Below are 115,343 nucleotides of genomic sequence, written 5' to 3' on the forward strand. Positions count from 1 at the left end.
TTTCTTCCTGCCAATTGTGGGCTTTTACTTGCTACTATACCTTAGTCAAGGACAATTGTTGGACTAAATATAATGTGACTGTAGAGGTCATAGATGCGGCAACAGAAAAAGTTTTAATAACGCCAACAGTACCTGCGGGAAAATCTTGGGTACGTGAAACGTTTCCCTGTTCGGCAGCCCAGAGTTTAATGTTTCGTGCACAGTTTTCTCCTGTTTTTTGGGAAAGCGATAAAGATAAGACCTATGTTTCTAAACGTTTTTGGCCTATGCCTGCTGCTATCAATCCTGGCGATTCAGCTTGGAATGTCTCAGTTTGTTATCCTTCTGATTTTGCACAAGTACCACTTCCTCCGGAAGCAACGAGTAATTGCAAATGTGATTTTGACACTATTCCTGTCATACCGCCGAAACAAATAGAACAGTAGCGTATCAATCATCATAAGTACGCCAAGAGTCAAAACAGCATTTTTCTTTTTCTAGACTTATTAAGAATTTCAAACTAAGCTTTATTAAAGTGTCACTTGCTCTAGAGACACTGTTTGAAATACTTTGGGATCTAAAAGACGTCAGCTCCCAGTGTTTGTATTGATTAACTTACCACTAACCTATTAAGAATCTCAATGCAGAGCATCTATGAAAACTTAATTCATGCGTTAGCGCCCTACTCACAATTAATCTTTATTATAACAGCAACCTTATTGGCTATAATGATTAGCCAGTTACTTTTAGCCAAGTATTTTTCAAAATCTATATGTTATTGGAGAAACATTCCTTACCTGTCACTGTGGGTCTACACAATGGCACATAGCCGTTTGATTAAATATCCCTTAAGTTTAGCGATTGTGTTTTCTATAATGCGTTTCTATCCTAGGGATTATTGGTTAATTTTTCGAAAAGCTGTGTACTTTTACCGTTTAAAAAAACTCTTCAGTAAATTAGATGATATTATCGATACTGCACCACCTGAAATGATCATCGCCTTAGGGGATGCTTCTTTAGGCATTAGCTTAAATCCCTTTTTAAAAAAACTATTAGATCAAGATGATTTATTAGTGCTTAATCAATTTATCGAGCAAAAGTTAATTACAAAGAAAGAATTGCATGCATTTTGCAATTTATTTGCCAACAGATTAGCATTACAAGCGCGATTAACGTTGCAATACAATTCCAAGCAGAATATGAAGCTAAGAGAAAAAATCGCAGCTGTTAACATTGAGATATCCGGCGCTTACATGGCATTGTTAGTCCATTTTATAAAAAAAGATCCCCGGGTTATTGATTTTATTGAGCAAAATAAAGGGTTAACTTATTCAGCCCTAAAGCCTATATATCCTAAAGCTACTCAAGGCGGTGAGCTTATTCAAATTGCTCATGACATCATAGATTTTCGCTATGATTTAATTCAACAACCCAAAATTGGCAAAATTTGTGCGAATGTATTTTTAGCAAAACTCGCTCAAAATTATGATTCTGAGACGATATTCCCGTTAATTCTAGGTTTGCCGCCTAGACCAGTGAGTATTTATGAACTATCAGATACTATCAGGCTCCAATTAAATATCATGGAACATGGGTTCAAGATAAAGTCGTTTAAAATTAATATAATTTTTGGCCTACTTTATACCTTGTTCTGGGAGTACATTAAAAGAGCAGGATTTACTGGAGATAAGCTAAAATATCAAAAAATAAACTGTAGTGTAGGCAAGTCAATCACTCATGATTCATTGATCTGATTCATGAAGCCTTAACACAAACATTATTCCTTCTTTAATTTAACGTTAGTTTCGGATAAAGATATAATTATAACGAGTCTCTATCACGAGCCGTTCGAGCTGAGGAAGCATTTATGCTCTCTCGAAGCCTTGGCATCGGGTTCGAAAGTACCTGCCAAGGCTTCGAGACAGCGCTGGTGCGCCTCCTCAGCCCGAACGGGTCGAAGTAATAACCCGATCTCTTATCCATAATTGACGCTAATTTACGAATAGACCTACAAAAAGTTCCTGTTTTTATATTAACTGCGACTGCTGAGCTCACTGCAGAGATAAGTGATGAAGAGCGAAATGAGTATATGCTATGTAAAAAATGTGTCACCCCTGTTATCAACTATATCGTCAAAATTGCCAAGGAAAAGCCATTGCTCCTATAGTTCAGAAAGACTGCACCGGAACAGAAAAAGTATAACCCCCTCTATATTTCGAATAGCCATATTAACCTCCTCATAATGTTCATGTAATTAAAATTAATATACCGCTGTCAGGAGAGTTGATCATGCCTACTAAAGACGATGTTTTACCTTTTATCCAAGAAATAAATAATGCTATCCAGCAAAACTCCATTAATCAAGTTAGCGCGGCATTTTATAAATTGGGCAAGTATTTACAAGAACAATATCCTGGAAAAAATTCTGAGGATATCCAAAAAGCACTTGGAAAAAATGGGATAAACTTCTCGAGTTTCGAATTACCCAATCTCGAAATGGTCACTTTTTTGTTAAGAGCGCGGGAAAACTTAGCTGACGAAGGTGTTGAAAATGAAGAAAGAAGAAATTATCTGGCTGCACACCTAATCGGCATCAATTGTTATTTAAAGGTCATGGATGAGCCTGTCCTCGATGCAGCCCAAGTGAGTCGGACAAATAAAATATTTGATATTATTGGTCAAGCCATAAGAATTTTTCCGCAAGTTGCCGAAGAGAATACACGATTAGCCAGGGAAGTCCTACTCGACTTTGAAAAAGTGAAAAATACCCCTGAAGATTTTCAAAAAGCTGGACCGCAACTTATTTCTCTTCGTAATCTTGAATTAACCGATCAAGTTCAAGACATTAAAAAAGTTCATCTGCAAGAAATTGGCAAAAGAAGAATTCCTCCTCAGCTTTTGGCACAAGAACCTAAGAATATAGATAAAATTCAAACAATCATGCTTTTATTGTCTCAATTAAAAGAGATATCTTGGAGCGTGATCAAGGATAAAGTGGATCCTCTGGAAGAAAAACAAGCACGAGAAGACAATAAAAAAATTGCAAAATTGGCTGATGATATCGAAAAACATTTAATTGAATATTATTCTGGCAAACAAGGCCTCGAAGAAAAAATTGCTCTTAGCGAAGGAATGAATCATTTACTTGAAGAGAATAACAATTTAATTGAAAAATTCGATAAAAATTTTATTGCTTCTTTAAAAAAAATTACCCTTCAACCTAATGAACTGAGCAAAATCAAGGACTTAGTCGAAGCATTCAAAACATTAGCAGTAGAAGTCCAAAAAATTGATGAACATAATCCCGATAGAAAAAAAACTTTATATTTCATTGAAGAGGGCAAAAGCAATTTAATTCCTATTATTCAGGAAACAGATTTACTCAGGATACGGCTACTCTGGAAGCTAATATTCGAAGAATGATTCACGAGGTCGAACCAGCAGTAAGCCGATGTCATTGCTTCAACGAAAAAATTGGTAAAGTATTTTCCGTTTTAAGAGATATCATTACACTTGGATTTTATTCTCTGGCAAAAAGCGGTAAATGGGGAATTTATCAAAATCCCCCATCAGCCGCACAACAAGCAGTTGAAAAGATTAGTCAGGTAACCAATTCATTTAAAGAGAATCTGGCAGCGATTAAAGTGGAAGACAAAAAAAATGAGGAGATTCAGAATGAATCACAGAGCAGTTTGCAGCTGAAATAATAAAAAACAAATGTCCTTAACTCTCACCCAATACTTATTCTGACAAAAATATCGAATTGCACAACACAACACGCTCTTTCCTTTTCCAGGGAAAGAACGCTTTGAATTAAAACTCTAATGGTGAGTTGAAAAACACATTTTATAACTTTGAAATGAGTTTATTAGAATTAGAATAATCGTCGTTAAACATCGCTGTACGGTTAATAAACGGGGATTTTATTGGAGTAGTAGTATACCCTATTATCTTAGATTTAGCGGTATAATGAGTCACAAGGTCTAACAGCTTAAAGGTCACATCTTTTATACTGCCTTCATAAACTCCTTTATTCGGATCAAATAACTCGAATACGTCCTGGCCAGTTTTTTTAATTCCCAGCATATGGGTAGGATATGGTGATTGCAGTGTGGGAGCCGCAACCTTTTCAGCCCCTATTTTTAATACTACACCCTGATTAAACGCTAACATTTTAAGTAAAGTAATTAAATTGTTCCAATCAACAGCGCAATAAAATTGTCTTGGCTCTATACCGGGTAATTCATAAGTATTGTACTCTGGGCTTTCAGATCCATACTCACGATAAGCTTCGCCATTGAGTTGAAAGCTAAGTCGACGAACAATCGGTAAAATCACTTTTAAATTATTTTCTTTAAGCGCTGCGCGTGTATTATCGTCTCTTAAAAATGCTAAAACAAGCGCGTGACATTCACCCGCTTCATCAAGCCCTTTATTTCCTTGTTGTTTGGCAAATTCTAATAGATCATACTGGCGAAAGGGATAAATAGTTAGCGGCTTAGCAAATAAGGTTTGTGATTGCTTTTTGATAGAAAACATAACGTCAATTTATTTTCAAAATGAATTATTATAATGCATCATCTGCACAATTAAAATTAGGAGGCGTACTTAAAATTATTTTTATCGAGTATTTGATCTTTTTTTGCAGCGTTCAATGAATAATGGGGCAACCGTATCTTGGGGAAAAATAGAAAAACAGCGCTGAAAATGTCGTATAGCCTCTTGCCATTGATTGTTTGTATAAGCAGTAAATCCTTGAGCAAATTCTGCTTGATACGCGTTTACATCAAATGGAATAGAAGCAAGATTATCCCCCAATAGCTCATAGATAGAAATAGCACCAGTACGCCCTTTTACTACCACACGATCTATCATTCGCAAAACAAATCTATCTTTAATTTCTTCATAAACAACATCACTCACCATAATATGGGTTTGATAAACTTTGTTGATATTCTCAAGACGACTACTAATGTTGATTGTATCTCCTACTGCTGTATAGTTTAACCGTTCTAACGAACCTAAATTTCCTACAATAGCCTCACCTTTATGAATACCAATGCGCGTAACAAATTTAGACTTACCTTGTTGTACCCATTTAGCATTCAACTCCGCTATTTTTGCTTGACACTGTAACGCTGCTAGAGCTGCATGCTCACAAGGCGCTTCCTCGGGAAAAGGTGCGCCCCAGAATGCCATAATAGAATCACCAATATATTTATCAATCGTACCTTTTTGCACAAGAATCACTTGAGTTAATACTTCAAAATATTCGCATATTTGCTCCATCAATTCAGTTGGATCCATTTTTTCCGCAATGGAAGTAAAATTCTCTATATCTGAAAACAATACGACTAATTGCTTTCTGACTCCACCTATACGAATATCTTCACCCGATTCGATTAATTGCCGTACTAATAATTTCGGTACATAGCGTTGAAATTGTCGTAATCCCCGCTTCATTGAAATGATTGCATTACGCAGAACAACCACTTCTTTCATGCGTGAAGGTAAGTTAATAGAACACTCTAGTTCGAATTGACGAATTTTTTCTGTTTCACGCACAAGATAGTCAATTGGCTTAACAATCCGTGTGCTTAAACGCGACACAATTACAATACTTAACAGCAAGGCAATGATACTAATCAATAAAGTTACAAAATTAATTTGTTGCAAGAAACCCACAAAATCGCTTTTGGGTGCAATGATACCAATGATCCAACCTTGTTCAGCAAATCTAAAAATGGGTTGATAATTAATAAGATAAGCATCATCTTTGTAGGTTAAACTAAATTGTTTCAAGTGAGTCTTATTGTAAAATTTCATGGATTTATCAATTAACGGCCGTGAAATAACAGGTATATTCATTAATGGCTGTAAACTGGATGAAGACTGTTTAACAAGAGATTGCAACGGGTAAGCGACAAAATCCCCCTTCTTTGTAATGATGAATGCATAACCATGTTTGCTTACTTTTTGATGGGTAATAAACTGCGTTAAATACTCTAGACTCATATCCAAACCAAATACACCCATTAATTTTCCATCTTTATTATAGGCGGGTGTAGCAACTGAAATGCCCTTCTCAGGAGCAGAATAATACTTCCTGTCAGAATAATACATATAAATATCTGTCCATATCAATTTGCGCTGCTGCTTCGCTTGCAAATACCAAGGCCTTGTACGCGGATCATAAGAGGTGGGAGGTAATGTCTCTTGTTTCACAATACGACCTTGTATATCTCGATATATCATCGTATGTAACATTGGTTTATGATGTCGAAGAACAATTTCAGTGCTAATAGTTCCATCGGGTTGTCGTTGCGAATAAATAAAATCGCCCTGTTCATTTCCCCAATAAGCACTTGGTACTAACTTGGTTGCGCTAATAATGTAATAAATATAAGGAACAAGTTGTGTTGTACCATCTTTTAACACACCTCCTTCAAGCAGCTTCGCAGAAAACCATCCTGCATGTTCTACAGGCCTGACTTCGACATCTACTTCACGCGAAACAACGTTTGCAATCTTCTGCATCAGTGAAAAAGAGGTATAAGTCAACTCATCTGAAAATGCAATAGAACGCACTACTGCAATAACAATAGTAGTAGTGACAAATAACATAACAAAAATAAACAGAATACTAAATCGAAGGCTAAAAAGGATGCGTTTATTTCTTTTACGAAAAAATTTAATCATACCGTTCCTTTGTGCGTTCATGTATAACTATAGAACAGCCCCATTTATTGAACAAGTTAGGGTCTTGGAAGTAAAATCACTAGAAAGAATTCTTTGTCCCAATAGATGGTCACTAATACTTATCGTGAAGTCTTTATTTATAAGAAAAGCCAGGGCCTGTTAACAATTGGTTTTCAATGCCAAATTCTAAATGCACCCAAAAAATTACCTAAAGCCCATCAGCCGCCTTGGACAATCAACCAAAAGTCGCTGCTTGTTGTACCCAAATCCTTAACTTGGAACTAAATCGGCCTTGACGACAAAGAGATTCCGCTGCTGTGGCGGCGATACTTTTAATTAAACGATACTCTCCTAGCACTGCATGTATCGTCCAACATCGATTAATAATGGCGATAATCTTAAATAGATGAAACGAAGACTCTATGGAAAGCCAATTTTTAAAACAAGCCTTTTGTAACTGTTTGTATTGAGCAATTGGAAGTTTTAGATGTTCTGTGGCTCGATGTAAGCAGTTAACGAATGAAAAAAAAGGATGAGTAATAACAACTTCTCCTAAATCAATTAGGGTTGTTTGATGCGTGCTTGGATTAACTAAGATATTCTTATCATGAAAATCTGCATGGCCAAACGTGTCAGAGATTTTGAAGCAGGCTAATTGTTCACAAAGAAATTGTAATCGCCCCTCTAAACTTTTTAATTGTTTTAATTCCTGTTGGGTTAATCCATCTCCAATCAATAACTCTTCTTCAGTCATTAATTGATGATAAAGTTTTGGCAATTTCTCCAAGCGCCAATCAGGTACACCTATGTCAAGAAACAACTTTATTCTATCCGCTGAGTTTAATTGCAGCAGTGTATAATTGTGCATGGCATCAATTAAAAGATTAGGCATAAACTCTTGTTTAAAAACATCATGCAAAGGAATGCCTGCATCTTGCATTAAAAAACAGTGAAGCTCCTGATTATAAGCCAAGATATGGGGAACAGGAGCATTAAATTGTTCGTGGAGTAACTGAATCACACTCACTTCTAATGACAATGCAACGGGGACCTCTTTCAAATAAACCATCCCAAACTTCGTTTGAAAACGACACACTTGTGACCAAGCTGTATCAAGAATTATTTCAGTTTTTATGGGTTCATGAGCATATCCTAAATCGTTTAAAATACTGATAGCCCATTCTATATGAGAATTTTTCATGTCAAATGCCTACATGATCCACAATTACTTCATTAATAGTCCGTAATGCTCTTTGTGACTCAAAATTCATATCGGTTTGTTTGTTAACAAGATACATCATCGCTTTCCATAAAGCCCAAGCTCGCCCTCGTGCCCAAGTATTTGAGTCAAGCTCTAGTGTGTCTAAAAAAATGCGTCTACTTTTTCCTTCAAACAATGTCCATGCAATAGCGAGATCGCAGGCAGGATCACCAATTGCAAGTTGCCCAAAATCGATAACGGCACTCAATCTTCCTTGAGAAAGTAACAAATTGCCGACACTCACATCACCATGCACCCAAATGGGTGGATTTTGCCAGGAAGTAGCTAATGCATTTTCCCAAACTTCAGTAGCAACAAGAACGTCTATGCTGTATTTCAATATTTCAAGAGCCTTTCGTGTTTCTGCATCATAAATTGCTAAATCACCGCCACGATAAAAATTGTCGGGACCTGCAATAGGTCCGCCGGTGGTGTCAATTCTTTGAAGTGCCTTAAGAAATACAGCTAAATGTTGGGCAAACTCACATAAATCTTTAATTGGAGTACTTAGAGCTGTTTCTCCTGGAAGCCAACGATTAATGGACCATTTCCAAGGATATATTTTATCTGGCTTTCCCATCGCAATGGGAGCCGGTATAAGAATAGGAAGTTGTGGCGCAAGTTTTGGCAGCCAAGTTTGTTCCTTTTCAATTTGCCCAGCATATTCAGCACTACTTGGCATGCGAATTAGCATTTCCGTACCTAAATGAAAAGTTCTATTATCCCAACCACCATTTTTTACCGCAAATATAGGTAAATGGCTCCACTGGGGAAATTGTTGTGTGATTAAGGTCCGCACTAAAGATTCAGTAATATTGATTTTATCCAATCTTGAATTCATCCTTGTTACATAAAACCAGTATTCTACTGCAAAAATTGTCCTTAAAGGAGAGACAACCAATTTTATCCACCGTCATTTTTTGAAAAAAAGGGAATTTGAGAACTATCCAGATCGCAGGTTACAAAAGCATCACCAAAAGTCAGTTTTTGTCTGCATCATTCAATAGGATTGGGGGATGTTATGAAGAGTACGCCATTTCTTTAAAAGGGATTGCCGGCGTTCTGGATATTTTTGGTCTGTAATCGATAATCGAAGTATTCTATCTGCTCTGAAATGGCGAAAATCCTGTCTTAACTCACACCAAGCAACCATAAGGCGTACTTCATCAAAAAAGCCTATTGCGATGGGCCACAGTATTCGTGTCGAATGATTATTTTGTAAATCTTGATAGTTTAATTCTACTTTTCGTTCTAACCGAATGGCTTTGCGAATGAGAATAAGATCCATGTCCTTACTTTCAGCACATTTTCCCGGAGGGACTAAGAGCCCCGAAGTTTCCAGTTGGCATTTTAACTCATTAGGAAGAATGGCTGAAATTTTCGCAAGCACATTTTGAGCAGCAAATTTAAGTTGGGTATCAGCTCGTTGTGCAACCCAACGTGCTCCTAATACCATTGCTTCAATCTCATCGTCTGAAAACATCAAGGGAGGCAATATAAATCCTGGTTTAAGCACATAACCAATACCAGGTTCTCCTGCAATAGGCGCGCCAAGGGATTGTAAAGTCACAATATCTCTATAAAGAGTACGCAGGCTAATACCTAATTCTTCCGCCAGACTCTTGCCACTAACCGACAGTCGATGACGTCGTAATATTTGAATTAAATCGAATAGGCGTTCCGTTCGTGACATTATTGTGCTACATACTACTGCTAAATTATGGCAGTAGTATAACATAAGAACTCATTTTAATTTTTTGGTAAACCATAAAATAAGATCATCATCTAAAGGGTAAACTTCTCCTGGCACAGTTTGTTTATAACCATAAGTAACCCCTAACCCATCAGGATAATAGCCGCGTTTCACATAAAGTTGCTGTGCCTGCCCGTATCCTCCATCAAAACCAGCATATAAACCAACTCCAAGACCTACAACATCATGGTAAAGGGCCGCCTTTTCTTCAGCTACTTTTAGTAAAGCGCTACCTACCCCTTGTTTCCGAAAAGAAGGCAACACATTTAAATCCATAATTTCAGGAATTTTTTGATGAGCAAACGGTTCATAGTGAGACATCCATTTTAGAGTCACATAACCCGCAATCTGATCTTGAAAATAAGCTAACCATATTACTCGCTCAGAGTGCTGCTGTTCTTGATAATAAGTTTCAAACAGTGAAGCAGGTTTTTGCCAATTTGCTTTCTGAAACGCATCAACAAGAATGGGAATATCGATTAACTCCAATGATTTAATGACCATTTCGTGCTGATTTGTTATCAAATGTTGCAGCTCTTTTATCATATATACCATATTCCACTCATATCCTTTGGGTTTTAAATCAAAAAGAGCGTTAAAGCCAACTGATTGGTAGAATTGATAAGTTTTCAAGTAGTTTTCTTCTGATTCAGAGGGACTTAATGTTTCCACCGTTATGGTCATAGCGCCTTGCATTTTAGCAAAATGACAGGCTGCATCAATTAAGTACCTTCCTATGCCTTGGCGATGGAAATCTCGTCTCACAGCCATCCAATAAATATTGGCATTATTAGAGTAAGGAAAATCAATCGAAATAAGGCCTATAAAATCATCCTTTTTTTTCGCTGCAAAATTAACCCGTGTTTCCACTCCTATTGCATAATGCTCGTTAGCTTCAGGCAAACCAAAGTATTCTGGCAAATTCTTTGTAATTGTCTGACACAAGGTTTGAGCCAATTCCCCTGTTATTTTTTCGATTTGAATCATAGTATTTTTCCTACCGCAGTATCTCGAGCATCACCTTCATAGCCATCGGGATCATTAAATGACATATCGATATAACCATTATTTCTATAAAATTTAAGCGCATCAGGCGAGGACTCTATATGCAAACTTTGATACCCCTGATTTTTGAGCCATTTTTCGCATAAAGTTAAAAATTGGCTACCATAGCGATGATTTCTTCTTGCCTCATCAATAACAATAATGCGCAAAGCAGCTCGTTCTTTTGGCCATAATTGCACATGTGCATAACCTATGATTTCAACCCCCTGATATAAAACAAAATGAACATGGGCATCATGCGTAAAAGTCCAAGTATAAGGATCAGAAAGCCTTGCCTTGTCAAAAAAATAAAATTGTCTTAAATGGCGTGCCGCATTCCATTCACGTATTGTTAACGCCTTAACCATTCTTAATCCATTAAAACCTGCTTTTTTATCTATTGTGGTAATAAAATCCTCTTTACCTAAACAATAAGCAGTAATGTCGTTAGGATATTGGTGCGCCAAATCTTGTTTTAAACGTGCATAGGCGGCTCTATCCTCTGGATGTTTTCTCATCCAATCTCTAAATTTTAAATGCCGTTCGATTTCAGGATTACCAAGCTCAAAAACATGTGCGTGATGAGTTCTTTGATTGCCTCCTTTTTGGAAATAGCGGCGAAAAGGAATACCGTATTCTCCTTTTGCTTCATAGCCAAGCATTTCCATAGCGGCAGTGGCGCTATCCACTTTGTTAATATCCAAAACAACAGGAATCATGTCGATCACTGGTTTTGCAGCTAAACCAGATACTGATGTTGATCCTATATGATAAATTTCAATACAATTATCACCTAAAGCGCTCTTAATCTGCTCTGCTTCCTGTAAAAACTGCATAGGCCAATTGGCATCATAAGGATTCACTTCGATGAGCCGTTGCTCTTGCTTGTTTGACATGGTTTACTCTCTCTTGAATATGCTAAACTATGAGCCCTGCTTTAATTAGTACTCACTCACACCCTTACTTAAAGATTCTTTACCGCCATCGTCCTCTTTATCCGGCAAAAAACCACCTACCTGAGCATCCCATAAGGTTTTGTATAAACCCCCAAGCTTTAATAGTTCAGTATGTGTACCGTCCTCAACAATATGCCCCTTATCGAATACTAAAATACGATCCATATGGAGAAGGGTTGATAAACGATGAGCAATAACCAAAGTTGTTTTTCCCTGCATCAACTCCCAGAGACTCTCTTGAATGTTAGATTCGGTGATGGAATCCAACTGTGAGGTAGCTTCATCCAATATTAAAATTGGCGCATTTTTTAATAGAGCACGAGCAATTGCTATGCGTTGGCGCTGACCTCCCGAAAGCTTAATCCCACGCTCGCCGACCAAAGTATCATAACCTTCTGGCAAAAGATTTATGAACTCATGAGCATGTGCTTTTTGGGAAGCGATAATCACTTCTTCATCAGAGGCCTCCAATCGTCCATAACGTAGATTATCCATTAAGCTGCGATGAAAAAGCGTTGGGTCTTGTGGAATCATCGCGATGGTTCGTCTTAGACTTTCTTGAGTCACCGCAGATATGTCCAGACCATCAATCAGAATTTGACCATCCACAACATCATAAAGCCGTAAAATTAAATTCACAAATGTTGATTTGCCACTTCCTGAATACCCTACCAAGCCAACTTTCTGACCTGCTGCAATCGTCACTGACTTATTTTGAAAAAGAGAATACCCACCGTGGTAATGAAATTTAACTTTAGAAAACTCAATTTTCCCTTGAGTCACTATTAACTGAGAAGCTTTATTTTTATCTTTAATCTCATGGGGTATCACTAATGCTTTTAAACTTTGTCTCGCCTTACCCAATGCTTGGTTAAACTGATCTACTTGATACATGGTATACCACATCATATGGCCTAGCTCCATAGACAATCCAAGAATCAAAGCAAAATCACCTATACTCACAAGACCTTTGCCATACAGGTGGATTAAAGCAAAAGAGGCAAACCCCATCATTACCGCAATCATTCCACCTTGTGCACAGCATAACAAAACAATAAAGAGCTCTTTTTTTTGAAATGCCTGTTGCACCAAATGAAAAAAACGATTCATCCGTGCTACTTCATATTTCTTTTGTGAAAAAATACGTACATTCGATTGGTTAGCCAAACTATCGACCAATTGTCCCGAAAGCTGGGATTCCGAACTTGCATGATCATCAGACAATTGGACTAATCGTGCCGACATCCAAATACTAAACGAAGCAAAAGCAAGGAACCAAAATAATAAAATATAAAAGAACAATGCATTCACGGAATAAGCGGTAATAAATGATACAACCAAGAGTGAAGCACCCCTAAGAAAATCCACAGACACTCGATGCAAAATAATCTCAAGATTATCAGCAAGTGTTTTGATTTGATCAGCGATCCGCCCTGATAAATTATCTTGAAAAAATTGCGTACTTCCTCCTAACACATATTCAAAAGTTTGGCTAATAATTTGGTTTTTAATACGTGCTTCGTATTTATAGTTCAAAAAACCAAGCGTTCGCCAGGTCACGTTGTCAAAAATAATAAAGTTCAACACCAATAATCCAGCTATCCAATATAAAGAGAACATGTCCGGACTCGTTTTTACTGCTAAAGTATTGATGAACGATTTAATTAATAAACTATTAAATGGCCCCCAAAATCCAGCGCCTAGAGCAACCAAAATAAATAAAATAACTACAGCTTTATACGGTTTTAAAAAATACCTAATAAAACTGCCCAAATGATTCGGTAAACAATTAGTGTTCATAGTTCATTACCTCTATGTACCTCATTAAAACGGTGTATTTTCCCTTGGTAAATCTGATACTTGGTTTCAATGTGAATGGATTCTAAAAAATCATGATCATGGGAGATGACGAGCATTGCCCCTGGGAAGTCACGTAATACCTCAATAATATGAGTGCGTGCTTCTAAATCTACATTGTTAGTGATCTCATCTAAAATAAGTAATTTAGGAGGAGCTGCAGCAATTAATGCTAGAGAAAGTCTTACTTTTTCACCTCCCGAAAGATTTGTGACCTTTATTCCTACTTCTTCATTTTTGCGAAATAAAAAATCATTTAAATGGGCACGAATTTCAGGATGAGAAGCATGCGGCATTTTGCATCGCATTAAATCAAATACAGTTTCTTCGGAGTTTAAATGCTGATAATGCTGATCGAGGTATCCTAAAGTTGTACAGTCAGGCACCCTCCATTCACCCGTCCTATTAATTTGCGGAATACCCAATATCGCTTTGACAAAAGTTGACTTACCTGATGCATTATCTCCATACAATGCAACCCGTTCGCCGCCACCAAGGTGAAAATTAATATCATCCAGAATCAAGTTTCCATATTCATAACCAATAGAAGCATCTTGAATTCTTATCAAGGGCTTATGATGCTCCAAACCGTTTAATTTAAATTTGTGCTGGATAACCTCAGGTTGATAGAGAGAGGAAAGCTCATCTAGCAACTGTTGTTTCTTATAGTTAATATGATTTAGCCTTTTATCTCCCGCTGTAATAGCCTTAGCCAATTTAGTATGAGAACGAATCGTTGGCCACTTGCGTTGTGCTATTTTCTTCTCACCTTGAATACGTGAACGTTTAGTACGTTCTTGTTCTTTCATTAATGCAAGATGCGCCTCTTTCTTTTGTCGTGAAAGCTTTGCTAACTCGTGATCGAGGGATGTTTTTCGCTCGGTAAGCAATCGCTGATAATCTAAATAATCGCCTTTAAAAACAGTGACTTGCCCTGAATCAATATGCCATAAGGTATCTGTGACTGCATTGATTAACTCCGTATCATGAGAAGCGATAATGAGTGTTCCAGGATAGTGTTCGAGCATGCGTATTAAAGAACGGCGATTGTGGTGATCCAGATGATTTGTAGGTTCGTCTAACAAAAGTACATTAGCATGTTCGGATAAAATTTTTGTCAATAGCTGGTTTAGCTTTTGACCCCCACTTAAGGTTGGAAAACCTTCAATCACTTGAGGTAAATAGCCGAAATGAACATCCGGTGGCACTTTAATGTCACCTTGAGAAGGCAAACAAAGACCGCAGAGCATCTTTAATAATGTTGATTTCCCAGATCCATTACGACCTATCAATGTAATGCGATCACCAAAATGGATTTGGCTACTAAAGGCTTCAAAACAAGCTTTGTGTGGATAGATAAGACTTATGTCTTTAAATTGAATCGGTTTATGGTGCATGATTTACTCTTAAGCATGTCTTTTAGGACAATAAAAAAAACAGAAAGTCAAAAATGACTTAGTTCACTTTGCCCTATAGATGGGCGCACTTAAGATGTAATTTTCATGACGCCTTAACCTACCGTTGTAATGGGTAAAAAAATACCATTATTATTTTAAATTAAAATAATAAAAAATGTCAATGTTGTAATCCAAGTTTTTTTAGCTCGCCTTGCTCGTTACAGAACAAAAATTTAATTGCAAAGTCATTTGTTACTGATGCGATAAAATTTGCACATAACTCCATGGCCCAAATCCTCTTTATAATAAGTCATATTACATTTTTCCATGACTCGTTGGGACGCTTTATGCTCTAAAGGTGCAAATGCAATAATATATTCTGCATCAATATGATTCTTGCTCCAATCAAGTAACGCGCTCAATGCTTCAGAAGCATATCCCTTCCCCCAAAACTTGCGAGCAAGCAAATAACCTACTTCTATTTCTCCCGTTTCTAGGGGACCAAAACCACATCTTCCCATAAACTCTTGGGTTAATTTATTCCAAATCACAAAGCAGGGAAGCCCATGTTCTCGATAAAAAGCCATAAACTCCTTGATTCTTTGTTGCGTTTGTTCTCGAGTTTGTACGCCTTCAGGGAAAAATTTCCTCACTTCTGCATCCCTATTAAGCTCAGCAATGTGATCGAGATCCGTTTCATTCATTAAGCGTAAGATCATTCTTGGTGTTTCAAGTTGAAGTGGCATCGGTTCATAATAACGATTAATGAACAACTCTTTAAATCCAATTTTTTGATAGATACTTAATCCTGTCACTGAAGCTTCTAAAAAACATTTGCTTATCTGGAGTGTTTTAGCAAAATCTATTGCCGCATGAATCAGTTGGGTTGCATAACCTTTTTTTTGATAAGCTGGGGTTGTAGCGAGATCATCAATGCGTGCATGATGGCCACATAGAGATAAAGAAAGAGAGCACACAGGCTCCTCTTCTATAAAACCTGAAAAATGATATAGTTTTGCACTGGATGCAGCAGCAAGCTCATGTTTTTTTCTATAAACATCAGTTATCTCCATTGTAGATTCAAAACCATAAAGCAATGGAAGGCTCCAGACACTTAAATCACCAACCATTTCTTTAATCACTAACGAGGACTCAGACTTTGGAAAGACCATCGAGTCGATTAAAGCCTCCATAGCAATCCCTTTTTCAGTATATTTAAAATTAAGCGATTGCAAATGTTTTTCCAGTTCAGGCAGATACGAATATTCTGGAAGTACTAAAGACCACGATAATTGTTTTAGAGTATAAAAAGAATGACACTGCAGTAAAGTATTTAAAAATTGCGCATCTATTTCTTTTACAATTACAGGATTCAAATGCGAAGTAGGCACGCTTGTAGCGAACGCAACCATTTGACCATAATTAGCTTGAGCATCGCTAATCAAGGAAAAAAAATGATGCTCGGCCTGGTGAAATTCATGAAACTTAACCATCATCACTTTGCTTGGAAGTAATTATAATGAAAATCGATTATATACTCTTTATCTAATTAATAATATTTTTGTTTACAATTCTACTTCGCCAATTACTTATTCTCATCCAGCCCCTCTATTTTATATTCCAAATAAGCATACAAAGCTCAATAAACCTCTATTTAAAAATAAAGGATGCAACACGCGCTGTAGGAATATTATTAATGTACTCTTCTCGGATGAGTGCCTTCGCACGCTCATTATCAAAAACCTCTTTGAGATCCATAATTTTTCCAGCGGGAATATGTTCGCGATGTAGAATTTCGAGAAGTTTATCGCTTTGCAACTTCTCTGTTTGTGCCACAATGAGTGAAGCAAGTCTTTCTCGGTTTTTTACTCTATTTTGATTGTTGCTAAACTCATCTTTTTCCAGAAGATCTTTTAGCCCTAGAACCGTACATAATTTTTTGAAATGCCGATCAGAACCTATTGCAAAGATTATATGAGCTCCATCTGCAGTACGAAACAATTCACCATATGGAGCGATGTTTGGATGTATTGAGCCAATACGTTGTGGTATCTGTCCAGTCATTAAGTAATTGGATGCTTGATTCACGAGACTACTAACAGCTGCATCATAAAGAGAAACAGTAACCACTTTACCTTTACCGCTTTTTTCTCGCGCATAAAGTGCAAGAAGAATCGCTTCTTTCAGATGATGAGCCGCAAGCACATCGATTAGAGCGACCGGCATTTTAACTGGACCGCTATCACAAGTCCCGTTCATCGACATAAAACCACATTCACCTTGAAGAACCAGATCATAGGCTACCCGATCACTTTCCTCACCGTAACCATTTATTTTTCCAATGATTAGACGTGGATTAATATTAAGAAGATGCTCGTCTTGTAGTTTTAGCTTTATTTCATCTCCTTTCTTAAAATTCATGATTAAAATATCAGCTTCTAAAATAAGGTTAAGAAAACAAAGATGGTCTTCTTCTTTGGTAAGATCTAAAAACAGATACTCTTTTCCAAAATTAACGCTTGCAAAATAGGCTGAAATATCAGAATTGGAGTCTTCATCCGGGAGTTTCCATGTTCTGGTAATATCTTTATGAATAGGATGTTCGATTTTAACAACTGAAGCACCTAATTCAGCAAAAAAAGTACCTACAGAGGGCCCCGCAAGAACCGAACTTAGATCAATTACTTTTAAGTCCTTTAACATAGGTTAGTCTTCCAAACAAAACATCAATTATATTACGAGTTTTTATATTGAGAAGTTCCTAAAAATTATTTTCAAAAAATGGAACATTTTTTGGGATATTAGCGTGAGTTTTATTGAATTAAAAAAATAGAATAATTAATTAAAATAACCTAATATTATAAAATTGATGTAGAAAAATATATTATCAAAAATTAATCGCAAGTTTCGGAACTCATTGAGAATTCTAAATGTCGAGATCTCTATTTTTACTGGTACAAATTATATGCATAGTAACTGGCATTGTCTTTCTTTTCATTGCTTTTAATATGCTTCGGCCCAAAGAAAAAGAACAAAAACTCATTCAAGATCAATTTTTATTTTATTTAATTCTGGGACTTTTTTTCATCTTCTTCACTTTTTTACTGGAATATTTTGGATGAAAAACTCACTCCCCTTTCAACATTGATTTGATGAGAAAATATTATGAAACAGGTCTTATCATGAGAACAATAGCTTACCTCAAACATCATGCAGAGTGTATTCCAGAGCTTGCCAAAATTTGGCATGAAGAACTAGGACAAATTTGGATTCCTGATGTACCTATTTCGCGCGTAGAAGATAATTTACACAACCATTTAAACACAAAACAATTACCACTTACCTTCGTTGCTTTTGATGAGCAAAAACCTGTTGGAATGTGCTCATTACGAGTCAATGATGGCATTCGCCCTGAATTAACGCCATGGCTCGGTTCTTTAGTGGTTTCAAAAGCGTACCAAAAACAAGGTATCGCAACACAGCTTATTAGTAAAACCAAAGAGAAAGCACAAACATTAGGTTTTAAAAATCTATATCTTTTTGCTCTTGATCCAACGATTCCCGAATATTACACGCGCCTTGGTTGGCGTAAAATTGGAATGGATAAATTTAAAGAACATTCTGTAACGGTTATGGAAATAATACTGTAAAAATTTGCCATGAAGCCAACCTTACAAACCAGGCATGCATAAAAATCCTTTGCTTAATCTCCGCAATCACCGAAAAAAGGGAAGATATAACCGTTATTGCAAGCAAATTAAAACTTTTAGGCAATGAATTTTTAAAAAACTTGATGCTTAAGCACCTCCTCATTGACTTAAGGAATTTGTAGTCGCCCTTACGAAAGCTCGGATCCGCGTTGATGGAGGCATAATGCTCCTATAGAAATGGATTTTCGCTTTCGCGAAAATGACATAACCCTTAAGTCAATGAAAGTGCTTCTTAACCCGAACGAAGTCAGATAGACTCAGATCGAATCAAAGCTTTATCCCTAGCTCACGTTAAGTTTAAGAATCTAAAATACTTTTAAGCCAAGCTTTTGCCTGGGAACTCACCTTAGCATCATTTAAAGCAATTTCGTATATAGAATTTTTGCGTGAACTCTCTTCTCCATACATATCTACAAGCATTGCATTCCAAAGAGCTAATACAGTTGAAGAAGGTTTTTTTCCTACTTGCTCAAGAATCCCATAAATCCGGTCTCTCCAATAAGCATCCATCGCTTTATCCATCCATGATACAATTTCTGGTGTCAATCCAACCTCATCAAGACCTTTTCCTTCTCCAAAGCCCTTTTCAAATTTCTTGGTCCTTAAATGGGCGTATTTTTTACCATAGACTCCATTAACCCAATCCATAATCTTCTTCCCTAAATCAATACCGAACGCTGAATCAGGGTCTTGTTTCAGATTATTTTTCACCGCTTCTACTAACTGCTGCCAATTGTTTTCAAACGCTTCTTTTTGCTCAAGCGTTGTATTCGCTTTTAGTTCTTTTTCAAACTCAATGTACTGCTTTAGTTCATCAGGAGTAAATATTTCCTTAACCCAATTATGTTCCAGATGCTCTGTCATTTTATACACCTCTATCAATTGAATAATGGTTTCCCATGGAATGGATTGATTGGCATCAACAGAATCAATAATACTTCTCAAAGTCTTGGCTCCCTCAAGGAAAACAGCTGCTTTTTGCTCAAGCACTTGAACTTGACTGTTAAAATGTTTGAGGGCGCTGCTTTCTTCAGTAAGTAAGGTTTTAATTTGTGACAACTCAAAGCCAAAAAACTTCAAAGCGATAATCTGTTGTAATTTCAATAAATCCTTCTCAGAGTAAACACGATACCCATTAGTGCGTCGTAACGAGGGCTTAAGCAGACCTATACGATCATAATGATGCAGTGTCTGCACTGAAACACCCGTTAATTTGCTTAAATCTTTTACGAACCATTGAGTCATCGTATTTCCTCCTTAAATACAAATCTAAGGTATATAGCAACAATAGGGTCAAGCATTGTTAACACTTTTTATTTAGAACTGGGCTCCATATAAATGCTACGCATTTTACGAGATAACGTTGGTTTAGGGACATAAAAAGCATAGAAATGCCTTTTATGTCGAATCCTCGTTAATTATTTTTCCAATTCATTAATCAGGTGAAATAATTGAATCAGTGCTTCATTTCGCGCTTTTAAACCCGCAAAACTTTCGTTACAGTCCGTGATATGGTTGACAAAGGTAACTTTGCGATTATCTTTTTCAATCCAGCCCACAAACCATCCCTGTCGTAAAGATAGTTTTTGATTTTTGTCTTTTGTTAACTGTTCTCCAGTTCCCGTTTTTCCATACAGTTTCCAACCACCAGCTAATTCTTGGATGTACATAATGTCCTTGGTCATGTCAAAAGCCCTTTGGCTCACAGGTAATTTTCTAGTGACCATTTTTTGCAGAAACTGCATTTGTTCGGTTGGTGAGATGGCAAGCGAACTTGAAAGCCAAGCGTGAGTTAATCCATTATTTTGACCTTTGTCACCCGAAACATCCTCATTACCGTAATGAAAAGCATCAACATACTCCTTAAATCGCTTCATGCCTAATTGTTGCGTAAGTACTTGGGAATACCAAACACAAGAATCTCTCATCCAAGTATGCGGATTTTGAGGATATTTCCATACATTGAGATAAAGTTCATACTCTTTTTTATAGGGCCATTCAGGATGAAAAGCATCTTTTAATATTCCTGCATCAAAACCCATAAGGCTCAAGACAATTTTAAAAGTTGATTGTGGTGCATAGCGTTGATCGCAATCATTACCTTCGTGTTTTAATACAGTCTGATTTTCTCGTGCTAAAAAACAGGTTTTTTGAGCCCAAGTACTCGTGCAAAATAATAGTGTCATACCTAGAAGTATACTTATTTTTTTCATAACAACTCCAACATCATTTCAATTTATGGCGATATGGATACAGCAAAGATACCGTACCCATCAATGGCTTATCAATTCATACTATTCAGGCTGTTAATCGCGACCTTACGAAAGACAGGAGCTGCCAATTCGCCACCGGAAGTCAATAGCTTACCTTTGTTATTTAAGTGACCTTCTTCAATCAAAACTACCATAGCATAACGTGGAGCATCAGCAGGAACATACCCAGCAAACAAAGCAAGATGTTTCTCATTATTTTCAACCACTGTTCCTGTCTTCCCTGCTACAGCAATACCAGGAATTACTGCAAATTTCCCTGTACCATTAGCAACAGCGTTTTCAAGCATATGATTGATTGATTTTGTGGTCGACTCTGAAATAACGGGTGTATCTGCTTTATTAAATGGATAGCCGTTATGAGCAAGAATGGCATAGGATTTTGTCAACGATTCAATAGTGACAGGGAGATTTTCACCAAGTGACGCCCTAGCTAGTTGTAAGTCATCACTTTGATTTGCTTGCCACCAACTGTCTGCATCAAAACCAAATTCAGTGAGTTTTTGACGGATTACTGGTGCTCCAGCTTCCTGAGAAACTTTGATAAGACAAACATTAATCGATTTTTCAATCGCCTCTGTCAACGAGGCAGAATTCACATTGGGATTATAGTTGGTAAATTTTTTACCTTCTATATAATAAGGTGAGTGACAATCGTAATTCTTTGTTTCAGAACTTACCCCTGCATCTATGGCTGCGGCTGCAATAAATGGTTTTATAGTCGAGCCGGGCGAAAAAATACGAGACATCCAACTTTTATCTTTATTATTGCTTGATTCAGCAAATGCAATAATAGTGCCCGTCTTTGCATCAGCTATGGCAATAACTCCAGATTTGGCGTGATATTGTTTGACGGCCGCGTTAATTTCTTTCATTGCAATTTTTTGCATTTTAGGATCTAAATGAGAAGTATCCACTGCCTTTGCCTTGGTACTGGTCAAAGAACCTGCTGCTGAATAAGCGACACATATAGGCGCTAAAATGGAAAACCCTGCAAATGCTATTCCTACTAATAGAGATCTAGATGCACGGGGTGGATAAGACGATAACATTGAAATTCTCCTTATGATAAAAGTACAGTCTTCGTTTTTTTTGTCCATAGCCATACCCACCGTGCATGCAATTTTTCGGTTAGAAGACAAAGAACATTGAGATACTGTCTGCACTACCTCCAACAGACAGTGGCCATAGTCATATGGTGAAATTTTTGGGTAGCCAACCAATACTTCATCACATGAAAATTCTTGTAATTCGCATAAAACCCTGCGCCATCGCGTAACGCCTGGATTTGCAAAGAAAATAATAGATAAGACCTCAATAAAATAGGCCCATAAGCAATCGCCATTACGATGATGTTGTCCCTCATGAGCGATTGCAATCTGCACATTTTTAGAAGAAGAAAATAAAGATACTGGCAATACAATATAAGCTTTATTCAATAAAAATACTGAGAAAGGAATATGACAGCGGTGAGAAACTTTAATAACCAGGTTACCAGATGTTCGATAAGGTATTGCCTCGGCTATCATTACTCTTAAGTGATATAAACCTAACCATAGCCGATAACCACGAACCAAAATGAGCAAACCCAATATTATCAAAAAAAGTTGAAGATAATTGATGTTGCTCGTTGCAAAAACCGATGCTGACTCTCGAATAATGCTTAAGGGCTCTGCCTTTAATATAGGTTGCTTCGCGTATTCTTGCACCGCATCAAATGATACATAGTTAAATCGTTCCATTTTTTGAGTAGTATTTATACATTGAACAATTAAGGGAGAAACAATACAACTAACTAATAAAAAACGCGCCAGTTTAAGTTTAAAGGAGGGTTGATTGGTTAACCAACGAGTTCCGATGATCCATGAACTAACCCAAAGTAAGCAATGGATGCTCAATAAAATTTCTATGAATAACATTACTGCTCCTCTGTTTGTTTTTCGGCAGTAATTAATTGTTTCAGCGCTTCTTCTATGGCGTGAATGTCATTATCTTGTAACTTCTTGGCCATCAAGAGTCTCTGCACAAGCGCTACTGGCTCACCATCAAAAACATTAGTGACCATATGTTCAATACACCTACTTTCATACTCAGCCTTTGTCACAATAGGGACAAAAATATGGGCATAAGAGTTTTTTTGACACCCCAGAAATCCTTTTTGTTCAAGTACTTTTACTACTGTTGCTACAGTAGTATATGCCAAAGGCCTTTCTTTAGATAAATGTGAAACAACCTCTTTAATCGTTACTTTATTAAGACTCCAAATAATATTCATTAATTCAAGCTCTACCTCGGTAAGAAGACGATCATGAGCAAAAGTGTGTGGTCCTTTTTTTGGGGACATTTTTTCTCCAGAAAATGAAATGAAGTTACTCTACTATTTTTTTAGTAGATCCTACTATAAAAATAGTAGGATTGAAATATCTCTATAGAAGAAATGTAGTCATCCGTTTTGGTTTAAAATGAGATGATTATTTATTAATCAATTTTGTTTGACGAGGCCACGCTTATGAACCACACTTTTAAAATATGAGCGATATAAAATCACTGTTTTAAACTACAGCCCATGATAAAGAAATTAAGAGTATTAAATTAACATGAGTTATGGATAAAAAAGCGGATTATTCCCCCTCAGTACGTTCGGGCTGAGGAAGCGCAAAGCGCTGTCTCGAAGCCTTAACACGAACATACCAAGGCTTCGAGACGATGCTAATGCATCTCCTCAGCCCGATCGGAGTCAGGTAGACGCTGGTTCTAATAAAATCTTTATCCATAACTCACGTTAAATTAAGTGAGGTTATTGCGCATGTAAAAATATTGGCTGAAGCAGCAAGGTAGCCATACAAAATGGTCATCCCTTTGTAATTGAGATTACGAGAATCACCTTGGCACATAATGGTAATGACAAATGTCTTTAATACCTGGATTGAAGCTGATGAAATTAAATTGATAACTAGTGACTTATATATAATGCCTTCTAGGAGAACAGCAATGTCCTTGCTCAAGTTAGAAAGTGAATGCAGAAATCTTAAAGAAACAATTATTGAGTTACGTTTGAGATTAGAGGCTATCGATTTGGAAGCAAAAAAAGAACTTGAACACGAACGCATGAAACAACATCAAGTTATTAATCAATTAGAAAAAACTATTATTGGGCTTCGAATGCAATTGGAGAATCTTGCTTTGCAAAATTTAAGAAAAACTGAAGAAATTGTGAAAATAAAAAATGATGAAATTCATCAATTACAAAAAACAATTAAAGAAATGAGAGTTTTATTAGAGAAAAACTTGGTTAAGTAATCCTTAGACTATAGCTAAGAAAAAGACGTGGGGTGACTCCTATTTTTCTGGAGAAATAGTATGAATAATACTCTATCTATTAAGAATATGAAATCAAAAAATTTCTATAAATTGCTATTTCAAATTTATCGAGATACCGGACATACCTCCAGCCTTAAAGAAATCTTAACCATGCTCATTGATGTAACTTCCTGCGTCATTGGTTGTGAACGAGGCACGATCTTTCTAAATGATCAAGAAACAGGTGAACTTTATTCTTTTATAGCCCAGGGAGACCTAAATTTTGAGATACGAATCCTCAATAATTCAGGTTTAGCTGGTTGGTCGTTTACACATAATGAATCGCTTTGCATTACTCATCCTGAACTTGACGAACGACATAATAAAAATATTGATAAAATTACAGGTTTTAAAACCAAAAATGTCTTATGTGTCCCCTTAAAAAATATGGAAGGAAAATTACTTGGCGTAACGCAAATGTTGAATAAGATTGATTCGGAGTTTAATGAGGCTGATGTGCAAATGGTCGAAGCTTTGACTGAACATGCAGCTATGGCGATTCAAAATAAATTGACAATAGAACAAATTGAAGAATCACACAAACGAGACATGCATTTATTAGAAACTATATCAACCGTTTCTACAGAAATTAATCTTTCCGCACTCTTAGAAAAAATAATTGACACCATAACCTTAGCTTTGAATGCCGAACGAGCTACCTTATTTATTAATGATGATAAAACACATGAATTATATACAGAATCGAGTATTGGTTTAAATAAGATGGAAATTCGGTTTCCTAATCATTTAGGAATAGCAGGTTCCACATTTATGACAGGCGAAATAATCAACATTCCTCATGCTTATGTAGACCTTCGTTTTAACCCTTCTTTTGATAAGAAAACCGGTTTTTTCACCCGGTCAATACTATCAGCTCCAGTTAGAAATAAGAGTGGAAAAATAATCGGAGTTACCCAGGTTTTAAATAAAAAGCACGGAGAGTTTACTGCTGAGGATGAATATCAACTAATTGCTATCAACTCACAAATTTCAATTGCTATAGAAAACGCTAAGTTATTTGAAGAAGTTCAAAATATAAAAAATTACAACGAAAGTATCTTAGAAAGTATGACGAGTACCGTCATTACCCTTAATGAGACTAATCAGATTGTAACTTGTAATAAAGCTGGAATGAAATTATTACATTTATCTGATCCTGAAGAGCTAGTTCTTAAAGATGCTTCCTTTCTGTTCCAGGATGATAAAAACAATTTGATTGAACGAATTATGGCGATAAATAGTCATGATTCACAATTAAATCATGATACTTTAATGGATATAGAATTGAATATTTTAGGAACCAAAATTACAGCTAATATCAACATAGTTCCATTAATCAGCGTGAATAAAGAGCGTTTGGGTGTGATTATGATTATAGAGGACATCAGCTCTGAAAAACGTATGAAGACAACGATGTCGCGTTATATGAGTTCTGATTTGGCAGAAAAATTGCTGCAATCCAATGAGTTTTCTCTTGGCGGGACTAATACTCTTGCGACGATTCTATTCTCAGATATAAGAGATTTTACCTCGATATCTGAATCACTCGGTGCTGAAGAAACAGTTAAGGTATTAAATAAATATTTCTCACTAATGGTCGATTGCATTCATGAAGAAAGTGGCATCTTGGATAAATTTATTGGTGATGCCATCATGGCTGTTTTTGGTAATCCTTTCCCTCATAAAGATGATCCTGATCGCGCTGTTCGGGCTGCTATTGCTATGATGAAAGCATTGAATCATTTCAATCAGAAACGCAATAAAAGAGGCTTAATACCAATCAAACATGGCATTGGTATTAATACGGACATGGTTGTTGCAGGAAATATTGGTTCCGATAAGCGAATGGATTTTACGGTAATTGGTGATGGTGTTAACCTGGCTTCACGAGTAGAAGGTTTATGTAAGTACTATGGTGTCCATATTTTAATTAGCGAATTCACTTATCAACAATTAAAGTCTACTTATAGAACCAGACAAATTGATAAAGTTATTGTTAAGGGGAAAGCAAATCCTGTTTCAATTTATGAAATCATTGATTTTCACGATAAGCACTCATTCCCAAATCAGATTGATGTTTTGAATCATTTCAACAATGGGATTGAGTTTTATAATGAGGCTTTATGGGATAAGGCCATTTTATCGTTCCAGAACGCTTTAATGTTATACCCTGAAGACAAACCATCTCAACTCTATATTAAACGCTGCAAAATACTTAAGGAACACCCCCCTGAGCTAAACTGGCAAGGGATATGGAAAATGAAGACTAAATAGAGCCCAAATATTTAGTACCTAAACTTGATCTAACAGTAACTTTTTGAAAAAAGTTACTGTTAAAAACTATATCTTTGAAAAAGAGGTTTATTTTCTTCTGATGCATTAGGAGCAAATTGTTCTTGTACAAACCTAACCTCTTTTTTAAACTCACTCAGTTTGGCGTGTAGGGATTTATCATAGCCCTCCTCACCTGCTTTGTGTCTGGGCGAGAATTGGCTAAGCCCATAATTTATTTTTTGAAACAAATTCTTAGTGCTACTCTCACAAGAGTTTTCTTGATATACCTGCAAGGTAGTTTGCAGCTCATTAAGGTAGTCTTGTCTTAACTGTGCTTCGGTTTTATAACCAATGCATCCTAATGCAAAAGAGGCGATGGAGCTTATAAAATCCCTGAACCAGAATGTGTTTGCCCGCTCCTGTAGATAATTATCAAAAATAGATTTGGCTCCAAAGTATTTTGCTCCTAGACTTGTTCGAGCGTTATCAAATTTGATTTCCTTCTTAATTTCTTTCTCGTTATAATTTTTCTTAAACTCATCCAGATTAGACTCTAAGCTTAAAATGAGATTCATTTTTCCTTGGATTTCAGAATCGTCACTATTATGAAGTTCCTCTAGAGCAGTAACAAATTCACTGCTCTGAAAGTTTATAATATCGGTGTAAAATGCTTGTTTTACTTTGGCTGCCCTCTGTGGCAATTCATTATATCTTTGGATGAGTATTTTATATTCATCAATTACTTGGTTTAATTGCTTCAAAATATTTTGCTTGTCCTCTTCTCTTTCAATTTCATCAAAAAGAGAATTAGGGGCGTAAAGGCTACTAAAGAAATCAATTTTGTCATGCATTTTGAGTATTGATGCAAGCTCTTTTTGTACGGTAGGATCGTTATTTTTACGAATCTCGATTAAAGAAGTCCCCAATTCTCCATTTGCAAAAACATCAATCTCTCGTAGTAATTTTCTTCGCGCTAATACCATGTCAGGTTTGCAGGCTTCAATTCTCTTGACAAATCCGGAGTAGATTTCATTAATTTTTATCAATTTTTCTAAATGCTCTATGGTATTTCTTACTTGAGTAAGCTCTTGAAGTATTTGAGCAGTTGCACCAAATTTTTCTTTCACGATAGCATTTTGGGACTCACTAATGGCGGTCATACGTTCTTTTATCTGACCTTGTAATTGGTTAATTTCTTCATACAATTGCTTTCTATCAATAGAGCTGTAACTTTCAATTAAAGCTGCTTTTTCTAACAATAGAGCACTATTAATTTGAATTTCGGCAAGCTCTTTGAGTATCGGTAGTGCCATTTGTTGGTCTGCAACTTTAGCCTTCAACATTGAGTATGTCGCGTTGAGTCCTTTTTCTTCCAAAGAGCCATACAGTTGTCTTTTTAATATTTGCAATTCTTGATGCAACTCACGACTAATTTTTGTAGGAGGTACTGTGCTTAGAGCAAAAGAAAAAACGTTTTCCCATTCCTTTTCTAAATAGAGAATACTAGATTCTACTTGCCTCACCAATTCATCAACCGATTTTTCTTTGGGAAGGGCTTTGCTCATAAAATCGCTAATCGTTCTAAGCTCCTCTTCACGATCTTTTATTTGTGCTATTAGATCTTCATTTTTAAGCTGAGAAAATTCTTTTAATGCCTTATTAAAGCTTATTTCTTTTTCTTCAATATCAGTAAGTGCATAGTCAAGCTTAAGAATATCTAATGCGCAAACCGCTTGGCTGTTCGATAATTGAGAAAGGTGATGAGTCAATTTTGCTTTCTCAAATGACTGTTTTGTCTGTGCATATTCAGTATTCCAATCTTCTAATTTTTCATTTTTTTCAGCTTCTAATTTTCTTTGCTCAGTTTGCAGTTGCGATAACCGAATTTCACCTTCCTGTTTTTGGGGAATAGCCGTTTTATAAGACTTTTGTAAACTCCAAAGATTATTCTCTGGAATCCATATACTCTCCGGCTTATTCTCTGTACCAGCAAGTTCTTTTTCAATAAGTTGAATTTTGTCTTCGATATACTCTGACGTCGTTGACAAATCATATTCCAAATCGCTTTCTGCCAGAAAAGAAGTATTATGATTCCAGTAGTCCGTTAAACGGGTAAAGTTCCAACCACCCCATGAATTTGCATGTTCTTCATTGGCATAGAGTTGATCAAAAAATTGCATTAACGCCGGTGAAGAAGTACATTCCAAATAGTTAATTAACTCGTTTTTAGGAATTTTAGCAGAAGGAATATAAAGTTCTGGGCTTTCATCCAAATCCTTCTTAAATTGTATTAATTTATCCTTAGCTGCCCTTAAAAATTTCTTGCGCTCTGCTTGCTTTTCTATAAGGTTTTCGATTGAGCGTGTTTCATCTTCAATTGCCTTTTGAGTGTCACTCATATTTTCTGCTATAGATTTAAGGGAAGAATCATAAGTTTGAATAATACTCGAGGTCTCTTTAATGTATTTCTGATAGTGTAGCGCATCTGCAAACTCAGATTTATTTAGCTTAATTTGAGAGCCTTGTAACTCTAAGAATGTTTCTTGAATACGACGAGTGGATGTGGTTAAAGCCTCGTCTCGGTTTAATTTGATCAAACCTCGCTCCAAGCTTTTCACTTCAAGGGTTGCTTTTTGTATTAATTCTTTAACGGCATTAATTTGGTACTCCATTTCTTGAATTTGAGGTAATAATTTTTCTTGTTCACTCCTACGAGCTTCTATAAAAATTCCTTTAAAGCGGGAATCATTAGCCTCAGAGGGCAAAGGGTTTCCGTTTTGATATTGAAAATCTAAATCTTCTTTTCGTTGGATCAATTGTTGTAGATAGACATCAAGCTCTTTGATGGCAACAGTATAGGATTCTTTATCAGCTGCTAAGCGATTAGCAGCTGCTTTTTCCTGCGATAAAATAACATTTAAGCTTATTGCAGGAAATTCGCCCCCAAGAGAAGAGGGCTTTTCAATAGTAGATAATACCCTATGACCTTTTTTTAATTGTTCGATATATTGTTGCAATAAAGTAACCTCTTTAATCTGTGTGTGAAGTACTCCTGTTTCTTCATTAACGAAATCTGAAATCATTTCTCGGTATAAATCAGCATCCTTAAGAAGATTATTCCCTGATTCAAAATATTTTAATAGATTACTTCCAATATCCGCATTATATAGTTCGCCTGCTACATTTATATCATTAAACAATCGCATCCACTCCGTTTCTGCCATCACTTGATCATGAATAGCTAAGGCATGAATAAATGACGATGTATTAATTGAATGAGGAAGATTCATTTGTTTATTTTCTTCATTCCATAGCTGATTAAATTCATCAAAATTTTGCTTTGCTACTCTTAGCTCATTAAGCATTTCCTCCATAGCCTTATGCATTTTTTTGAGTGTTTCATGATATTCTTCCAGCTGTTGGGTGTCAGTAGGTAACCCTTCGTTTATCATCTGACTAACCTTCAAGAAAAGCTGCTGGGCTTCGGTATTTTTATTCGTCAAAATTGTCGCTTGATTTATCCAGAGCTTCCTTCTTTCATTTTTAACTTGTAAGTAACCCACACTTTCTTTAATTTTTTCAGGACTGGAATGGAGCTCATAAATAGTGAGTCGTTTGTCCAAGATTTCTTTCAAGTCCGTCAAAAGTTGTTTGGCGGGCTCTCTCACTTCTATAGTTTTCACCATCCAAACACTTTTAGGAACTTGGCTTAGTATTTCTTCGCTCAGTGCTTCTTTTAAAAATTCTTGTAAGGCCTTTCCTATTTGATAGGTTTGTTCATCAACAATTTTTGGAACCCAGGTGTATTTATCCAAAAAGCCAAACGATTTAGTAAGCGTTTTAATATTCGTTATCGCAGTAACATACCCGCCTTTACTTGCATTTGCAATATTAAAAACTGCCTGCAAAACTTGATTTGAATATTCTTGTAATTGCTCTGGGGTTGCAACAGGCTTAGATTTCGATGGGTTATCTGGCCAAAGATTATGATTTACAAGGCACTGATCTGAAAGCTCTTCTCTGAAGAGAGCCGTGTTGATGACTAATGGACTTCCCTTATTAATCTCTATTAATTTCATTTCAAGATTTTTTATTGCATCGAAGATATCACTCATTCTGTCACCTTTCGTATTTAATCAACGGATGCTCCCTGCTTCCTTAAGTCTCAATATTTGATATTATACATTAACCACTATCATAATTCCGTGTTATTTGTCACCATATTGCGCAAAAAATAATCACAAATACTGTGCATATCAACAGGGTGAATGACAATGATTCTTGTCCCTACACTTTTAGCACTGCAGGAGTATCCCGCCTAGATAAGAAAATGCAACTACCAGAGTCCCTGCAATTATTCTAAATTTTGCTATAACTATAATAGGAATTGATAGACACTTAGATACTAAGCCAGGAGCGGTTATGGAAAACCCAGAATTAATAAATCGGTATAAAATGGATATAATGGATGCTTTGTATCATCGCAGAGCGGTACGTCATTATTTATCTAAGAAAGTAGATTCTGAAATTATCCATCAGCTCTTAGATGCAGCAATATATGCTCCTTCAGCACTTCATGAAGAGTCCAGAGGGTTTGTAGTCATTCAGAATAAGTCTTTATTAGATCGTCTTTCAGAAAGCGCCAAACAATTAACAATGGATGAAAAAAAGAAAAAAATAGACTTACAAGAAGAGCATATTTTGCAGGTAGTGCAACAAAAAGAGTTCAATGTCTTTTATAATGCATCTACTTTAATTGTTATATGCGGTACCTTTAAAGGAAAATTTGTTAGCGCTGACTGCTGGCTAGCCGCTGAAAATTTAATGCTTGCTGCCCTTACTTATGGCCTTGCTACTTGTGTTATTGGTTTTTCAGTTCCTGCGCTAAATTTGCCGGAATGGAAAAAAGAGTTAGGGATACCTAAAAAAATGACCGCTATAGTTCCAATTATTCTTGGTTGGCCATCAGACCATACATTACCGACTCCTCATAAGCCTCCCTTAATTCTAAACTGGAAATAGCAGCAACAGTCATAGGATGTAACTAAATCGGTATGACATTGATTTAAAAATGAAAATAAAGAATTAAAAAAAATAATTCAAATGCATCTCTTTTAATGCAAAAAATGAACGTATTTTGTTTATTTTTATATTAAATAATGCCTATAATGGTTCATTGTGTCATAATATGGGGCAAATACTATGGACAGTAAAATTGAAAAACAATCATTCACACTGACAATGCTAGGGACACTCACTGACTTTTTTCCTGACTTAAAAAAAACCCCCAAACCTACTCCTTATATAAAAGGAGCCAAAGTAAAAGATTACCCTAAAGGAGAAACATTAAGTGTGGTTTCTTCTTTAATTAAAACGAATACATCTGCTAAAACAGCAAAAGTAGACGCCAAGAATCCTTATCCTTTGCAGGCAGATGAAATTACTGTAATTAATGGACCAAAAACTGATGGTGCTAACGTAGGAGAGAAAATTGCCTTGGGTCTTGCTGTAATTCTAAATGCTATAAGCCGCGAACAAACGCAAATCAATATAATTGCTCATAGTAGAGGAGCTGTTGAATCAATTTTAATCGCTCATGAATTAGAAGCAATACAAAAAATCATGACGACATGTGCTACTTTTGAGGAGGTATTAAAGCAATTAACCGAACAACAAACCAAAAGACATAAAGGAAAGCCGACCAATAATACGCCAGATATTATCGAACCGCTAAAATCCCAAATTAATCTAATACCCAAAGAGGAGCAAGAACAGTGGTTCAATAAACTAAAGATGGCTCTGCCTAAGGCTTCAATAAACTTTTTTGGTATAGATCCTGTCCCCGGAGATTGTTTCCCTATTACTTGGTATGACGAGCGATTTTTTATATTGCCTGAAATTATAAAAAATACTGAATTAATTTATTATACAAACGAACATTCCGATTGGGGATTTACTCCGATTTTTCCTGAGATAACCACTAAAGAAAAACAAAATTTTGTTCGTTATTCTATGCCAGGGCATCACGGAACAGGATCAAGCGGGAATAATGGCTCCCAACTGGGAATAATAGTTTCCCCTGATGGTTATAAAACCACTCATGTCCAAAAATTAATGCTCTATAAGCTGCTTCATTTTTTAAGCAAACAGGGTGTCGAATTTAATAATGGCCTCCAGATTTTTAATCAACATAGCGCTTTAGGTAGAAAATATTTAGGAAGTCATATTGAAACGGACCTCATCAATGTATCCACACTCGATTTTCCCACTATTCTACGGGCACTTTATGCAGCAATTGCCAAAAATCAAATAGGTTATGATGCTTATAACTCAACCCATTATTCCTACATGGGTCTCATCAATCAACGCAGAGCATTACTCAAAGGACATACATATGGTCTTTTCAATGATATCTTTGCCACATACTCAGGCTATGTTAATGAAGAGCATGCATTATTAATGCAGGCACATTTTTTTAAAATTTTTGGGCTTGATACTGAACGAAAAAACCCTGCCGAGATGATCAATACAGCAAGCTTAGTCTTAGAAGAACATGTTAAAAAAATAGACAATAAAGAGGCATCTATTTTGGATTATGAAATTACTCGCAAAAATGTGTTGGAAACATTTGGTGTAGTGATTCGTCAAGTAAGCCAACAATACTTAACTGAGGATTGGTATTCCGTTGAAAAACAAAAAGAAAAAGAAATCCTGTATGAAGCAATTATTAATATTTTGACTAAATTTAAAGAGTTATCTGCATCGGATAATTCAACGATTCAACAGTTTGTAGCGGAACTTCTGCTCTTAAGTTTCACCAGTATAAACCATACACTGATTACCCAATCTCAAGGGTTAGAAAAAGACTTTCATTACTTACAAGAATCAATAGACAATCGCTTAACTCATTTTTTTAATGCATTATTGATGCAATTAAATCACGTCGAAAATAACTCCCTAATAACTCTAAATGAAATTATAAATTCCGAAGAATATAAAATACTACCCAACTATCCGTCCGAAATTAAAATAACTCATATCTATAAAAAACTGGCTGGAAAAGGCCTAGAAAAATACAGCCTAGAGCAACTCACCCAAAGCTATGAAGAACAATTCGCAGATACTATTGAAGATTTTGCAAAGCTTTATCAACAAATTCAGACCTTTATTCATGATTTGGCTGCCCTACGAAGTATAGTTCCTAATGATAAAATCGAAGTTGATGAACTGGATTCGTTAAAACTCGCTAATGGATTAATCGTAACAGCCGCAGAACGATTTTATAAAGACAGACCCCAAGCTCTTCCACCTATTGCGGAAATAGGCTCATTTTTAAAATTGGCAGAACAACATGCTATTGATAATTTTGGTGTCATTGATCGCAGCAAAGAAAATAAAGGAGCAGAAACAGGTACAGTAGAAACAAGCAGTGTCTTTTCAAGAACGTTTTCTTTCTTCTGGAGCCCGATGTCACGAATGATATATGGAACTCAAGTTACTCCCCCTTCTCATGGAGAGATCACTCCTAAGACAGATATTACCCCCAGCCCTACATAAGGAGAGGATGATATTCTTTAGAAAATTTAGGACCTTGAAGAAATATATGTATTTGAGCAAACCCTGTTTTTGCAATAGGGTTCGCTTCTATTGAGGATTCTCCGATAATTATTCTTTTAATTTACTTTGGAGACAATTGTTCATACAAATCATCTTGAATTTTCTCTACTTCAGGAATCAAAGGAGCTTTAGTGAGTGCGAAGAGAGTAAATTGAGATTGAAAGCCTAATGATTTTCTTGCCGAATTAATAGCATTAATAAATACATTAGCAAATGATTTTGAAAGATTGGTTAGATAATCCCCCCACCCTAATTCTTTTTCTAATAAATGCTTGGTATTATTTATTGCAGTGGTGGATGTATCCATAAATACTATCTTTGCTTGCTCTTTTGTCATCGCTGAATTTGCTGTATTGATTTTATAAGTATCAATCGCTTCAGCTAACTGAATTCTTAATTGATCAGCGACGCTTAACGCATGCTGATTTGGTTTAGGAGTATTTCGCAATTCAGCCACTTTTTGAGCGAAAGTGTCATAGATTTTCACTAATAAATCATGTTCATTAATTGGTGATGATTGCACAGATTCTTCTGTAGGAATCAATCGAATTGGAGGTAATGGTTGATTTCTTTCTAATACATCGATCATATTCGGATCAAGCTTGAAATCTTCAGAACTTACTCCTCCTCGCCTATTTCTGTACTCAACCACTTGAGTAACCAGCTCATTAAAAGCATTAGTTTCTCTAGGTATGACCACAGGTAAAATCTCATTGCGACGCTCTCTAAGAGCTGCTAATTGCTCTTTGATATGGGCCAATGTTTCTGAAGATGGCTCCTCCATCTCAAGTTGAGGTATTACTATTTCTTCCAAATAGCGTAAGCAATTTAATCCCCACTTGATTGAGTCTTCTAGTGGTCTAAAATGTCCAGAAAATACTGCATTAGTCATATGCGCTAAACTAACCAAGTGGCCCTTGGCTGCAGCTTTTTGCATATAATCAAATCTTCGTTGCGAAAGGATAGGATCATTCTTAGAAATTAAATTAAGTGCGTAAAATTCGCCTCCGGTTGTAGCTTGTTCTTCAATTCGGGAAAATAGATGGAATTGTTTATTGATAACATCTACGGTTACAAAAGAACCTTTATAAATTTTACTTAAGTCCAGAGCTATTTTTTCCAAACTGTCATGAACTTCTAAAATACGGACGTTCCTCGAGTCTAAGGAAGGTATGGGGTTATTTAATCTATCTAATCGACTAATTAATTCGTCTAGTTGATTGCTTTTTATACTGAGCTCTGCTAGCAAAATATCAATATCTGAATAAACAAAATTGACATCAAAAGTAAATTCTACCCTTTTATCTAATAAATACTGTTGGCGTTTAATAGGATCTGATAAAACCTCATAAGCTTGCTGTATTCTCTGAAATACTATTCCAGCACGCTGACTGCCACCATTTTTATCTGGGTGAAACTCCGTAGCTAATTTTCTCCATTGGCTTTTTAAGCCTTCCAAACCCAATTCGTTAAAAGAATGCTCACTCATTTGCAAAGCAGCAAAATGATCCATACTTTTAACTTCATTATTGTCTTCTAAGTAGTAACTAAATTTATCGGTCATATTCAAGCTTTAAAGTTAAATGAAGCAATAATTATACTTTTTTTGATCATAAAATACAAACTATGATTTATTTTTAATCTTTTGGGTGTGCTGAACATTTCAAGAATGGATCAAACGCATTTTTTTAGGTTAAATTTTGAAAAGATTCCCTAGGCTTTATGCGCAGGATATGATCGTCGTAATCTATTTAAATCAATATTGTATTCTTGCAAAGCTGGATGTTGCGCATAAAGCGCAGCATTTTTACGCCTTTTATATTGAACTTACTTAATTTAAAAGCAATCTGTGTTCATTCACCTGTTCAATTTCAACATCTTGTTTTGATTGGCCGATTTGACCCACTATACCCAGCGAAGCTTTAGTTAAATTTTCTGCTTCTTTAAGACAATTTACTGTTTTAATTGCCCATTTCCCGGTTACACCAAGTGTTACAAGTTGATTAGCAAGCTTACTCAATCCTGTAGTTAGCAAATTAGTGGCGATAAAAGCAACTCCAATCAACTCTCCAGCCGATGGGGCTGCTCCAAATCGAAAGAGGTTATAAAGTATCGTTCCCAAATTTTTTAACGCAAGAGGAACGCTAACAACTAAAGATACATAGGATGCAACTAAAGCAATTGGAGTCATAATTGGAGCTAATGGCGGAATAAATGATAAAGCAGTAGCACCTATGGCAATAACAGTTGCTGTTATTGCTACTTTAGAACCACAATTTTGTAATGTATTCACGAATGTTGAAAAACTTCTTGATGGTTTTTGCGCGTATTTAAAATTCAAATCGTTAATTTGATAGTAAAAGATTTTAGTCTTGGCCAAACTTTCTTGCAATCTATAAACATCGATTTGTTTATTTGACGCAGTGTTTACCATGCTCTTGAGTCGTTGATGAATTTCGGAAAACAGTTCATCAAATTTTTTGCGGCGACTCAGCACTTCAAATCGAGAAGATTCTATTGCCAAACCTTCTTGTTCAATCAGCTTGTTCATATCAATAAGTTTCTTTGTAATTTGTGGACTAATTGATGCACTTTTACAATCTCTAAAAAAATACAAGCATGCTGATTGTGAAAATAACAATTGACCGAAAAGGATAATGCTCTCTAGTTGTTGCAGCTTTTGTTTACGAATCGTTTTGTCTTTTTCTAATTTTATGTCTTCCCGAAGTTGAGCAAGCGCTTTCTTCTCAATTTCTTCAAAATCCACTTTAGTTTTTAAGGTAGAAATCCTTAATGGTTGAGCAAGAATTTCAGGACCAAAAACAGAATGAATTACATGAGGTTCTGCTTGAGGAAAAAGTGTGCGTAGTTGCAAAGTGACCTCTTTTGCAATGGCATTATATTCATTTCTGTTCAATTTTTGGTGCATTTTGGTAGGAAAAATTAAAGTTTAATTAATATTAATCAATTTGATCAATATAATACAAGTTATTGTGCAAGACAAGCGAATTTCATGGTGACACAATTTGAGAGAACATCCCCTAATTGGCTGTATTTCAACTTTAATTTCCCCGAAATGCTCAGGGGAAAGCTAGCGCATATTATCTTAGCAATTGCAGTTGGAAGTAGATTATCAAACACAAAATGTGGGACACCCTTCTATACTACTCAAGAAAAAGTTGTTGTTTTAGATGCTCCTTGGTTTCATTTAATCTCTTTAAAAATCCGATCTATTAATTCATTTCTTATATTGCTTACCCTTTTTAAATTCTCTATATCTTGACTCATATTGACTTTTATATTGATAAGAAATTATCTCAGCTTTATAATTTACTTTTAATAATAGGAAAATAAAACATAATGGAGCAGTTAAAATCCTATTTCCTTCAAAATACGACCCTTAAAACTGAAATCATCGCTGGCATTACTACTTTTTTAACCATGGTGTATATAGCATTTATTAATCCAGCAATACTCCATGATGCCGGTATGGACCAAGGGGCCGTATTTACTGCGACTTGTCTTATCACTGCCTTTGCATGTTTACTCACAGGAATAATCGCTAATACCCCCATTGGTATTGCTCCAGGTATGGCATTAAATGTCTTTTTTTCTTATACAGTAGTAAAAGGAATGGGAATACCATGGGAACATGCTCTAGCCATTGTCTTTCTTTCAGGTGTCTTATTTATTTTCGTATCACTCACAAGCTTAAGACGCCTACTTATAGAGGCGATTCCTTATAATTTACAAATCGCTATTTTAATTGGCATTAGTTTATTGATCGCCCTTATTACTTTAAAAAACAACCAAATCATCGTTACTGATCCACATCATTTGATGCATCTTGGTGCAATGAATCGTCCTGAGAGTGGATTATTTTTTTTGGGATTTCTGCTCATACTCACCTTAGACTATTTTCAGATACCAGGTGCAATTATTATTGGTATTCTTAGTATTACTACTTTGAGTTTATTAACAGGATTATCAAGCTGGGAAGGATTGATGTCCATGCCCCCTTCGATAATGCCCACATTTTTAAAACTCGATTTTTCTGGACTAAACACTATTTTAGCAATGAAGGCGATGTTTACCTTTTTTTTAATTGCCGTATTTGATGCTACAGGAACTTTAATTGGTTTATTAAATCCTACACTATTTAAACAACAAAAAAACTATGCCAAACGTTTGAGTAATTGTTTGACTGCAGATGCGATAGCCTCTGCAATGGCGGGATTATTAGGCTCCGCAAGCACTTCCCCGTATATCGAATCTGCAGCAGGAATAGAAGCAGGCGGACGCGGCGGATTAACAGCAATAATCATTGGAATAGGTTTTATTCTCATGCTATTTTTCTCCCCTTTAGCTAAGATGATTCCTAATTTTGCAGTAGGCCCTGCACTCTTGTACGTAGCTTGTTGTATGATGAAACATTTAACGGATATGAAGTTGCCAGATATTAGTGAAACAGCTCCTTGTATGGTTACTATCATGATGATTCCATTCACTGCATCCATAGCTGATGGAATCGGCGGAGGTATTATTCTTTATACTCTATTAAAGTTGTTAACTCGACAAAGAATTAATTTTTTACTTTTTATATTAAGTTTTGTTTTCATAATCTTTTTTCTTATCAGTTAGGCCCAATGCTGGGACCATCATTTGTTTAAGTGAAATATCGAATTAGCACGAGGCTGTTGACGAAGTAGCATCATTAGTGTAGAAATTGCATTTAGTGCGTCACTATTTAACAACAAAGTCTTATAGCGAACACTCAAGGAGTTTTTTAACGGAGGCCATAATGAAATTTTTTGATAGAAAAACCAACACTCTATTTATTACTAGTGGAAAAACAAACGTAGCTGATTTATCAGATAATCAATTAATACAAGTATTTGAACCCCAAGCAGAAGAACCTTCATTTTATAAACTTCGCCGACAAAATGCTGGACTATTAGGTAATCATTTCGAAAAACACTTCATCAGTAATAGCACATGTCAAGAATATGTCGGTAATTACGATCTCAGTCATTCCAGTAATACAGATCTTGAAGAAGTTCAAACTATTATTTGTTGTCCTTAGTCACAGAGAGCAAACTTTTATTCCACTGTAGAACCTCAAGAAAAATGATTCGCACAGTGCAGTTTATGTGCGAATAACGAAGAATAAACAAAAATAGGCCTACTGCAGAATGTGGGATTTACTAAAAAAAGTTTGGCTTGGTATCTCTCCTGTAAAGGGCTTTAAAATTAGCAGGAGACATGGAGTTTGTTGACAATTTATTTTGCACCTTTAAGGGTTCCAATTGTCAACAAACCCTATATACATTAAGAGAACTATCTGCCTATAATGCATGAAGATGATATTTAAAATATACAAATTTAAATCATCATTCTCTTTGTAGTTGAAATAAAAAATTAACTCTTTATTCTAATAAGGATGAACTATGAAACATGTATCAACTTCAGGAAATACTCATACCCATACTCACCCCTCAACAACTCACGTACACACTCATGCTCCTACTACAAACCCAACTGTTGTAGTAACACATCCACCGCAAACTGTTGTAGTAACTTCTACTCCTTATGGCTTTTTTACTCCTTACCAACCACAATATCCTAACTATCATAATCACAATCAACACTCACATACTCACCAGCATCCTGATCCAAATTCATACACTCATACTCATCGCCCTTAATGGAGAATGAGAGTCATATAATCTAGGAATGGTATAAATTTTTGGACTCGCGCTGATAGCGCGTGTTTTCAACGAGAAAATGTTTCATCTAAAATTCTAAACATACAAGCACTCGCTCAAGGGTGTGAGTGTAAGACAGCCTAGGTGAAAAACATCACCCTCCGCAAAGTTCATAGTCAATTTTTTCTTAAGTTGGCACCTATGCGCAACAGCGGAGGAGCTAAACATCGGTCAGAAATATACGGTGAATAAGGGACTGGATATCGATATTGCCTTTGAAGCAAAATCTTTTCCGAATAATACCATGCATCAATTTTCCTATTTTTATCAGAAATATAAACATCTCAATCAGACACCTCTGCGAGCAAATATCCCTAATTGTACAATTCTTATAAATATCAAATCATAATATGGAAAAGTTATTCTCACTATTGTAGATTAATCTTCAGAATGGTTAAGGTTTTTGAAGTAAAATGTGATGTTGTTTCAAAATACCTTAATTACTCGCCAAAAAAACTATGGTAAGTTAGTAATTTTAGTTATTATGTTACTTACTTAGGATTTTGCGGTTTTTCAATGCGCTCTATAGTTATTATTTTTTTAATATTTATTTGCTCTGCATTTACTCATGCAAATGAAATTAATATTTCCACGACGACTAAAAATGGAAGTACTCTTTTTTTTCTGCAAGCAGGTGCATTCAATTTAGAAAAAGATGCACAACAGCGTCAAAAAGAACTTTCCGTGCTTGTGAATGAACCAGTAGAAATTAAAAGTTTATCGGATAAAAAACTTTATCTTGTACAAATTGGCCCAATTAGTGATTATCTTAGCGCACGAGATTTGCAGAATAAATTATCTAAAAAAGTCAATTCTAGCACCAATCAACAAACTACTTCTTTCGCTCCACCGAACCAAGCTGGAAATACAGAGGAGCAAGCTCAAACGCTCCCTATTAACAGCAAATTATGGAATTTAAGAAATGCTGACATTCGTGCGGTTATCGCGGAAGTATCACGAGTTACTGGCAAAAATTTCGTCATCGATCCTCGGGTCCAAGGAAAAATATCAATTATTTCTTCAACGCCAATGAATAATGATGAACTCTATCAAGTTTTTCTTTCAGTATTACAAGTATCTGGCTATGCAGCTATCCCAAGTGGGGCTGTTATTAAAATTATCCCTAACATAGATGCAAAAACACAATCCCCTGATATTTTGAATGAAATAAAGCATCCCCCTCATGGGGATGACATGATGGTCGCAGTAGTACCCGTTCACTACGTCCCAGCAGAGCAATTAGTTCCTGTTTTACGACCATTAATGCCTCAATGGAGTAGTATTTCAGCTTATGCCCCTTCTAATATGCTGATTTTATCAGGCCGAGCCAATAACATTCATAGCCTTGCTGATATCATCAAACAAGTGGATAATTCATCTACAAGTGGAATCGATATGATCCATTTACAGCATTCATTGGCTATGGATATTGCGGCTACCTTGAAAGATCTGGTAAAAACTCAACCCAACATGGGAGGAGCACGAGCACAGACAACTATTGCCGCTGATGATCGCTCGAATTCCATTTTAATCAGTGGTTCCAAAACAGACCGAATACGAATTAGAATGTTGATCTTAAAGCTGGATAAGGAAAGCTCTGAGGGTCTTAATGCGAATACTCAAGTTGTTTATCTTAATTATCTCAGAGCAGAAGATTTAGTGCCTATTCTTGCTGGGATCGCACAAGCAAACTTTAGTGGTAATGTTGGCACAACTATTGGAACAATAACACGTCCTGCATTAGACAGTACAAATCCTGCCTCCAATCTTGCCAACAATAGTAATAACGCAACCACACAAAGTTCTACATCTCTTTATCCTGTATCCAGTGGTTCATTAGCTTCACCTGGAGCAACTGCCAATACAACATCGGCAACAACTCAAAATGAAGGAACAACTAAACCTACGGTACAAATTATTGCAGAACCCAACACGAACTCAATCATTCTCAATGCTCCTGCATCAGTGATACATATTCTAAAAAGAGTCATAGGGCAACTGGATATTAAACCCGCACAGTTACTTATCGAAGCACTTGTAGCTGAAATTAATCAAGATGATGTCAATGATTTAGGTATAGAATGGGGAAGCAATCAGCAAACAGGAAAACCAGGCGGCTTTAGAAATGGCTTTGCGATCATTAATAGTAAAACTCAAATTGCAGATTTCCAAGCACAAATTTATGCTTTGGCAAGAGCACATAAAGCCAACATTCTATCAACCCCGTCTGTTGTAGTCCTTGATAACCGCCAAGCTAAGATCCTGGTGGGAAAACAAGTTTCTGTTGCTTCCACAAATTATCCTAATAATGCCGGAGGCACCACACCTGCAAGCCCCTATACAACTTTTGATCGCGTCAATGTGGCCTTACATCTTTATGTTCGTCCCCAAATTACACGTGGAAATGGAATTCAGATGCAAATCGATCAAGGCAATGATACTTTAGATCCGCCAGCTACTGCAGAAGCATCCGTGAATCCAACTTTTAGAATCAGCAGCATCGTTACCTCAGTCCATGTTGAAAGTGGTGACATTGTTGTGCTAGGAGGATTAACTCAAGACAGATTAGATAATGACAATAACCGCCTACCAATCCTAGGAGATCTTCCTGGTGTAGGTCGTTTATTTAAACGTAATATAAATACCCGAGAAAAACGAGTTCTTATGGTTTTTATCAAACCTATTATCATACGTAATGAAAGAGATAATATGCATCTATCTGGCGAAAAATATAATAATATTCGCCAATATGAGTTGGATTGGCTAAGATCACAAGATGCATTTGTACAAAGTAATAATGCAACAGTCATGCCTGCATTAAAACGAGCTGACTTACCTAAACCATTTAGTCGTCCACCTTTATTAGTGACAAAGTAATGGAACATGAAGAAAAATTACTACAAATCCCCTACAGTTTTGCAAAAAACAACGGGATTGTAGTGGCTAATGAAATGACCAATAACCAGGCTACCGTTTATTATTTATCAAATACGTCCCTGCAAGCTCTGGCAGAAGTAAAACGTTTATTACAATGTGGGTTTTCTTTAAAAAAAGTGGATGAATCGGCTTTCCAACAAGAATTAGCTCACGTTTATCAATCTAAATCATCCATATTAGATGCTGCGGGGGGCATGGAAGAAGATATGGATCTTTCATTACTTGCCAGTCAACTACCTGTTAGTGAGGATTTATTAGAAAACCAAGATGATGCCCCAATAATACGTTTGCTAAACGCCCTATTTACTCAAGCAATAAAACAAAAAGCATCTGATATTCATATTGAAACCTATGAAGATAGAGTCTTGGTACGTAATCGCATTGATGGTGTATTGCATGAAGTTTTAGAAATTCAACGTGCCATTGCTCCTCTGGTAATTTCCAGAGTCAAAGTGATGGCAAAATTAGATATTGCAGAAAAACGCATTCCACAAGATGGGCGTATTTCACTACGCATTGGTGGCCATAATATCGATGTACGTGTCTCTACTCTTCCCTCTAATCATGGAGAACGGGTAGTTTTGAGGATCTTGGATAAACAAGCTGCCCAATTAGATTTAAATCTGCTAGGCATGCCTAAAGCGACTCTAAAAGCGATGCGGAAGATGATTGCAGAACCTCATGGTATTATTTTAGTGACTGGTCCAACAGGTTCTGGAAAAACGACCTCTTTATATGCCATGCTGACTGAATTAAATCAAGTCACCCGAAATATTCTTACCATTGAGGATCCTATAGAATATGATCTTGAGGGTATAGGACAAACTCAAGTGAACACCAAAGTACAAATGACCTTCGCTAAAGGTCTAAGAGCTATTCTCAGGCAAGATCCTGATGTAGTCATGATAGGAGAAATTCGTGATCTCGAAACTGCTGAGATTGCAGTTCAAGCCAGTCTTACTGGACACCTTGTACTTTCTACGTTACATACAAATAGCGCCTTAGGAGCATTGACTCGCCTACGTGATATGGGGGTAGAGTCCTTTCTTTTATCATCCAGTATTGTTGGACTTATTGCACAACGACTGGTTAGAAAATTATGTTCCCATTGCAAAACTCCGCATCAATTAAGAGATGATGAAAAGGAGCTCATGGGACTCACTTCTGATACGGACATATCCAAAGTTTGTGAACCTAAAGGGTGTGACTTATGCAATCACTTGGGTTACAGAGGAAGAACGGGTATTTATGAACTTATCACCATAGATGAAGTATTAAGAGGTATGATTCATCGTCACGAAGATTTGCAAACTATGGAAGAACATCTGCGCCCAACAAGTCCTAGCATTCGCGATGATGGTTTTAAACGAGTACTTGCTGGAGATACTTCACTTGCTGAAATTCTTCGAGTAACAACCCAAAGTTAAAAATAATAAGCATATACCCCGAGCAATTTATAATGCTCTTATATGCAACCACTCTTGATTGTAAGCATTCACGTAATGGCGTCAACTTAAGTGTGTATTTGTTAACAAACACGCCGAAAAGTTTGATGTCGCTTGGGTTTCCCTACCTTGTCTCGGCTAAAGATTCGGTTTGTCTTATTTTGACTGTTGCACGCAAAGCGCCTCTCTCAAAAAGTTTTTGGAATAATTCTGGCTCACCGTTTCCTAAGACGACTTGCTGCAGTTGCTGGTGCATGACTCCGAATAAAACGGAAAAATTTAATCGGTAAGTACCTGGATTGTCAGGATCCCAAGCTCCTTGAGCATCGCAAAATTGTAGCGATAATACATTACACATAAAAAGATGGGACCAAAACTCTTGGAGCACTGCTTCTAAATGAATAAATTCCTGAAAAACTCTTAATTTCCATGGATGCTATCCGATTTCCTGGTCTGTTAAATGACTTAAAGCTCCTAATGACGAAGAATGATAGGGATATGTGTGTGCATATTCTGTCAATCCCCTTATAAATGGAGGATAATTCATCTGTCTTATTAATCTGCTACTTAACAAGTGTTAAAGAAAAGTGTATTATTTATGAATATAAAGTTACTTTTTTTAACTAAAGGCCTATTTTGATTAATACAGTGGCTTTGTGAACTAAATTATCACATGGTCAAATTCAACCCACCTTTAACTTATCCCAAAGTAATTGAAAGTAAGGACTGTGAGTTATTCACCTGTTGGCAAGTAATTCAATCGTTTAATATCCCAGAATTGTCTCTTGAGATAGATTTGTCACTTCAGGTTATCCTGGGAAGTGTTATTAAAGAAATAATCTCTTCTTTTGTTATCAAAGCCTATCTTATGAGACTACGCAAATATTGATAAAAAATTGGTAGTAAGCCATCCGGCTCTGTCGAAACAGCACAGCCCTCCCTAAAACAAAGGCATACATGCTGCTCGACACATTTTGATAGATCCGTACTACGGGCAAGAATCTTAGCTCTTTTTCATCAGATTTTGAACATCACCCACTAAACTCATATCATTAGGATCCAGAGATAATACCGGCTTTCCTTCGCTAAAATCGAGCTTGTTTAGATCAAGCCAAATAATGTTCGGGGTGATGGTCGTGTTAAAATAAAAAGTTTTATTGGTTAAATCAGCTACCGAAACCCAGCGAGTTGCCCATGCGTCCTCTGTTTCGTTTCCTGAGGTATCAACGGCACCAAAAGGAACCATCGCCGTTCTAATCACTGATAAAACTCCAGCCACTGCCTCGCGTATATCTTTTGGGCTCGGCAATGTTTTTAGATAAGTTGCTACACGAACAAAACGACTTAATGGATCGCAATCCCCCGGCAAAGCTAATTTTCCACCAAATGATTTATAATTTTTTAAGTTTTCTAATTGGATTTTGTAAGCAGGTTCATTAGTCATGACGGTATATTGAGAGCCATGATAAACAATTTTTTTACCATCAATAAACTCAATTACCGCTGCATCTCCACTAGGATCTTGCACACTTAGATGAAGTGGCCACTTTTTATCATGTAAAACGGTCTCTGTTAGTTGAAAATCATTGGTAGAGTTTACTACTTCAGCAACAGTTTTATAATTATCTAAAATGTATTGTGCCCATAAGGTATTTGAAAGAGCAGGAAGTTTCTCATTGCGTGCTTCAAAAGATGAGCCAGTTAAGTAAAGTAAGTGAGCCGATAAACCATGCTCGTTGATGCCATCAGAAGCAGCTGAAGTTTTAAATTCAGTAACAACCACCGAGCCGTATTTTGACTTCCACTTCAACGAATTAGGACCGGCTTCTCCTTGGCGAGTCATTCCACGAGAATATACAAGAATTGTTGGCGTGTCGGGAATAAATAAATCTACAGTACGAGCGACTACTTTTGCTTTATCATTGTTATTCCAAAACACAGTGGTGCAACTGTATGAGCTCGTAACAAGCAATGTAAAAATAAGTCCTAAAAAAATATTCTTCTTCATGAAATTCCTTTTAAATGAGTTACTTTTCTATAGTAGTGGGGTAAGAGCAGAAGGGCAAGTAAGCGTTCACGCCTCATGCATCGAAAAGGTTAATTTGGCACAAATTGAATAAAAATAAATCATTCCATCAAGAGACAAGCATACTTCCTGAACAGATACCTTGATTTTTATACTAAAAATTTTCTTTTTATTAACCTGCACCAATAAAATAACTTTGATTTAAACGCCCAAGATTTGCAATTCTAACTCTTGGTATACATATAAGCCCCTGCCCCTCTACTTCCGGGACAATACTATGTTCCAGAATCTCAAGCAACATTTTTCCTAACTCTGGTTTCATCGCAGTTCGCTCTTCATTTTCCATCCAATATAGTTGAAGGTAAACTTTTGCCGCCTTGGGGTTGTTAAAACCAATATAAGAATAACTCTCTTGAATAACTCCACTATAAGCAGTATTCACATCCATATTGGGTACAATTCGCAAAGCATTATGAATCTTCTCGAAAAGGCTTTTAAAATTAATAAAGTTGGCATTTATATTTTGAGAAATGGTAAGCGTCAACTGAGGCATTATTGATTCCTATATTTTTGGAGATCATGCTACAACATAGGATTTATGACAAGCCTAATCTTCATCCTCAATGATATTCACGCATTATCCTCCTAACGCAAGATATAATTTGACAGTATCCTGATAACGTTGCGCTTGGGCGCGGACATAACCCAATCGAGCTTGTGCATAATCCCGTTCAGCATTAAGAATTTCTAAAACCCCAACATTTCCTTCATTAAAACTAACCCTAGCCAATTTCAAGGAGTTTTTTGCTGTGTTCACTGCTTTTTTTTGCAACATTACTTCTTCTTCATCATGCAGCAGTGCATACAGCACATTATGTACTTCTCCAAAAGCATTTAAAACAATTTGTTGGTAATTTGCATAAGCTGATTGATAAGCATGTATGGATGCTCGACGTTGCGCACGCAATGTCCCTCCATTAAAAATGGGTGTAGTTAAATTTCCAATAAGGCTCCAAGCATTAGAAGAACCATTCAATGGGATAAGGGCTTCTTGCATGGCTGTAGCTGATATAGTGATGTTAGGGTAAAGTTGTGCCGTGGCAATTCCAATATCTGCACTTGCAGCATGAAGTATGGATTCTGCGGCAAGAATATCGGGCCTTTTATGTACCAGTTTAGATGGAAGACTTAAGGGTAATTCTTTGGGTAAAGTAATATCTTTTAACTTAAAAGTATCTATTTTAAAATGTGCCGGAGGAATACCCAGTAAAATACTTAACTTACTTTGTGCGACTTTTATTCGTTGATATAGAGGGGGTAATAGAGTTTCATCTTTAGTTAATTGGCTTTGAGCACTTAAAACTTGTGTTTGAGTAGTTGCTCCTAAATCAAAAGCTTTTCGTACCAATTGCACGTTTTTTTTATCATCAAGAATGATTTCTTGAGTAGCAGTTAACTGAGAATTTAATTCGGCTATTTCTAAAAAAGCTTCTGCAATATTACCAGTAACCGTAAGATAGGTAGCATTCAATTCTTGTTGCTGATAATCCGCTATAGCCTGTTGTTTTTCAATGGTGCGACGAGTTCCCCCAAATACATCCAGTATATAATTTGCGCTAGGGCCTATTTGATAATAAGTAAATGCTGGAATAGACGTATCAATTGGTCCAAATGAAGCAGCACCATATTTTTGGCGACCAATACCTGCATCCATGGTTCCCTGGGGCCATAATTGTCCTTTAGCAGCTTTTACCATTTCACGTGCTTGAGCCAGGTTTTCTTGCATGACGGTTAAGGAGTAATTATGTTTTTTCCCTTGCTGCATCATTTCATTTAATGCCGATGAATGAAATGATGTCCACCAATTTGTGGGCACATACTTTAATTTAAGCTCTCTTCCTCCAAATTGTTTTTTTATTGTTGCTGTGTACGTTTTACTGGGTACAGCGCTAGGCTTCACGAAATCAGGGCCAACAGCACACGAAGTCAATAAATTAATTCCCACCCCAAAAAGTAAATAATACGGATACAAGTTCATAGGTTAATCCATAGCAATTGAATGTTCTACTTTGTCTTTAGGTTTTTTTATAAAACAGAGCAAAGGAAGAACACCAAGGGTAATAAGCATCATTAATTTAAAATCGTCAATATAAGCAATCATCGTTGCTTGATTAGTGAGCATATAATTTAAAGAAGCTAACCCTGCTGGTGTTGATACATCAATATGATTAGCAAAGTAAGCATTATTTGCTGCTATATTATAAGGTGTTATATGAGAGGCAAGTACGCCATGATTAATTTGTGTATTACTCGTCAATAAACTGGTTACTATTGAGATACCTATACTACTGCCTATATTTCTCATCAAATTAAATAATGAAGTGCCTTCATTACGTAAGGCTCCCGTTAGAGTGGAAAATGTAACTGTACTTAAAGCAACATAGGCTAAACCGATACCAAAACCTTGTACTACACCCACCCAAATAATTGCCCAAGAGTCGATATACAAAGAATAAGAGGTCATTCCCCAAAGAGAAAAAGCAGTAGTGAGCAAGCCTGCACCAACCAAAAAACGAGGATCTACGCGATTAATAATTTTTCCCACTAATATCATAGCAACCATAGTACCAACTCCTCGGGGTGCAGTGACTATACCTGCAGTGATCACTGGGTAATTCAATTGGTTTTGGAGCAAAGGAGGAATTAAAGCAAGGGTTGCAAAAAGAACTATTCCAAGAACAAAAATCAGCACATTACCTGCTACAAAATTACGATCCTTAAATATTTCAAGATTAATAAAGGGTGTCTTATAAGTAATGCTATGAATCAGAAAAAGATAAAACCCTAGTCCAGAAATAATCGTTTCCAGTATAATTTCTGGAGAGCTAAACCAATCTTTTAACTCTCCTCGATCAAGCATTAATTGTAAAGCACTGACACCAATGCTTAGGGTGATAAAACCCATAAAATCAAATTGGCTTTTTTGGGTTTTTGTCTCTGATAGGAAAAAATAAAGTCCAATGAACGAAAGGATACCAATAGGAACATTGATATAAAAAACCCAACGCCAATTATAATTTTCAGTGAGCCATCCACCTAATGCAGGCCCTAATATAGGCCCAAGGGTTACACCAACACCCCACAAGGCCATTGCTTTACCAAAATTTTCTTTCGAATTAATATCAAATAAAATTGATTGTGATAAAGGTACTAATGCGGCCCCAAAGACCCCTTGCATGAGTCTAAAAACAACCATTTCAGGTAAGCTTCCCGCTATTCCACATAAAATCGAAGAAAAAGTAAATCCTGCTATTGATGTTAAAAAAACCAATTTTCGTCCCAAATAACCTGCCAACCATCCTGTCAGTGGGATTGCGATGGCTGCTGCAACAATGTATGAAGTGAGAACCCAGGACATTTGGTCTTGGGTCGCAGCCAGCGACCCTTGCATGTGAGGTAAAGCTACATTGGCAATAGTAGAATCAAGTGATTGCATGATGGTAGCGAGCATTACAGAAAAGGTAATTGCCTTATAAGGCATACTTTCTCTAGAAAGCGTTGTTGTAGAAAAATCAGTCATTGCTATTTGCTGAAAAAATTCGACGATGTTGAGTGTCCACAGTCACCACAACACTTAAGCCGGATTTTAAAAAAGGCATCTTTTCTACATCTTTAATGGCTATGCGTATAGGTATTCTTTGTGTAATTTTTACCCAGTTTCCTGTAGCATTCTCTGGAGGTAATAGAGAAAAAGTAGCACCAGTCCCAGGGCTGGTACTTACCACATAACCTGATATTTTTTTATCACGGTACGCATCAATCACAACAATTGCGTTTTGTCCCGGTTTTATATTGGTTATTTGGGTTTCCTTTAAATTAGCTTCAACCCATATATTTTTATTGGAAATCAAGGCAAATACTGCAGCGCCTGCATGGATATAATCACCAGGCTGTATTTGTTCTACCTTAGTTACAATGCCATCCATAGGCGCTTTAACTACTGTATATGAAAGATTAAGCTTTGCTCGATTCACTTGGGCCTTGGCTTGTTGCACTAAAGGGTGCTTATCCACAGATATGTTCTCATTATTGCCCAAATTAGCCAGTGCATTTGCCATCTGCTGTTGAGCTGCTGTCAATTGCTGTGTTGCATTTTCTAAGTTATTGGTCGCTTTATTTAATTGCCTTTGGGAGGAAATACCTGAGGCAGCCAATTTTTTTTGGCGATTATATTCTTGTTGCATGTAACTAAATGTTTGTTGTGCTTTTTTTGTATTAGCTTCACGTTGTTTATAAGTTGCTTTGAGCGCTTGTACTTGTAAACGTGTATTGATTAATTCTGCTTTGGCTTTTTCCAACGCAATTTTATAAGGCTCATCATCAAGGCTAAATAAAGGAGCTCCTTCTGTTACCTTTTGATTATCATGTACATAAATCTTTACAACTTGGCCGGATACATTAGCACTAATAGCTGCTTTAGCGGCTTGGATATAAGCATTATCCGTAGAAACGTAACGACCACCAAACAAATAAAACAATAAAATGACCAAAAAAAGAATAAATGGAACACCAATAAGCAAAAAACGTCTACGCTCTTGCATCCAGTTTGTTAACTTCATTTTGAACCACACATCTTTGCAGATTAAAGCATATTTAAATATACAATTTGACATAATAAGTAAAAATTGTCAAACTTTATTATATTCTTATTTTTTATAATTTGACTTTTTATTTCAATTTTAGATAATCAAAAAATGACTCAGGAACTCACCATACAACATTGTGATAAAAGAAAGGAAATAATTCTTAAAGCTGCTCTTAAATGTTTTTTACAGTTTGGATACAATAAAACATCAATGGAGGACGTGGCTAAAGAAGCTCATTTATCGAGACCACTCATCTATTTAAAGTTTAAAAATAAAGAAGAACTTTATATTGAGGTTATTGAATACTTAACAGAAGGGCGTATTGAAAAAGCAAAGCAAGCCCTAGAAACCTATGAATCCAAAAAACAAAAACTCATGAAATTTTATGAGATTTTGCTATTAAAACCGTGGGAACAAGTGATGGAAAGACCTATGTCTGCTGATTTGTATTGGACCTATAAAACACTTTTCCAGGAACTTGCTCAAAAACATAAACTACTCGCGCTACAATGTATAGAGAACGTTTTTGAGAATAAGGAAATTGCCCTCTTATTTGTCTTGGCAGTCGAGGGTTTAAAATCTGATTTACCCGATACAAAAACACTAAAAAATCGATTAAAAATGCTTATAGATCGGTTTGTATAAATAAACGTAAGCGGACATAAAAAGTGAAGACATGTCTTTTATGTCGCTAAACGAACATATCCTGTAACGCTTGCCCCTAGCGAAAGTAGGAAGAATGAAAACGTAGTTGTTATTAATCTACTATAATTGAACAGTTGTCCCCAAGAACTAACAAAGTTACTGTACTGTCTTTTGTTAAAGTTTTAGAACCACAGATAATATCCGCTCCAAAGACGGTATGCTTTCTAAAGCCAAATACATATTTCTTATTTGAAGGTCCTCTACCTGAATAAGATTTTCCTGCAGTACCGCTTTTTTTTCCTTCTACTACAAATCCCAATGCTGCCGCCGTTTTTTCATTTGTTTTCACATGAACTCGAATGGTATCGTTGGCAAAAATATCTGTTGAAGAAAAGAAAATAGTGAGGCAGCTTAATATAATTAGTGAATTCCTTTTCATAATACTCTCCTTGTAATTATGATATTTACTATAGCGTATTTTTTGCAGTGTACATATTAAATACTATCCTAAACGAACAAAAAACTCCTATGAAAATCAAGTGCTAATGGTTACTATATAAGGAATTTTATGATGATAAAATGGAAATTAGGTTATTGTTAAAGGATCTATTATGTGGCTAATCAGAGGAATTGCTTGCTTGAGCTTGTATGTATTAGCATCCTGCACTATCTCGCTGCCTCAACAAAGCCAAGTTAAAAATATAAAAGCGGTTCCCAACATGGAACATGCTATTAAAAAAAGTCTGCAAAAAAAGAATACTTTTTCTCAAGGAACATGGCCAAACAAACAATGGTGGATGTCTTATAATTCTCATGAACTTAATCTCCTAGTCACAGAAGCTTTAGGCCATAACCCATCAATTCAAGAGGTCAAAAAGCGCATTGAGGTCGCTAAACAGAAAGCGATGGTGACGCGCTCTGTGCTCTTCCCCTTAGTCTTTTTTAACGCAGATGAGAATAGACAATATATCAGTCACAACGGTTTATATCGCGCCTTCAATCCTTCATTTCCCTTAAATGCTAACCTTTTAGATCTTTCACTTTCATTTAATTATGAAGTTGATTTTTGGGGACAAAATCGTAATCTTTTTCGTGCTGCTCTAGGAGAAGCAAAAGCACAAGAAGCAGAAGCAGCTGAAGTAGAATTGATTACAAGCACAGCAACTGCACAAGCTTATTTTGCTTATAAAACAAATCTCATAAGAAAAGAATTATATGTACAATTAATTAACGTACGACAAAAAATTGCAAGATTACAAAACTTACTTGTACAAAAAGGACTTTCTTCAAAATTACCCGCGTTAGAAACTTCAGAAAAATTATTTGAAGCAAAAAAATTACTCTCAAGTATTACTGACGAACTTACTGTAAATAAACACTTGATTAATACTTTAACCGGACGTGGACCTGATGATCCTTTATCAATCAACTCCTCACTTCCAAGGTTGCCTAAGTCATTGAATATTCCGCAAATACTGCCGTTAGATTTCTTGGCTCGCAGGCCTGATCTTATGGCGCAAATTTGGCGTGCTAAGGCTTTGGCTTATAAAACAGGAGCAGCAATGGCTGAGTTTTATCCCAATATAAATCTTGTTGGCCTTCTTGGTCTGGAAAGTACTGGTTGGAAAAAACTTTTCGATATATCTAGTGGTACAGCAGCATTTAGACCTGCATTAAGTTTGCCTATTTTTACTGCGGGAGCGATACGAGCCAATATCAAAGCAACTAAAGCACAATTCGATGCAGCAATTGATGCATATAACAACCTGCTCCTCTACAGCACTCAAGAAGTTCTTGATGTCTTAGCATTTGCTGAGGATATTTATCAACAAAAGGTAGAACAAGAGCGCGTAGTTGAATTGGCAAAACAGCGTTATGAACTCAGTTACTTGCGTCAGAAAAAGGGATTAGATAGTCTATTTGATCTTTATTTTTTGCAAGAAGAGGTCATTCAAAAAAGAATTGTAGATGTTACTTTACTGTATAACCAATATTTAGCCTCAATAAAATTGACCAAAGCCTTAGGAGGCGGTTATTACCAAAATACGATACCCTTGGTGAAAAACTCATGAAAAAGAAATCTTCCTCTTTTTATTTCGCAATCATTCTTCTTGTTCTATTTCTTTTTCTTTTTTTGTATTGGTTGTTTGTTTGGAGATATGAAGTTTACACTAATGATGCTTACGTCCAAGGAAACCAAGTCTATATCAAATCCTTACATCCTGGATTCGTTACAGGTATTTATACGGATGATAGTTTTCTAGTGAAAAAGGGGCAGCTGATTGTTTCTTTAAATGAAACTGACTCCATTATCGCGCTTGAAAAAGCAAAAAAGAAGCTTGCTAAAACTGTACGTGATGTATGCCAGGCATTTCACGATGTATTTATATTAGCCGCAGATATAGACGTAAAAAAAGCAGAACTGCTAAAAGCACAGCAAAATCTGAAACACCGCTATGATGTAATTGATGCCAAAGGGGTTTCTTTGGAGGATTATCAGCATGCCCAAGACGATCTTAAAGCCTCAATAGCGTCGCTAAAAAGCACTAAGAATAATTATCAAAAAATGCTCGCCTTTGTACAAGGCACTTCAATTATTGAACATCCATGGGTACAGGAGGCAGCACAAGAAGTACGTGATGCCTGGGTCCAATTATATCGCTGTAAAATTTATGCTCCTGTAGATGGTCTGGTAGCGCAAAGAACCATTCAAGTAGGCATGTGGGTCTCTCCTAAAGATCCGCTGATGTCCATTATTCCTCTGGATCAAATATGGGTTAACGCCAACTATAAGGAAACACAACTTAAAAAAATGCGTCTTGGACAAAAAGTTAAATTTACTTCGGATCTTTATGGTTCTAGTGTTGTGTTTCACGGCAAAATTGTGGGTTTACCTGGAGGAGCAGGCAATGCTTTTTCATTATTACCCCCTGAAAACCTCTCCGGAAATTGGATTAAAATCGTCCAAAGATTACCTGTTCGAGTAGCACTAGTACAAGATGAGTTAAAAAAACATCCCCTTAGAATCGGCCTCTCTTTAGAAGTCACAACTGATCTGACTGATCAAGATGGCTCTTTAGTACCTACATCTACTTCAGACTCGCCTCATTATGTGACTGATATTTTTCAAAAAGAAGAAACTGGTGATAAGGAACTAATAGCAGAAATTATTAAAAGCAATTTAGATCCAAATCTCCTGGCATATGCTAATACACCTCTCATTTTAAATAAATTTGCTTTAAATGAGAGAAGAAAATAATGATTCTCTATATTTTACTCCTAGCACTTGCTGCAGTCATTTTTAATCTCACCTTGCCAATAATGGCTGGTCTTTATATTGTAAGTGATCTAGGTGGCAGCACCTATATGACTGCCTATACCGTCAGTTTTTTTTGTATTGGAAATCTTTTAGGAGTCCCTTTGGGAAAACCTGCAGCCACACGTTTAAGCCCCATCCAACTTTTTGTAGTCTGCCTCAGTTTGACTGCTTTATGTTCTTGGGGATGTGCCACTGCTACTGATTTTTTTAACTTTATCTTATTTAGATTTTTAGAGGGATTCGCTTCGGGGCCAATGTTTCTTCTCATTACTTATACACTTATTCCCTTATTATCTTCTAATAAAGATAAAGTCTATATTCTTTCCTTAGTCTTAATTTGTCTTTCAATAATTCCCGTCATTGGCGCCTCATATGGAGCATGGATTGCTTATGACTATCATTGGCGATTTCTGTTTTTCTCTAATGTACCTTTATGTGTCTTTTTAATTTTGTATGTGGGTTATGGTTATAGAAGATACCATGAACCCGTAAAAGAAATAGTTTTTGATAAACTTGGATATTTTTATTATTGCATCAGCATGGTTTTTATCGGGGCTGCTTTAACAACCGGCCAAGAATTAGATTGGTTTCGTTCTTCTCTGATCACTTTTTTACTGATCTCAGGAGTAATCTGTTTTATTTTCTTTGTATTACGCAGTTGGTCCGTTAAAAATCCAATTGTTGATTTGCAACTGCTGAAAAATTTTTATTTTTCACTGGCAATGATCTACATTGCATTACTTTTTGCAATTTATTTTGGTATGGTAATTTTGCTGTCTTTATGGCTGAAACTCTATGTCAATTACACTCCAGATTGGATTGCTTTAATTATAGGAACCATGGCATTTTGTGGATGGATTCCTGTGGTTCTTAATAAAAAACAATATAAACCATTTCCTCCATTAATAATTGCCTTACTTTTTTTTGCCATTTCTTGTTTTTATACCTGCTATTTTAATGTAGATATTAATTTCAATCGCATTGCATTTTCTCGAGGTCTAGCAGGCGTTGGACTTGCATTATTTTTATCTCCCCTCTTCCAATTATCAATACATACTTTTCCTGAAGCAAAACTGGCTGAATGCATTTGCTTTTTCCATGTATCACGCTTAATTGGAAGTGGGCTTGGGGTCGCATTATTCCCCATTTTATGGCACCGACGAGAGGTTTTTTTTCATTTGCGCTTAGGAAGCAGTTTGACCGCATTTTCACAGGAAACCCAGTTGTTTTTAGCAAAAGCAAAACTGTTACATATTCAAGGAAAACATGCCTCTGCTCAATTAAATTACTATTTGACGCGACAAGCTACTGCTCTTGCATTAGATGACTGCTTCTACCTCATGGGTTGGATGACACTCGTTTTGATGATTTTTTTAATCATCGCTTTTTTATTTCGTTTAAAAAGAACCAAAGCTCCAATAAAAAAAGATGAAGACCAATTATTACTACTGAAAGGATCATAATATTTAATAGACCTTCTGGTGTTGTGGACTGAGATGAGTAAAATATTTAACTCTGATTGTTTAAGTACTTAGTACTACTAAATCGAGGCATTTGAGAAGGTATGAGTCTTTCTTATTGCAGTAAATTCTCGTTTTTAGGACATCGTTTAACAAAATAAATTTATGGGAAAAATAATGAAATCTGAATATGAAGAAATCATTAGACGATTAAAACAAAATGATGCCAACCTCACTGCATTAAACCTTCGCCAAAAGGACTTAACCCCTGAAGAGTCTCAAGAATTTTTTAAAGCATTGGAAGAAAATACTTTTGTCACTAAGGTACAATATCTAGGTAATAACTCGAGTGGCAATGCAGCTATAGCCTTAAGCGTAATGTTGGAGAAGAATCAAACAATTGAGGAACTTGAGTTAGGTACCAATGAGTTAAATAATGAAGATATTATTCATATCGTCCGTGGGTTAAAACAAAATTCATCTGTTGTTATTATTGATCTTAATAGCAATCTATTCGATACTGCAGAGCCTATCGCTGATCTGCTCGAACATAATAATCATATTAAAGAAATTGATCTTACCAACAGTAATATTAATAATGCTGGATTCTCAGAAATTTATGAAGCATTGCAAAGAAATGAAAACTCATCACTAACGACATTTAATGTCTATTTTCCACAAGTATCTTGCATTGATGATTTTGATAATTTTTGTAGAGCAAATGCAAGTAGACTTGAAAGAGGCGTAAAGCCATTTTGAAGTTGCGCTTAATCTAGGAAGCGCGGACATTGATAACTTTTTACAAGAAGCAGCTAGACCTCGTCCTCAGCTCGAACGATGCAAGTAAAGAATAGATCCAAATCATTTCTAGTTTAAAGTTTATGAGAACATAGGATGACGTTCTTCTAAGGGGGTACTTTCTATATCTATATACAAAATCCGTCGCCTTCCGCGAAAGCGGAAGGTCCAGAAACAACAAATCTTGCTCTAAATTTATTCTACCTTACGCCAAGTAGTCCCATTAGCTCCATCTTCCAACTCGATACCTTTACTTAATAAGTCCGCCCTTATCTGGTCGGCGCGTTCCCAATTGCGCTCAGTACGTGCTTGAAGTCGCTCATTGATTAATTGTTCTATTGATGCTTTGTCTTCGGCATCTAAGCCTGACTGTAAGAAAGACGAAGGATCTGTTTGCAATAGCCCCATAATATTTCCCAAATATTTCAAAGTAGCGGCTAAAATAGGCGAATTACTTTTATTAACTTCATGACTGAGCTGAAACAAAACAGATAAAGCAACGGGGGTATTAAAATCATCATTCATTGCTTGATTAAATTCGTTAATCCAATGATTATCTAATTCACCATCTGCAATAATACGACTATCCTTGATGGTTTGATACAAACGAGTTAATGCCTTTTTAGCGTTAGCTAAGTTTTCTTCAGAATAATTTAATGAACTACGATAATGACTACTTAAAAGAAAATAACGCACTACCTCTGGATGATGTTTTGCTAAAACATCTGCGATAGTAAAAAAATTACCTAATGATTTTGACATTTTTTCATTATTAACCTGCAACATTCCTACATGCAGCCAATAATTTGCAAAAGGTTTTTCAGTAGCAGCTTCACTCTGAGCGATTTCATTCTCATGATGAGGAAATTGCAAATCCAACCCTCCCCCGTGAATATCAAACTGCTCCCCTAATTCACTCATTGCCATCGCCGAACATTCAATATGCCAACCTGGGCGTCCTTCGCCCCAGGGAGAAGGCCAACTAGGCTCACCTGGTTTTGCTTTTTTCCATAAAACAAAATCTAATGGTGAACGCTTTTCCTTAACAATTTCAACCCGAGCTCCAGCTACTAAGCCCTCTAGATCTTTGTTTGATAATTTACCATAGTCTTCAAATGAATTAACCTGATAACATACATCACCATTGTCACTAAGATAGGCATTACCTTTAGCAAGCAGCCGTTCAATTAAATGGATAATGCTATGAATATATTCTGTAGCACGTGGCTCTAAATCTGGGGATAAAATATTTAATGCCTGTGTATCCTCATTCATTGCTGTAATATATTGAGCAGTTAATTCATCTATAGGTATTGCTCGTTCATGTGCGCGTGCAATAATTTTATCGTCAATATCCGTAATATTACGTACATATTTCACCTCATAGCCTTGAGAGCGCAAATAACGGACAATCACATCAAAAGCAACCATAGAGCGAGCATGGCCGATATGGCAACGATCATATACTGTAATACCGCAAACATAGATACCAATTTTTCCAGGTGAAATGGAAACAAACGGTTCTTTTGTTCTGGTTAAAGAATTATATAAATGCAACATATTTATCCCTCTTAACTTACTTTTCCCCAAGTGTCCTTCAGATCCACCACTCGATGAAAAGCACTAACACACCCTTCTTTTAATTCATTAACACAATAATACCCCAAGCGCTCAAACTGAAACACTTCACCTAATGGCTGATTAGCTAATGCTGGCTCACAATAACCTTGTTTTATTTGTAATGAATTATGGTTTAAAAACTGGAAGAAATCCTCTTCTCGACCAGGATTAGGATCATTAAATAAGCGATCATATTCCAATACAGTCACCGGATAAGCATGTTTGCAAGATACCCAATGAATAACTCCCTTAACTTTCCTATCTTCAGGATTCTTTCCTAAAGTATTTTCATCATAGGTACAGCGTAATTCAAGAATAGTTCCTTGTTCATCATAAATTACATCATGACATTTAATCACATAAGAGTGGCGTAAACGTACTTCAGCACCAGGTGATAAACGATGATATTTTTTGGGTGGCTCTTCCATAAAATCCGAACGCTCGATAAAGATTTCTCGCGTAAACGGCAAATTCCGTGTACTTGAATTTGGATCCTGTGGATTATAGGCGGGCTTTAATAGTTCAGTTTTATCCTCAGGATAATTCTCAATAACTATTTTTAAGGGGGACATAACGCATAAAGCACGTTTTGCTGTTCGATTTAGCTCAGCACGAACACATTCTTCAAGGACTGACATATCAATTACTGAATCACTGCGTGAAACACCAATTACCTCGCAAAATTGACGAATTGCTGCAGGAGGATATCCACGTTTACGCATCGCGCGCAAAGTAGGCATCCGAGGATCATCCCATCCAGATACCGCCTTTTTTTCAACCAGCGTACGTAATTTACGCTTTGAAGTAATTGTATGGGATAAATTTAAACGAGCAAATTCTGTTTGTATTGGTTTAGCAGGTAACGGCAAATGCTCAACAAACCAATCATAAAGAGGCCGATGATCCTGAAACTCTAAAGTACATAAAGAATGAGTAATTTTTTCTAAGGCATCAGAAATAGGATGCGCATAATCATACATAGGATAAATGCACCATTCATCGCCTGTACGTTGATGATGTGCATGGCGAATGCGATAAATTACAGGATCGCGCATATTCACATTACCTGATTCCATGTCAATTTTTGCTCGCAACACATGGGTCCCATCAGGAAACTCACCCGCCTTCATACGTGCAAATAAATCTAAGCTTTCTTCAATAGGTCTATTTCTGTAAGGACTTTCACGACCAGGTTCTTGTAAAGTACCACGATAAGCACGAATTTCATCCATACTAAGACTATCAACATAAGCCATATCTTTTTTAATTAAAAGTACAGCAAAATCATAAAGTTCATGATAATAGTCTGAGGAGTGAGTCATAGCATACCAGTCAAAACCTAACCAACGAACATCTTCAATAATGGCATTGACATACTCTTCTTCTTCTTTCATAGGGTTTGTATCATCAAAACGCAAATAACAAATCCCACCAAACTCTTGCGCCAAACCAAAATTCACACAAATCGCTTTAGCATGTCCAACATGCAAATAACCATTAGGCTCTGGTGGAAAACGGGTAACTACAGACTGATGCTTACCACTCGCTAATTCATCAGCAATCAATTGTCTTATAAAATGAGCTCGCTTTTCAGTTATTTCAATCATCGTTTTATCCATTATTGTCCATGGCATGTCGCATGGAATAAATTAAATCTGCTCCGGCCTGTAACATATCATTCTTCGTATTATAAGCATCCAGGATACATGTAATTAAGGCAGCCCCTACAATAATACCATCTGCAAAATGAGCAATTTCCGCTGCCATTTCTGCTGTTTTTATACCAAAACCAACCATTAAGGGGAGAGTAGTTTGTGCTTTTCGGTGTTGATATTGAGCTTTTAAAGATGCTATATCAAGAGCATCAGACCCAGTAACACCTTTTAAAGACACATAGTATAAATAACCCTTAGCAAACTTGTTTATTAAGGCCATTCGCTCGTCTGAAGTTGTAGGCGAGCAAAGGAAGATACTGTACAAACCGTATTTTTGCCAGATTTTAGCAATTTCTTCGCCTTCTTCAGGGGGTAAATCTACTATAATGGTCCCATCAATACCCGCCGCTACAGCTTGTTGTGCAAAAAGCTCATAACCAAAGTGCTCTATAGGATTTAAATAACCCATAATAATCACAGGGGTTTCTTGATCTTGAACACGAAATTCTTTTACCATATTCAATACCGTATGGCAGTGCACGTCCTGGGCAAGTGCCCTCTCCATAGCACGTTGAATCACAGGCCCTTCAGCCATAGGATCGGAAAAGGGTATACCTAACTCTAAAATATCTGCGCCAGCTCTTACTAACTCATGCATTAGCTTCACGGTAATCTCTGGATAAGGATCTCCTGCTGTAATATAAGGACTGAGCATTTTTTTGCCATTCGCCTTAAGGCGCATCAAGGTGCTGTCAATTCGGTTCATACGCTAATTCCATCAATTTGTGCCACAGTATGCATGTCTTTATCGCCACGACCCGATAAATTCACGATAATATTTTGATTTACGGACATTGTCTTCGCGAGTTTCATGGCATAAGCAATAGCATGACTGGATTCAAGTGCTGGAATAATGCCTTCAATACGGGTTAAGGTTCGAAACGCGTGTAAGGCTTCATCATCATTAATTGCCTCATAAATGGCGCGTCCAGTATCCTTCAAATAAGCATGCTCAGGCCCTACACCAGGATAGTCGAGGCCCGCAGAAATCGAGTGAGTGTCCTTAATTTGACCGTGTTCATCACAAAGTAAATAAGTTCGATTACCATGTAAAACACCTGGTTTTCCGGCTATAAGTGAGGCAGAATGTTCTCCACTTTCCAAACCTTTCCCTCCTGCTTCAACACCATAAAGAGCAACTTCCGTATCATTCAGAAAAGGATAAAATAAACCAATTGCATTAGAACCTCCCCCTACACAAGCAACTAAAGCATCTGGCAAACGACCTGTTTTTTCTAAAATCTGTGCTTTCGCTTCTACACCAATCACTGATTGAAAATCTCTAACCATTTGCGGATAAGGATGTGGCCCTGCCACTGTTCCAATGATATAAAATGTATCATCAATATGGCTCACCCAATCACGCATGGCTTCATTCAAGGCATCTTTTAGCGTACGTGATCCTGCTGTCACAGGAACAACCTCCGCCCCCAACAATTTCATGCGGTAAACATTAGATGCTTGACGTTTTATATCTTCAGCTCCCATATAAACCACGCATTCCAAACCTAATTTAGCAGCGACAGTAGCTGAAGCCACGCCGTGTTGCCCGGCTCCAGTTTCTGCAATGACTCGAGTTTTCCCCATCCGCTTAGCGAGTAAGGCTTGTCCCACAGTATTATTGATTTTGTGTGCGCCAGTATGATTCAAATCTTCTCGCTTTAAGTAGATTTGTGCGCCACCAATTTCCTGACTTAGGCGTCGAGCATGATACAATGGATTAGGCCGTCCTACGTAATCCTTTAATTCAGCATGCAATTCTACAAGAAAATTAGGATCTTGCCGGTATTTTGCATAGGCTTCTTCTAATTCTTGCAAAGCATGCATCAACGTATCCGCTACAAAAATACCGCCATAAGGACCGAAATGCCCATGTTCATCGGGAAGTTCTTTTTTGTTCATCAATCTACCTTTATCAACCTTTTAAAATGTATCTTGGTCTGGGACACAACAAAGCAAAAAACCAAGTTTCCTCAGTTTTCGGACTCTGCGTCGCGGCACCTACTCTACTATCTGTTCAATAATTTCTGCATAAATCGACTCATTTTGCCATGATCTTTAATCCCAGGCGAGACTTCAATCCCACTGCATAGATCTACTGCGTAAGGATGACATGCTTCAATTGCTTCAAGCACGTTAGATTCCTCTATGCCTCCAGCCAATATATAAGGTTTTGCTATCTCTTGCGGGATAGTTTTCCAGTCAAAAGTAAGTCCAGTTCCACCTCTTGCTGCAGTAGAAGGAGTATCCAATAACAGAGCACGAGCCATCGCAAATTCTCGTGCCGCTTGTTGAATATATTCTGCCGAATCAGCATGTATCGCTTTAATAAAAGGTTTTTTAAATTGCTGGCAAAATTCTGCTGATTCATCACCATGAAATTGCAATAACTGAATGGGTAGTTCTTCTATGATTTTTTGCACTAAATCTCGTTCAGGATTCACTAAAACAGCAACAGAATCCACAAATGCTGGAAGCTCGTTGAGTAAAGCCTTTGCTTGCTCAATAGAAATAAATCGGGTACTTTTCGGATAAAAAATTAAACCAATAGCATCTACACCTAAATTTACAGCATATGCGATATCTTCGCTACGCGTCATACCACACATCTTGACTCGTACACGTGATGAATTCAATTATTTCTCCAAAAGAAACATAGGGCCCGGGCAATTCTGTAATATAGAAAACTCTTGAGGGTAATTCACTTGCACTAAATACAATCCATAGGCAGGTGCTGTTTCAGCCCCTAACCGCCTATCTTTTGCTTTAAGCACTTCCTCTACCCAAAAAACGGGTTTTTTTCCTGAGCCTACTGCAATGAGAACACCAGCAATATTTCGTACCATATGATGTAAAAACGCATTAGCAGTAATATCAATTATTACCAAATCTCCCATTCGGTTCACTTGAAGTTTATGCACCTTCCGCATCGGAGTATTCGACTGACATTCAACAGATCGGAATGAAGTAAAATCATTTTCCCCTAATAAAACTTGAGCTGCTTGATGCATGAGACGATGATCTAATTGCCTGTATTGCCACGTTACATTGCTACGCAACAGTGCTGGTCTTATGGCACTATTATAAATCACATAGCGATACCGTCTCGCAGTTGCGGAATATCTTGCGTGAAATTCTTCTGAGAGCTCTTTTCCCCATTTCACACATATATCTTTAGGTAAAAATGAATTTACACCATGGATCCATGCACGAATACTGCGCTGCTTTTCGCTGTCAAAATGGATTACTTGATTTGTCGCATGCACACCTGTATCAGTTCGCCCAGCACAAACTACGGATATAGGGAGATCTGCTACTTTAGATAAAGCATTTTCTACAGCCTGTTGTACGGTATGCAATCCTGTTTGTGCTTGCCAGCCATGATACTTGCTACCATCATACTCAAGCACTAAAGCGATTCGCATTGATTATTCCTGATAAAAGGGTCAATTTATAATACGGCATTTGTTTTGTCTATACTTTACTAGAATTGATTTCAAGTTTATTGGAATATTATAGTTATTTATGCTCAATAAATTAACCGTTGCGTTGCTATCTCTTGTTGATTTGTTCTCTCTTGTTGATTTATTGAATTCATTTATGATAGCTTCTCGGTTTGCAATTAGGGGTTAGCTAATTGATACGTATTTATAACACTCTGTATTAAAAATTTGAGACTTAAATTTATGAAATGGAATTTATTTTATCCATCTATTGCCGCTTTACTCCTTGTATGTCATAACGCCTCTTTTTCTAAAAATGCTGGATACGTACAAAACCCATCAATGCAATCGGTTTTTAGTGCTCAAGGTAACTGGTTTATTTCGCTTGGAGCAGGAGTACAATTTCCTGAGCTGCACTCTAATATTCAAGTAAATAACGGCTCTGAATTTTCAGCACCTTACAATTATGATCGATACTCAATCAACAATAACAATGGAGCAGTGCTCGCAGCATCTGTGGGACGTCGATGGCAAAACGACAATATTTGGTTTCCTTCCTACTCACTTAGTATATTTTGGCAGTATTTTTTCAAGACCCAGCTCCATGGTAAAATTACCCAATACTCCTTACCTCAATTTACTAATTACAACTATAATTTAGACTTTACTGCGAACCTTCTATTAATCTCAGGAAAAATGAACCTATTCAAGCATGGAATGTTTTCACCTTACATCAATGGAGGAATAGGAAGTTCTTTTAATAAGGTCTCTAATTATAATGAAACGGCTTTAGCAGGTGTGACACCACGAGTTAGCCCAGGATTCAGAACCGCCAATACTAGTGAATTTGCCTACAATATAGGTGCTGGTGTAGATGTACATTTTTTACCCCAGTTTATTCTTTCCTTAGGTTATATTTATCAAGACTTAGGTCCATACTCTTCTGGTAATGGAGTTGGGGCATGGTCAAACCAATCATTAAATTCAGGTTCCTATCATTCCAATGAAATTTTAGTCAGTATGACTTATCTTTTTTGACAAAAAATTTGTAGAATAAATTATAAGTGACTTGCATACGGTGATTAAATTATCTTTTAGGTGTCGCAATCTCTTCAAGCTTAACATCCTGTCTTTTTGCAATCGCCTCTTTAAATTTGTCTTTAAAGTCTTTAAATGAATCTGCTGAGTTCTCTATGTCAATTTTTCCTTCGTTGTTTTTAGCGCTGCTAAAAATAGATTTTCTTTTCCATGCAATAGCATCAAGTACATTGGTAACAGTCTGATGATTTGAGCTTAACAATCTAGCTCTTTCCTCGATTGGCACATCCGCAAGAGAAGCTTCGATTTTACGGGCTTTCCTATCCATACCTATAGTATACCATTTGTTTCTAGCATCAAATTTCTTAATAAGATTTTTGATCTCTTCATTTTCCGGGGAAGTTAAACCAGGTAAAACTCTTTGCATTTTTTGAATTTGCTTCTTTATTTCATCCCGCCGCTCATCCAAATTTCCGCCTTGCATTATTGCTTTATCACAATCATCTAGAAAGCGTGCCATTTCTCTGTCGTTTTTACCAACCTTTAAACCAATTAAAATATTTTTTAATCTTTGGTACTCAGCAATATCATCAGGAAGTTGCACTTTGGCTTCTTGTAATTTTGTCTCAAAGCCAATTAACTTGTTCCTAAAATCATCTACTGATCGTACATGATATATTACATTATGCTTTGCATCTTGAAGTATTAATAAAGGGATAACACTCTTCTCATTAAGTTTAAGATTACTAATGTCCTGCATTAGTTGCTCACATCTAGGAGCGTTTTCACTCAATAGTCGTTCAAGTTTATTATGATCAGCTTTTAAACTTGCCCCCAATCTATCTAACTTACCTCTTAAATCATCTATTGAAGTTGCACCACGTACTGCATTTCGCCTTGCTTCTTGAAGCATTGCTAAAGGAATGATGTTTTGATTATCAATTTTAAACGCATTAATTTTCTCCATGAGCGCGTTACACTGCTCAGAGCTCTGCTTCAATTTTGTTTGTTTCACTAGGTCTTCTTTTAATTTCGCTTCAAACTCGTCTAATTTGATCTTTAAATCATCTATTGATGTTGCACTACGTATTGCATCTCTCCTTGCCTCTTGAAGAACTGCTAGAGACATATCATGTTGATCATCGATTTTAAGAGCACTGATTTGCTTCATAAGCACATCACACTTATCAGCACTTTCTTTCACCTTAACTAATTTAATATTTATTTTTAGGGCTGTAGCATCTTTGTCGAATCCAACATTATTAATATCTGACCTTATGATATCGACGACTAATGGTTTAATTTCGAAATCGAGATCCGTACTTAGATCACCCACTTTTCTTAATATATCTTTATAAACTGGCTCAGAATAAAGGCCTAACTCTTGTAATTTTTTAGAAGCATCGCTTAAACTCATTCGGCTGCTAGGAGGATCTTTTATCAGCTCCTTTATCAACTGTTTATATTCTTTACCAATCTCAGTCTTAAATATCGGTGCGTTCAGAGTAATCGAGTAAGGCCAATCACCAGTAAGATAGGCGTATATATTACGCCCTAAAAGAGAAGCATGTAGATTTTCTGCGTTAAATGAGGAGCTATTTATTTCTGTTGGCATAAACCCATGTGTGCGGATAATATCAACATTTTCATTCCCTGGTATTGTTTTACGGTATACCCCTCCTTGTGTAAATACAAAACTTTTTGTATCAGCTAAACGTAATTGTCCACCTTCCACCAACCAGTTAGTCAGCTTGGCATCTGGAAAACAACAGTGTTCTGTTTGGATCCTCATAAATAACTGAGTCATTTGGCCCATAATATTACTGCATCCGAGAAATGTTTCATCCTCTCCTTTGACTCTTACCTGTTTGCTATGATCTTCCACTGAACCTGAAGTACAGTAATCGGTTACAAGTAATGTTCTAGATACTATCTCCCCTTCATCACTCCTACCCCTAACCTGGCGATCAGCTCCTATTGAGCTAAAAACATCACCCATACTTTCACGTAGATGCTGCTCTATATGTCTTGGCATTCCCAGACGATTGTCTATTTTAAGAACGTAAATACTCCCATATTGGGGATCTGTAGGATCAATATTGGTCACTTTGTAATTCCTGGAATTACTGCCTCCTAAAAAATCCAGTGAATACTTAGTACAAAACTCCCTCCATTGATTCGCTTCCGGAGAATAATCTAGCGAATCGTATAAGTTCTCCCAATCATTTTGTATTTGCAATTTCTTAGCCAGGCTCATGCCACTTGTACCCTGATGTAAAATCTCCATTAATCTGTCTGCTTTATCAGGAGATATATCTGAAATGACGCGATTGATTAAAAAATCATGTCTGCCACTTCTTAACATGGTGTTAACCCCATTTTCAGCATAAGCATTTCTCATTTGGAGAAACAAATCTTTTTTGACTTTATGAAATGCGATTGCGGTGGCTAAGGTATCTGGTGGAACCTGAAAGTCAATATAGTCTATTGCTTGTTGCATTTTAACTAAGGCTTCTTTTTTAGTTTCAGGTTTGCGAGCATCATTATATTCAATTATTGCATTATTCAGAGCTTTACGAAATTTTTGAAAATCGGTTAAAGATAAGCCCAAATGATCATCTTTAGGTAATTTGGCAAATTTTATTTTTTTAAGCGGGGGCGAAGAATCTCTTTTGCCAAAAAACTTAGCAAACATAATATCACCTTGAAGTACAAAGATTAGCGATTATTTAAAATATAGACTATATTTGGTTCATAAGTGGGTCATAAAATAACTCATATAGGTATAATAAATTAATGTCAGTATGGATAAAGATATAATTATAACGAGTCTCTATCACGAGCCGTTCGAGCTGAGGAGACGTTTACCCCGTCTCGAAGGCTTGGCATCGGGTTCGAAAGTACCTGCTAAGGCTTCGAGATGGCGCTGGTGCGCCTCCTCAGCCCGAACGGGTCGAAGTAATAACTCGATCTCTTATCCATAATTGACGTTAAATTAATGACTCATCGGGAGCTAAGTATGGTAACGAAGTTTGAAGCGCTTTGTAGAAGTCTAGATATAAAATCCCCTCCAGCAGCTCAAGACTTGGATAAATTAATTAATTGGTGTGAGCATACAGTAAGTACCGATCTCCATTTTGAGGGAACGCTTCAAGAACGCTTTGAGGCTTATCAAGATTTGGCAACAGGTTTTCTTGAGCACATTAAACCAAATACGCAAACCGATAATTTGACTTTTCCAGTACCTGCTTTAAAAGGAATGACTTCGTTACAATTTATCGTAGATTTTGGACTCGATATCTATTTGAAAACACTAAACCCATCTGCTAAACAAATAAATACTAAAGTAAATGGCATTACATTACTCCAATTGGCAGCTGCACGAGGACATTATCATACGACAGAAATTTTATTATCATTAGGAGCGAATCCACAGGAAAAAAATACAAAAGGCGAGCCTCTTCTATTTTCTATTTTAATGCTTCCTATACAACATAATGAAAGAATGAAAAAAAATAAGCAGTTGATTTTTACGCTACTGAATCGCTCTTCCGAAAATATTTTAAAGGAAAGAAATCAATCTAATGATACAATTTTGCACATTATGGCCATATATGGCTATGACAAGCTGGTTGAACAAGTACTCACACAGCCTCAAACAAAAGAACTTGCCTTTGTCTCTAATAATTTAGGTCATTATCCTATTCATGCAGCCATTTTAAATGCACAACATCAGTGTGCCAAATTATTGCTCTATATTGATGGAGTGGAACAATTAACCGATGCAAAAGGACGTAATGCACTGCATTATGCTGCTCGATATAGTGACGTTGATATGATGAAAATATGTCTTCGAACCTGTCCCAAAGATTCAGTTGATAAACACCGCCAAACACCATTAATCTTGGCATCTATTGCAAATAACATGAATGCAGTTCAAGAACTGCTTCACCATGGCGCAGAAATTAATAAAACAGACATGGAACATAGAAGTGCATTACATTATGCGGTTGAAGCAAATCATTTAAATATTGTCAAATTATTACTCGAATGTGCCAATATCGACGTAAATCTGAGCGATGATTATTACCAGACCCCGCTTGATTTAGTAAAACAAAATACCTCGAAAGGCGCCATGATTCATCAATTACTCATTAATCATGGAGCCCACCCTCATAGAGCAGAACACAACAAACCTTAATACTCACGAAAGATAATAGAAGATGTATCAATAGGCTCTTTTGCAATTGTGTTATACAAGCCTGATTCAAATTCTAATAGGTTTTCTTCAGCACTTGTGACATCTAATTGTTCTTCACTTTCTTCCAGCTTAAGATGAGGTTCAATCGCTGCAAAAACACTTTCCTGAGAATTATCAGTGCTCTTTACATTTTCTACCTCTGTTAACGGATCCGAGAACTGAAGTGGAGAAGTTAATTCTATATCTGGTTTCGACTTCAGCTCACTTATCTTATCTTGTCGCGCTGACTCTTCTTTAGTGTTCATAAAGGATCTAATTAGATCGGCTTCTATAGGATGAGCTAGTTTTGGTATATTATTTTTTTTCTCTTCCCTACGTTTAAAATAATAAAACGTGATACTACTTGCACCTGTTGCAATAAGTAACACAATAATTAAAGGCCACAAGTTAAAGAACATACTGTTAAAAAGACGAAGGCTACTCTGTCCAGCTATTCGTTCTTGTATCAACATTTGCATTTGCTTATGTAGCGATGCAATTATCTTATCGCGTACATCCAACTGCTTCTGCAATCTTTGGTTTTGTGTTTGTAATAAGCTTAATTGTTCTGTTAATAAAACATTAGATTTTTGTAAAGACTCTATTGCCGCGGTTGTAAGCGATATTTCTGCATTTAAAGTCCTGCTTTGTTCGTAGCTTATTTGTTTTTGATTTTCCAAGGACGGTAATAAGCTTACTGAGGTAAACTCAGATTGAGTCTGATTCGGTCCAGCAAGAGCCAAACCTGAAAGTTTTGGTACCGGAGGAATTTGTGAATACTCAATAGGAGGATTTATATTGGATGTTTGTCCTATTATGTAAGGTGGTGATAATACATGATTAATCGACGTTTTTTCATTCCATGCTTTATCATGGGCCATCACTTCAACTGTCGCTAAATCAGCAGGAACCTTAACAAATCCTTGATCCGATGGAATTTTCAGACGAACTCCAACCTTTAATCCGTTTAAATTGCCATCAGTAAATGCATCTGGATTAGCACCAACAATTGCCAGAACGATTTGTGGTAAAATTGCATTAGAAGTTTTATATCTTTGTGCGATTTGCCATACATTTTCTTGGGCAACTGTAGGACCATAGGCTTCGTTCTTTTTGTTATGAATCTTCTTATTGGATGAAACAACAGTGTTTGGATGGTAATTAGAGGGTTGTCGTTGAGAGGTCAAGCCACCTTGGGCAGTTGTACTGGTTAGTTTATAATCTGGGGGATCCAATAATACCGTATAAACTTTATAGATTTTTCCTTTAGACCAAGCTAAATCAATAATAAGCTGTAAATAGGGTTCAGTCATTCGTTCTGTCGAGTAAATAACTATTATAAATTTCCCGAGCTTATTTTGTTTAATTTCAAAAAAAAGTGAATCCACTACTCCAGACCGTTCTACTCCAAGGCTTTGATAACTTTGCGGATCAGCGATACCTACGCGAATATTCGATAAAGAAACCCCATGCACATTGAGTAAATTAACTTCCGCGACAAAAGGCTGCCTCAGGACAGATTTTACTTTCATTTCTCCTAAACCAAGGGCATGAACATAGACTGGCAGGATAAATGCAAATAAGGCTAAATATAAAACATTTTTTTTCACTCAAGAGCTCCACATCCTTTGGAGTTGAACGAGACTAGGACTTAATATGGAAAAGCTAACATTATTTGTTAATTGATTCAAGTAATTAGCTCTTATTGAAGCAACTTCGCAATACATTCGAGTACCGCCATTCTGAACAACAGGGGGAGTATAGGATCAACAATTTATTTGCTCACGCCAGTAAAACGCTATTGCATTACCCCAATCGCTAATTCATAATTAGCGCCTCGCTTTTCTCATAGGTAATTATGTCAGCATTTTTAATTGATGGAAAAGTTGTCGCTTCTCTACGTCGAAATGAATTAAAAAAGCAAGTGCAAGATCACATAGAAAAAGGTCATCGCGCACCTGGCCTTGCTGTTGTTCTTATTGGCAATGATCCCGCTTCAACAGTTTATGTAGCTAATAAACGAAAAGCTTGTGCTGAAGTAGGTATAGTCTCTCATTCCTATGATTTACCTGAAGAAACAACGCAAGATGCATTAATTAATCTGATTGATCAATTAAATAGTTCTGATCAAATTGATGGTATTCTCATCCAATTACCTTTGCCAGCACATATTAATGAGAGAGCAATAATTGAACGCATCAAACCAGAAAAAGATGTTGATGGTTTTCATCCCTACAATTTAGGTCGGCTTGCACAACGTAATCCGTTATTACGTCCATGCACTCCGCTTGGCATCATAAATTTATTAAAGCACTATCAGCTTGAAGTAAAAAGAAAACATGCACTTGTTATTGGTGCATCAAATATAGTCGGCCGTCCCATGAGTCTGGAATTGCTCTTGGCAGGGGCAACTGTAACCATTGCTCACAAATTTACCCAACAACTCGAAAAACTAGTACGTATTGCGGATTTAGTAATTGTAGCAACGGGAAAAATGGATGTTATTGACACCGAATGGCTTAGTAAGAATCAAATAATCATCGATGTCGGCATACATCGATTAGCAGATGGCAGTATTAGAGGAGATGTTGATTTTACACGGGCAGTAAATAAGGTTTCTTGGATAACTCCTGTTCCCGGTGGAGTTGGGCCAATGACTATAGTGACATTACTTGAAAACACCCTAAAATCCGCTACAGGAATTTTAACCGACGTACCTAACTGATTTCCATTCTTCTGTAGCCCGGATTAAGCAAAGCCATAATCCATGGGAAGGCGTGGTACAAAACTCTCAGATTACGACTGTCTAATCTGGGCTACATGTACTATTTCAATCTTTAGGTACGCAGTAAAGCCATCTGATGCCAAATAAAGAATTATTTATCTAGGACATCCCAATCAAAATCACCGCTTAACTCATCGAAATCATCCTTAAATTCTTCTTTTAAACGTTTGCGTTCAAGCTTTTCTTCAAGCATACGTCTGACGTTCTTTCGATGACTTATAGATTCAACATCATCATCATAGTTATAATCAGAGAATGATGGGTCATCATAATCTTCGTGAAGTTCCATAACTTTCCCCTTTTATACTCTCTTAAAAAGAGTATAGTAGACAATTTAAAAAATGTTTTAGGAACTCTATGCTTAGTTATCAACACGGATATCATGCAGGCAACTTTGCTGATGTCATCAAACATTTAACCTTAACGCGACTTCTGTGTTATTTAACTCTAAAAGATAAACCATTATTTTATCTTGAAACTCATTCCGGAAAAGGTTTATATGACTTAAAAAACAAACAAGCTGAAAAAACAAAAGAATACCAGCACGGAATTCAACTACTTTGCTCTAATAAACAGCCTCTAAACCCTCTTTTCCAAGATTATCTCGCTCTTGTGAGCCAACTTAACCCTACAAATACATTAAGGTATTATCCAGGTTCACCCTACTTAGCTATTAATATGCTACGCATACAAGATAGAATGTATTTTTGTGAGTTGCATCCAAGAGAATTTGAGGCCCTTACTCAATTACCTCGTTTTAATAAAAAAGTGCATTTCAGTAAAAGTGATGGCTTAGCAGCAATGAAAGCGCTGCTTCCACCACCAGAAAAGCGAGGATTAATTTTTATTGATCCCTCTTTTGAAATAAAAGAAGAATATAAAGAAATTCCTATTGCCTTGAAACAAGCCTGGTCGCGTTTTTCTACAGGAGTTTATTGTCTTTGGTATCCTCTTGTGGATAAAAAATTAACCGATAAGTTAAACAGAAGTATGAAAGATATCAATATAAAAAATACCTTACATATTGAATTTAGCTTAACAGCAGCTCCTACTAATGGCATGTACGGTTGTGGTTTATGGATTATTAATCCACCATTTACGTTAGCCGAAGAAATGAAATCTGTATTAACTACTCTTAAGAGCTATTTTAATCCAGAGAGTTTTTTCTCTATTATGGAAACCAATTGATGAAACTAATTCCTATTTCTGCTTTTTTTGATAATTATATTTGGGCAATTATTGATGAAGAATCAGGGGTCTTTGATTGTGTTGATCCTGGTGATGCAGAACCCGTATTACAATTTGCACACTCAAGCCACCTCAAGCTACGTACTATTTTATTAACTCATCATCACCATGATCATATTGGTGGTGTAGGTGAACTCATTAAAGCCAATCCTTCTTGTACGGTTTATGGTCCTAAAGATCCACGAATTCCCTATGTAAACAATCCGGTAGAAGAACATCAAACCATTCAAGTAGGAGACTGTATTTTCAATATATTATTTAATCCGGGTCATACCTCCACCCATATTAGCTATTATGAAACCCAACACCAATGGTTATTTTGTGGCGATACACTTTTTTCAGCGGGTTGCGGACGAGTATTCGACGGTACATTAGAACAATTACATCAATCTTTACATCTTTTTCAAAAATTACCCACAACTACAAAAATATTCTGCGCGCATGAATACACACAACAAAATTTGCGCTTTGCACAAACGGTGGAACCTCACAACTTGTCGGTACAAAAACATTTGCAAGAAATACAAGACTCTTCATCCTCTTGCACGCTCCCCTCTACTTTAGAATTAGAACAAGCAATTAATCCATTTTTACGCACTGATAAACCAGAGGTACAACAGTACGCATTAAAACATGGTGCAAAATCGCTTAACTCAATAGAAATATTCCGAATATTACGAGAAGAAAAAAACTCATTTAAGTAAGTGCTAATATCCTTATAATTTTTCTATTAAAGAAAATATTTTTCCAAAGCAATCGTTGCCATCACCTTAATCTTTTGAATTCAAAAATAATGCGATGAAAAATAAAATTTTGTTCCTCAATTAAAGCTCGATATTTAAAGGCGTAGTGGTTACTTGTATCATATAGGAGTAATTTAATCCCTTATGAGTTAATTGAATACAACCAGGGTTTAATCCCAAAGTAAATTTTAGTAAACTGATGAGTCATTGTATCCATAGGTAAATTCTATTGAAATTTAACTTTTTCACCATAAAAGTTTTGTTATTCTACACACTCATTTTTTTGGGTATTACTTGTGGATCCATAGCACACACAGCACCCAATGTATGGGAAGTATTACGATATGAATTTACTTTAAACCATGAAACTTCTCGAGTTGAAGTACAAGATCAAATCCAATGGTTTATAGCTCATCCCGGTTTTATTACCAAAGTATGTCGTCAATCAGAACCTTATATTTATCATATTATTAACGAAGTTAAGAAAAAAAAATTGCCTGGTGAGTTAGCACTGTTACCTATGATTGAAAGTGCATTCGATCCTTTTGCCTATTCTGTAGCTGGTGCAGCTGGATTATGGCAATTAATGCCCCTTACTGGCAAAGATTTAGGATTAACCCAAGATTGGTGGTTTGATGGAAGACGAAGTATTAGCTCGTCTACGGATGCAGCACTTAATTACTTACTTTATCTCAATAATTTTTTCAGTGGCGATTGGATATTAGCAATAGCTGCTTATGATGCGGGAGCAGGAACAATCGATCGCGCCATAAAAGCAATACCAAAGTCAGGAAATGCGGTAAGCTTTTGGGAATTATCCGTTCCTCGCGAAACCCAAATTTATGTCCCTCGTTTACTTGCATTAGCAGAAATCATCAGCAATCCCAGCCGATATAAATTAGTGCTTCCAGAAATTGCTTATCTTCCTTATTTCGAGGAGGTAAATATAGGGAGTCCTATTGATTTAAACCATGCAGCAAAAATGGCAGGGATGAGTTATAAAGAGCTCATTAAGCTAAATCCTGGATTTAATCGCTGGACCACAGCTCCTAATAAGCCTTTTAAATTGCTCATTCCCACCGAAAAAGTACAACAATTTTATTTCAATCTTGCTAATCTTCCGGAACAAAAACGTGTCAGCTGGGAAATGTATCAAGTTCAACCCGGGGATAGCTTAGATAACATTGCAATGAAATATCACACCACAGTAAATTTTATAAAACAATTAAATCAACTCACTACAAACCATTTAAAACCAAATCAATCTATTCTAATTCCAAGCACTAAAAATACTCCTATTGTTGTTAAAGAACCAACAGCAACAATCCTCCCACTCAAACATCAAATGCTCGCTTCAAGAGAGCATCGTATCATTCACATTGTACAAGAGAATGACAACTATAATACCTTAGTTAGAACCTATGGTATTAGCGCGCAGCAAATACAAATATGGAATAAAATAACAAACAATCAGCCTTTATATAAAGGCCAACAATTAATTATCTTTAAAAAAATAAACCAACCCACTTATTATATGGTGAAAAAAGGCGACAGCCTCCGGGATATTGCTCAAAAACACCAAACTCAAATTGAACGCCTGTTAGCACTTAACCCGGGCCTTACAAGGAATGCGTCCTTATACCTTGGGCAAAAAATATTTATTGGTTAAAAATTACCACATCACCAGATTTTGAATATTATACTTCTTCATTTTCGCGGCAGCGAAAATCCATTTCTATAGGAACATTATGCCTTCATCAACAACTCAGATTCTTCTTAATCGCTCCTTAAGATTAGTATGGTAATCTTCTTATAAATTGAAATGCTAACGTTCATTCCTGCTATGAAATGGAAACTATAGAGCTTGACTTAATAAAATGTATGTTTATCTTTAGTAATGAGGATCATGAAAATAATTGGAATCTAGCAACTCATAACGTTGCAAACTGATTTCTTTAATAATAATTAAAAGCGTGAATGAGAGCACAAAAACTTGTGTTATACTCAAAGTAACATACTTTTTATATTAAGATAATATGAAATTACTCTTTGATTTTTTTCCTATAGTTTTATTTTTTATTGTATACAAATTTTTCGGCATCTATACCGCTACTGCCGTTGCGATGATCGCCTCTGTAAGTCAGGTAGCTTTTTATAGATTAAAATTTCAGCATTATGAAAAAATGCATTTAATCAGTTTAGCCATAATTATGATCCTAGGAGGAGCAACTCTCTTTTTCCATAATCCTTGGTTCATTAAATTAAAACCAACAGGGATTTATTGGCTCTCCGCATTAGTCTTTTTTGGTTCAGGGTATATAGGTGGTAAGCCTTTGATTCAAAAAATGATGGAAACTAATGTGACATTGCCTAAAAGAATATGGCAACGATTAAATACAGCTTGGGCATTATTTTTTCTTTTAATGGGCGCTGTCAATATTTATGTAGCGTATAACTTTAATACTGATGCCTGGGTTAACTTTAAATTATTTGGTGGGGTTGGTCTGACCCTGCTTTTTGTATTAATTCAAGCTTTTTATCTTACAAAGCACATGGATGGAACTGAACTTGAGAAACAGTAGGAGCGAGAATGAGACTATTGCTGGTTGAAGATGATGAACTACTTGGCGACGCTGTAAAAACTGGATTAACCCAGTTTGGTTATATTGTTGATTGGCTTAAAGATGGTGAAGCTGCCCGAGCCGCTTTAAAATCTGAGTCCTTCGAACTCATTATTCTCGATTTGGGATTACCTAAACTATCTGGACTTGCTTTACTGCAAAGTATTCGTAATGATGGGAATCCTACTCCTGTTATTATTTTAACAGCCCGAGAGTCTGTAGAAGATCGTGTGAAAGGCTTAGACAGTGGAGCTGACGACTATCTAGTGAAACCTTTTGACTTAAATGAACTAAGCGCCAGAATTAGGGCTCTGGTGAGGCGCTCACAAGGTCGTGCTGATGCTGTGTTACAATATCGAAACATTACTCTAGATCCAGCCGCACACTCTGTATTTGTTGATGATGTGTTAGTCAATGTCCCACGTAGAGAGTTCGCCCTATTACAAAAACTTCTGGAAAACAGCGGCCAGGTTTTATCTCGCGAGCAATTGATGCAAAGTATTTATGGTTGGGAAGAAGATGTAGATAGTAATGCATTAGAAGTTCATATTCATAACTTACGCAAAAAACTAAATGCTAATTTTATTCGAACAATAAGAGGTGTTGGATATATGGCAGAAAAAAATGATGGTATTATTGTATCGTGAAATCGTCTATACGTAAGTTTCTCCTTATAAATCTTTTATTGGCCATTACCATAACGACCACCTTAACTGCTATAGGAAACTATTATCTTGATCAAAAAGATATTCAGGATCACCTAGATACTTTAATGGCTGTTTCCGCACTATCTTATCAGGCTCTACTCGGTGATGATCTCCATCAACGTCCTCTTACCAAAATTCAAGATGCACTTGAAACAATTCCACAGAAAATTGATACCTTCTATAAAAAACGATTTTTAAATGATGAACCTCCAGAAAATTATCTCGACAAATTTAATTTTCAAGTTTGGACTAATGGGGGAAAATTGTTACTTCATTCATCAACAGCCCCCAAAATTCCATTAGCTTCCGAAATTGATGGCTTTAGTGACAAAAAAATATCCAATCAAGATTGGCGTGTATTCACTACTTATAATGATAAAGCAGGCATACGAACAGTACTTGCGGAACGTTATGATACCCGTAATGAACTAGGACATAGAATTGCTCAAGACGATCTTTATATTATGCTTTTGACTTTTCCATTATCTGGTCTATTGATTTGGATAATTATTGGTCGAGGATTAGATAGTTTGGATAAAGTAGCAGAAGAAGTAGCAAACCGAGCACCTACTCATCTTGAGCCCGTTGATCTGCATGAAGTACCTGAGGAAATTAAACCTGTCATTGATGAGTTGAATAAATTATTTTTTAGACTTAAAGAAGGATTTGAGCGAGAAAAACGTTTTGCAGCTGATGCAGCACATGAATTACGTACTCCTCTTGCGGCACTTAAAACACAAGCACAAGTTGCTTTGCATTCCAATGATATAGAAGAAAAAAATCAAGCATTACAAAAGCTTATTGCCAGTGTTAATCGAAGTACTCATATAGTACAACAGCTTCTAACCATGAGCAGGCTTGTTCCTGAAGCGGCTCACATGGATGAGAAAGATGAGGTAAATTTAAGCAGATTAACTCGAGAGATACTTGCGATGCTCGCACCAGCAGCAGTGGAAAAACAAATTGATCTTGAGTTCGAAAGTAATACTGAAAATCTAACTGTTTATGGGAATTCAACCGCATTAGGTATATTGATTCGTAATCTTGTAGATAACTCCATCCGTTACTGCAATGAACACGGACGCATTTTAGTACGTCTCTCAAAGCTTCAAAATGAAGTAATGCTCGAAGTAAGTGATAATGGTCCAGGAATTCCAGCGGAATTACAATCTCGTGTCTTTGAACGCTTTTTCCGTGTCTTGGGAAATAAAAGTCCAGGAAGTGGTCTTGGTTTGGCAATTGTTCAACAAATTGCTGAACTACACGGCGGCAGATTATTTTTAGACACCCCTAAAGAAGGTACAGGACTCATTGTACGATTCTTTTTACCTATCCAGGAAAATAGCTAATTATAAAAACATTCTTTCGTGCTGATAAAAAAATCATTGTTTTAGTTTCTATGTTTGCTTATTAACACATCACAACTCTCAAAAATTCGTGTTTTTTGAATTATCCCTATTCGCACTCTATGCCCTTAATTGATTGTTAACAATAACATATTTGTCTTTCTCATATGATATATAAAAACAATCAATTGGATTCATAATACCCTTAATGGTTAAAATTTATACACAAATAACGATTAAATTAAAACCTTTGCAAATAATTTCATTGGGTTAAAGCAAGACAGCATAAATTAGCAATTTGCGTGCCAAAACCTCATGATGAAGTGATTCTTCAATGCAGTCGAGAGGTCCTATTTTTAATCCTAAAATACGTGAGGCACAATGATTAAACTAATCTCTTTTTTATTCGCTCTAGCAATAGCTACTCATTCTCCAACTTCTGACACGCCCACAAATATAGAACAAAAGGTAAGTATCCCCTTTGAGCAGATAGTGTTAGAAAAATTAAGTCAGTCAGCTCCGAAGTTAAATAAAGTGGTTATTAAGCTTGCTTTAAGGGCCTATAAAAAAGCCTTTGTTCAAGGTAAAGTTAAAAATCCCATGCTAACCATCATCGACTTTTCTGTTCCATCCAACCAACGTCGTATGTGGATTTTTGATATGCAAACATACACATTAGTACTTAAAACTTATGTTGCTCATGGTCGAAATTCAGGCAAAGGCGCTGTACCCTATAAATTTTCTAACGATATGTGGAGCAAAGAATCCAGTCTTGGAACCTATATTACTGAAGGTACTTACGTAGGACATAAAGGTTATTCGTTAAATCTCAAAGGATTAGAGGAAAATTTAAACTCTAATGCCCACGATCGGCGGGTTGTAGTGCATGGAGCTTGGTATGTTGAGCCTTCCTTTATCAAAAAAGCAGGTCGTGCTGGTTGTTCATGGGGCTGTCCTGCAATTGCTGCAAGTCTAGCAAAACTTATTATCAATACCATTAAAAACGGCTCAGTAATATTCGCTTACTACCCAGATAGCTACTTTCTAAGTCACTCTAAATATGCGCTTTTAGAGTGAGCTTTGAGAAATTTTGTATTGGGAGCTATGTAGTCTTGAAAATCAAAACAAAGTTCAATCAGATGATTTTTTATTTCGCTCAGGCTCCTTATTATCGCGCCGCTAACACTTGTAAAGCCTCCCGAATTAACTGTTCACAACTTTTTAAGCCATCATTAACCTTATTCACTGCTTTCAAAGCCTCTTGAGGCTTATATCCCAACACTTCCAAAGCGCTCACTGCTTCATCCTGGCCACTTATCCTGTAATCCGATTTTAACGACTCAGAGGCAGACCCAGAAAATTGTTTTAGGCTATCACGCATTTCTACTACCAATCGTTCTGCTGTTTTCTTACCTATGCCCGGTAATTTCATTAAAAAAACAGCATTTTCCTGTTGAATGCATTGAATGAATTCATTAGGAGTAATACTAGAAAGAATGGACATAGCAAGTTTTGGACCTACCCCATTTACTTTAATTAATGCTCTAAATAACTCTCTTTCTTGGCGCTCTAAAAAACCATATAAAAGTAAAGCATCTTCTCGAACAATAGTATGTATATGCAAACCTACTGAGCCATTTAGAGCATCTAATTTAAAAAAAGTATTTAATGAGGTTTCCACATCATATCCAACTCCATGGACATTAAGAACTAACTTTCCTGGCTGATGTTTATCAACAATGTGCCCATCCAACCAACCTATCATCTTTTCCTTCTCCTTAATCCTCGCCTACCGATCACAGTTGATAAATGATGACGCATATGGCTATGACAAATTGCTATGGCTAATGCATCTGCAGCATCTTTTTGGGGAGCTTTATTTAGCGCAAGCAAACTTACTACCATATGACTTACCTGGACTTTTTCCGCTGCACCATAACCTACTACTGTTTGTTTGATTTCTCGCGCAGAATACTCACTAACTCGAACACGGTGTGACGCTGCTGCAACCATAGCAACACCCCGTGCATGCCCCAGCTTTAAGGCAGAGTTAGGATTTTCATGCATAAATACTTGTTCGATGGCCACTTCTTCAGGCGAATAATGATCCATTAATTGACAAATTCCATCATAAATTTGTAACAATTTTTGACTCAACTCACCATCTGGAGTAGTGCGAATACACCCACTATCAATGTATTCAATTTTACGGTCTGATTCTTTTATTAAACCATAACCTGTAATCCTTGAACCAGGATCTATCCCTAAAATAATAGTCATTAATTCATTGCGTCTAATAATGTTTCTGAAAACTCGGCATTACTGTATACTTCTTGTACATCATCCAAGTCTTCGAGCATATCTATTAATTTCAGTAAACTTTGTGCTGACTCATCATCAATAGGTACTAAAGTTTGGGCACGCATGGTTAAATGAGATTGTTCAATTTTCAATCCCGCATCTGATAAAGCATTTAATACACTATGATACGCCTCTACAGGTGTAATCACCTCAATCTGTCCCTCTTCAACAGAAACATCATTTGCTCCAGCATCAATAGCAATTTCCATTACTTGTTCTTCAGACTGACCCGGCTCCATAAGGATTTCGCCTTGATTTGTAAAAAGATAGGACACTGAACCATCTGTACCTAAGTTACCTCCATGCTTTGTGAATGCATGACGGACATCAGATACAGTTCTATTTTTATTGTCAGACAAACAATCTACAAGAACAGCAATACCGCCAGGACCATAGCCTTCATAACGCATAGCAACCATTGTCTCTCCATCAAGCCCCCCAACGCCACGTTTAATCGCGTTATCAATGGTATCACGCTTCATATTCGCATTAAGCGCTTTTTTTACAGCATCTCTTAATCTCGGATTTGATGATTCATCTCCCCCATTAAGACGAGCCGCAACGGTAATCTCTCGAATTAATTTAGTGAATATTTTTCCTCGTTTAGCATCTTGCACTCCTTTGCGGAATTTAATATTCGCCCATTTACTGTGACCAGCCATACAATACCTCAAAACCTGATTTCAACCTGTCTAAATTATACATATTCTTTTGTTAAAAAGAATAACCGAAGCTGTTTTGGTCTCGACATTTTAAGCTTTTTTAGACTATAGTAGCCACCAGTTATTATTTTTTAAGTCATTGTGGTCTAAATGAAGAAAAGTCATACTTTGGAAAAACTTTCCTAAGTAACTGTCTCATCACCATCAATAAGCCATAAACTCTAAAGGAGAGCAACAGTGTATTTGCAAGGATTTGGTAATTATCATCAAACTGAAGCAGTTCCAGGTGCCTTACCCATTAGTCAAAACTCACCTCAACACTGTAATTTAGGTCTTTATGCAGAGCAGCTAAGTGGCACAGCTTTTACTCGCCCAAGGCATAATAATTTACGCAGCTGGCTTTACCGTATACTGCCATCTGTAGTACAAGGAACATATCATCCTTATGAAGTAGAACTCTTTAAACCTTATCATGCAGAGCAATCTCCCAATCCATTGCGCTGGTCACCTCTTAATTTATTCAAAGAAGAAAACTTTGACTTTGTGGAAGGCCTATTCCATTTAGCAGGAACTCCTCTAGTCAATGCGTACCTCTATCAATGCACTCGCTCTATGCATGACAAATACTTTGCTAATAACGATGGAGAAATGCTCTTTGTCCCCTACATGGGTGAAGTAAATCTACACACTGAGTTTGGCAAATTAAATGTGTGTCCAGGAATGATTGCCGTTATTCCTCGTGGTGTTAAATTCAAAATGGAGCTCCTTAGCCCAGAAGCAAAGGGTTATCTTTGTGAAAATAGCGGAAGTCCCCTCACGTTACCTCAACTCGGAGTCATTGGCGCGAATGGCTTAGCTCACCCTAGACATTTTCAGTATCCGGTCGCTGCATTTGAACAAAATCAAGCGAACGTTACGCTTATTTGCAAATATCAAAATAAATTATGGACCGCAAAATGCGATCATTCTCCACTTAATGTAGTGGCTTGGCATGGTAATTACGCCCCTTACTGTTATGATTTAAGCTTATTTAACACAATTAATACAGTAAGTTTCGATCATCCTGATCCTAGTATTTTTACAGTATTATCTTCAGAAAGCGATACACCAGGTGTAGCCAATTTAGATTTTGTTATTTTTCCTCCTCGATGGATGGTCGCTGAACATACGTTTAGACCTCCTTATTATCACCGTAATTACATGAATGAATTAATGGGTCTTGTACATGGTGAATATGATGCCAAAAAAGAAGGATTCTCACCAGGCGGCGTTAGCATTCATAATTGCATGACGCCCCATGGACCTGATCACACAAGCTATGAAAAAGCCGTAGCACAAACACTAGAGCCCGAAGCTTATTTGAATACATTAGCCTTTATGTTTGAAACAAGAGATATATGGCAAGTCACTGAACAAGCAATGCGTATCCCGGAACGGCAGAAAAATTATGCTGATTGCTGGCAAGGAATTAAACCGGGATTTAGTATGGATTAAAAGATCGTTATCTTTTTAAAGACAAATAGAATTCCTGTGCTTCATCCAGGAGCTTTAGATGTGGCCTATGAAGTACAGCGTAGTCCGGATGACCATGAGCGCAGCGAGCTCCTTAACTTAACGTGAATTTCGGATAAAAAATCTATTTAGATCAAAGTCTCTCTCTGAAGCCGTTCAAGCTGAGAAGACATTTATGCCTCTCGAAGCCTGAGCACAGAACTTGAAAATTCATGCTAAGGCTTCGAGACAACGCTATGCGCTTCCTCAACCCGAACAATTCGACATAAAGCCACGTTTCACTTATACGAAACTCACTTTAACTTATCGCTTAAGCAAATGCTTTAAACCCTTTATTTAATGCACAGTCCACTTGAAAAGTATCTATTTTTTGGTAATTAGTAGCATTCATTATCGTATTCTTTATAGAGACTTTGCCGTCGGAATTAATATTATATTTAATATATTCAAATGTGGGATTACCGTTTACTGTAGGATTATCCAAAGTAAAGTGTCTGTCTGAGGCAGTAATCCGATTATTATTAATCACCATAAATGCATTAGGTTTCACTGAACCTACAATTGGACTCGCAGGAAATTTATCAGAAGTACATTCTTGAAGGTCCATGACCAAAGTAATTTCTTTTCCTTGGGCGACTGCATCAGCGATATCAGCAAATGTTGTTAATTGTTCCGCATAAGTGATTGATGAAAATAAAGCTAAAGCGGATAAAGTGATTTTTTGCATTACAGCGACTCCTTTTTACTGTGTTTTTAGGATAAAAAAATAACCTGAGTAAACAATAAATCTGCGTGCTTTGCTCACTCAGGCTAACTCTTCTTAAAATTCGTTGCGATAAAATTAAAATAAATCCTCTTGTGTTAAGCCCATTTTTTCCAAAAGGCTTCTTAGAGTTTTTAATGCTTCAACTTGGATTTGACGAACACGTTCACGGGTTAAGTCAATTTCCTTACCTACATCTTCTAAGGTTGCTTTTTCAAAGCCTCGCAGACCAAATCTTCTTGCAATAACTTGCTGCTGATTTTCAGTGAGTTTGTCTAATAAGGATTCTATATGTAAACGTAGGTTTTCATTAGTCAATAATTCTGCAGGATTAACACTGTTTTCATCGGGAATAGTATCGAGCAACGATTTGTTTTCATCAAAACCTATAGGTGTATCCACAGAAGTTACTTTATCATTCAATCCCAAAAGCTTTTGCACATCCTCCAAAGGCTTATCAACCATCTCAGCAATTTCTTCAGGAGAAGGCTCATGATCGAGCTTTTGTGTCAGTTGTCTGGCCGCTCTTAAATATACATTCAACTCTTTAACCACATGAATAGGCAAACGAATTGTTCGTGTTTGATTCATTATAGCCCGCTCGATTGTTTGTCGAATCCACCAAGTGGCATATGTAGAAAATCGAAATCCTCGCTTAGGATCAAACTTTTCTACTGATTTCATCAATCCTAAGTTTCCTTCTTCAATTAAATCAAGTAAAGGCAAACCTCGATTCAGGTAGCGCCGTGAAATTTTAACCACCAAGCGCAAATTAGATTCAATCATTTTTTTACGAGCCGCAACATCTCCTTTTAAAGCCAGTGTTGCATAATGTACCTCTTCCTCAGCACTTAGCAAAGGTGAAAATCCAATTTCACTCAAGTACAATTGCGTTGCATCCATCATTTTAAGCGCATTCTTACCGCGAAATGATGGAAATGCATGGTCATCAGAAAAATCTGGAAGATCAGGAAGATCAAAACCTTCCTCCTCGGATTTCTCAATAAACGAATCAAGATCATCCTCTTCAATTAAAAGTGACTCATCGTCTGGCTCAGACCACTCTTCATCTTTAATTTCCGGCTCTTTAATTGGCTCATCGTCTTCACGCATTATTTTCACCTATAGTATTTAGCCATATTTCAAAATTGTTTATTTTGAGTTCAATATAAAACAGTTCGATATAAAATCTTATCTTATATCGAACTCACGTTAACTACATTATACTTCATCATAGAAAGTATTATCGAATCTCCGCGGCGAGGCCGCGGGGTCCAGATTAATCTTCTAAGTTGCTATAACTACAAGTAATCTGTCAACCTTTTTGTAGATAATTCAATGGATTGACAGGAACACCTGACTTTCTAATTTCAAAATGAACACCTATATATTTATGGTCGATAACACCTGCTTCCGCAATAACCTGGCCTGCCTTCACATGCTGCCCCTCAGCAACCATAACTCTTGCATTATGACCATAAGCAGTTAAATATCCATAATTATGTTTAATAATAATTAAGTTACCATAACCTGCCAGCCCACTTCCAGCATAAGCGACTACTCCACTTGCGGCCGCAAGTACTCTTTCACCTTTTTTACATGCAATGTTTATGCCTTTTTTACCTTGATCAGGGATAAATGTAGTCACTACACGCCCACTTACCGGCCATAACCAGCCTGAAGCAGAACGGGCGTATCGATTAGCAGGCGAATGGATTACGACTGGCCTTGGCTTTGGAGGAGCATAATAAGGTTTATTATATGCCCTTAAATTGCGCGAAACTTGCTTATGGCGCGGAATATTTCGTAAATTTATGATTTGGCCCACTCTTAAAGAATAAGGCGGATTAATATGATTTAAACGCGCCAAGGTCTTATAATCAGTATCATAACGAAATGCGATTGAATAAAGTGTCTCCCCACGTTTCACAACATGTACTTTTTGAGAATACCAGCGTAACTCACTAACCGGTGCCCAATTCTTTCCACAACCAACCAAAATCAGTGGGAGGAAAAGGCATAAAAGTTTTTTGAAAAATGAACTTATCATCAATTACCTCAACTAAAACTTAAATAATTCTGTTGAGCCTTATACAGATTTCTACTATTTCTGAAATCGTTATAGCTACAAGCGCGACTGCATTGTTCGGGTTAAATTAACGTGAGCTCAACATACAAGGTATAAAAGCCTTTTTGTCGCTACGAACGTTATCCCGTACAATGCACGAATTGATACGAGATATAGCTCTAACGTTACATTATTCTTCTTGAACATGGATACCATCAAGCCAATGGGCTAACTGATCAAACATTTTATAATTTGTCATATCTAAATGAAGAGGCGTGACCGAAACATACCCTTCATTAATAGCATAAAAATCAGTTCCAGGCCCGGCATCAGCCTCTGCTCCTGGCAAACCAATCCAGTAAATAGGTCGTCCTCTGGGATCAGTATCCTTGACAACAGGCTCTGCACCATGACGTGTTCCTAATCGGGTAACTTGCAAACCCTTTATTTTATCTAAGGGTAAATTAGGAATATTAACATTTAAAATAGTCTGTGAGGGCAGCCTGTGTATACTAAGTTGCATCACTAATTGTTTCGTAATAATTGCTGCTGTTTCATAATGTTGAATATCATGACCAACCATTGAAATTGCAAGCGCCGGCAACCCCAAATAACGACCTTCCATGGCAGCAGCGACTGTACCTGAATAAAGGATATCATCGCCTAAATTTCCCCCTTCGTTAATTCCAGAAACAACCATATCAATTTCGGAGTTTAAAAATCCAGTTACTGCTAAATGCACACAGTCAGTTGGAGTGCCTTCAACGCTGTAATACCCATTTTCTAATTTTTTAACTGTGATGGGTTGAGATAATGTTAAAGAATTACTTGCCCCACTTCTATTTCTATCCGGGGCAACTACCTCAATGTCTACAAAAGTTGAAAGTTCTTTAGCTAAGATATTAATCCCAGGCGCGAAAACTCCATCATCATTACTGATCAATACTCTCATGATTAACTCTTGGGAGATTCAAACCATCTAACCACTGCCAAGTGATCAGCCAAATCTTGTTTCTTCTTCATCAAACTTGCTTCTAAGTTTTCATTATTACGTTCAGTGTTTAATTGGTTTTGCTCTTTAGCAATAGCTTCTTGCAACGCTATAATTTTTTGGCCAAAGCCTTGGGGACTCATCTGTAATTGATATGCAAGCTCATTCATACGAGTAGCAAGAGTTTCCATTTGTTCACAAGTTAATCCTTGAGGTTGTCTTTCCGGACAGGCTTTCAGAGCTTGTTGTAATTCATCAGGATGCGTTTGGTAATAATATTCGTTTTTCGCTGAGCAAGAGGCCAATCCCAAAGCAATTAATAGTGCCACCCAACATTTATTCATACTCAACCTATTGTAAACTACAAAACACCAATATTATCATTAGACAAACTCCAACGCCATCTGTATGAGAGAGCCATGCTTGATTTTAAATTGCAACGTGATCCACAAACTGGTGAACAATATCTTGAGACTTCTATTTGTGGTAAACCCCTACTAACTACACCACAACTGAATAAAGGCACCGCATTCACTAATGAAGAAAGAAAAGAATTCGGTCTATTAGGCAAACTCCCTCATCGAGTTGAAACACTCGATGAGCAAGTGAAACGAGCGTACCTACAATATTCAAGTTATACGACACGATTGCAACAAAATATTTACCTAAATAACTTACACGATAAAAATCAAATTCTTTTTTATAAGCTAATTATTAAACATTTAGGTGAAATGTTGCCTACAATTTACACTCCTATTGTAGGAACAGCGGTAAAACGCTTTAGTCATGAATACAGACAACCTCGAGGCTTATATATTTCTCATTCCGATAAAAATCAAATTGAAGAAATATTAAAAAACCGCTCTAATCCTGAAATCGACGTGATCGTTGTCACTGATGGTGAGGGTGTCCTAGGCATTGGGGATCAAGGCATCGGTGGCATGGATATTCCAGTTGCTAAATTAATGGTCTATTGTTTATGCGGTGGTATTGAACCAACACGAACTTTACCTATATTTCTTGATGTAGGCACCAACAATCAAGATTTGTTAAATGATCCAATGTACTTAGGGTGTCGTCATCCACGCATTAATCCAGCAGCATATGATGATTTTATTTCTACTTTTGTTCATGAAATTCATAAGCAATTTCCTAATGCCTTTTTACATTGGGAAGATTTTGGGCGAGGTAATGCACGTCGTATCTTAGAAAAATTTCAAGATCAATTATGTACCTTTAATGATGATATTCAAGGGACGGGTGCCGTAACCTTAGCTGCCTTATTAGCTGCTTGCGATGTAACACATTCAAAACTACAAGAGCAGCGCATCGTTGTTTTTGGCGCAGGCTCAGCCGGCACTGGAATTAGCGACCAAATTGTTGATGCTATGGTACGGGAAGGGATTAGCTCAGAAGAAGCCTATCAACGCTTTTGGTTGATTGACAGACAAGGTTTATTACTTAGTACAGACCCAGATCTTACTGAAGCCCAAAAACCTTATACTCGTGATCCTAAAGAAATTGCACAATGGGCAATTAATGAAAAACACCATCCCTCACTTACCGATACTGTGAGACATGTTAAACCTACCATCCTTATTGGTTGCTCTGCTCAGCCCGGAGCTTTTTCGCAAGACATCATAGAAACGATGTCCACTCATTGTGAGCGCCCTATTATTTTTCCACTTTCTAATCCAGATGAACGATGTGAAGCAAAACCAGCGGATATATTAACTTGGAGCCAAGGAAAAGCATTGATTGCAACAGGTACTGCATTCCCACCTGTGGAATTTCATAACCGTATGGTACAAATTGCTCAATGTAATAATGCGTTGGTATTCCCAGGAATAGGCCTTGGAGTGCTTTCTGTAAATGCTACCCGACTCACCAAAGATATGATTCTGGCTGCTGCACATGCTCTTTGCAAATTTGCTCCAAGCAAAAAAGAAAGCTACCTTCCTTTACTTCCTTCCTTGGACGATGCCCAAACGGTTGCTAAAGAAATTGCTATAGCTGTGGCTCGTTGTGCTATTGATTCAGGGTATGCTCAGAAAAATAAAGAGGCTGACTTGGAAAAATTAGTCATTGATATGTTTTGGGAACCACGATATTTACCGTTTAAATTTATAAAACCTGATATGGTTTCTAGATAAAAGCAAAGTATCTGCTGTTCAGGGGGGTATGCTTGTTCTTGGTGAAAGGCTTGCTTACCAAGCAAAGCTTTAACCTGGTAATAGCACTATATTACCAGGCCACGCTTAGACTTTACTTCTTTCCATCAGCTTTTACAAAATTCACTTTGATATTTCTCGTTGTTGCACTTGAGGGTTCCCAAGAGCGTGCATATTTAAATAGGATATCAGTACTTGCAGGATAGTTTTTTCCTTTTTGTAAAGTAAAAATAAAATGCATTTGGCCACTAGCACCTATAAGTTTAGTTTTTGGTTGCTCATAATAACTATTGCTTAGGGTTAATAACTTCTTATTGTAATGAACAACGGACCATTGAAATCCGGTAGTTGGATTTGCAGGTAAAGTGACTTCGAAATTGGGGCTACTTACATTAACATCTAGAGTTAGCTTATCATTTGCATAAGTCATCATTGAAAAACTAAGAAACAACCAGCCAAGTATTATTTTCATTGACAAGCTCCTTTCGCACTCTCTACCAAACAGTGTAGCTTATTTTCCGTATAAAAAATAAATAGTAAACAGAATAGTACGACTGATTTTCTTATCGAATTTTTTATTATGGTGCCCTTTATTTTTTGCTAATTTTTATTCCAGTTAATATCCCTAGCACAAATATCATAATAAACAAACCCATTAAAGGCATAAGCGTATTTGCCCCTCGAAACAGCTCAAAAACGTTTATTTGTGTCATTTGGGAAACATCTTTAATGCCGTAAATACATAATTCACCAGTGGGTAATGAGCAGAATTTATCCGAAGGGCATGTCTTAAGGATGGTTTGATTTTCACCAGTACCACATTTAATATGAGCTTCTTTAAGTATTTTAAAAACTATGTCTGGATGTTTAGTAACAATTTCCGGCATGTTATCTCCTTTTTAAGAGCAATGAAGATTATCATAACTAAATTTTCGAATTATGTAAGAACCCTATTGCTACTTTTCATTAATTTTAAATATTAATCTTGATCTTAATGCACAGAAAAGCGATTATTTTATCTTTTTTAATCATTGTTAGGAGTGCGTGTGGACTACGAAACCATGGAATTTGATGTCATCATCGTAGGTGCAGGACCAGCGGGGTTATCTGCTGCGATTAAACTAAAACAGCTTGCTCTCAGCGCACAAAAAGAAATATCTGTTTGTATTTTAGAAAAAGGAGCCCAAGTCGGAGCACATATTCTTTCAGGAGCCGTTCTAGAACCGAGAAGCCTTAAAGAATTACTTCCTAGCACTTGGCAAGAAGCTCCTTTAGATACACCTGTAAAAGAAGATTTTTTTTATTTCCTAACTCAAAACCATTCCTATAAGCTCCCTACACCCAAGCCTATGCACAATGGAGGAAATTATATTATTAGCTTAGGTGAACTTTGTATTTTTCTTGCAGAACAAGCAGAGGCTTTAGGTTGTGAAATTTATCCCGGTTTTTCCGCAGTAAAAGCACTTTATAATGATCAGAATCAAGTAATTGGAGTGGTAACAGGTTGTGTTGGCCTCGATAAAAATAAAGAAAAAACCCATAATTATCAACCTGGAATGCATTTACTTGCCAAACAAACTTTATTAGCTGAAGGTTGCCGTGGACAACTCAGTCAAAATCTAATGTCGCGTTATCATTTAAGAGATAAAGTCAATCCACAAACCTATGGTTTAGGTATTAAGGAAATATGGCAGGTCACCGCAGAGCAATATAAACCAGGACAAGTGATTCATACTGTAGGCTGGCCAATGGATCATGCAACTTATGGTGGTTCTTTTGTCTATCATTTATCAAATCAACGTATTGCTCTTGGTTTTGTAGTGGGTCTTGATTATAAAAATCCATGGTTAAATCCTTTTGCAGAATTCCAACGCTTCAAAACACATCCATTAATCAAGCCTCTGCTGACAAACGGTGAACGTATCAGTTATGGCGCTCGTGCACTTAATGAAGGGGGATGGCAATCTTTACCAAAGCTGACTTTTCCGGGAGGAGCCTTAATTGGTGATGCAGCAGGTTTCCTGAATGTTCCTAAGATTAAAGGAATACACACCGCCATGCAGTCAGGAATGCTTGCGGCAGAAGCATGCTTTGAGACTTTGCAACAAGAGAATTCTACCCAAGTTGAGCTCACCAATTATACTGAAAAAGTCAGGAGCTCCTGGTTAGATAAAGAACTATATGCTGTACGTAACATAAGACCAGGGTTTAAATACGGCCTTTTCCCTGGTTTAATCAATGCTGCTTTTGAAACTTATATTACTCGTGGACATTCTCCTTGGACACTCACTAATCATGCTGATCACAAAACTTTAATTCCAGCAAATAAAGCAAAAAAAATAGACTATCCTAAACCTGATGGCGTTATTACCTTTGATAAACTTTCTTCAGTATTCTTAGCGAATACATATCATGAGGAAAATCAACCCTGTCATCTTGTATTGAAAAATCCACAATTAGCAATTGACATCAATTTCAATGAATATGCTTTTCCAGAGGGTCGGTACTGCCCTGCTGCAGTATATGAAATAATTGAAGAAGAAAAAGGGCCTAGATTACAAATTAATGCGCAAAACTGCATTCACTGCAAAACTTGTGACATTAAAGATCCACGACAAAATATAGTTTGGCATGCACCTGAAGGTGGAGGTGGCCCCAATTATTCTGGCATGTAATCTTTGTGAAAGTTGCGTTTAACGCTAAACTGACCATGTTTCTTGCCTAAATTCCCTAAGCGGAATCTGATACACCTCTCTAAAAACCCGGTCTAGCGCTACTCTCCAACGTTTCGCGACTTGTCTGCGAAATCCAGGGGCACTGCGCTAAAACACTGGACCCCGCGCGGACAAGCCACGGGACGTGGTCAGAGATGTAATCACGATTCAGCCTAATTATAGAGAGCTCTTTTAAAGTATCCTGTGCTCGCTCTTTTATTTTGCGACAAAACAGATTTTCATCTTACATTTTAATTATTTCTGCTGAAAACCAAGTTTATGTCTGATGTCCCCATATGATTATTAATAAACAGGAGATAAATATGTTTAGATATGAAGCACCAAATCCTTATAACAATGAAGGCTCGTTTTTTTCATTCTTAAATTCAAGTTCTATTTCATCAAGCCAGAGTATTGGCAAATTAGTATTACCTGCACAATGGCGGGAACCCCAAAATATAGGGGAAATGACCTTGAATCAATTTGCTCATGCAAATGACCTTCTTATTCAAGGTGGTTATGTGGGTACACATGATAGTGCTGTTTTAGATACGATTGAATTAAAACCAAAAGCAGAGTCTAACCTCCCCCTTAGAAACCAGCATTTTATTATTAAATTTAATGGAAATGGGATGTTCTATCAGGATGCATTGCGTGATTTTGCTTATGATGCAAATAAATTAAACGTAACCGTCATTGGCTTTAACTATCGTGGTGTTGGCAACAGTAAAAAAACACCTGAGACCTTTCAAGATCTGGTGACTGATGGTATCGCGCAAGTGCAACGTTTGTTAGACAGTGGTGTTGATTCAAAAAAAATAACAATAGATGGCTTATCACTTGGTGGTGGGGTTGCAACAATAGTTGCCAGTCATTTTCATAAATTAGGCAAACCCGTTTATTTGTGGAATGATCGTTCTTTTGCTTCAATCTCGAAAGCAGCTGCAGGCGTTGTCGCACCCGAAATAGATAATATTTTTGGCGACACTTTAGCGACATCTTTTGAATACACATCCTGGAGTTTAATGAAACCAGCTGGATGGGATGTCAATGTTGCTAAAGCCTATAACGCTATCCCAGATGAATACAAAAATCACATGTATGTAGCTAAAAAATCCGCTCGCTCTTACGGTGATGGTGTAATTGCTCATCGAGCATCATTGCACGAAGGAGTAAAACAAGATGAGAAGAAAAAAGGTATTAGGACTGGCCATAAAGTTTATGCCACCCATGGCTTATTTGGTGGCGGTCATAATATGTCCCGAAGTGATTTAGTGAGCGCAGAAAATACCTCTCTTAGTGGACAAGATCAGTTTGAAAATTTTATAAGAAATCACCGATTCTAAAATTAATAGGGTGTTGCGTTTAATTTGTTGATCACACTTTTATCTGAAATTCGAGTCTGTTAATAACGATGGTCGCGCGACCATCGTGAACTAATTGAAACGTTTTTTCACAATGAAAAACACGACATTTGTAGCGCTGTTCTCCAGGAAGTGATTTGCCATTTTTTTAAATACCCGGATGTCGCCAAACAGCAATTTCCACTGAGCCTGCTTATAACATAAGCAGACACTGGACTTAACTTATTGTTATTCATTTTACATAAGCATGCATCCATAAGAATAGCTATTATCTGTATTTAAGCCAGAATTTTCTTCATCTATTGCAGGCTCTTTAGCCTCCTTTATAGTCTTAGGGGTTACTTCATTGATAATTTCTTTTTTAGATTGAGGGACCTTATTCTCAAAAATTTGTCTTGCTTTTTGCATTTCTTTTTCATCCTCTAATGAATACCATGTCAGCTCTGTACCATCCAAAAAGCTAATTTGATAAGTTGCTAAATGATTATGTTCAAAAAATTTCCCTCGATAATTAATTTTTGATTTTTCCTCATCATTTATATTTACATGGATCCCTGTGACTGGTTTTCCTTCAAACGCTAATTTCATTTGTTGTTTTAAATCTTCATCAAAAAATATAGAATTAGCTTCCTCAATTACTTTTTTATATTTCCCTAAATCATTTTTTATTTTTAGTTGCTTAAATATATTCCATTTAGCATCTAATAGTTTTTCTGATTGATTCATTTGCCAAGAAAGGTAAGGAGCCATAAGGTTCATCCAACGGGCAACAAGTTTCTCAAGCTTTTTTAAGCAATTCACATGAGTATCAAAACTACTAGAATCTTGCTGTTGCTCTTTGATAATGCTTTTAAATTCTTGATTTAAATTAATTAATGTTAATTTTTGAGATTCGGTGAGCTTCATTTGATACGTCCTTATATTCAATTGAGGTCCAATCGTATTAAATATAAAAACTGATTGCAATTAGCCGATAAAAAATTTAATGAGATCAATCTCAATAAAAATATATGCAAAAAATACAATGATTGATTGTTAGGCACCTTATTGAAAATTAATAAAAAAAATCTTGGATATAATGCGTTTGATTAGGTAAAATGTGCACTTTTTAAAGTGTAGGAATTTATCACATGAAGTTTAGTCCTAGTACAAATCCAGAGCATTTAGAAGTAATTACCAAACCGACATTAAAGAGATTAGTTTTAAAATCAGATGAAGAACTAACAGAAAGCTTAAAATCACTCCCTAAAGAAATAGATTTTGATGTACCCGATGGAGACTTCAACACAGTACTCTATCTTGCTGCTGCAAATAACTACATAAAAACAGTAAGTTATTTGTTATTGGAAAGAAAAGTGAATCCCAATATTAAAGTATCTGAAGACTTAACTGCTGCCCATATTGCCGCTGCAAATGGACATATTGATGTATTAGAGAAATTAGCGAGTTGCGAAGATATTAAGTTTAATGAAAAAGACCAATACGGAGAAACACCTCTATTTCGCGCAATAGGAAATGCTCCGGATGAAAAGCTTTTAGAAATTGTACGTTTAATTGTTAATAAAGACCCCTCTTCAATTTCAGTGCCTAACGAAGATGGAATTTTCCCTATTGAACTAGCACTGCAAAGACAACATCGATCAGTAATTCAATTGCTATTAGAAAATGGCGCTGATGTTAACAAGCGTTGCAGTGAAACTGCAGCAAACATGATGATGTCACAAAGCGTCCCTAGCAGACAATTTGCTAATGCTTTCGTATTTTTTACGGGTTCAACGGAAAATAATAATTTACGCCAATGCGCTAAGTTAATTATCGAAGCTTATAACAAACAACATCTCGCAGAGGATGTTCAAGAAATGGCAGCAAACAGTAGCCTCAACAAACTCTAGTTCATTCTTCACGATATTGTCTCAGCGAATAGCGGAGACAATATCTTCATTTCTCTAGATTCTGCGCCAATTTATGTCTCAAACGCTAATAAACGTCATTATTAATAATCAAAAAATGTATAGTTTGTAAAATTTACGTATATTTTGAAATTTCCTCAAAAACCATCATCAGATTATCGTAGAATGTAATGCTTATTTTAAAGTAGTGTGAGCACGATATAAAAAATCATTTTATTTTTCATATCGAATAGGTGTTGTATCGTTAGCTCCGCAGAATTACTAAGAATCAAAGTAATGAGAGAATTAATGATGAATGTCAAAAAACTAACAATTGTTTGCACCATAACATTACTTTATCTGACTAGTTTTTCTTCTATAGCCGCAAATACTAGCACTGAGATGGATGTATTTTTAATTTCAGATCCTCATGTGGATATTACAAAACATCACTCAACGCCTATAAATCCACAACCTAATATTTCTGAAGAATTAGATCCACTAAGTTTCAAATTTTTAATAGCAAAAATTGGTGAGCAAATCGACTTGCATCAAGAAGCAAATCCTGCTGTTTTATTGCTCGGGGATTTACCTGCTCATAATGCATACAAACGTAAGACAACTCGAGATAATATTAATTTAGTTTTTGAGCAACTGTTTGAAAAAATAAATCCCTCCCCCTATTTTTATGTTTTTGGTAATAACGATTCTTTACAAAGAAATTATGGCCCTTTTACCTATAAAGGCCAATCTGCTTTCGATTTATTACAAAAGGTAACAGGTAATAATGATGGATTTCTCTCTACAGGCTTAAAATGCCCATTTTATGACAAGCCTTGCATCAGCAATGAAAACAAAAACTACGGTTATTATTCTGCTTATTTAAAGGATCATCTCAAGCTTATTTCATTAAATAGCGTTGTATTTGTATCAAGACCAAACTTCTCCCCTTCTCGAGAGGGAGCCAAAGAAGAACTTCAATGGTTGGAAAATGAAATTAAAACAAGCAAGGCAAATCATGAGAATGTTTTATTAGCCATGCATGTTCCACCTCAAAATTGGGAGTCAATCTATAAAGAATCATTCATAAAAATAATAAAAACTTATCCCGAAATCATACTCGGGCTGGTTGCAGCACATACTCATTTTGATGAAATTCACGCGATTAAAATTGAAAATAAAGATTATGTGATCCCAATCATTTATTCAGCCTCCATTGGTTCCGATCATGGCAACGCCTCCTCCTTTAAAATTATAAATTTATCAAGACAAAATGACACTTCTTCATGGCAATTGAAAAACTACGTCACTTATAATTTTATTGGTTCTACCACCGAAAAAAGTCAGCTCAATCAATATTATGACTTCAATCACGCATTTTGTTTGAACTCTTCTCCTGAAACTATCAGTAATTGTCTCAAAAAGCATATCAGTAACAATAAATTTGATAATGCCACAAGCACCTTGATGAGCAACCATTATACAGCAGGTAACCCTAATAATAACCAAAAAATTAACCCCTCTTCAAAATGGCTCATGATAATAAAGTAACGAATCAATGAAGCATCGCTCTATTCAACACAGTTGCTCACCTGCAGCATTTCTATGAGCCCCGAAAGCGATAACTTCTAATCAGGCTATAATATGATAAAAATATTTAAGGAAAATCATGACTAATTTCATCAAACGGACAATTGAATTAGCAACAGAGAATGTAAAACAAGGAGGTCGTCCCTTCGCCTGCATTATTACCCAAAATAATGTAATTGTTGCCGAAGGCACCAATCAGGTTGCACAAACCAAGGATCCAACTGCGCATGCGGAAATTGTAGCCATACGTGAAGCAACTGCTAAGTTAAAGACAGAACATTTAACAGATTGTGAGTTTTTTATTTTAGCTCATCCTTGTCCAATGTGTTTAGCAGCAATGTATTATTGTAGCCCATTGAAAGTAACCTTTATTACTACAAGAGATGAATACAAAAAATATTACGAGGATCATCGCAAATATTCTGAGTTTTCGGCAATCGTGCGTGACTAAAGACAGTTCAGTTGTTTAGCTATATCCTCGAAGAATTTAGGAGGCGACTTAATGATAAATGGCACCAATAAACTAGAAACTGTCAAACAAGCATTTAGACACAGGCGAGTTACACGAATAAAACGAGGGCAAATTCCTGATGAGTTATGGGAACAAGTCAAGGGATTATTGGGTGACTATACGCCTTCGAAAATTGGCAGTCATTTAGGGATTTAGTCTAATCCAAATCAGGAAAAAATTATTGCCTGTAGAGAAAACGGACCTGCAGTTTGTTGAGATAAAAGGAAAACCTACGAGGCTTGATTCAGAGTTTCTATCGAATAGCGATGCGCTTTGTAGTGCTGAACTTCATCGTCCCTGTGGCAGTATACTGAAAATCAATGCAGTACCGATGAGTTGGCGAGTCGATTTCGGGGACTGGGACGTCCCGGAATCTTTCACGAGGTAGCGCGACCCTTGCAAAGTAGCAGTTAATTTGTTGAACGCTTACGAATAAATTTGACTAATTCACAATGGTACAGAGTGTAATAAATATTCTGTTTGATTCGCTAAATCTACTTTATCATTGTGTTTTATGTTTGTCTGTTCAATTTTTTCTGGACAACTTAAATATTCATACTCGTCTGCTGTAATGGGAAAGGTGAAATAATCATTATAATTATTGAGTATTACTTTTTCAGCAGTAGTTGGATTATTGTTTGTATCCAATAAAATATTTTCATGCTCTGCTCTGCTTAGTATGGCAAAACCGAGTTTTCTTAAAAGCTCTTGATAATTAGAGTTAGGTATACCTGTGCCAGAGATATCTCCTTTTTCTGTAATCCTATAATTATCATTAACACCAAAGTATTGTTTTAATTTAAGTGTTATATTGCTTGGAATAAGTTGTTGGTTCTTTTTGAAAAAATCAGACAATGCATTAAGAATAGTAGCTTTATCATCATAAAACTCAAAATGTATTTCATCATTTGGATTTGCTAAAGCGATATATTGTAATTGCGCATAAATCAGGGTGATTTTGAGCTCATCGAATAAGTATGATGCATGTGAACCAACCGTTTTATTAGTATATTCATTGGTAGCACATTCAAAAGCAGTTCCCATTTTTAAACCATTGTATATATCAGTCATCCAGAATGGAATAAATTCAGCTCCGATTTCTTTAGCAAAACAAGGAATATTCTCAAAAGCATAACCATTTATATTTTCATCGGCATTATACTGTTCGGTACCAAAAGATTGACGATTGGAACCAATCAAAACGTATGCTTTATCATAATTGCGGTTTTTGTTTATGAGTAATTGCTGCAAATCTTCGTTAATTTGAAGAAAGTCATCCGGATCTATAGCGAAACGGACGGGATTTAAACAGCCATCATAATCGAAGGAATAAACAATTTTAGTCATACTTTTTCCTAATTAATTTATTAATAAAGTTAGTCCAGAGTTTTTAGAGCTATTGCACAACTCTGAGGCGAATATTATTAAATAAAAATTCTTAAGTCTTACTTAATAAGTTATGAAATTTGTAAATAACTCCATATACATTTTGGAATATCATGGTTATAGCGCTAGAGCATAAATGATTTAAATTTGCGCATAAAGATTCATCGCGATATGCAAATTTATAACCATGACGGTTTTGTTTAAATCATATTTATCAAGACGTAACTCCATAGATAACGTGACTTTGCAACAAAAATCATTGATTTTCAGCACAACCTATTGATTTTATTACGACTGCTAGCTAATCTTGCTGCCATTAAGAGGAGCAATGTTGCTAATGACACCAGCAAAAGAATTACCTATTGTCATTGAGAAATCACAGGAAGAAGTTGATCAGATCGTTGCATTAGTGCACTCATCAAACCTACCTGAGTGCACAAAACCGTTTGTCATTGGGTGTATTAACCTGGCTTCTTGGATCCCGAGGGCACTGATCGAGCATAAAATCACTGTATCCAATTTAAAGCGGCTTATCTTTGACAAGACTACTAAACATCACGACAAATCTTTAAAGGTAGAACAAAATAACACTGCCGCAGAAGAACCTGCGCCCAGCCAATCAAATGATGAGAGCAATGAGCCCAAAGAACCCACAGGACATGGACGCCTTCCACATACTGCCTACATCAATGCACAGGAACACACCATTGCCTTAGAGTCCCTAAGTGCTGGACAACTATGCCCACATCACTGTGGTGGCAGGCTTTATTCCATCAATCCTGGCATCCTCATTAATATAAAAGGACAAAATCTAGCATCCGTTAATAAATATTGGATTGAGAAGCTGCGATGTGCTTTATGCAATGAGATATTTTCAGCTAATATTCCGGCTCATGTCCACCAGGAAAAATATCATCCAAGTTTTAAAGCCATGTTAGCCTTACAAAAATACTACATGGCCATGCCTTTTCATCGACAAGAATATTTTCAATCGCTCATTGGCTTTCCCATTCCCTCCTCTACCCAATGGCAACTCATGGAAGAATTAGCTGGATGTGCATTGTTAGTATTCCCTGCTTTAGAGGAACTCGCAGCGAATGGCTCTTTAATTCACAATGACGATACGGTGCTTCGAATTGTAGATACGATTCGGCACAACAGACTAAACCCTGATAAAAAACGAACTGGCATGTACACCACAGGAATATTGGCACAAAACGGCGCCCATAAAATAGCACTCTTTTATAACAGCCAACGTCACTCTGGCGAAAACATGGAGCGCCTTCTTAATAAGCGCCATAAGAATAATGGCAAGGTCATCCAAATGTGTGATGCACTAAGTCATAATATCCCAGTGACCCATGACACCATTGTATGTAACTGCTTGTCTCATGGCTTTCGTAAGTTTGAAGAGTTACAAACATTTTACCCGGAACACTGTTTGCCTATCATGAAATGGCTTTCTATTCCATTTAAGATGGATGAGGAATCAAAACAACTTGGACATGATGAACAACAGCGTCTAGTCTACCACCAGAAGTACAGCAAAACTGCAATGCTTGAAGCCCGAGCGTACATGGAGAAACTGCTGTCATCCAAACAAGTCGAGCCTAATGATTCCTTAGGCAAAGCCATAAAATATATGCTGAAGCATTGGGAGAGACTCACCCGTTTTCTACAAATTCCTGGTGCGCCCATCCACAACAATGACTTGGAGCGAGGGTTAAAAATCCCTATCCGAGGACGTAACACCTGGTTCTTTTATAAAACCGAATACGGCGCTATGGTAGGTGGCGTACTCACCAGCATTATTTATACCTGTGAGTTATCCGGCATTAATCCCTTTGAATACCTGGTTGCACTGCAGGTTTACAAAGACCAAATTGTTAAAGAACCTCAAGCCTGGCTTCCCTGGAATTACGAAAACACGTTGGCTTCATTAGAATCATCACTGGCCGCATAAGCCATAGAACGCCAATCGTCTGGAAGGCTTGCTTTTATGGGATGGCCTTGGGCAAGCAGTATCAATAACTCACTGGAGCGTAATTGAACAGAGGGACCCAATCCACTAGGCCACCAAGCCAGCTTGCCTCGACTGAACCGTTTCTGGCATAGCCAAAAACCACTCGCATCATACACTAATAGTTTCACTGAGGTACGCATGCGATTGGTAAAAACAAATACGGTACCGCTGAATGGGTCATCAAGTAGCTTTTGTCGGCATAAGGCTTTTAAGCCATCGATGCCTTTTCTAAAATCAACGGGTTCAACAGCAAGTAACAACCGATGTTGTGGGGTAATCTGCAGCATCGTTACCCCATAAAATCCAGCATGAGTTTTGATATCCTACTCATCGGTACTGCGTTGATTTTCAGTATACTGCCACAGGGGCGATGAAGTTCAACACTACAAGGCGCATCGCTATTTGATAGAAACTCTGAATCAAGCCTCGTAGGTTTTCCTTTTACCTCAACAAACTGCGGACTAGTATTCTGGACAGGTACTAATTTTTTCCTGATTTGGATTGGACTAATCCCTAAATGACTGCCGATTTTCGAAGGAGTATAATCAACCAATAGTCCCTTGACCTGCTCCCATAACTCATCGGGGATTTGCCCGCGTTTTGTTCTTGTGGATCGCCAGTGTCTAAAGGCTTGTTTGACAGTTTCTAGTTTATTGGTGCCATTTATCATTGAGTCGCCTCCTAAAATCATTGAGGCTATAGGCTAAACAACAACTCTGTCTTTAGTCACGCTCGCTTGCCGAAAACTCAGCAAATATTTTACTCTCGATAATTTCTATGGGGAATTTGCTAAATCATGGCAAGAACGTAACCTGCCTATGGAACATCACAGCGATCCAGAGGGTATTGAGGTGTATAAACTTTGGCAAAAAATGAACCTGAACGCCAACCCTAAACGTTGAATGGCGAAAAATATGGCGATGCAATGTCCTTATTTACCAAATGAATGGTATAAGCCGAGTCCGAACTTTTTTTTGATATTTTGCATACCCGGGTAAATCCCGCACAAGTATTTTCTCCTCATTCAAGATACGGGCAACTAGAATTGAGAGTAAAACGGGGATCAAAAGCAGTGTCCACCACGATCCGAGCGCAAGCGAGGTGCCTATAAATAGAAATATGGCACCCAAATACATCGGGTGACGAATAAATCTGTAGGGGCCGACGGTAATCACTTTTTGTCCTTCCTCAACGCGAATATTGGCGGCAGCATAAGTATTCACTTTCGAGACGAGATAAAACATATAGAATGAGAAAACAACGAGCATATCGCCTATGATCGAGATGTACCATGGTACTAACGACCAACCGCGGCGCACATCAAGCGAAGACAGAATAATAAGAGCAATACAGGTGGCAAAGAGAAAAAAGATAATGATTTTCTGAGCTGGTTCCTTTTCATACGATATGCCCGCTTCAGTACGACGCTTAAGAAGAGCTGGATCATGTTTTGCCAAGTACATGCTGTATGCTGCAGATGCAATAATAAACACTATCACATAAACCCAACCTTGCCAGTATCTTAGGGTGCCTGCAGGAATAAAAAGGAGAGACAATAAAATAATCGTCCCCAACACTGAAGATCTAATGAGCTGTTTATAGAGCAAGTCCATATTATCCAACTATTCTTTTTACTTTTTTCTTCAAAACACATCTCCATGCTCTTTCAAGCATCGAAACTGCTTCGGGTATTAACTTCAACGATCTAATTATAGAACGAATTAAAAACACTTTTTAGTCTAAATCTCGTGAAGTTCTCTCAAGCCTTGAGCGTGACATATAAACAGTAGGAACCAATGGAAGCGAATAAAAATAAATCATTATTGCATTCGAGATGATGGTGTTTGGACTTATTGAAAATTACATTAAAATATTATGATTTCTTTAGTAGATTGATATTTAGCTTCTTTCAAAAGCCCATAAGATGCGTTTATCGATAAAAAATCTTTTATAGTATTGATAATTCTATCGATAAATGATCGAATTAACCCGTCATGAACCATATGTTGTTTTATGCCCTCTGAATTTCTATATTGTTTTATTTGCTCTTGAAAAGTGATAATTACTATTTTTGCTCCCTCATCGCCATTCAAATTATTTTGTCTGGCATTTTTCATAATTTGAATAAGCATTTCAGGAAGGTAATTAATAATTTCTTTTCTTTTTTGTAAATTGGTTAATGTATTATTGTCAGGATAGAGCCATTTCGTCCATATATGTTTTAATTCTTTATGAATCTTATCTTGTTCCTTGATTAAATCATCAAATATCTCATTTAATAATTTTTTGCTCATGATATACGCACTTATAATCAACTATTATGCTACTAATTTAACCAAATGAGTAAATTAAGTCCAATTGATTATATTCGTATGTTATATAATTTTTTTAAATATCAGCTAATCACTAAATAATCATTTATAAATATTCCTATGAACAAGAAATCATTCCTAGTGATGTCCTAATTCCGTCGTTTTGATACTTATTCTGAAGCACAAGTACTGCATCAAATAATTGCTCCACCTCCCCTTTTTCTGCCCAAAAGCTTTGAAAAGCTAAAGGATGCATTGCAATTATATTCTTTTTAGAAATTTCAACAGGATTCTCTATTACATTTAATAGCGTTTTTAAAAGGACAACTTTATCCTTAGATTTTTCATTTTGCACACTGACATTTTTTTCAAATGTATCTAATTTATGCTGAATCAGTGCTGATAAATAATTTTTAGCTTCATTCACCTCCATCTTTCTAATCACAGCACTGTAATCACAACGGGTAAACATTCTATGATGTGGAGGTTCTTTTTCAACATTCGTGATGTTTGCATGCATTTTACTCTGTTTTTGATTCACCGTAGCATCTTGTTCTAAATCTGGTTCATTTATATAAAACCATTCTTTTATTCTTTGTTTTTTATTCTGAGGCATCACTTGCCATAAGATATCCAAAGCAGTTAGGGCTACTGCTGTTATTGCAAAAGCTGAACCAGCGGCAGGAGCAATGGTAGGGAAAAGCATCACAAAAATAACTGCTCCTAAAACAGTCGTTAATAGACTCAGAACAAATGCATTATTTAAAGTAGCCTGAATGTAATGGGCGTGTTGGATGCTTCCTTTAGGTGACTCAGAAGCTCTATATAAATTTACTCCTAACATCCCTAATTGACTGGCTAAACCGACAATTAAACTGCTAAAAAAAAACCAGGGACCTGCTGCAAAAGTAAAACTTAGAATTTCAGATAAGGCCGCCCCATAAAGCGAAATACTTGCTAAAGCAGCACAAATCATCGAAGTAATAAAAAAAAACCATCGATCAAAATTTTTATTATTAGCTTTTGCAAGCTGATATCCATTGGCTATGGCATTTAGCGTTAATAAGAAGCCTATAAAAGGCAACATGATATAAAATAAAGGGGATGTACGAAAAGTTGCTGATAATCTTGCATCTGCCATAGTGGCAAATAAAGCCATCTCTTGTGTTTCTCGAATGTACGTAATTGCTTTTTGGAAGTAAGTCACAAATAAATCCTCCTGATAATTTTATTATTAGTCCTTTAAAATTAAACCACGTGGCTTTATTACTCTATTATTTTCGCCCAAGGAGCTTGTGTAGAAAAAATCGTGTTGGTGTTGATCCTTCAATGGCACTACTCAAACCTCTTCAATCGACGTCCCGCGGCTTGTCCGCGGGATCCAATGATAGGAGCGTAGGAATAAAGATTGATTCCTTAAATCAGCTCCTCAGCCAGAACTCAAAAAGTTTAATAAGTCATTGTCGCAAATGAGGAAACAGAATTACATCCCTAATTGATTGTGAATTGGTAAATAACATCACTAATCGATCAATGCCTATCCCCTCTCCTGCAGTAGGAGGCAATCCATATTCTAAGGCCTCGATATAATCACTATCAAAATGCATCGCCTCCATATCTCCCGCATCCTTTTCTGCAACTTGCTTACGAAAACGTTCGGCCTGATCCTCTGCATCATTTAACTCAGAAAAACCATTAGCAATTTCACGACCCGCAATAAAAAATTCGAAACGATCGGTCAATTCCGGATCCTGATCACTGCGGCGCGCCAATGGTGATATTTCTGTAGGATAACCTGTTATAAACGTAGGCTGAAATAACTGGTGTTCAACGGTTTCTTCAAACAAAATAATTTGCAATTTCCCTATCCCATCAGTTTCCTTAAAGGGTAATTTTTTTGCTTCCAATAAAGCCCGACAAGCAACTACACTTTCTAACTGCTTCACGTTAATTTCGGGATGGTAATGTAAAATGGCCTCTTTTACAGTCATTCGTGCAAATGGCTTATCAAAATCGAGAACTTGACCTTGATATTCTACTTGACGTCTTTCTAATACAGAATCACAAAGATAACGTACCATTTCTTCGGTAAAATTCATCAAATCCTTATAGTCTGCATAAGCTTGATAAAACTCAACCATTGTGAACTCAGGATTATGGCGTGTTGAAATACCTTCATTACGGAAATTACGATTTATTTCATAAACACGCTCAAAACCACCTACCACCAGGCGCTTTAAATAAAGCTCAGGAGCAATACGCAAGTACATGGTCATATCTAAGGTATGATGATGAGTGACAAAAGGACGCGCTAAAGCGCCGCCAGGAATAGGATGCATCATTGGAGTTTCAACTTCCAAGAAAAAATTCTTGTCCATAAATTGTCTAAGGGCTTGAATTAATCGTGATCTTATTAAGAAAGTTAAGCGACTTTCATCATTAGCAATTAAATCCACATAACGTTTGCGATATCTCATTTCTTGATCAGCTAAGCCATGAAACTTATCCGGTAAAGGTCGCAATGACTTAGTTAATAGTTCAATCCCCTCTGCATTTACAGTAAGCTCACCGGTATTTGTTTTAAACAATTCGCCGTTGACACCAACGATATCTCCCAAATCCCAATGTTTAAACTGTTCATAGTGTTCTGGAAGATCATTAGCACGAATATATACTTGGATGCGTCCAGAAAAATCTTGAATATGAAAGAAGCTGGCCTTACCCATAATACGTCTTAATACGATACGACCTGCTACAGTAACTTTAATACGTTTCTCTGCTAAAGTTTCTTTGTCGAATGAGTCATACTCGTTAATAAGCTCTTGAGCTAAATTTTCACGACGAAATTGATTTGGAAAATTAAAACCTTGTGTTCTTAATTCCGCTAATTTTTGCTTACGAATGTGATAAACTTCACTTTCATCTAAATGTTCTACTTGTTCTTCAGTCATACTGCCCTACTCCTGCCTTTAAACTGGCTTCAATAAATTGATCTAATGCACCATCCAAAACAGCCTGGGTATTACTTGTTTCAACTCCGGTACGCAGATCTTTAATACGAGACTGATCCAAAACATAAGATCGAATCTGAGATCCCCACCCTATATCAGATTTACTAGCTTCCAACATTTGCTGCTCTGCATTTTTCTTTTGCATTTCCAATTCATACAACTTGGCACGCAATTGCTTCATGGCCTGATCTTTATTGCGATGCTGGCTTCGATCAGTCTGACATTGAACCACAATGCCACTTGGTGCATGCGTTATTCTTACTGCAGAATCAGTTCGGTTAACATGCTGCCCCCCTGCCCCAGAAGCCCGATATGTATCAATACGTAAATCAGCTGGATTAATTTCTATATCAATATCATCATCTATTTCAGGTGAAACAAAAACCGCAGCAAAAGAAGTATGACGTCTATTTCCTGAATCAAAAGGCGATTTTCGTACTAAACGATGCACCCCTGTTTCAGTACGCAACCACCCAAACGCATACTCACCCTGAAAATAAATAGTAGCACTTTTAATGCCAGCAACATCTCCAGGCGAACATTCTATTAGTTCCGTAGTAAATCCATGTTGCTCACCCCAACGCAAATACATACGCAATAACATTTCAGCCCAATCTTGTGCCTCAGTACCCCCAGATCCTGATTGAATGTCTAAATAAGCATTGGAGTCATCCATTTTCCCTGAAAACATACGCCGAAACTCTAAATCAGCCACTTTTTTTTCTATAATCTGTAACTCTTCACTAATTTCATTGATCGCTTGCTCATCACTTTCTTCACGCGCCATTTCAAACAACTCGTTTAAATCAGTAATGGATTGGCCTAGTTGAGTGAGGCTAGAAACAAGAGCTTCGAGCTGAGTTTGCTCACGCCCTAATGCTTGAGCCACTTCGGGATTATTCCAAATCGTAGATGATTCTAACTCACGAACGACTTCTTCCAAACGCTCACGTTTAGTATCAAAGTCAAAGATACCCCCTAAGCGCTACTACTCGCTTATCTAGATCCACCAGATTAAGACTAATTTGGTTTACTTCTAACATAAATATCTCTTAAAAAATAATAATTAGGTTAATACCCGTAGTGTAGCTAATGTCATGACATCAAACTTAGAAACTCAGTTCATTACATACACTCTACGATTTCATATGAGTATAACCAAAGGTAAACTTACGATTTTACCGTGAAAACAGGCAAAAAAACAGCTATGTTGTTTTCTCTAGAATTAAACTTAAAACAAAACTAGCTCATAAGAAACTTTTACCTTATTGCCACAAACAATACTTTGGATGCCTTAATTCATTTACTTCTTCAGTTTCAGGATTTCTCGTTTGTCCATGAGAAAAAAAGCCAACCATACTGCTAATTACATGTGCTGGTACTCTTTTTTTTCTTTCTTCTACTACTGCTAAGGCATCTTCAGTTAAAGTGTTGCAAGAAGCAGTATAGAAATTTTTAATCAAATTATGCTGAGATACTTTGATGAGTTGTAGCAAAGATGATTGATTCATTTCTGTAATGGCATCATTAATAATCTTTTTTAATAAGTCACTAGTACGCGCATATTTTGTCATGAGCCGCTGAATTTCACTTTGAGATTTTCCCTGTACTTCTGCTGTCATCGGGTACTCTATAAATTCATCATTTTTCTGTAACATCAACATAGCAATTGTTGGTAATAATTCTGTCTCAAGAACATTATTAGGAGAGAGCTCCTTTGTAATCGGATCAACATGCCGATCAAAACGCTCAAAACCTTCTTCCGCTAATTGATCACATAATTTCAGCAGCTTTAAATTAGTAATGGCCATGTTGATTGCATCTTGATGCTCTTCTTCCGTGTACTTTTGCGCTTCGACCGCCAGCTCATGATCCGCTTCTATATCTTGCGCTTTTTCATAAAAAATAGAGTTTTCGTGGTGACGCTCAGAGGTATGAGCTAGCGTCATCGTTATCCCTATATAAGGAGAAAGATTAGTATCGACTTTATGAGGAATTTCAATGGGATAATGTACTAAATCACCTTGTTGATACAACTCATCGCTGATTTCTTTTATATGTGTTTTTCCTTCTAATACAGCCTGCCTAAAAAATTTCTCTCCAGATACGCCATCCTTGCTGGTAGGAACTAAATTAAAACAATTAAATAAAGGGCCGTCTTCAGTTTTAACATACTGATGATTTCTAAAACCACCCATCAAAAATCGAGAGGCAAGTTGCCAACTATGTTCATGAATATGATTCTCATCATCCCTTATTTTTCGATTCAAATTACTAATTACATAACCAGGTTCATCACTTTGAACAACCATATTATATATATGCAATCTTAAAACCCATTCATGAGGTGCAACTCCTTTCATGAGGATTAACTTATCAAATAAATCACTTCTTCTCGATAAAGAAATAGATAATTTGATTAATTCTGGGTTATCTTTGATTTCTTCTAATAAATGGATAACATCATCAAGAGTAAGGTCTTTAATATCTTCAGCCAACGCATTAGACGAAAAGTCATTCAAGTAATATAACCGATAGCGCTGTGTTATTTGGGCGTGTATTTCTTTATAATTTTTAGGCATCAACATCACCTTCTATTATTGTATAAACTCAGTTTTAATCTAAAACCATTTACAAAGTGCTAATTATATAGGCTTATTGAAAAAAATTGAATCCAAAAATAAAGGTGACTTACAAATCATGTGTATTAATTGAATTAAAAATTCACAGCGAAGATCTGTCTTTTTTATTTATTCCGGTAAACGTGATTTAATGCGGTGTGTTGCTTGGCTAAGAATTTGTGAAACACGAGATTCACTAACCCCTATGACCTCGCCAATTTCTTTTAAGTTTAAATCATGTTCATAATATAAAGATAAAACCATTCTCTCTTTATGGGGTAATCCGCGTATCACTTCTGATAAACGCCTCATTAAATCATTATGAAACACATTGACATGAGGCTCAGTAGAAGCACATTCATTATCCATTTGCAGTGCATCATCAGTAACGCCTAAATCATCAAAACCATATAAATGACTACTGACGGAATCTTGCAGCATTTCATGATATTCTGTAAGCGATACACCAAGCTCAGTAGCAATCTCTGAATCCTTAGCCTCTCTTCCCAACCTATGCTCCACATATTTAACTGCTTCAGAAATCAGCCGTGAATTTCGATGTACTGAACGTGGCACCCAATCATTACGTCTTACCTCATCAAGCATATAGCCTCTTATACGAATTCCTGCATAAGTTTCAAATGAAGCACCCTTTGAGGAATCGTAATGCCTTGCTGCCTCCAATAAGCCGAGCATCCCAGCTTGGATTAAATCATCGAGTTGTATCCCTTGAGGCAAACGCCCTAATAAATGGTGAGCAATGCGCTTAACCAACAAGGCATGATTTTTTACCAGCGTTTCTTGGATTTGCTGGTTGACTTTGCTATAAGCAGCCAAAGCATCCACGATAATCTCCTTAAAGTTCACCCGCGACTAAACGCTCTAAAAAGAAACTGGTATTACCACCTAATAAAGAACTAGGTGACCATTCAGATATCTCTTCCGCTAACCTTTTTAATGATAATGCAGAAATAGATTCAGGATAAGCAATTAATACCGGTCTTTGTATTTTTACCGCCCTATGTACATGCTCATCAAATGGAACCCCCCCTAAATAGTCTAGCTGAACCTCCAGAAATTGCTCAGAGACTTTAAACAATTTATTAAATAATTCTCGTCCTTCTTTCTCATTTTCCACCATATTAGCCAGAATATGAAAACGAGTCCATTCATAACGTTTATTCATCACTTTAATTAAAGCATATGCATCGGTTAAAGAGGTGGGCTCATCACAAACAATTACAATTAATTCTTGTGAAGAGCGAATAAAACTTAATACTGTCTCAGAAATTCCTGCAGCAGTATCGATAATCATATAATCTAAGTCATCAGTCAGTTCATTAAATGCATCAATAATCCCTGCTAGTTCTGGAGAAGAAAGTTGGGTCATAAACTCTGTGCCTGAAGCTGCAGGAATAACACTAAGACCATAAGGTCCAGGTAAGATCACATCACTTAAATGACAAGCTCCTTGAATCACATGCGATAAATTATATTTAACATGCAATCCCAGCATAATATCAATATTTGCCAATCCTAGATCAGCATCAAGCAACATTACTTTTTTATTTAGTTGAGCTAATCCAACAGCTAAATTAACAGCTACATTGCTCTTACCTACTCCCCCTTTACCGGCAGAAACTGCTATGACCTGAATAGGTTTTGTATGTGATAAATTTCTCAGGCCAGAAGCTTCATCACCGATGTTTTGCTTCTCTTTAGACATGATATTCTCTCCTAGTACGTTATCGTACTTTTTACACACACTATTTCCGATCAAATTTACTACACTCTAAAGCATATCTTGCAATAATTATTCCAACTCTAATTTTTTCATGATTATTATTTATTCTTCGAGTTATTTACCAGGTTAAAGCAACTCTAGACTGGTTTATAAAAATAAAAATGTCCTAGATTTTGACGTAACTTCGTCAAATTTTCGACTGTGCTTCTTGTTAAAGCCTATGAGAACACAATTACTCATTCATTTGTTGCTGGCATTTTCTTGCGCCATTTTTTGACAATTATCCTGGTAATCAGTCTAATCTGATGTCATGCATTGTGCATTAACACAATCTTGAGTAGTATTGCTAATACATTGTAATCTATCATATTTTTGTGCACCTAAACTCTCTCTAAGAATAACCGCAGCAAAAACAGAACAAGAAAAAATGAAGCTCAAAAAGACAATCAGAATTTTCATAACAATTCTCTTTTCAATAGCTTTCTAAATGAATTATAGTCTTAAATGTCGAGATTAATTTGCGGACATTAAAAATGAACAGCAAAAAACAAATTCTCTCTAATTTCAGCCGTGCAAAAAGCCAATCTTTTTGCTTACGTCCTGATAATGAAGAACAGCTTGCTCATTATATTGCTCATAATCCGCAACAAAACCTGCTCATGCGTGGTTCAGGGTTAAGCTATAATGACAGTTGCTTTAATACTAATGGTTATGTTCTCGACAGTGAACGATTGAATCATTTTATTGATTTTGATTCTCAAACTGGTATTGTTACCTGTCAAGGTGGAGTACTGCTTAAAGACTTATTTTTATTAAATCCCGATTTCATTCCTCCAGTTCTTCCTGGTACCGTACACGCCACTGTTGCAGGAGGGATCGCTCACGATGTTCATGGTAAAAATAATCATAAAGAAGGTAGTTTTGGACATCATCTTATTAGCTTTGATTTGTTAATTGGCCATAAAAAAATCCATTGCAACCGCCATACAAATAGTGATTTATTTCATGCCACAATCGCCGGTTTAGGGCTTACTGGAGTTATTACTCGTGCCACCCTGAGACTTAAAAAAGCCTCCCGGTTTATTTTAGCAAAACACATGCAATTTCAATCATTACAAGAGCTTATCGAATTTATGTTAACTCATGGAGTCCATTATGATTATCAAGTCGCGTGGCTTGACTTATTAAACCCAAAGCCATGCGCCATCCTTTCTATAGCGAATCACTGTGAGCCTTTAAATATTAAAGAATATAAACCGTATACCATACCCAAAATTCCTTTTTCTTTAATTAAACCTTGGAACATGAAATTATTTAATCGCTATTTTTTTAAAAGTAAAAAGGAAGAAGAAAAACTCACACTCGAACAATTTAATAATCCACTCGATAAGATAAAACACTGGAATAGGCTTTATGGTCCTAAAGGATTGGTTCAATTTCAAGCAGTCTTTGATACAGCTAATGCGATAACCATTTTAGATCATTTAATCCAGATCATGCGAACATCCAACGCAACACCTACACTTGCCGTATTAAAACTATTTAGTCGCTCAGGAGACGGTTTACTGTCTTTCTGCAAACCAGGTTTTACCCTAGCAGTAGATTTCATTCATAATTCAGCCGCCAAGCAAGCAATTTCTTCAATGAATCAATTAATCATCGAGCTAAATGGTCGAGTTTATTTAGCCAAAGACTCACTTTTAAATGAAGAGCAATATAAAAAAATGTATGAAAACCATGCCCAGTTTTCTGAAATATTAAAACACCATGCATGCACTATGCATTCTGATCTTGCAACACGATTAGGGATAACAAAATGAGACAACGAACGTGGCTTATTCTAGGTGCTTCCTCTATTATTGCGGAAAAATTTGCTCATATTGTAGCTCAATCAGGGCATCAATTATTACTCGTGGGACGCCAAGCGAATCAGCTCGATATCATTGCAAAGGATATTAGCCTTCGATATCAAGTTAACTGTGAGGTAATCCTTGTCGATCTAGCAAACCAAACTGATAAATTACTTACTATTCTGCAACATGATACGCGTGAACTCAATGTATTTATTGCTCATAGTGATTTCACAGACAACTTACATTTGAATGCAGAAACAATTACTCAACTTATAAAAATAAATATTCTAACTACTACTTTGCTTATCCATTCTTACTTCAATCGCCCCCAAAAAGAATATCATTTATTATTTTTAAGCTCTGTGGCTGCATGTCGTGGTCGTGCCAAAAACAGTCTGTACGGGGCAAGTAAAGCAAACATTGAAATTTACCTACAGGGCTTACAACAGGCCGCACCCAAGAATCAACACATTACTATAGTTCGTCTTGGCTTTATTGATACAAAACAAACCTATGGCGTACCTGGGGTTTTTTATGCTGCCCCTCCCTATTCTTGTGCAAAAGCATGCTTAAAAGCGCTCAATCACCAAAAAAGAATGATCTATTATCCCTTCTTCTGGCAAGCAATTATGGCAATCATTACTCGCTTACCTTTTTTTCTCTATAAGAAAATAGGCAGCATGTAAATAAGGTTGGGACCACAAAATATTATTAGACACAATTGCCCTGAAATCTATATCAGGGCATATATCGTTGGAATACTAGAATCTTATGAATTAAAAGAAAAACGTTCGTCTTGCTCTTCACAGGGATCAACGCATGCACCAGGTCTTACTGCCGCTTTAAAGTTATTTTTAAAATCTAAGAATTTTTCACTTTGAGCCGTAAGATCGTGCATTTTCGAAATAGTCTCCCTCAAATCAGTATTTGGGTTTAAAAACTCAAGACTGTTCTTAACCAACTTGCAAATAGACGATTCTGTTTTTATTGATTGACTTATTTCTTGATAATGCTCTAATTTTTCTTTTAATTCCTTTCTTTTTTCCTCACTCAAAAATGGATTAAGTTGTTGGGTTTTCATATTAATTATTTCTTTTTGAAGATATAATTTTGTTACATTTAAAAGAAAGTTCCCTATAACTTTCACATGAGAGTCATTTTTTGAGTCGTCTACGATGGGGGATAACCTTCCATTGGCATTTCTATATTCTTCTAATGATACTGGTTTCGGTCCTTCAATCTTATTTTCTGTACAAACTTGTGCGCGCTCTTGATGTGCAACCCACTTATCATAAATTCGGTCTGAAACTATCAATTTTTTTCCATTCTCTGTTTTAAGAGATAAATCATTGTTTAATACGTAGCTAAGAGGATCATCTTGATACACAGTAAATATATATTGAGCAATTTTTGAACCTAAATCCCCCCAAATGAAACCTGCCGCATTATAACGTTTATGCTCTTTGTCGCTCTTGACATTAGGATCAATACATTTATCACTGGAATTATATTCAGGTTCAGACTTATCCTTATAAGCCCTATTGGCCCCCATAAACGCAACCGCATCTTTTTTTGCTTCAACGCGCCCAAATACCATAATACGATTAGGGGTAGTTAGCATTGTTAGATATTTCTCCATGAAGTTAATACTAAAGATGTTGGAATATGTTTCAGGAATCGCTATATTTAAGTTGTCTTCTGCAAAGGCTACCTTTTCTAATTTATTTTTTGCACCATCCAATATGTTGCTTGCCTTCTGTAAGTCTACAGTTCCACTATATCCCTTTTTTTCAACACACGTGGCAGTAATTGATCTCATTTGAGATACTTCTCGTGCTAACGCCCCATCAAGGATAGTACAATAATGTTTTTCTTGACCTTCTGAATTATCTTTTAAGCCTTGATTTTCCAATACTTCATCGACTAGCATTTTTAATGCTGAGGTTTTTCCACTCCCAGAGACTCCTCCAAGAAAGGCTAGAAGTTTTTTATCTCCTTTTGGACCATCAATTTCATTAATCGATCGATTAAATAAAGCATTTCGATATTCCCTAGAGTTCATTTCCTCTTCTAAAGCTAACTTATATAATTCCTCCAATTGTTTATCGCCTAGAAAATGTCGTAGCTTTGTTCCTGCTTTTTCAAGTTTATTGCTCTCGAAGTATTTTTTCTTTTTTGGATCAATATAATTATCTTGTGCCTGAAAAGCTTTGTTAATCTGATCCCAATAAAGTTCTCTAAAATATTTGGGATTATCAAAACTAATATTTGCCCCGTAACCATCTATTTTCTTAAAAAATTCTTCTGCTTTTTGTCTATGAGTTTGCTCATACTCATTAATACCCTCATGAAGAAGATTTTTTTGCTTTTCGGTTAATAACTTATCTACATAATTTTCTAATTCATAATAAGGGGAATTTTCATCTTTTTTAAATTTATATGTTCCAATATCTCCTTTCACCTGTCCTGGATCTACACGTCGCTCTTTATCTTCTTTCGCATTTCCTGGATCTACACATCGCTCTTTATCTTTCATTTGTTCACCTCACACTTATTTAATCAACCCCAAAGACCATAACTATTAATAGTTATCCATTGAATTTATTTGTTGATTTTATTTAACCATTTTATTCAATACTTAACCAATTTATTATATTGATATATCATATAAAATTTATAAATAATTTATTTTTTTCATTAAGTTAGGTAACGTACTAAAGTTTTTTATTTTGATGATGCAGAAAATTTATTTGTATTAAAATACTTGGATAGGTAAACTTGAATAGCGTGAGGTAGGATTATATCTAATAAAAACTTTTATCCCCAATCAAGGTAAGGGACAACAATAGCTTCCATACTGATTAAAAACCTATTTTAAATTAACGTGAGTTTCGGATAAAGAATCTATTTAGATCCAGTCTCCATTTCGGCCCGTTTGGGCTGAGGAGGCATATATGCCGTCTCGAAGCCTGAACACAGATCTTGAAAATTCGTGCTAAAGCTTCGAGACAGCGCTACGTGCTTCCTCAGCCCGAACGGATCGTGATAGAGAATCGTTATAATTATATCCTTA

At 36.5% G+C, this 115,343-nt stretch carries 97 protein-coding genes and 2 pseudogenes (1 of these 99 cut by a window edge); 40 read left to right on the forward strand and 59 right to left on the reverse strand.

Going from position 1 to position 115,343, the window contains the following annotated elements:
- The 4 genes from DYH34_RS11660 to DYH34_RS11675 all read left to right on the forward strand — a co-directional run.
- A protein-coding gene (locus DYH34_RS11660) for a hypothetical protein (RefSeq protein ID WP_058465681.1) crosses the window boundary here: on the forward strand, positions 1-425 show its 3' portion. It extends 37 nt beyond the left edge of the window; 425 of the gene's 462 nt are visible here — the last part of the coding sequence; its start codon lies off the left edge, out of view; its stop codon occupies positions 423-425.
- A 195-nt stretch (positions 426-620) separates the two neighbouring features.
- Complete coding sequence (locus DYH34_RS11665; protein WP_058465680.1) at positions 621-1,733, forward strand: hypothetical protein; 1,113 nt, start codon at positions 621-623, stop codon at positions 1,731-1,733.
- Between the two features lie 535 nt (positions 1,734-2,268).
- Positions 2,269-3,402, forward strand: coding sequence for a hypothetical protein (locus DYH34_RS11670; protein ID WP_058465679.1), 1,134 nt, complete (start codon positions 2,269-2,271; stop codon positions 3,400-3,402).
- A complete protein-coding gene (locus DYH34_RS11675) occupies positions 3,399-3,686 on the forward strand; it encodes a hypothetical protein (RefSeq protein WP_058465678.1) in 288 nt (95 codons plus the stop codon). The genes DYH34_RS11670 and DYH34_RS11675 overlap by 4 nt, the downstream gene beginning before the upstream one ends.
- A gap of 139 nt (positions 3,687-3,825) precedes the next feature.
- Here the strand turns inward: DYH34_RS11675 and DYH34_RS11680 are convergent, their stop codons facing one another.
- From DYH34_RS11680 to DYH34_RS11730, 12 genes and pseudogenes are all read right to left on the reverse strand, one after another.
- A complete protein-coding gene (locus DYH34_RS11680; RefSeq protein WP_058465677.1) occupies positions 3,826-4,518 on the reverse strand; it encodes a hypothetical protein in 693 nt (230 codons plus the stop codon).
- A gap of 81 nt (positions 4,519-4,599) precedes the next feature.
- Positions 4,600-6,678 (reverse strand): adenylate/guanylate cyclase domain-containing protein, encoded by a 2,079-nt coding sequence (locus DYH34_RS11685; RefSeq protein WP_058465676.1) that lies wholly within the window; start codon positions 6,676-6,678, stop codon positions 4,600-4,602.
- A gap of 235 nt (positions 6,679-6,913) precedes the next feature.
- On the reverse strand, positions 6,914-7,879 hold the full coding sequence (locus DYH34_RS11690) for a phosphotransferase (protein WP_058465675.1): 966 nt from the start codon (positions 7,877-7,879) through the stop codon (positions 6,914-6,916).
- Between the two features lies 1 nt (position 7,880).
- Positions 7,881-8,768, reverse strand: coding sequence for an aminoglycoside phosphotransferase family protein (locus DYH34_RS11695; protein ID WP_420795582.1), 888 nt, complete (start codon positions 8,766-8,768; stop codon positions 7,881-7,883).
- Between the two features lie 171 nt (positions 8,769-8,939).
- Positions 8,940-9,632, reverse strand: a complete 693-nt coding sequence (locus DYH34_RS11700; RefSeq protein WP_058465673.1) for a helix-turn-helix transcriptional regulator — start codon at positions 9,630-9,632, stop codon at positions 8,940-8,942.
- Positions 9,633-9,683: 51 nt separating this feature from the next.
- The gene (locus tag DYH34_RS18605) at positions 9,684-10,238 is read right to left on the reverse strand and encodes a GNAT family N-acetyltransferase (protein ID WP_338011276.1); all 555 of its coding nucleotides are present in this window, start codon (positions 10,236-10,238) and stop codon (positions 9,684-9,686) included.
- Positions 10,239-10,292: 54 nt separating this feature from the next.
- Positions 10,293-10,679 (reverse strand): annotated as a pseudogene (locus tag DYH34_RS18610) (GNAT family N-acetyltransferase); the annotation flags it as partial.
- Positions 10,676-11,632, reverse strand: coding sequence for a bifunctional GrpB family protein/GNAT family N-acetyltransferase (locus DYH34_RS11710; protein ID WP_058465671.1), 957 nt, complete (start codon positions 11,630-11,632; stop codon positions 10,676-10,678). The pseudogene DYH34_RS18610 and the gene DYH34_RS11710, both read right to left, overlap by 4 nt.
- A gap of 45 nt (positions 11,633-11,677) precedes the next feature.
- Complete coding sequence (locus DYH34_RS11715; protein WP_058465670.1) at positions 11,678-13,492, reverse strand: ABC transporter ATP-binding protein; 1,815 nt, start codon at positions 13,490-13,492, stop codon at positions 11,678-11,680.
- Positions 13,489-14,946, reverse strand: a complete 1,458-nt coding sequence (locus DYH34_RS11720) for an ABC-F family ATP-binding cassette domain-containing protein (protein WP_058465669.1) — start codon at positions 14,944-14,946, stop codon at positions 13,489-13,491. The genes DYH34_RS11715 and DYH34_RS11720 overlap by 4 nt, the downstream gene beginning before the upstream one ends.
- 245 nt (positions 14,947-15,191) lie before the next feature.
- The gene (locus DYH34_RS11725) at positions 15,192-16,442 is read right to left on the reverse strand and encodes a GNAT family N-acetyltransferase (protein ID WP_058465668.1); all 1,251 of its coding nucleotides are present in this window, start codon (positions 16,440-16,442) and stop codon (positions 15,192-15,194) included.
- Positions 16,443-16,596: 154 nt separating this feature from the next.
- Positions 16,597-17,649 carry a CaiB/BaiF CoA transferase family protein gene (locus DYH34_RS11730; RefSeq protein ID WP_058465667.1) on the reverse strand — a complete coding sequence of 351 codons (1,053 nt, stop codon included), beginning with the start codon at positions 17,647-17,649 and terminating at the stop codon, positions 16,597-16,599.
- 479 nt (positions 17,650-18,128) lie between these two features.
- Between DYH34_RS11730 and DYH34_RS11740 the strand changes: the two genes are divergently transcribed.
- Positions 18,129-18,596, forward strand: coding sequence for a GNAT family N-acetyltransferase (locus DYH34_RS11740; RefSeq protein WP_058465861.1), 468 nt, complete (start codon positions 18,129-18,131; stop codon positions 18,594-18,596).
- A gap of 357 nt (positions 18,597-18,953) precedes the next feature.
- Here the strand turns inward: DYH34_RS11740 and DYH34_RS11745 are convergent, their stop codons facing one another.
- The 4 genes from DYH34_RS11745 to DYH34_RS11760 form a co-directional block, all read right to left on the reverse strand.
- Positions 18,954-19,901, reverse strand: a complete 948-nt coding sequence (locus tag DYH34_RS11745) for a MerR family transcriptional regulator (RefSeq protein WP_058465665.1) — start codon at positions 19,899-19,901, stop codon at positions 18,954-18,956.
- Positions 19,902-20,074: 173 nt separating this feature from the next.
- Positions 20,075-20,869: a class D beta-lactamase gene (gene blaOXA / locus DYH34_RS11750; RefSeq protein ID WP_058465664.1), complete on the reverse strand. Its 795-nt coding sequence runs from the start codon at positions 20,867-20,869 to the stop codon at positions 20,075-20,077.
- Positions 20,870-20,940: 71 nt separating this feature from the next.
- Positions 20,941-22,845, reverse strand: coding sequence for a M56 family metallopeptidase (locus tag DYH34_RS11755; protein ID WP_058465663.1), 1,905 nt, complete (start codon positions 22,843-22,845; stop codon positions 20,941-20,943).
- Entirely contained in the window at positions 22,845-23,270 is a 426-nt protein-coding gene (locus DYH34_RS11760; RefSeq protein ID WP_058465662.1) for a BlaI/MecI/CopY family transcriptional regulator, read from the reverse strand. The genes DYH34_RS11755 and DYH34_RS11760 overlap by 1 nt, the downstream gene beginning before the upstream one ends.
- A 647-nt stretch (positions 23,271-23,917) precedes the next feature.
- Between DYH34_RS11760 and DYH34_RS11765 the strand changes: the two genes are divergently transcribed.
- Positions 23,918-24,226, forward strand: coding sequence for a hypothetical protein (locus DYH34_RS11765; protein WP_058465661.1), 309 nt, complete (start codon positions 23,918-23,920; stop codon positions 24,224-24,226).
- Positions 24,227-24,286: 60 nt separating this feature from the next.
- Positions 24,287-26,560, forward strand: a complete 2,274-nt coding sequence (locus tag DYH34_RS11770; RefSeq protein WP_058465660.1) for an adenylate/guanylate cyclase domain-containing protein — start codon at positions 24,287-24,289, stop codon at positions 26,558-26,560.
- 59 nt (positions 26,561-26,619) lie between these two features.
- On the opposite strand, the gene DYH34_RS18415 is transcribed toward DYH34_RS11770, so the two are convergent.
- Positions 26,620-30,675 carry a coiled-coil domain-containing protein gene (locus DYH34_RS18415; protein ID WP_238589539.1) on the reverse strand — a complete coding sequence of 1,352 codons (4,056 nt, stop codon included), beginning with the start codon at positions 30,673-30,675 and terminating at the stop codon, positions 26,620-26,622.
- Between the two features lie 307 nt (positions 30,676-30,982).
- Between DYH34_RS18415 and DYH34_RS11780 the strand changes: the two genes are divergently transcribed.
- A complete protein-coding gene (locus tag DYH34_RS11780; protein ID WP_058465659.1) occupies positions 30,983-31,582 on the forward strand; it encodes a nitroreductase family protein in 600 nt (199 codons plus the stop codon).
- 180 nt (positions 31,583-31,762) lie between these two features.
- A complete protein-coding gene (locus DYH34_RS11785) occupies positions 31,763-34,117 on the forward strand; it encodes a hypothetical protein (RefSeq protein WP_058465658.1) in 2,355 nt (784 codons plus the stop codon).
- Between the two features lie 121 nt (positions 34,118-34,238).
- Here the strand turns inward: DYH34_RS11785 and DYH34_RS11790 are convergent, their stop codons facing one another.
- Positions 34,239-35,741, reverse strand: a complete 1,503-nt coding sequence (locus DYH34_RS11790) for a J domain-containing protein (RefSeq protein WP_058465657.1) — start codon at positions 35,739-35,741, stop codon at positions 34,239-34,241.
- Positions 35,742-36,008: 267 nt separating this feature from the next.
- Positions 36,009-37,094 carry a hypothetical protein gene (locus DYH34_RS11795; protein WP_238589538.1) on the reverse strand — a complete coding sequence of 362 codons (1,086 nt, stop codon included), beginning with the start codon at positions 37,092-37,094 and terminating at the stop codon, positions 36,009-36,011.
- A gap of 443 nt (positions 37,095-37,537) precedes the next feature.
- Here DYH34_RS11795 and DYH34_RS11805 point away from each other — a divergent pair, with 443 nt between their 5' ends.
- The 5 genes from DYH34_RS11805 to lspE all read left to right on the forward strand — a co-directional run bounded on the left by DYH34_RS11805 (position 37,538) and on the right by lspE (position 44,306).
- Positions 37,538-38,818 (forward strand): NCS2 family permease, encoded by a 1,281-nt coding sequence (locus DYH34_RS11805; RefSeq protein WP_058465654.1) that lies wholly within the window; start codon positions 37,538-37,540, stop codon positions 38,816-38,818.
- A gap of 160 nt (positions 38,819-38,978) precedes the next feature.
- Positions 38,979-39,260 carry a hypothetical protein gene (locus DYH34_RS11810; RefSeq protein ID WP_058465653.1) on the forward strand — a complete coding sequence of 94 codons (282 nt, stop codon included), beginning with the start codon at positions 38,979-38,981 and terminating at the stop codon, positions 39,258-39,260.
- A 364-nt stretch (positions 39,261-39,624) separates the two neighbouring features.
- A complete protein-coding gene (locus DYH34_RS11815; protein ID WP_058465652.1) occupies positions 39,625-39,882 on the forward strand; it encodes a hypothetical protein in 258 nt (85 codons plus the stop codon).
- Positions 39,883-40,458: 576 nt separating this feature from the next.
- Positions 40,459-42,819, forward strand: a complete 2,361-nt coding sequence (gene lspD, locus DYH34_RS11820; protein WP_058465651.1) for a GspD family T2SS secretin variant LspD — start codon at positions 40,459-40,461, stop codon at positions 42,817-42,819.
- Positions 42,819-44,306 (forward strand): GspE family T2SS ATPase variant LspE, encoded by a 1,488-nt coding sequence (gene lspE, locus DYH34_RS11825; protein ID WP_058465650.1) that lies wholly within the window; start codon positions 42,819-42,821, stop codon positions 44,304-44,306. The genes lspD and lspE overlap by 1 nt, the downstream gene beginning before the upstream one ends.
- A 101-nt stretch (positions 44,307-44,407) precedes the next feature.
- On the opposite strand, the pseudogene DYH34_RS11830 reads toward lspE, so the two are convergent.
- From DYH34_RS11830 to DYH34_RS11855, 6 genes and pseudogenes are all read right to left on the reverse strand, one after another.
- Positions 44,408-44,727, reverse strand: a pseudogene (locus DYH34_RS11830) (IS4-like element ISWosp8 family transposase); the annotation flags it as partial.
- Between the two features lie 600 nt (positions 44,728-45,327).
- Entirely contained in the window at positions 45,328-46,332 is a 1,005-nt protein-coding gene (locus tag DYH34_RS11835; protein ID WP_058465648.1) for a linear amide C-N hydrolase, read from the reverse strand.
- 190 nt (positions 46,333-46,522) lie between these two features.
- Entirely contained in the window at positions 46,523-46,903 is a 381-nt protein-coding gene (locus DYH34_RS11840; RefSeq protein ID WP_058465647.1) for a hypothetical protein, read from the reverse strand.
- An 84-nt stretch (positions 46,904-46,987) separates the two neighbouring features.
- Positions 46,988-48,388, reverse strand: a complete 1,401-nt coding sequence (locus DYH34_RS11845; protein ID WP_058465646.1) for an efflux transporter outer membrane subunit — start codon at positions 48,386-48,388, stop codon at positions 46,988-46,990.
- A gap of 3 nt (positions 48,389-48,391) precedes the next feature.
- Positions 48,392-49,930 carry a DHA2 family efflux MFS transporter permease subunit gene (locus DYH34_RS11850; protein WP_083502788.1) on the reverse strand — a complete coding sequence of 513 codons (1,539 nt, stop codon included), beginning with the start codon at positions 49,928-49,930 and terminating at the stop codon, positions 48,392-48,394.
- Positions 49,923-50,969: an HlyD family secretion protein gene (locus tag DYH34_RS11855; protein WP_058465644.1), complete on the reverse strand. Its 1,047-nt coding sequence runs from the start codon at positions 50,967-50,969 to the stop codon at positions 49,923-49,925. Before DYH34_RS11855 ends, DYH34_RS11850 begins: the two co-directional genes overlap by 8 nt.
- 135 nt (positions 50,970-51,104) lie before the next feature.
- Between DYH34_RS11855 and DYH34_RS11860 the strand changes: the two genes are divergently transcribed.
- On the forward strand, positions 51,105-51,641 hold the full coding sequence (locus DYH34_RS11860; protein ID WP_058465643.1) for a TetR/AcrR family transcriptional regulator: 537 nt from the start codon (positions 51,105-51,107) through the stop codon (positions 51,639-51,641).
- 112 nt (positions 51,642-51,753) lie between these two features.
- Here the strand turns inward: DYH34_RS11860 and DYH34_RS11865 are convergent, their stop codons facing one another.
- On the reverse strand, positions 51,754-52,080 hold the full coding sequence (locus DYH34_RS11865; protein WP_058465642.1) for a hypothetical protein: 327 nt from the start codon (positions 52,078-52,080) through the stop codon (positions 51,754-51,756).
- 172 nt (positions 52,081-52,252) lie between these two features.
- Here DYH34_RS11865 and DYH34_RS11870 point away from each other — a divergent pair, with 172 nt between their 5' ends.
- The 4 genes from DYH34_RS11870 (at position 52,253) to DYH34_RS11885 (ending at position 57,179) form a co-directional block, all read left to right on the forward strand.
- Entirely contained in the window at positions 52,253-53,713 is a 1,461-nt protein-coding gene (locus DYH34_RS11870) for an efflux transporter outer membrane subunit (RefSeq protein WP_058465641.1), read from the forward strand.
- A complete protein-coding gene (locus tag DYH34_RS11875; protein WP_058465640.1) occupies positions 53,710-54,900 on the forward strand; it encodes an HlyD/EmrA/EmrK family protein in 1,191 nt (396 codons plus the stop codon). Before DYH34_RS11870 ends, DYH34_RS11875 begins: the two co-directional genes overlap by 4 nt.
- Positions 54,900-56,423, forward strand: a complete 1,524-nt coding sequence (locus DYH34_RS11880; RefSeq protein ID WP_058465639.1) for an MFS transporter — start codon at positions 54,900-54,902, stop codon at positions 56,421-56,423. The genes DYH34_RS11875 and DYH34_RS11880 overlap by 1 nt, the downstream gene beginning before the upstream one ends.
- A gap of 174 nt (positions 56,424-56,597) precedes the next feature.
- Positions 56,598-57,179, forward strand: coding sequence for a leucine-rich repeat domain-containing protein (locus DYH34_RS11885; protein WP_058465638.1), 582 nt, complete (start codon positions 56,598-56,600; stop codon positions 57,177-57,179).
- A 234-nt stretch (positions 57,180-57,413) separates the two neighbouring features.
- On the opposite strand, the gene cysS is transcribed toward DYH34_RS11885, so the two are convergent.
- The 6 genes from cysS to truA form a co-directional block, all read right to left on the reverse strand.
- Positions 57,414-58,778: a cysteine--tRNA ligase gene (gene cysS / locus DYH34_RS11890; protein WP_058465637.1), complete on the reverse strand. Its 1,365-nt coding sequence runs from the start codon at positions 58,776-58,778 to the stop codon at positions 57,414-57,416.
- Positions 58,779-58,789: 11 nt separating this feature from the next.
- On the reverse strand, positions 58,790-60,445 hold the full coding sequence (locus DYH34_RS11895) for a glutamine--tRNA ligase/YqeY domain fusion protein (protein ID WP_058465859.1): 1,656 nt from the start codon (positions 60,443-60,445) through the stop codon (positions 58,790-58,792).
- A gap of 4 nt (positions 60,446-60,449) precedes the next feature.
- On the reverse strand, positions 60,450-61,259 hold the full coding sequence (gene trpA, locus DYH34_RS11900; RefSeq protein WP_058465636.1) for a tryptophan synthase subunit alpha: 810 nt from the start codon (positions 61,257-61,259) through the stop codon (positions 60,450-60,452).
- Complete coding sequence (gene trpB, locus DYH34_RS11905; protein ID WP_058465635.1) at positions 61,256-62,455, reverse strand: tryptophan synthase subunit beta; 1,200 nt, start codon at positions 62,453-62,455, stop codon at positions 61,256-61,258. The genes trpA and trpB overlap by 4 nt, the downstream gene beginning before the upstream one ends.
- 107 nt (positions 62,456-62,562) lie before the next feature.
- On the reverse strand, positions 62,563-63,189 hold the full coding sequence (locus DYH34_RS11910; protein ID WP_058465634.1) for a phosphoribosylanthranilate isomerase: 627 nt from the start codon (positions 63,187-63,189) through the stop codon (positions 62,563-62,565).
- Positions 63,190-63,978: a tRNA pseudouridine(38-40) synthase TruA gene (truA, locus tag DYH34_RS11915; protein WP_058465633.1), complete on the reverse strand. Its 789-nt coding sequence runs from the start codon at positions 63,976-63,978 to the stop codon at positions 63,190-63,192.
- A gap of 261 nt (positions 63,979-64,239) precedes the next feature.
- On the opposite strand from truA, the gene DYH34_RS11920 reads away from it, so the two are divergent.
- Positions 64,240-65,034 (forward strand): outer membrane protein, encoded by a 795-nt coding sequence (locus DYH34_RS11920; protein WP_058465632.1) that lies wholly within the window; start codon positions 64,240-64,242, stop codon positions 65,032-65,034.
- A 49-nt stretch (positions 65,035-65,083) separates the two neighbouring features.
- Here the strand turns inward: DYH34_RS11920 and DYH34_RS11925 are convergent, their stop codons facing one another.
- A complete protein-coding gene (locus DYH34_RS11925; RefSeq protein ID WP_238589537.1) occupies positions 65,084-67,645 on the reverse strand; it encodes a coiled-coil domain-containing protein in 2,562 nt (853 codons plus the stop codon).
- 408 nt (positions 67,646-68,053) lie between these two features.
- On the opposite strand from DYH34_RS11925, the gene DYH34_RS11930 reads away from it, so the two are divergent.
- Positions 68,054-69,235 carry an ankyrin repeat domain-containing protein gene (locus tag DYH34_RS11930; RefSeq protein WP_058465630.1) on the forward strand — a complete coding sequence of 394 codons (1,182 nt, stop codon included), beginning with the start codon at positions 68,054-68,056 and terminating at the stop codon, positions 69,233-69,235.
- Here DYH34_RS11930 and DYH34_RS11935 read toward each other — a convergent pair.
- A complete protein-coding gene (locus DYH34_RS11935) occupies positions 69,232-70,884 on the reverse strand; it encodes a type IV pilus assembly protein FimV (protein ID WP_083502786.1) in 1,653 nt (550 codons plus the stop codon). The two genes, DYH34_RS11930 and DYH34_RS11935, sit on opposite strands and share 4 nt — an antisense overlap.
- A 248-nt stretch (positions 70,885-71,132) precedes the next feature.
- Between DYH34_RS11935 and folD the strand changes: the two genes are divergently transcribed.
- A complete protein-coding gene (gene folD, locus DYH34_RS11940; protein ID WP_058465629.1) occupies positions 71,133-71,999 on the forward strand; it encodes a bifunctional methylenetetrahydrofolate dehydrogenase/methenyltetrahydrofolate cyclohydrolase FolD in 867 nt (288 codons plus the stop codon).
- A 151-nt stretch (positions 72,000-72,150) separates the two neighbouring features.
- On the opposite strand, the gene DYH34_RS11945 is transcribed toward folD, so the two are convergent.
- A complete protein-coding gene (locus DYH34_RS11945) occupies positions 72,151-72,348 on the reverse strand; it encodes a PA3496 family putative envelope integrity protein (RefSeq protein ID WP_058465628.1) in 198 nt (65 codons plus the stop codon).
- A 68-nt stretch (positions 72,349-72,416) separates the two neighbouring features.
- On the opposite strand from DYH34_RS11945, the gene DYH34_RS11950 reads away from it, so the two are divergent.
- The 7 genes from DYH34_RS11950 (at position 72,417) to DYH34_RS11980 (ending at position 79,801) form a co-directional block, all read left to right on the forward strand.
- The gene (locus DYH34_RS11950) at positions 72,417-73,247 is read left to right on the forward strand and encodes a 23S rRNA (adenine(2030)-N(6))-methyltransferase RlmJ (RefSeq protein WP_058465627.1); all 831 of its coding nucleotides are present in this window, start codon (positions 72,417-72,419) and stop codon (positions 73,245-73,247) included.
- Entirely contained in the window at positions 73,247-74,011 is a 765-nt protein-coding gene (gloB, locus tag DYH34_RS11955; protein WP_058465626.1) for a hydroxyacylglutathione hydrolase, read from the forward strand. Before DYH34_RS11950 ends, gloB begins: the two co-directional genes overlap by 1 nt.
- Before the next feature lie 268 nt (positions 74,012-74,279).
- Positions 74,280-75,719: a lytic transglycosylase gene (locus DYH34_RS11960; RefSeq protein ID WP_058465625.1), complete on the forward strand. Its 1,440-nt coding sequence runs from the start codon at positions 74,280-74,282 to the stop codon at positions 75,717-75,719.
- Between the two features lie 367 nt (positions 75,720-76,086).
- Complete coding sequence (locus tag DYH34_RS11965; RefSeq protein ID WP_058465624.1) at positions 76,087-76,632, forward strand: septation protein A; 546 nt, start codon at positions 76,087-76,089, stop codon at positions 76,630-76,632.
- An 8-nt stretch (positions 76,633-76,640) separates the two neighbouring features.
- A complete protein-coding gene (locus DYH34_RS11970) occupies positions 76,641-77,318 on the forward strand; it encodes a response regulator (protein WP_003632139.1) in 678 nt (225 codons plus the stop codon).
- On the forward strand, positions 77,315-78,727 hold the full coding sequence (locus DYH34_RS11975) for an ATP-binding protein (RefSeq protein ID WP_058465623.1): 1,413 nt from the start codon (positions 77,315-77,317) through the stop codon (positions 78,725-78,727). Before DYH34_RS11970 ends, DYH34_RS11975 begins: the two co-directional genes overlap by 4 nt.
- Positions 78,728-79,105: 378 nt before the next feature.
- Positions 79,106-79,801, forward strand: coding sequence for a murein L,D-transpeptidase catalytic domain family protein (locus tag DYH34_RS11980; RefSeq protein ID WP_058465622.1), 696 nt, complete (start codon positions 79,106-79,108; stop codon positions 79,799-79,801).
- A 91-nt stretch (positions 79,802-79,892) separates the two neighbouring features.
- Here DYH34_RS11980 and ruvA read toward each other — a convergent pair whose 3' ends face one another.
- Genes ruvA through DYH34_RS11995 form a run of 3 tightly spaced genes read right to left on the reverse strand, consistent with a single transcriptional unit; the run spans position 79,893 to position 81,747 of the window.
- The gene (gene ruvA / locus DYH34_RS11985; RefSeq protein ID WP_058465621.1) at positions 79,893-80,489 is read right to left on the reverse strand and encodes a Holliday junction branch migration protein RuvA; all 597 of its coding nucleotides are present in this window, start codon (positions 80,487-80,489) and stop codon (positions 79,893-79,895) included.
- Positions 80,486-81,004, reverse strand: a complete 519-nt coding sequence (ruvC, locus tag DYH34_RS11990) for a crossover junction endodeoxyribonuclease RuvC (RefSeq protein ID WP_058465620.1) — start codon at positions 81,002-81,004, stop codon at positions 80,486-80,488. The genes ruvA and ruvC overlap by 4 nt, the downstream gene beginning before the upstream one ends.
- Complete coding sequence (locus DYH34_RS11995) at positions 81,004-81,747, reverse strand: YebC/PmpR family DNA-binding transcriptional regulator (RefSeq protein WP_058465619.1); 744 nt, start codon at positions 81,745-81,747, stop codon at positions 81,004-81,006. The genes ruvC and DYH34_RS11995 overlap by 1 nt, the downstream gene beginning before the upstream one ends.
- A gap of 237 nt (positions 81,748-81,984) precedes the next feature.
- On the opposite strand from DYH34_RS11995, the gene hmgA reads away from it, so the two are divergent.
- Positions 81,985-83,241 carry a homogentisate 1,2-dioxygenase gene (gene hmgA, locus DYH34_RS12000; protein ID WP_058465618.1) on the forward strand — a complete coding sequence of 419 codons (1,257 nt, stop codon included), beginning with the start codon at positions 81,985-81,987 and terminating at the stop codon, positions 83,239-83,241.
- A 328-nt stretch (positions 83,242-83,569) separates the two neighbouring features.
- On the opposite strand, the gene DYH34_RS12005 is transcribed toward hmgA, so the two are convergent.
- From DYH34_RS12005 to DYH34_RS12025, 5 genes are all read right to left on the reverse strand, one after another.
- Complete coding sequence (locus DYH34_RS12005) at positions 83,570-83,986, reverse strand: VirK family protein (protein ID WP_058465617.1); 417 nt, start codon at positions 83,984-83,986, stop codon at positions 83,570-83,572.
- 114 nt (positions 83,987-84,100) lie between these two features.
- The gene (gene rpoS, locus DYH34_RS12010; RefSeq protein ID WP_058465616.1) at positions 84,101-85,135 is read right to left on the reverse strand and encodes an RNA polymerase sigma factor RpoS; all 1,035 of its coding nucleotides are present in this window, start codon (positions 85,133-85,135) and stop codon (positions 84,101-84,103) included.
- A 202-nt stretch (positions 85,136-85,337) separates the two neighbouring features.
- Positions 85,338-86,072, reverse strand: a complete 735-nt coding sequence (locus tag DYH34_RS12015; RefSeq protein WP_058465615.1) for a peptidoglycan DD-metalloendopeptidase family protein — start codon at positions 86,070-86,072, stop codon at positions 85,338-85,340.
- A gap of 208 nt (positions 86,073-86,280) precedes the next feature.
- Positions 86,281-87,042 carry a 5'/3'-nucleotidase SurE gene (gene surE / locus DYH34_RS12020; RefSeq protein WP_058465614.1) on the reverse strand — a complete coding sequence of 254 codons (762 nt, stop codon included), beginning with the start codon at positions 87,040-87,042 and terminating at the stop codon, positions 86,281-86,283.
- A 2-nt stretch (positions 87,043-87,044) separates the two neighbouring features.
- Positions 87,045-87,425 carry a hypothetical protein gene (locus tag DYH34_RS12025; RefSeq protein WP_058465613.1) on the reverse strand — a complete coding sequence of 127 codons (381 nt, stop codon included), beginning with the start codon at positions 87,423-87,425 and terminating at the stop codon, positions 87,045-87,047.
- A gap of 75 nt (positions 87,426-87,500) precedes the next feature.
- Between DYH34_RS12025 and DYH34_RS12030 the strand changes: the two genes are divergently transcribed.
- A complete protein-coding gene (locus DYH34_RS12030) occupies positions 87,501-89,234 on the forward strand; it encodes an NAD-dependent malic enzyme (RefSeq protein WP_058465612.1) in 1,734 nt (577 codons plus the stop codon).
- A 112-nt stretch (positions 89,235-89,346) separates the two neighbouring features.
- On the opposite strand, the gene DYH34_RS12035 is transcribed toward DYH34_RS12030, so the two are convergent.
- Positions 89,347-89,724, reverse strand: coding sequence for a protease inhibitor I42 family protein (locus tag DYH34_RS12035; RefSeq protein WP_058465611.1), 378 nt, complete (start codon positions 89,722-89,724; stop codon positions 89,347-89,349).
- A gap of 118 nt (positions 89,725-89,842) precedes the next feature.
- Positions 89,843-90,139, reverse strand: a complete 297-nt coding sequence (locus tag DYH34_RS12040) for a hypothetical protein (protein WP_058465610.1) — start codon at positions 90,137-90,139, stop codon at positions 89,843-89,845.
- A gap of 159 nt (positions 90,140-90,298) precedes the next feature.
- Between DYH34_RS12040 and DYH34_RS12045 the strand changes: the two genes are divergently transcribed.
- Together DYH34_RS12045 and DYH34_RS12050 are read left to right on the forward strand one after the other, a co-directional pair.
- Positions 90,299-91,927: an electron transfer flavoprotein-ubiquinone oxidoreductase gene (locus DYH34_RS12045; RefSeq protein ID WP_058465609.1), complete on the forward strand. Its 1,629-nt coding sequence runs from the start codon at positions 90,299-90,301 to the stop codon at positions 91,925-91,927.
- 362 nt (positions 91,928-92,289) lie between these two features.
- Positions 92,290-93,312, forward strand: coding sequence for an alpha/beta hydrolase family protein (locus tag DYH34_RS12050; protein ID WP_058465608.1), 1,023 nt, complete (start codon positions 92,290-92,292; stop codon positions 93,310-93,312).
- 255 nt (positions 93,313-93,567) lie between these two features.
- On the opposite strand, the gene DYH34_RS12055 is transcribed toward DYH34_RS12050, so the two are convergent.
- On the reverse strand, positions 93,568-94,236 hold the full coding sequence (locus DYH34_RS12055; RefSeq protein ID WP_058465607.1) for a tudor domain-containing protein: 669 nt from the start codon (positions 94,234-94,236) through the stop codon (positions 93,568-93,570).
- 224 nt (positions 94,237-94,460) lie between these two features.
- Between DYH34_RS12055 and DYH34_RS12060 the strand changes: the two genes are divergently transcribed.
- The 4 genes from DYH34_RS12060 (at position 94,461) to DYH34_RS12075 (ending at position 97,476) form a co-directional block, all read left to right on the forward strand.
- Complete coding sequence (locus DYH34_RS12060) at positions 94,461-95,222, forward strand: ankyrin repeat domain-containing protein (RefSeq protein WP_058465606.1); 762 nt, start codon at positions 94,461-94,463, stop codon at positions 95,220-95,222.
- A gap of 306 nt (positions 95,223-95,528) precedes the next feature.
- A complete protein-coding gene (locus DYH34_RS12065; RefSeq protein ID WP_058465605.1) occupies positions 95,529-96,770 on the forward strand; it encodes a metallophosphoesterase in 1,242 nt (413 codons plus the stop codon).
- 118 nt (positions 96,771-96,888) lie between these two features.
- The gene (locus tag DYH34_RS12070; protein WP_115342615.1) at positions 96,889-97,260 is read left to right on the forward strand and encodes a nucleoside deaminase; all 372 of its coding nucleotides are present in this window, start codon (positions 96,889-96,891) and stop codon (positions 97,258-97,260) included.
- A 51-nt stretch (positions 97,261-97,311) separates the two neighbouring features.
- Positions 97,312-97,476, forward strand: a complete 165-nt coding sequence (locus DYH34_RS12075) for a hypothetical protein (protein WP_238589531.1) — start codon at positions 97,312-97,314, stop codon at positions 97,474-97,476.
- 291 nt (positions 97,477-97,767) lie between these two features.
- Here the strand turns inward: DYH34_RS12075 and DYH34_RS12080 are convergent, their stop codons facing one another.
- Positions 97,768-98,667: a hypothetical protein gene (locus tag DYH34_RS12080; RefSeq protein WP_058465551.1), complete on the reverse strand. Its 900-nt coding sequence runs from the start codon at positions 98,665-98,667 to the stop codon at positions 97,768-97,770.
- 376 nt (positions 98,668-99,043) lie between these two features.
- On the opposite strand from DYH34_RS12080, the gene DYH34_RS12085 reads away from it, so the two are divergent.
- Positions 99,044-100,669 carry an IS66 family transposase gene (locus DYH34_RS12085; RefSeq protein ID WP_083502784.1) on the forward strand — a complete coding sequence of 542 codons (1,626 nt, stop codon included), beginning with the start codon at positions 99,044-99,046 and terminating at the stop codon, positions 100,667-100,669.
- On the opposite strand, the gene tnpB is transcribed toward DYH34_RS12085, so the two are convergent.
- The 11 genes from tnpB to DYH34_RS12145 all read right to left on the reverse strand — a co-directional run bounded on the left by tnpB (position 100,624) and on the right by DYH34_RS12145 (position 110,876).
- Complete coding sequence (gene tnpB / locus DYH34_RS12090) at positions 100,624-101,016, reverse strand: IS66 family insertion sequence element accessory protein TnpB (protein ID WP_058465550.1); 393 nt, start codon at positions 101,014-101,016, stop codon at positions 100,624-100,626. The two genes, DYH34_RS12085 and tnpB, sit on opposite strands and share 46 nt — an antisense overlap.
- A gap of 2 nt (positions 101,017-101,018) precedes the next feature.
- On the reverse strand, positions 101,019-101,399 hold the full coding sequence (locus tag DYH34_RS12095; RefSeq protein ID WP_115342600.1) for a hypothetical protein: 381 nt from the start codon (positions 101,397-101,399) through the stop codon (positions 101,019-101,021).
- Between the two features lie 265 nt (positions 101,400-101,664).
- Entirely contained in the window at positions 101,665-102,342 is a 678-nt protein-coding gene (locus DYH34_RS12105) for a methyltransferase family protein (protein WP_058465549.1), read from the reverse strand.
- Between the two features lie 252 nt (positions 102,343-102,594).
- Positions 102,595-103,023 (reverse strand): hypothetical protein, encoded by a 429-nt coding sequence (locus DYH34_RS12110; protein WP_058465548.1) that lies wholly within the window; start codon positions 103,021-103,023, stop codon positions 102,595-102,597.
- Positions 103,024-103,159: 136 nt separating this feature from the next.
- Positions 103,160-104,248: a hypothetical protein gene (locus DYH34_RS12115; protein ID WP_172465417.1), complete on the reverse strand. Its 1,089-nt coding sequence runs from the start codon at positions 104,246-104,248 to the stop codon at positions 103,160-103,162.
- A gap of 250 nt (positions 104,249-104,498) precedes the next feature.
- Positions 104,499-105,992, reverse strand: coding sequence for a lysine--tRNA ligase (lysS, locus tag DYH34_RS12120; RefSeq protein WP_058465547.1), 1,494 nt, complete (start codon positions 105,990-105,992; stop codon positions 104,499-104,501).
- Positions 105,985-107,095, reverse strand: a protein-coding gene (gene prfB, locus DYH34_RS12125) for a peptide chain release factor 2 (protein WP_115342616.1) whose coding sequence is annotated in 2 segments (ribosomal slippage) — positions 105,985-107,019 and positions 107,021-107,095 — 1,110 coding nt in all. Because the reading frame shifts where the segments join, the coding sequence is not laid out codon by codon here. Before prfB ends, lysS begins: the two co-directional genes overlap by 8 nt.
- Before the next feature lie 222 nt (positions 107,096-107,317).
- Entirely contained in the window at positions 107,318-108,634 is a 1,317-nt protein-coding gene (locus tag DYH34_RS12130) for a hypothetical protein (protein WP_238589530.1), read from the reverse strand.
- 168 nt (positions 108,635-108,802) lie between these two features.
- Positions 108,803-109,519, reverse strand: a complete 717-nt coding sequence (locus DYH34_RS12135; protein WP_058465546.1) for an RNA polymerase sigma factor FliA — start codon at positions 109,517-109,519, stop codon at positions 108,803-108,805.
- Between the two features lie 10 nt (positions 109,520-109,529).
- Entirely contained in the window at positions 109,530-110,399 is an 870-nt protein-coding gene (locus DYH34_RS12140; RefSeq protein ID WP_058465545.1) for a MinD/ParA family protein, read from the reverse strand.
- 315 nt (positions 110,400-110,714) lie between these two features.
- Positions 110,715-110,876: a hypothetical protein gene (locus tag DYH34_RS12145; protein WP_238589529.1), complete on the reverse strand. Its 162-nt coding sequence runs from the start codon at positions 110,874-110,876 to the stop codon at positions 110,715-110,717.
- 74 nt (positions 110,877-110,950) lie between these two features.
- Here DYH34_RS12145 and DYH34_RS12150 point away from each other — a divergent pair, with 74 nt between their 5' ends.
- Both DYH34_RS12150 and DYH34_RS12155 read left to right on the forward strand, forming a co-directional pair.
- The gene (locus tag DYH34_RS12150; RefSeq protein ID WP_058465544.1) at positions 110,951-112,237 is read left to right on the forward strand and encodes an FAD-binding oxidoreductase; all 1,287 of its coding nucleotides are present in this window, start codon (positions 110,951-110,953) and stop codon (positions 112,235-112,237) included.
- Entirely contained in the window at positions 112,234-112,956 is a 723-nt protein-coding gene (locus DYH34_RS12155) for an SDR family NAD(P)-dependent oxidoreductase (protein ID WP_058465543.1), read from the forward strand. The genes DYH34_RS12150 and DYH34_RS12155 overlap by 4 nt, the downstream gene beginning before the upstream one ends.
- 83 nt (positions 112,957-113,039) lie before the next feature.
- On the opposite strand, the gene DYH34_RS12160 is transcribed toward DYH34_RS12155, so the two are convergent.
- Positions 113,040-114,806, reverse strand: coding sequence for a hypothetical protein (locus DYH34_RS12160; RefSeq protein ID WP_058465542.1), 1,767 nt, complete (start codon positions 114,804-114,806; stop codon positions 113,040-113,042).
- Between the last annotated feature and the right edge of the window lie 537 nt (positions 114,807-115,343).

Origin of the sequence: Legionella cincinnatiensis (assembly GCF_900452415.1) — a bacterium.
Lineage (GTDB): Bacteria > Pseudomonadota > Gammaproteobacteria > Legionellales > Legionellaceae > Legionella > Legionella cincinnatiensis.

Bases quoted from the DNA above. Each gene is read 5' to 3' on its own strand.
- DYH34_RS12035 (WP_058465611.1), bottom strand. From the start codon at position 89,724: ATGAAAATAATACTTGGCTGGTTGTTTCTTAGTTTTTCAATGATGACT.
- DYH34_RS12150 (WP_058465544.1), top strand. From the start codon at position 110,951: ATGAACAGCAAAAAACAAATTCTCTCTAATTTCAGCCGTGCAAAAAGC.
- DYH34_RS11670 (WP_058465679.1), top strand. From the start codon at position 2,269: ATGCCTACTAAAGACGATGTTTTACCTTTTATCCAAGAAATAAATAAT.
- DYH34_RS11700 (WP_058465673.1), bottom strand. From the start codon at position 9,632: ATGTCACGAACGGAACGCCTATTCGATTTAATTCAAATATTACGACGT.
- DYH34_RS11740 (WP_058465861.1), top strand. From the start codon at position 18,129: ATGAGAACAATAGCTTACCTCAAACATCATGCAGAGTGTATTCCAGAG.
- DYH34_RS12060 (WP_058465606.1), top strand. From the start codon at position 94,461: ATGAAGTTTAGTCCTAGTACAAATCCAGAGCATTTAGAAGTAATTACC.
- DYH34_RS11810 (WP_058465653.1), top strand. From the start codon at position 38,979: ATGAAATTTTTTGATAGAAAAACCAACACTCTATTTATTACTAGTGGA.
- DYH34_RS12160 (WP_058465542.1), bottom strand. From the start codon at position 114,806: ATGAAAGATAAAGAGCGATGTGTAGATCCAGGAAATGCGAAAGAAGAT.
- DYH34_RS11725 (WP_058465668.1), bottom strand. From the start codon at position 16,442: ATGATGGTTAAGTTTCATGAATTTCACCAGGCCGAGCATCATTTTTTT.
- trpB (WP_058465635.1), bottom strand. From the start codon at position 62,455: ATGAACAAAAAAGAACTTCCCGATGAACATGGGCATTTCGGTCCTTAT.
- DYH34_RS12065 (WP_058465605.1), top strand. From the start codon at position 95,529: ATGATGAATGTCAAAAAACTAACAATTGTTTGCACCATAACATTACTT.
- DYH34_RS11995 (WP_058465619.1), bottom strand. From the start codon at position 81,747: ATGGCTGGTCACAGTAAATGGGCGAATATTAAATTCCGCAAAGGAGTG.
- DYH34_RS11865 (WP_058465642.1), bottom strand. From the start codon at position 52,080: ATGAAAAGGAATTCACTAATTATATTAAGCTGCCTCACTATTTTCTTT.
- DYH34_RS11760 (WP_058465662.1), bottom strand. From the start codon at position 23,270: ATGTCCCCAAAAAAAGGACCACACACTTTTGCTCATGATCGTCTTCTT.
- DYH34_RS12025 (WP_058465613.1), bottom strand. From the start codon at position 87,425: ATGAATAAATGTTGGGTGGCACTATTAATTGCTTTGGGATTGGCCTCT.
- DYH34_RS12145 (WP_238589529.1), bottom strand. From the start codon at position 110,876: ATGAAAATTCTGATTGTCTTTTTGAGCTTCATTTTTTCTTGTTCTGTT.
- DYH34_RS12130 (WP_238589530.1), bottom strand. From the start codon at position 108,634: ATGCCTAAAAATTATAAAGAAATACACGCCCAAATAACACAGCGCTAT.
- trpA (WP_058465636.1), bottom strand. From the start codon at position 61,259: ATGAACCGAATTGACAGCACCTTGATGCGCCTTAAGGCGAATGGCAAA.
- truA (WP_058465633.1), bottom strand. From the start codon at position 63,978: ATGCGAATCGCTTTAGTGCTTGAGTATGATGGTAGCAAGTATCATGGC.
- DYH34_RS11745 (WP_058465665.1), bottom strand. From the start codon at position 19,901: ATGACTCAATGGTTCGTAAAAGATTTAAGCAAATTAACGGGTGTTTCA.
- DYH34_RS11720 (WP_058465669.1), bottom strand. From the start codon at position 14,946: ATGCACCATAAACCGATTCAATTTAAAGACATAAGTCTTATCTATCCA.
- DYH34_RS18605 (WP_338011276.1), bottom strand. From the start codon at position 10,238: ATGATAAAAGAGCTGCAACATTTGATAACAAATCAGCACGAAATGGTC.
- DYH34_RS11840 (WP_058465647.1), bottom strand. From the start codon at position 46,903: ATGCCTCAGTTGACGCTTACCATTTCTCAAAATATAAATGCCAACTTT.
- DYH34_RS11920 (WP_058465632.1), top strand. From the start codon at position 64,240: ATGAAATGGAATTTATTTTATCCATCTATTGCCGCTTTACTCCTTGTA.
- DYH34_RS11965 (WP_058465624.1), top strand. From the start codon at position 76,087: ATGAAATTACTCTTTGATTTTTTTCCTATAGTTTTATTTTTTATTGTA.
- DYH34_RS11875 (WP_058465640.1), top strand. From the start codon at position 53,710: ATGAAAAAGAAATCTTCCTCTTTTTATTTCGCAATCATTCTTCTTGTT.
- DYH34_RS11690 (WP_058465675.1), bottom strand. From the start codon at position 7,879: ATGAAAAATTCTCATATAGAATGGGCTATCAGTATTTTAAACGATTTA.
- DYH34_RS11880 (WP_058465639.1), top strand. From the start codon at position 54,900: ATGATTCTCTATATTTTACTCCTAGCACTTGCTGCAGTCATTTTTAAT.
- DYH34_RS11790 (WP_058465657.1), bottom strand. From the start codon at position 35,741: ATGACCGATAAATTTAGTTACTACTTAGAAGACAATAATGAAGTTAAA.
- DYH34_RS12040 (WP_058465610.1), bottom strand. From the start codon at position 90,139: ATGCCGGAAATTGTTACTAAACATCCAGACATAGTTTTTAAAATACTT.
- DYH34_RS12030 (WP_058465612.1), top strand. From the start codon at position 87,501: ATGCTTGATTTTAAATTGCAACGTGATCCACAAACTGGTGAACAATAT.
- folD (WP_058465629.1), top strand. From the start codon at position 71,133: ATGTCAGCATTTTTAATTGATGGAAAAGTTGTCGCTTCTCTACGTCGA.
- DYH34_RS11850 (WP_083502788.1), bottom strand. From the start codon at position 49,930: ATGACTGATTTTTCTACAACAACGCTTTCTAGAGAAAGTATGCCTTAT.
- ruvC (WP_058465620.1), bottom strand. From the start codon at position 81,004: ATGACTATTATTTTAGGGATAGATCCTGGTTCAAGGATTACAGGTTAT.
- DYH34_RS18415 (WP_238589539.1), bottom strand. From the start codon at position 30,675: ATGAGTGATATCTTCGATGCAATAAAAAATCTTGAAATGAAATTAATA.
- DYH34_RS12140 (WP_058465545.1), bottom strand. From the start codon at position 110,399: ATGTCTAAAGAGAAGCAAAACATCGGTGATGAAGCTTCTGGCCTGAGA.
- DYH34_RS11715 (WP_058465670.1), bottom strand. From the start codon at position 13,492: ATGAACACTAATTGTTTACCGAATCATTTGGGCAGTTTTATTAGGTAT.
- DYH34_RS11685 (WP_058465676.1), bottom strand. From the start codon at position 6,678: ATGATTAAATTTTTTCGTAAAAGAAATAAACGCATCCTTTTTAGCCTT.
- tnpB (WP_058465550.1), bottom strand. From the start codon at position 101,016: ATGCTGCAGATTACCCCACAACATCGGTTGTTACTTGCTGTTGAACCC.
- DYH34_RS11755 (WP_058465663.1), bottom strand. From the start codon at position 22,845: ATGTTATTCATAGAAATTTTATTGAGCATCCATTGCTTACTTTGGGTT.
- DYH34_RS11665 (WP_058465680.1), top strand. From the start codon at position 621: ATGCAGAGCATCTATGAAAACTTAATTCATGCGTTAGCGCCCTACTCA.
- DYH34_RS11970 (WP_003632139.1), top strand. From the start codon at position 76,641: ATGAGACTATTGCTGGTTGAAGATGATGAACTACTTGGCGACGCTGTA.
- DYH34_RS11945 (WP_058465628.1), bottom strand. From the start codon at position 72,348: ATGGAACTTCACGAAGATTATGATGACCCATCATTCTCTGATTATAAC.
- gloB (WP_058465626.1), top strand. From the start codon at position 73,247: ATGAAACTAATTCCTATTTCTGCTTTTTTTGATAATTATATTTGGGCA.
- DYH34_RS11785 (WP_058465658.1), top strand. From the start codon at position 31,763: ATGGACAGTAAAATTGAAAAACAATCATTCACACTGACAATGCTAGGG.
- DYH34_RS12095 (WP_115342600.1), bottom strand. From the start codon at position 101,399: ATGATAAATGGCACCAATAAACTAGAAACTGTCAAACAAGCCTTTAGA.
- DYH34_RS11710 (WP_058465671.1), bottom strand. From the start codon at position 11,632: ATGTCAAACAAGCAAGAGCAACGGCTCATCGAAGTGAATCCTTATGAT.
- DYH34_RS11845 (WP_058465646.1), bottom strand. From the start codon at position 48,388: ATGAACTTGTATCCGTATTATTTACTTTTTGGGGTGGGAATTAATTTA.
- DYH34_RS11930 (WP_058465630.1), top strand. From the start codon at position 68,054: ATGGTAACGAAGTTTGAAGCGCTTTGTAGAAGTCTAGATATAAAATCC.
- DYH34_RS11770 (WP_058465660.1), top strand. From the start codon at position 24,287: ATGAATAATACTCTATCTATTAAGAATATGAAATCAAAAAATTTCTAT.
- DYH34_RS12075 (WP_238589531.1), top strand. From the start codon at position 97,312: ATGATAAATGGCACCAATAAACTAGAAACTGTCAAACAAGCATTTAGA.
- DYH34_RS11950 (WP_058465627.1), top strand. From the start codon at position 72,417: ATGCTTAGTTATCAACACGGATATCATGCAGGCAACTTTGCTGATGTC.
- DYH34_RS11855 (WP_058465644.1), bottom strand. From the start codon at position 50,969: ATGAAGTTAACAAACTGGATGCAAGAGCGTAGACGTTTTTTGCTTATT.
- blaOXA (WP_058465664.1), bottom strand. From the start codon at position 20,869: ATGAAAAAAATAAGTATACTTCTAGGTATGACACTATTATTTTGCACG.
- DYH34_RS12005 (WP_058465617.1), bottom strand. From the start codon at position 83,986: ATGCAAAAAATCACTTTATCCGCTTTAGCTTTATTTTCATCAATCACT.
- DYH34_RS12105 (WP_058465549.1), bottom strand. From the start codon at position 102,342: ATGGACTTGCTCTATAAACAGCTCATTAGATCTTCAGTGTTGGGGACG.
- DYH34_RS12110 (WP_058465548.1), bottom strand. From the start codon at position 103,023: ATGAGCAAAAAATTATTAAATGAGATATTTGATGATTTAATCAAGGAA.
- DYH34_RS11780 (WP_058465659.1), top strand. From the start codon at position 30,983: ATGGAAAACCCAGAATTAATAAATCGGTATAAAATGGATATAATGGAT.
- DYH34_RS11980 (WP_058465622.1), top strand. From the start codon at position 79,106: ATGATTAAACTAATCTCTTTTTTATTCGCTCTAGCAATAGCTACTCAT.
- DYH34_RS12080 (WP_058465551.1), bottom strand. From the start codon at position 98,667: ATGACTAAAATTGTTTATTCCTTCGATTATGATGGCTGTTTAAATCCC.
- cysS (WP_058465637.1), bottom strand. From the start codon at position 58,778: ATGTTGCATTTATATAATTCTTTAACCAGAACAAAAGAACCGTTTGTT.
- lspD (WP_058465651.1), top strand. From the start codon at position 40,459: ATGCGCTCTATAGTTATTATTTTTTTAATATTTATTTGCTCTGCATTT.
- DYH34_RS11675 (WP_058465678.1), top strand. From the start codon at position 3,399: ATGATTCACGAGGTCGAACCAGCAGTAAGCCGATGTCATTGCTTCAAC.
- DYH34_RS11680 (WP_058465677.1), bottom strand. From the start codon at position 4,518: ATGTTTTCTATCAAAAAGCAATCACAAACCTTATTTGCTAAGCCGCTA.
- DYH34_RS12015 (WP_058465615.1), bottom strand. From the start codon at position 86,072: ATGATAAGTTCATTTTTCAAAAAACTTTTATGCCTTTTCCTCCCACTG.
- DYH34_RS11835 (WP_058465648.1), bottom strand. From the start codon at position 46,332: ATGAAGAAGAATATTTTTTTAGGACTTATTTTTACATTGCTTGTTACG.
- DYH34_RS12055 (WP_058465607.1), bottom strand. From the start codon at position 94,236: ATGAAGCTCACCGAATCTCAAAAATTAACATTAATTAATTTAAATCAA.
- DYH34_RS12085 (WP_083502784.1), top strand. From the start codon at position 99,044: ATGACACCAGCAAAAGAATTACCTATTGTCATTGAGAAATCACAGGAA.
- DYH34_RS11885 (WP_058465638.1), top strand. From the start codon at position 56,598: ATGAAATCTGAATATGAAGAAATCATTAGACGATTAAAACAAAATGAT.
- DYH34_RS11870 (WP_058465641.1), top strand. From the start codon at position 52,253: ATGTGGCTAATCAGAGGAATTGCTTGCTTGAGCTTGTATGTATTAGCA.
- DYH34_RS12050 (WP_058465608.1), top strand. From the start codon at position 92,290: ATGTTTAGATATGAAGCACCAAATCCTTATAACAATGAAGGCTCGTTT.
- DYH34_RS11895 (WP_058465859.1), bottom strand. From the start codon at position 60,445: ATGATTGAAATAACTGAAAAGCGAGCTCATTTTATAAGACAATTGATT.
- DYH34_RS11730 (WP_058465667.1), bottom strand. From the start codon at position 17,649: ATGTTAAAGGACTTAAAAGTAATTGATCTAAGTTCGGTTCTTGCGGGG.
- lspE (WP_058465650.1), top strand. From the start codon at position 42,819: ATGGAACATGAAGAAAAATTACTACAAATCCCCTACAGTTTTGCAAAA.
- rpoS (WP_058465616.1), bottom strand. From the start codon at position 85,135: ATGCGTGAAGACGATGAGCCAATTAAAGAGCCGGAAATTAAAGATGAA.
- DYH34_RS11805 (WP_058465654.1), top strand. From the start codon at position 37,538: ATGGAGCAGTTAAAATCCTATTTCCTTCAAAATACGACCCTTAAAACT.
- DYH34_RS11765 (WP_058465661.1), top strand. From the start codon at position 23,918: ATGTCCTTGCTCAAGTTAGAAAGTGAATGCAGAAATCTTAAAGAAACA.
- ruvA (WP_058465621.1), bottom strand. From the start codon at position 80,489: ATGATAGGTTGGTTGGATGGGCACATTGTTGATAAACATCAGCCAGGA.
- DYH34_RS11815 (WP_058465652.1), top strand. From the start codon at position 39,625: ATGAAACATGTATCAACTTCAGGAAATACTCATACCCATACTCACCCC.
- DYH34_RS12070 (WP_115342615.1), top strand. From the start codon at position 96,889: ATGACTAATTTCATCAAACGGACAATTGAATTAGCAACAGAGAATGTA.
- lysS (WP_058465547.1), bottom strand. From the start codon at position 105,992: ATGACTGAAGAACAAGTAGAACATTTAGATGAAAGTGAAGTTTATCAC.
- DYH34_RS11860 (WP_058465643.1), top strand. From the start codon at position 51,105: ATGACTCAGGAACTCACCATACAACATTGTGATAAAAGAAAGGAAATA.
- surE (WP_058465614.1), bottom strand. From the start codon at position 87,042: ATGAGAGTATTGATCAGTAATGATGATGGAGTTTTCGCGCCTGGGATT.
- DYH34_RS12155 (WP_058465543.1), top strand. From the start codon at position 112,234: ATGAGACAACGAACGTGGCTTATTCTAGGTGCTTCCTCTATTATTGCG.